Below are 115,343 nucleotides of genomic sequence, written 5' to 3' on the forward strand. Positions count from 1 at the left end.
AAATGAAAAATCTTCCTGGAAATTTTGAAAAGACAGATATGGGCTTGATGCTTACTGCTTCTTGTAAAATAGAAATACAAAAAGCTGTTGATGTAACATATAATGAGATAGAAAAACTTTTAGTTCCTTATATACAAAGTGTAAAAAAAGGTATAGAAGACTCTATTTCCATTTTACCTTCTATAAAAAGTCTAAAAGATACAGAATCACAGTTGGAGAGTATGTATACAAATCTATGTAGTAAAGTAGCTAATATTAGAGAACTTATGGAGTTTGTACAGGAACTTTCATATGGTGACGGATTACAAAAAGTAAATATATTAGAAGAAGTACGCCTTCTCTTAGAACTAAATAGTTATTGTAGTGAAACTCACATTGTTGGCTTAAGCGAGCTATTAAAATCATTACTAAAGAATACATTAGAAGATGCATTGAGGGATATTAGATACTGGATAATAGAAGAGGAAAATAAGAAAGAAGAGGCCAAAAAGCTTGAAGATGCAGAATATAGAAGAGATAAGATTAGAAGTTGTACATATATAAAATCATATGATAAAGAAAATATACTTTCCATGTATATACCTATACCTAAGGTGAATTTATCAGATTTAACTGAAATAATATCTGGTTATCAACTTAATATTTTATCGTCTATATATATGTATGGAGATTGTGAGATAAAAGTTGATTGTAATATGGAAAAAGAAGTTTTCTCAGGTAAAAATATTGTATTGTTAGCAAAAAAATTATGTATACCAGAAGGAACTCATTCAATTAACGTATCTGGTAAAGATGCAGAGCAATTGACTGGAGAAGACACTATTTATAATGGAATGAATGGAAGAGATGGTAATAATGCAGGAACTGCAGGTGACATTTTATTATCTTTTAAAGAGATAGAAAAAAAGGGAGAACTTAAACTTTATGTAGATGGTGGACTAGGTGGAAATGGACAGGATGGAAAAATAGGAGAGACAGGAATAACAGGAGAAATTGGAGCAAATGCAAAGATAGGTTCTGAAAAAGAGTTGAAAGAATTTGCTAACGATAACGATACAAAATATTTTGTGATAAAAGCAGAAAAAGGAAAACAAGGTGGAATTGGAGGTACAGGTGGAGACGGTGGAAATGCTGGTCTTGGAAGTAAATCTGGACAGATTTATCTTCTTGGAAAAGCATCTGTACTAAAAGGTGCTATAAGTACAAAAGATGGACATCATGGTATGGCAGGAAAAGGAGGTTCTGGAGGAAAAGGAGGCTCTGGAGGTCTTGGTGGAATTAGAGGAATATATGAAGAAACAATAAGACGTGGAGAAGGGGGCGATTATAGTGATAGAAACTATTATTATTTTGATAGATATGTATTAAGTTACGCCTCAGACTCAACAGAGGTAGCAGATGATGGAGTAAAATTAAATGCTCTTTATGAAAAACATAAAGATTGGAAAATTAGCAAACGTGAAGATTCAGGTTCAGATGGAGCAGAGGGAAGAGAAGGGCGTTTTGGAAATGCACTAAAAGAAAAGGAATTATTAAAGCAAGAGTATTCTTTATCAATTGATACGTTCTTCTATGAGTTCTTTGATAGATTTGGTTTTACTGGAAGTAAGGGATATAGAAACCTTAAACTGTTATGTGCTGTAGGAATCTTAGAAGCTGATATTTTAGAACTTTCACATATTTATGAGATTTTTCATGCCGTTGAGAAAGTAGAGATGCAGTTAAATAAAGAAATACTTCAAAAGTACTTTAAATTTGAGAGCAAAAAGAAAGAACCACTTTCTATAGAAGATATGAATATAAAGAAAGAATTTTATCAAGAGGCAAAAGAGATTTATGAATATCTTATAAATAAATTGATGCAGTCTGATAAAATAGAATCTTTTGTAGCAGAAAAACAGAATTTTAGTGAATGGAGTATGATTTTATTTGCACTTGAGCAAAAGACTGCGTTCTATGTGCAAATGATAGAGGAAAATGAAATTGGAGGAAATCGTGTTACCGATATTCGTGCTTTAACAAATTACCTAGATAAGACTTTAAAAGAATTGGAACAAGGGCAGAAAGACAAATTAAAAGAAGGATATTTCAACACATATAAAGAAGGTATACTGACTCAAATTGAATCTGGAAATCAGCAAATAGAAGTTTTAAGAAATGAACTTGAGAATAAAATGATTTCTGTTTCTGCAAAAATGAATCTATTGATTCAAGAGATTCTAAAGATAAAAGAAGATGAAAAAGAAGATATAGAGAAACTAAAAGAGAAACAGAAAAAACTTGAGGAACAAATGAAAACACAGTTAATTCTTTCAGGGATACAGAGTGCGTTGAGCTTATTAACAGCATTTAGTGGCATTGGTCAAGCTTGTTTAGGGGCATTTGATAGTGCAAAATCTTTGAGTGAAAATCTTTCAGCTAAAGAAGAAGAATATAACTGGACTAACAGAATGGTTGAGTTCTCAGATTTTAAATTAAGTTCTGAGGGTATTAGTGTTGTTCTTGGAGCTCAATTGAATGATGATAGAAAGAATGTTTTAGAAAAAATGACACATAACTTAGCAGGTGTTGATGAAGGAAAAAGAGAGAAGTTTAATCAGATTAAAGATATTATAGTTAAGTCTGTAGATAATCCTGCATATGCAGAAAGAGATAGTGATATTACAGCGGCAAGAAGTGGATTGGATGAAGGTGAGTATGAGGAAATCTACACAAAAATCCAGAAAAAAGAAATAGGCATGCTAGAAGCAAATTATAGTAACAAACAACAAAAAGATAAATTAGCTGCACTAGAAAAGAGCAAACAAGCTGTTGAAAGACAACAAAAGACAGCTGCTATTAAAAATGCCTTAAGTATTGGTAGTTCTGCTTGTTCTCTTGTCAATACAGCAATTAGTGGTGTTAATAATTGTCTTAATGTAAAGTCTAGTTTTGAAAGTAAGATAGAGGTTGTAAAAGATGCAATTAAGGATAAAGAAAATAATATTAAAAAATTGGATGAATTAAATACTCAGATGGTAGAGTTTAAAGATAAAACTTTTAAAGAATCTATTGCGCCATTTGTAGAAAAATTTGATAGTACAGTTAAAAATCAAGATATTTTCCAAAATGAGATAAGTAAGTTAAAGATGAAGGAAGTTTTAACTGAGTTAATTACAAAATTTGAAGGTCTAAAAATGGAAAACTCAGCAGAGATTTCTGGAATATTTAAAAAGGTACAAGATATGATGGAAACTCAGATTATCATTACTGATAAGATTGACAAGAAAAAAGATAACCTTGCAATGGGAGAATTAATTTATCAAATGTCTGATAGTGGTAATCAAATGAATGAATATCAGAAAAAACTTATTCATCAAATTGAATTAAATCAAGTTAGATATTTGTGTCAGCTAGAGGCAGCTGCTTTTCAATTATGGACATTCCCGTTTGGAAGTAATATAGTAAATATCTTAAATAGATGCCATGTAGGGATTACAGAAGATGAAAATGAGGTTGTAAATCAAGCTAAAGAGCAAAATAGACAGATTAAAGATTTTCTAGACCAAGATACTTATCAATGGCAAAGAACAGATAATCATATTCTAAAAGTACCATTGGTAGGAAGTTTAGGTGGAAAGAGTAAAGTAGGATTTGAAAATACATATTCTTTATATACTTGTAGTGAAGAAGAAGTGAAGAAGCTTTTGACTGGGGAGGAAATTAACTTTGAGATTCCAGTAAATCAAAACTTTGATGCTATGAAATATGTAACTATTTATGCTAATATCCCTAATCTTAGACGAAATATTTTAGATGATAGTGCAAAAGTAAACGTGCATATGCGTTTATACGATAGTGGATATTTTTCACTATATGATGATAGAAAAGACGTCTATTATCAATATGTATTTCCACAAAACTATATTGATATCACACATGGTCTTGATGTTAAGTACAATGATTCAGATTCAATAAACTCAATATGGTCTTCAGTAGAAGATAAAGGAATAGAAAAGTTCAAGAATGCAGGATTAAATTCTGGGAGAAGCCCATACTCTATGGCTAAGGTTTCTTTGAAGTCTCATTTTAATAAAAAACTTTCTTATGATTTATTGACGAATGAACAGAAGAAGAAACTAGAATCGTATTTTAATACATCTAGTAAATACGCATGGAGTGAGAGTATAGATATATTGAAAAGTCTTGGATATGTTGATTTGAAAGGTGTTTTAGCAAGAAATTGGTCTGAAATCAAGAAAGATATAGATAATGATGGAGAGATTATGAAGCATTTCTCAATATTACAGGCTGATTTATTGGAAAGAATTATTTATGAACAGACTAGTATATTGAAAGCAAATATACCTGACTTGACGATTGAATTTGTAGGGTGTGGTATTTATGTAGAGTCTGAATTTAATTATTTAAAGCAAAATGAGTTAAGATGTTATGAGCAAAGATTAGTTAAAAATACAGTTGAGGAATAGTCTTTAAATAGGTATGAAAAAATCTAAAAAAGCACTTTTAAATATTTTGTTTAAAAGTGCTTTTTTTAATATGAATTATAAATTTATTATATGTACATATGTTTTGTAAGGAGTTTTATATAATTAGGATTAATTGTAGTTATAAGAATTAGAGTCTTCTAATAAATTTGTCATACTTTTTAAACTTATTCCAACAGTAGAGGCATTGTGTAAAAAGGCAGATGTACTTGGTCTAACAAATCCACCAACACCAAGTAAAATCAGACCTAAATTAAAGCCTATAATAAACTTAGAACTTAAATCAATTCTCTTCATAAGCTTATCACTAATCTGTTTTAAAACGATTAAGTTATTTAAATTATCTGCTGATATGGTAATATCTGAAATCTCTCTTGCTATTTCAGCACCTTCACTCATTGCAATTCCGACATCTGATTCTGAAATAGCAGGGGAATCATTGATTCCATCTCCAATCATAATCACTTTTCGACCATTTAGTTTTTCATTTTTGACAAAGTTGGCTTTATCTTCTGGTAAGACTTCTGAATAATATTCATCAACGCCAATTTTACTTGCTATAGATTTTGCTGTTTTTTCACTATCTCCAGTCATCATCACAATCTTTTTAATTCCATATTCTTTCAAATTTGAAATTACATATTTTGCTTCTTCTCTTAGAGGGTCATTAATGCAAATAACTGCTGATAACTTGCCCGATATTGCCATAAATAGGTGTGAATATTCATCTGATAGATTATTATACTTCTCATCTTCACCATCTGGAATAGTACACTTCTCATCTTCAAATACGAAGTGTTTGCTACCTATTATAACTTTTTTATTATCAACTTTTGTTGAGATACCATGTGCAATAATGTATTCTATCTCTGTATGCATCTCTTTGTGACTAAGCCCTTGTTTTTCAGCTTCATATACTACTGCATTTGCTATAGAGTGTGGGAAGTGTTCTTCTAAGCAAGCTGCAAGTCTTAACATTTCTTTCTTATTATAATCTTGGAATGTAATTATATCTGAAACAGTCGGTTGAGCTTTTGTTAGTGTGCCTGTCTTATCAAATACAATAGTATCTGCACATGCCACACCTTCAAGAAATTTTCCACCCTTTACAGTAATGTTGTGATTGTTACATTCTCTCATAGCTGACAGTACAGAAATAGGGATGGAAAGTTTTAATGCACATGAGAAATCTACCATCAATATAGAGAGTGCTTTTATAGGATTTCTAGTAATTGCATAGGTTAATATGCTTCCTAAAAAACTGTATGGAACTAATGTATCTGCTAGATGTTCAAATTTACTTTCCACAGAGGATTTTAATTTCTCAGATTCTTCAATCATGGTTACTATTTTTTGAAATCTAGTAGTACCAGCTTTTTCTTTGACACACATGACAATATTGCCTTGTTCTATTACAGTTCCAGCATATATGTAAGAGCCTTCTCTTTTGTTGATTGCAAGAGATTCACCTGTAAGTGATGCTTGATTAACCATTGCTTCTCCTGATACTATAACCCCATCGAGTGGAATCATATTTCCCATATTTACACTGACTAAGTCGTCTTCTTTTATTTCTGAAATTGGAACTAGTATTTCGGTATCATCTTTTTTTAACCATACTTTTTCAATGTTCAATGACATACTTTGAGCTAAATCGTCTATAGATTTTTTTCTGGTCCATTCTTCTAGTAATTCGCCTATACCAAGAAGAAACATGACTGACCCAGCTGTATTGACATCTTTTCTAAAAATAGAGATGCCTATAGCAGTGGCATCTAAAACAGAAATTTCTATTTTTTTATTTAGTAGAGAAGAGATACCTTTTTTAAAATATTTTATAGAGTGAAATCCTATTAAAAAAAATCTTAAGGACTTTGGGAAAAATATTTTAGAGACACTCTTAACAAGTAGCTTGTTTACTAATTTATCTCTATAGTAATTATTTAATTCTCTGCTAGTATGTTCAGGGACTAGACTTTCTATTTTGCTATTATTAAAACTAAACTTAGTGATTTCTGTTATTATGTATTCTCTTTCTCCAGTGTAATAAACAACTGCATCACCAGTTCTATCGTAAACTTTTGCTTTAGTAATACCATTTATAGAAGTTAAATAATATAAGAGAGTATCTGATTGCTTACTATTTAATTTACCAAGTTGTAAATCAAAGCGTATACGACCTCTTATTTCATGTTTTATATAAAAATTCAATTTACTTCCTCCTGATACTATTAATCATAATACTTGGTACTATTAACTATGATATTTGATATTATTGATTATAATACTTTGTATAATTAACTATAGTACCTAATATTATTAATCATAATAATCGTTAAATTTATTCTCCTGTGCAAGCGCTATTTTTTTCTTCAGTTTCATTTTCTTTGATTTCTTCATATTTAATGCTATTACAATTAGTATCTTCTACAGTTTTTATAGCTTCAGTTTTAGGAGCTTCTTGTTCATATTTAGAGACTTCTTGTATAGCGTTTGCCTTAGATGTTGATGATTCCTCCTGTTCGTTGATTTCTTTTGCTTCTGCTAAAATATCTTCTACGTTTTCTTGGATTTTAGTAGTTGTTTCAAGTACAGAGTCTTTAACTTTTAATGCCCCTGCTGTTGCACGAGTGCAAGTTTTTTTTGCACAGTCGCTTGAAAGTATCTTAACACCTAAAGTGCCAAAAAGTACTCCTCCTAAAAATATCCCTGTTTTTTTCATTTTTAAAATATTCATTTTACCTTATCCTTTCGTTTAGTTAGATTTTATTTATATTTATGTACAGAGTAATAAATGCTTGAAGTAACTCTTATATAGCTGATACAATTTTCTATATTTATTTTATATTTTAGAAAATTCTTGATATCTATTTCAAAAATTAAAAATTCAATAATAATTGTTATTAATAGATTTTTAAAATCATATGACATTTATTACCATTTATGAAATTAAGTATAGCATGAGCGAATGGTATTTTCAACAGAAAATGATAATTTATATCAATTAATTTGGTTGGTTTGTGAAAGAATGTAGTAGGAGAGTTTAAGGTGTTGAGATTAAGAATTTTTCTATAGTGGAATTTTATAATGATTTATATGAGTGTTGGCATATGTATGAGTGTTAGCATATGTATGGGATTTGCAATCGTCAAAAAGCTAGAGATTTATGTTTTAATTCTCTAGCTTCTTATTTATTTTCTATACATGATGCTGGGATAGCACCATGTTAGAATTTTTATTATAACCATTTTATCGATGGATGAGGAACAGCTCTGCCTTCCTTAGTTATATGTGTTGTAGGGAATCCAATTGCACAGGCATCAAATCCATATTCTCCTGTTGGGACTCCTAAAATATCGCAGAAATCTTTATTATTGCCTAATCTTCCTATTACACTAACAAGTTCAAGACCTAATCCTAAAGCCGTTGATTTAAGCCACATATTTTGCATCACATGAGACAATGATTTTTGTTCTATGGCTGGTATTCCACGACGTTCTGCCACAATAATAAGATAAGGTGCTGTCCCTATACCAAGAACTCCTTTTTTAACTTGCATCTTTAAAGAAGCAATGAAGGATTGAAGAGTGATGTTGTTCTCGGCTTCCTTCTCAAGGGTTGATATTTGAGTTTTAATAACATCAATAAGAATAGTTTTTATTTTATCCATTTGTAAACTGTTATTTGAAATAACAAAGAAATGTCTGAAATCTGTTTGTTTTGCTACTGCAAGTATTGCATAAGGTGCAAGTCTTCCAGTTTCAATTATTTCTTCAACAAGTTCTTTTGAGGGTACTTCTTTTGTAAAACTTCTTACAGATCTTCGAGTTCTTAATAGCATATCCAAAACTTCATTAACATTGCTTTTGTCTAAATTGTTCATTTTGTCCTCCACTAATCAATACATCTACCAAATTATTAAATTTATATCCAATTCATAATTCAATAGATATTTGATATATTCCATTCATTAATATTATTCTTAGGATATTTTATAATACATTCATTAAAGGTAAACTTTTTGGTCATGTTAAACACCTTCTCCAAATTAATTTACTGTTTTTTATGAACACATTGTTGATTAATAGCCTATATGTATATTATAATGTTTATGTTGTTTTATACAATAAACAATAATATTTAAACTGTTAAGTAATGGACATTTACCAGAAAATTGTTAATTAAAATAAAAAAATTTATATAGAATGAGGAAATAATTCATGAATAAAACATCTAGTGATAGAAGAACAATACGTACTAAAAAGATGATTAGGTCTGCCTTAGCAGAGTTAATAGATGAGAAAGGATTCAACAATGTATCAGTTACTGACTTAACTCAAAGGGCAGATATAAATAGAGGAACTTTTTATCTGCACTATGTCGACAAGTTTGACTTGTTAGAGAAGATTGAAGATGAAATCATACAGGAAATTGAAGAAGAGACTAAGCATCTTGATTCAGTCAATATGATGAACATAGATGCTTCAAATGAGCCCCTTCCGTTTATGGTAAAAATTTTTAAATATTTTAGAGACAATTCAGTGATTATTAAGTCTATTTTAGGACCAAAAGGTGACCCTACTTTTGAAAGAAAGATAAAAAGCTTTATTGAGACCAATTTGTTTGAGAAACAAAAGCTTAAAAATTTTAATATAGATGAGGCAGTAATTTCAGAAGAATATTTTATACAATATATACTTTCAGCAGACTTAGGTGTAATTCAACATTGGCTTGAAAAAGACATGAAAGAATCTCCTGAAGAAATGGCACTAATACTTGCTAGAATGTCATTACTTGGTCCATTAAGAGCACTTGGTATTCGTAAAGACTTATAAATAAGTTTTAGATATTAAGATAAATATATCAAGCAATAAAATATAGTTTACTGTGAAGAAGTTTCTATTTTTTGATTCTATTGTAGAAATATGGTATATCTACACACAACATACACAACAAGATGCACTTACTTGATTAACCCTTGTTTAAGTGCATCTTCTATTGCTTTTTTTATAACTTTGCTTGAGTTTGTAGCACCTGATATAGCATCTACATCTATTTTTTGCTCATTGAGTACTTCACCAATGACTTTCTCAGCTTTTTGACCCCTTTCATTTTTATGTTCCAATATATTGATGTTTGTAATTTTACCACTGTTTACAACAACTTCTACCTTAGCAGAGATAAGATTTACATTGCAATTCCCAATATAAGTTCCATCTTTAACATCAGAAAGCTTTATATTTTCAAAGGTCATATTCTTTACTGTCTGTTGATAGTCATGTACTCGTTTCATATAGATTCCAAAACATATAAAACCTATCAATAAAACAACAACAATAGTACGATAAATGATTTTTTTACTTTTAATTTTCATTTTAATACCTCTCAATTTTTTAGTTAAAATATTTGTATTTCTTTATTTTTAATATATATAACCACTTATTTGATGATGGAATTATTTTGAGATAGAGCGATAGAGTGTGTCAAATCCATATTTTAGAAATTCTTCTTTAGAGAGTTTGAGTTCTTGTTTTATATAAGCTTCTTTATTAGTTGCTGTTTGTATCAAACCAGATAACATTCCCCAAAATGAAAAAATAGTAGGCATAATTTTAATATCGTCTCTAAGCTCGCCTGATAGGATACCATAACTTACAAATTGCTTTATTTTATCGTTGATTTCCTCACCAACACGGAAAGTTTCTTTTTCTTCAGGTAAATAGTCTGTACTTTCAAAGTCAATGTTTATTTCATCAAGAGCTATTTTGAAGTAAAATGGAAATTCTTCTTGATATCTTAGTAGAGAATTGCAGATAAAATCATATCTTGCTCTCGTACTTTCTTGTTCTTCTAAAGAGTGGGTAATGTATGTATGTAGTTTTTTCATGCTTTCAAGTACTAGTACACCTACAATTTCTTCTTTGTTTTTGAAATATACATATATGGTAGCTTTGCTATAGCCAGCTTCTTTTGCAATATCATCCATTGAAGTAGCCTCAATCCCTTTTTTCATAAATAAAGTTTGGGCTGATGAAGCAATGTTTTCACGATGTACACTTCTTGGTTCTTTTTTTCTTCTTCCCATGATATAATCCTTCCTTAAAATTAATTAAACTGGTAGTTTAATTATAATTAGGGTTAGTTATTTTGTCAATCAGTATTTGGGAGTTATTGCATAATAAAAAGCACCAAAGAATGATGATTTATGCTTTATCATTATTGATGCCATTTATGTTAATTTATTTTATGTTTTTAGAGTTTTTTTATATCATGAAATATGGATAAAAAAATTCTGTTTTCTTCTTTTATAGATATGAAAAAAGCCGTTAATATTGTTGGACTAACGGCTCATATTAAAGTATTAAATTTAAATTTGTCTGAGTTACATTATATTTATTAGTTGTAGGTTTTTTGTTTTGTCTATGTACTCAAATACCAAGTATACCCATACCTATCAAGTACTTCAGCACCACCATCATTTTCATCTGGAGGTGGGTGAGGTAAAAATTTTTGCACAAGCGTACCACCCTCAGCAAGTTTTACAGATATTTCTTCAATCACTTCTCGAGATGGTAACACAACGCAAATCGCCATGCCAGAAATTAAAACAGGTTCTTCTGTATCTACGCCCATTATACAGCCATCATACTTTGTGAAAGTGACACTTGCGTGTATAATAGGATTGTTCGGGTTGTTGTTTAGTCGTACAAACCTAGTTTTTCCACCTCCAAAAGCCTCAGCATAAAAGTTAAATGCTTCTTCACAAGTATTATTGAAGGTTAAATATGGAGTTAATATGGTAAACATCTCCTTTCTTTGGTACAAAATATAAATAATTTGCAGTTATAATTACTCTACAAATTAAGAATTACTAACATTAGTATACCAGAAATACTGATAATTTATATTACTGAAAAAGAAATTCTTGGATATTTTCGAAGTCTTGATTGTAACAATAATAAACAGTTTGCCTTGATTTATCATAAACCATTGAAAACTTTGTTATCCATTCGCCTTCACTTTGTTTGACTGCTTCCAATATCTCAAAGGCTTTTTCTACATTCATATTAACTGATAAGGAGAGTAAGGATATACTCTTATACAAATTGAATCGACAAGTAGATAATGGTAAAATGAACTTAGAAAAAGCAATAATGCAGTTTATACAAATGGGAGGATTATAATGGATTTTCACAAGGTTTATACCTTGCTGGAGTAGAGTGTATAGATGATGCAGAGCCACCAAATGGTTGAGTAAAGTGGGCTGTGCCTAGTTATGAATATATCTATGTTGAAAATGAGGGAAAAGATACTTTCCAAACTGTTACTTTGTATCTACATGAAAATAATATCACCCTTGCTGGCTCAGTACATGATTTTAATTGCCCTATAACTGGCAAAGGATATATGTTTTTCCCAATACTCAGATTGTAAGCATACTTCCATATGAAAGTAATAAATGTTTTAGTTATGATAAAACTTACTATTTTACTGTAAAGAAATCAAATATTGATATACTAGTAGACAATATTACTAAAGCATTTTTATACTCAAATTTTCTATAGAACAAGGAATTATATTGTATCTAAAAAATATCAAAAACTAACGTTGCTTAGGTGGAGTTTTCTTTGCTCGTATATATTGAATAATGTCGAGTAAATCTGCATCTTCTAAAATACGATATTTAATCCAGCCTCCATTATCACCACAAGGATAACGATTTGACCAGTATTCTTTAGCTTTTGGTGTTAAGGCAATTAGTATTTTTTCTACTGCTGGAACTTGTTTGTCACCTATCTGAATCATAACAGTGAATGCCCCTTTTTCAAAGAAAGCATAGCATAGATGAAAAGATTTATGACTATATTTGTAACCCCAACCATAGTTATTCCCAAAAGTGAATCGAAGTTCTTTTGATAAGCTATATTGAGTTTCAAGGTAAGTTTCTAACTTACACAAGCGTGTATACCCATCTTTACCTATGTATTCAATTATTTGAGATAAGCTAGGTTTATTGTTTTTTTCAAGCATACGTTCGTACATTAGATTTCACTCCCTAAACATGTAATTTGTAATTAGAATTAATATCCTAGTGATAATTTATAGTATAAGTTTAAGTCCTTGTTAAGTTTGTAAGTAAGCTGAGGACTATTTTTTATATACATTTTCATAAAGTATCTTATTTTTACTTTTAGTATAACAAAGTAATTATGATAACTAGTATAACAAAGTAATTATGACAACAGTTTGTCATGTTTTGTAAGTCTTGCCTATATAATATGTATAAAATACAAAGTAGTTAATATTAATAATAATATTGATGGCTAGAAAATATTATATTTATATTTGTTGGAAAATAATGTAAAAGAATGATAAAATAGAGTTTATAATATAAAAGTAAAATTATATTATAATTATATGTATTTGTTGGATTTATGTATTTAAATACTGTAGAATTTATGTTAATTATCGCTAAAAAAGCATAATACTACGGTGTAAGGTTTTATAAACTTCTAATTGAAAGGGGAGAATTCAAATGGATAAAAGGTACTTAAAATCCAATGTGTTTGAAGCTTTTCAAGATAGACTTTCTTATATTTTCAGTGAATTTGATTATGTCTATGTGTCTTTCAGTGGAGGAAAAGATAGTGGTTTATTATTGAATTTAGTTTTGGATTATAAGAGAAAGCATAATATAAGTTCCAAAATTGGAGTATTTCATCAGGATTTTGAAGCTCAATACAGTATGACAACTGAGTATGTTGAAAAAACATTTGAAGAGAATCTTGAAGATATTGAGCCATATTGGGTGTGTTTGCCGATGGCCACAAGAACGGCTGTAGGAAATTATGAAATGTTTTGGTATCCATGGGATGATGAGAAAGAAGAGTTATGGGTAAGAAAAATGCCAGTCAAAGAATACATAATAAATCAAGAAAATAACCCATTTGTCTATTATAAATATAAGATGAGGCAAGAAAGTTTGGCAAAACAATTTGGCAGATGGATGAGGGACAAGCATAAAGGTGCAAAAGTTGCTTGTTTATTAGGAACAAGAGCGTCGGAATCATTACAACGCTACTGTGCTATTGTAAATAAACAGCATGGATATAAAGGAAAGTGCTGGATAACGAATCAATTTAAAAATGTATGGACAGCATCTCCTATATATGATTGGGAAATAGAAGATGTTTGGCTAGCTAACTATAAGTTCAACTATGATTACAATAAAATTTATGATTTATTCTATAAAGCTGGTGTAGCTCCAAGAAGTATGAGAGTAGCATCTCCATTTAATGATTCAGCGAAGGATAGTTTAAATTTATATAGGGTATTAGACCCAGATGTATGGATGAAATTAGTTGCTAGAGTACAAGGAGTCAATTTCACCTCTATTTATGGAAAAACAAAAGCTATGGGGTACCGAAGTATTTCATTGCCAGATGGACATACTTGGAAAAGCTTCACCTATTTTTTACTTGACACTTTACCTGAAAATATAAGAAAAAATTATATTAAGAAATTTTCAACATCTATTGATTTTTGGCACAATAGAGGAGGAGGCTTGCCAGAAATCGTTATACATGAATTGATAATGAAAGGATATAAAATAGAATTAAATGGAGTTTCAAATTATACAAAAGATAAAAAAATTAGAGTTAAATTTTTAGGTGATATACCTGATGATACAGATGATATCAAGTTTACCAAAGATATTCCAAGTTGGAAGAGAATGTGCTATTGTATTTTAAAAAATGACCATATGTGTAAATTTATGGGATTTAGTCCTACAAAAGAACAAAGAGTTAGGACAGAATATATTAAGAAAAAATATGAAAAAATTCATGAGATAGGAGTTAAGGTGCTATGAAACAGAAAAGTCCCGTATATGGAATCATTGCAGTACCCATTGAAAAGATAGAATCTAACGACTATAATCCAAATACAGTAGCCCCACCAGAAATGCAGTTGTTATATAAAAGTATTAAAGAAGATGGGTATACAATGCCAATTGTTTGTTATTATAATCAGGAAAAAGACAAGTATGTTATTGTAGATGGTTTCCATCGTTATAGAGTAATGCTTGAAAATAAGGATATCTATGATAGAGAGAATGGACTTCTTCCTGTTTCAATAATTGATAAATCTCTTGATGAGAGAATGGCAAGTACTATTCGACATAATCGTGCAAGGGGCTCACATAATGTGGATTTAATGAGTACTATTATAACTGAACTGTGTGAAATTGGAAAATCTGATGAATGGATATCAAAGCATCTAGGTATGGAGACTGATGAAATTCTTAGATTAAAGCAAATAACTGGATTATCTTATTTGTTTAAGGATAAAGAGTTTAATAATTCATGGATTCCGTCTGATTCTGATAATATGTAAGAAAATTAAGAGTATACATTAAAAATGAAGAGTTTTAAGTTTATATATAAATACAGAGAAAGGGCTGTCTCAAAATGAATTTTTTGGTTCGTGAGACACTCTTTTTTTTATGAAATTAAATATATTTTCATCATTTTAATAATGAAAAAGAGGCTTATCTATATTTTGAGATAGCCTCTTTTTTATTTATATAAATGTTAATACCATATATGAATGTAGAAGTCTTAATACTATATTTGTATAAATGTTAATACCATATATGAACGTAGAAGTCTTAATACTATATTTGTGTAAATGTTAATATCATATACGAATGTAGAAGTCTTAATATTATATTTGTATAAATGTTAATATCATATATGAATGTAGAAGTCCTAATATTATATTTGTATAAATGCTAATACCATACATGAATATAGAAGTCTTAATACTATATATGAAGATATGAATTTTAAGACTAGATAATGAAAATGTAATTATTAAAATCATATATGAAGCATGCTTTTATAATGCAACTAAATAAAATTATAAAATAAATAGACTTGTTTTATTTAAGCTAGATTTAGATTTTAGAAAATAAAATCATAAAATTCGATAAATTTTAAAAATGATTTATTGATTGAAAAAATAGTATTAAAATATCAATTTTTATTTATTTTAGTGATAAAGAGTAACATTTTGACGAGAAATAAATATTATATAGTAAATAGTAATTGTGTTATAAGAAATTGTATAAATTCTATACTGATTATTTAGAATGAATATTTATACAAAATTAGTTGAGTAGACAAATTTTAAGAATAAAAGAGGAACAAAAAAGATACTCGTTTATTTCTGTTAAAGTTCTATTAAAACCACTGATTATAATATAACACAAGTATAAAATTATTAAAAATAATACTATTTTAAAATTCGAAAAATTAAGGAGGATAATTAATGGAATATTTAAAAGAGGATAAACAAGATTATTGTTATGAATTTGCTAGACCATACATTAATCATCAAATTTATGATGACACATACAATCCAAAAACAGCATTAAGAAGAGGTACTTTATTTCCTGAGTTGGATTTAATAGAGTCAAATAACTACAATGATTGGTTATATGAAAATCCTAAAAATAGAGTTAGAGAGAAAAAAGGGGGTAGTATGCACTAATGTCATTAAATAGAAGAGAACTTTTAGAGAGAATTTCAGAATATCAATTTGCTTGTATAGAATTAAATTTATATTTGGATAACAATCCAAGAGATGAGGAAGCTCTTGATTCATACAGTAGATACTGCGATAAATTTACACAAGCTATGTGTGATTATGAGTCTAAGTATGGGGCATTAACTAATTTTGGTTATGAATCAAGTGAATATCCTTGGTCATGGGTATCAGAGCCTTGGCCATGGGACAAGTCATTTTATAAATAAAATTATACAGTATTAAGATTAGATTTACTATTAAATATATTAAGGAGGAGTAAGATAATATGTGGATTTACCAAAAAACACTGGAACATCCAGTTAACATAAGACAAGCAGACCCTAGAATGGCAAAATATATAATGACTCAGTTGGGAGGACCTAATGGTGAGCTGGCAGCTGCAACTAGATATCTTCAACAAAGATACACTATGCCAACAGGAAAATCTCGTGCACTTTTAACTGATATAGGTACAGAAGAAATGGCTCATGTTGAGATAATTTCTTCAATGTTATATCAATTAATAAGTAGCTGTACTCCAGAAGAGCTTAAAGCTGCTGGACTTGGAACTAATTATGCTACTTTTGGACATGGTCTTCAGCCAGTTGATTCTAATGGAGTAAACTTTACTACAAGTTATATTAATGTCTTTGGCGATGCTGTAACTGATTTACATGAGGATATGGCTGCTGAACAAAAAGCATTGGCTACGTACTATCAATTAATAAATTTAACTGATGACCCAGATTTGAAGGATATCTTAAGATTTTTAGGTGAGAGGGAAGTAGTGCATTATCAAAGATTTGGTGAAGCACTAATGGATGTTTACGAGTTTACAGAATGTAAACATCAGTTCTAATAAAATAATAATAAAATAATAAAAGGAAGGTGCTTCAAAATGAGCTTTTAGTTTATGAGGCATCTTCTTTTTGTATGAAATAAAATAAATCAATCTCTTTATATATAAATTAGTCTTATAAATAATTAAATAAATATAAAAAATTTAAGAATTAAAATATGTCAACTTGACATGATAATTATGATAGAATATAATACTTACTAAAAGTAAGTATATGATTTCGAGCTAATTAAGGAGGAGAATATGGAAAAATATTTACCTGCTTGTCCAGTAGAAATAACGCTACAAATGATAGGTGACAAATGGAAGTTTTTGATATTAAGAGAATTAATAAGAGATAAAAAACGTTTTGGAGAATTAAGTGAATCAATTGATAATATAAGTCAAAAAATGTTGTCTCAAAATCTAAAAAGTATGGAAGAAGATGGTCTAGTGCATCGTGAGGTATATGAACAATTTCCACCTAAAGTTGAATATTCTTTGACTGAATTAGGGATGACTTTACGACCTATATTAGTTTCTCTGTTTGAATGGGGCAATATGTATAAAGAGTATAGTGAAAAGGAGAGTAAAGATGAATAGAGTAGTAATCACTGGGATTGGAATAGTATCCCCTATAGGAAATAATATTGAAGAATTTTGGAGTAATGTAAAAGCAGGTAATCATGGTATACAGATGATAGATAGGTTTGACACTAAAGATTTTCCTGTAAAAGTAGCAGGGCAAGTAAAAGGTTTTAATCCTTTATTATCATTCTCTAAGAAGGAACTTAGACATAATGACTTGTATTGCCAATATGCAGTAGAAGCTACAAGACAGGCTATTTCTGACTGTGGAACTGATTTTAAAGAATTAGACCCTTATCGTATAGGAGTTATAGTTGGTAGTGGGATAGGTGGAATAAATACTTTGGAAAGTGAATATGGAAAATTTATTGAGAAGGGAAGTAGACGAGTTTCACCATTTACGATACCAATGCTAATCTCAAATATGGCTGCTGGAACGATTGCTATTAAATATGGATTTAAGGGAATCAATTATGCTTTAGTATCTGCTTGTGCGACATCTACTCATACAATAGGGGAAGCATTTGAGGCTATTAAATGTGGAAGATTAGATGTCTGTGTAGCTGGTGGTTCTGAAGCAGCTATAACTGAATTTACATTAGCTGGATTCAATAATATGAAAGCATTGAGTGATAGTGACGACCCTGACAGAGCATCAATTCCTTTTGATAAAGATAGAAATGGATTTGTCATGGGTGAGGGAGGAGCTATTTTAATATTAGAGAGTTTAGAAAATGCAAAGAAAAGAAATGCAAAGATTTATGCAGAGGTAATCGGGTATGGTGCTACAGAAGATGCATACCATATTACTAGTCCAGACCCTACAGGAGAAGCAGCTTGTCAGGCTATCTTGATTGCATGTAATGAGGGTGGAATTAATCCAAGTGAGATTGATTATATTAATGCTCATGGTACTTCTACTCCAATTAATGATAAATACGAAACGAATGCGATAAAACTGGCATTAAAAGATTCAGCTAACGATGTGCTTATAAGTTCTACAAAGTCAATGACAGGGCATTTGTTGGGAGCAGCAGGGGCATTGGAAGCAATAGTTTGTGTAAAAGCTATAGATGATAATTTTGTTCCTATGACTGTAGGTTATAAGAATTTTGACCCAGATTGTGATTTGAATTATGTTGTTAATGGTGGAATTGAGAAAGAAGTGAAATACACTATTTCTAATTCATTAGGATTTGGTGGGCATAATGCTACTATTTGTATAAAGAAGTTTGAGGAATAGTAGTAAGAATAAGCAAAATTAAAATAAGACTTTCCTTTATTTTTCCAAAAATGTATTGTATTATTGATTCAGTAGTAAATGCAATGAAATCATATATCAATAATCATTTAGTATTTGCATTATAGTATCATTTAGTTATATTTATTAAATATAAAGAGTAAATAATAAAGATTATATATTTAGTGAATTAAGAGCTATATTTGTTGATATTGTACAGAATTATTGGGAGAAGGAGGAAAAGCATGAAAAAAGATACATCTCATGTTATCAAACGGGCAGAGAACTTTCAGGTAATTTTGATTGGAGAAGGACTGATAGTTGGTGCTGTGGCTGGTTTGATTGTACTTTTATATAGGATACTTTTGGGGCGAGCTGGTATCTGGCTTAGCCAAATTTTGACGTTTGTAGAAGGTTCTACAATAAAAATAATAGCTTGGTTTGCAGTGCTTGCACTACTTGCTTGGATTGTATCAAAGCTTGTAGACTTAGAGCCAATGATTTCTGGAAGTGGTATTCCTCAGCTTGAGGGAGAAATGACAGGAAAAATCAAGCAGGTATGGTGGCGTGTGTTGCCAACTAAATTTATTGGAGGATTTTTGGCACTTATGGGAGGTCTTGCATTGGGAAGAGAAGGACCTTCTATTCAGCTTGGTGCTATGGCAGGGAAAGGTATCTCTAGAGCGCTTGATAGAGGTAAGACAGAGGAAAAATTTCTGTTAACCTGTGGGGCAAGTGCTGGATTGTCAGCAGCATTTCATGCGCCATTAGCAGGTGTTATGTTTTCGCTTGAAGAAGTTCATAAGAACTTTTCAGTGTCTGTTTTAATTTCTGTGATGACAGCATCTTTGACAGCAGATTATATCTCAGCTAATTTTCTAGGGATTGAGTCTGTGTTCCAGTTTGACATTGGTCATGTATTGCCACAGAATTATTATGGATTGATAGTGATTCTAGGTGTGATTCTTGGAGTTATGGGAGCATTTTATAACTGGTTTACTTTATATGTGCAGTCTTTATATAAAAAGATTCCTAAAATCGGTACATTTGGTAAACTGCTGATTCCATTCAGTATGGCTGGTATTCTTGGACTTATGATGCCTCAAGTGCTAGGAAGTGGGCACAATTTGGTGGAGTCACTTACAAGTCATGAATATCTTTTTGGGATGGTTGTTTTGATTTTTGTCGTACGCTTTATATTTTCAGCTGTTAGTTTTGGGTCAGGTGCACCAGGTGGCATCTTTTTTCCGTTGCTTGTTTTAGGAGCATTTATAGGTGGAATATTTGGAATGATAGGTGTTAAGGTTTTTGGAATGAACCCAGATTATATAAATAATTTTGTGCTTTTGGCTATGGCAGGATATTTTACAGCTATTGTACGTGCACCTTTGACTGGTATTATATTAATTTTTGAAATGACGGGTTCTGTTAGTCAAATGCTTTCACTATCTGTAATTTCGATTGTGGCATATATTGTGGCTACTCTTATGAAATCAAAACCTATTTATGAAAGTCTTTTGGAGCGATTACTTGAGAAAAATGGAGAACCTGCTCCTAAAGAGAGGGGAGAAAAGATACTAGACCAGTTTTCTGTTATGTTTGGTTCTCCTGTTGCAAACAAAAAAATTCAGGATATACAATGGCCAGAGAATTGTCTTCTGGTAGCTATTCAAAGAGGTGGTGAAGAGATTATTCCTAGAGGGAAAACTATTCTTAAGCCAAGTGATATAATTGTGACTATGACAGATGAGAGAGACAGTGGTGTTGTGTATGATAGGATGGAGAATTTGTGTAAAGAGAATACTTCCCATATTTTATAGATAAGTGATAATATTAAATTGAGTAAAGAGTTAGTTCTTGAGTGGTATGAGAAGATGAAAGTGTAGGATTTTAGATGTAAAGAGTTTGAAAAATAAATTGATTGTATGTAAAATGATAGATTACATTTTATTGAAATAGTAAATTAAAGTTTATTGAACTGAAAAAATAAATTTAGAAAAAGGAAGATTTAAGTATGTGTGATGAATTTGTAAACTTGACAGTAGAAAATCTTGCCAATGAACATTTATGTTGTATTATCCGTACAAGAAAGCTACATCAAGGTATTGAAGCCAAAAAGCAATGGATTTCTGAAAGATTAAGAGAAGGGCATACCTTTAGAAAATTGAATGTCAAAGGTACTGTATTTATTGAGTATGCACCCCTTGAGACTGCATGGGTTCCAATTACTGGTGATAACTATTATTATATATATTGCTTATGGGTATTGGGTGATTATAAAGGAAAAGGGTATGCGAAATCGTTAATGGAGTATTGTGTGGAAGATGCTAAAAAGAATGGAAAGTCTGGCGTTTGTATGCTTGGGGCAAAAAAACAAAAAGCATGGCTTTCAGACCAATCATTTGCGAAAAAATTTGGATTTGAGGTCGTCGATACTACTGATAATGGATATGAGCTACTTGCACTTTCTTTTGACGGAACAACACCAGTGTTCAAGCAAAATGCAAAATCGTGTGAAATCGAGAGTGAGGAACTAACTATTTATTATGATATGCAATGTCCATTTATCTATCAAAATATTGAACGATTAAGAGATTATTGCACAACACATGATGTTCCAGCTTCATTTATTCAAATAGACACATTACAAAAAGCAAAGGAATTACCTTGTGTTTTTAATAACTTCGCATTATTTTACAAGGGGAAGTTTGAAACAGTAAATTTAATAGATGTTGCGTATTTGAAAAAAATGCTAAATAAATGATAGAGAATAATATTCTATATCAATGTAGTGGCGGAAGTCTTTTGATTTTCCGCCATATTTGTGTGCAGACAAATGGATGGTTCTAATGATGATTTAAAATAACATAATTAAGAGGGCTATTTTAGAAATCTTATAATTTTAATTTAGAGTATGTATTCATTTTTTATATCTTATAAATAAGACATGATTTTTTAGAAATTCAAGTATTGTACAGATAAGATTGACTTATATTGACGTATTTAGTTATTCTAGATTTAAAAGAAGAGAGGTGGCTATATGAATTTGATTTTGAATGATATTCTTAGGACTGTTGTATTAAGTGATTTGTGTATAGTTATCCTATTGAGTTTTAGAATGACTATATTTAAAAGGTTTAGCAAAAGATTTAATTATTATGTTTGGTTGATTGTGATTATTAAGTTATTACTACCATTTACATATTATACTTTTACATTTAATAGGAGGGAATATCAATATACTATTAGTAAGGTGTATTTAGAAAATTTTAATACTATCTTTACTTCGAAAAACAGTATTTTATTATTTATTTGGATTGCTAGTATAATAGTATATTTGGTTTATATTAGTTGGAGATACATTAAGATTAAAATTTTGATGAATGATTTATCCTATGATGTTGAGGATAATGAGATAAAAAATCTTTATGAGAATTTATTAAAGGAGCTTAGTATAAATAAAAAGATACAACTTAAATATTCTTATGAAGTTGAAACACCAGTGTTTTTTAATTCAAGTGTCATTTTACCTCCTTATGATTATACATTAAAGGAGCTGGATTGGATATTTAGACATGAGCTTATGCATTTTAAGAGTAAAGACCTTTATGTTAAGTATTTGGTGCTATTTTTAAAATGTGTTTATTGGTTTAATCCTTTTATATATATAATGGAGAAGTTTATAGATTTGGATTGCGAATTTTATTGTGATGAAAGGGTTTTAAAGAACCGTACTGTAGAGGAGAGACAGGACTATGCGCTTACTATAATAAGTGCGATGAGGAAAGGTTCAAGTCATTCAAATAAGTTTGTGGCTGGTTTACATAAGGAGTCAGATATTAGAAAAAGAGTGTCTAATATGTTTAATGAAAGATATAGAAATGGTGTTTTGATGGTGGTAATTTTATGTTTGTTATCTTCTATTACATATTTTAGATTTGATACAATCTGTTATAATCCATTGATTTATCCAATGCATAAGCAGTCACCTATTGAAAATAGAGCTAATTCAAAACCAACATATGAGTTTAATATTCATGTAGATGATTAATATATAAAATTATCATATAAAGAGGTTTTAGGCATATAAAATTGATAATCAGTTTTTTGTGCATTAAGTAATTATGAAGAAGTATTTATTAATTTATTATATAAATTAAGTAATTTTGATTGTAAAGAGTTTTATTCTTACCTGTGACAATATAAATCATATTTTTAGATATTTTCTTTGATTATAGTATTTTAGTTGTATAATACATTATTGTGTATAAAGGTGTTAGTTATAGTAATCGAATGGATAAATAGAGTATTTAAAATAATTAGTTTATAAGGAGAAATATTTATGAGAAAGCAATTGGAAGAAATGACTTTAGAAGAATTATGGGAGTTGTTCCCAATAGTTTTAACTGTTCATAAGGAATGTTGGAAAGATTGGTTTAAAGAAGAAGAATGTAGATTAACTGGGGTATTACCTATGCAAAATATTGTTAGAATAAGTCATATTGGAAGCACTACTGTGAGCACAATCTATGCCAAGCCAATTGTTGATATACTTATTGAGATAATGAATGATTGTAGCATAAAAGAGATTAAAAAGTTAATTGAATCAATGGGATATGTTTGTATGTCTGAGAGTAGTAGCAGGATTTCACTTAATAAAGGATATACAATAGATGGTTTTGAAGAACGAGTTTTTCATTTACATATAAGGTATGCAGGTGATAATGATGAGTTGTTTTTTAGAGATTATTTAATTGACAATCCAAGTGTAGCTAAGGAGTATGAAGAACTTAAGTTAAATCTATGGAAGAAGTATGAGCATAATCGTGATGCTTATACAGATAGTAAGTCAGATTTTATTAAAGAATTTACTGAAAAAGCAAAAGTATTGTATTCTAATAGGTATATTTAGAAACTTATTTATATATTTTTATTAGGTTACTTATTGATTTTTAATGTAGGTAAGTTATATAAGGGTAGAAAGATTAAGTTTATTAAATTGTATGAAGTTACATACAAAGGGATGTTAGATTGTTTAGATTATATAAGTGCAAATCAAAAATGTCAATGAGATTACTTAGGACATATGAACTTAAATCAAAAAGAAAAATTAGCTTTAAGATTATATAAATGTAAATCAAAATGTTTAAACATATTGATTAGACTATATGAATTTAAAGCAAAAAGGACAGTCAGATTGATTGTCTTTTTTGTTTTAAAATTTTTAGTATTTAAAATGAGGGTTTAATCTATACATAGTTAACAAGCAAATTTTTAAAAATTAGATGGAATAAAAAATGCAATGTTATAAAACGATAAAGTATAATTTTTTGTTAAAAGATATAAGAAATATATATATTTAAGCAAATATATACAATAATTTACATCTTTGTAATAACATTTTCTTTACAAGTTTTTAGAGATGTGATAATATTTAGAAAAGTGCATATGTATTCATAATAATTACTGGAAAACGCTTAAAATATGAAAAAATAGATAACGTATGCATAAATAGGCAAAATTTAAAATTGATAAATTTGGGAGGATATAGTTATGGGAAAATATCAAGGTTCAAAACAAGTTGTAAGAAACTACTTCGAAGCATTAGAAAATGCAAATGTAGATGGAGTTAAGAATGTTTTAAATGAATACATGAAATCAGACTATAATTGGAAAGGTGTATATCCATTTCGTGAACAAGAAGGAATTGAAAATGTAGCAGATGTATTTTGGAAACCTTTAAAAAATTCATTAAGTAACATGCAAAGAAGACAGGATATCTTTATTGCAGGGACTAATGAAATTGACAATAGTGAGTGGGTCATGAGTATGGGACACTTTATGGGACTTTTTGATAATGACTGGCTTGGGATTAAGCATACTCGTAAAATGATTAGTTTAAGATATGCAGAATTTAACTGTGTACAGGATGGAAAAATTTCTAAAACTGGATTATTTGTAGACATAATCGGATTTATGATTCAAGCAGGAGTAAATCCATTACCTCCACAAACTGGTTCATATTTTGTATATCCAGGGCCAATTGACCATAATGGATTACTTTTTGAAGATGCAGATGAAATTGAAGGAGTAAAAACTTTGGCATTAGTGAATAAAATGGTAGATGATTTATCTGAGTTAAATGAAAGTGGTGCTATGGGATGTCCTCCAGAAGTACTTGAAAAATCATGGGCTAAAGATATGATTTGGTATGGGCCAGGAGGGATTGGTGCTTCTTATACTATACCTAGATATCAAGAACAACACCAATTACCATTTAGAAACAATTTAAAAGGAAAGACTTTTAATGGACATGCATGTAGATTTGCAGAAGGAAACTTTGCTTGTTTCTTTGGATGGCCTAATCTGACTAATATACCATGTGGAGGTTTTTTAGGATTGCCAGGTGGTGAGGTTAAAGCAGATATGCAGGTAGTTGATGTGTATTATCGTAAAGGGGATAAGCTTCAAGAAAACTGGGTACTAATTGATATTCCTTATTGGCTAAAACAACAAGGTCTTGATATTCTTGAGAGAACTAAAAGTATTTTTAATGCTTAATTATGCATACGTATGCTTGAAGAGGTGGAGGAATATAAAATGACATCCAATAATAAAAATGATGGAATAGTAAAAGAGCAAGAAAAAGAAAGTTCTATAAGTGAGCTTGAATCAGAAAAAGTTAAGGGAAAACATAAATCTAAAGTAAATCAAACTAATTTTAGTAATATGGATAAAAATGAAACTACTAAAAATCAAATTACTGATAATAAAACAGGCATACATAAAACTGAGGAAGATAAATCTAATATAAATATTACTACTGAAAAAAATGAAAAAGTTGCATTTAAGGGGGAATATAATATGGAGTCTACAAAAATTTACTATGGAGATTCACTAGAAGTAACACCTGTTGGAGTGATGGACTACAATGATTTTTCAAAACAGACAAAAAGGGAGCAAGAAATACCTGGATTTGATTCTAAGTATAGGGATTTTGTAGATTATATTATGAAAATAACACATAATATTTGGGAAGAAAAAGGTATAGGGGTTATTTATGATACATATCACAATAATGTTACAATGCACTGTGGTTCTTCTAATTTAGTCGGTATTAAAGATGTTATTTCCAATACTCTTCAAACATTACATGCGTTTCCTGATAGAAGATTAATTGGGCAAAATGTAATATGGTCTAACTTTGGTGCTGATGGTTTTTTATCTTCTCATCGTGTTTTATCTACAGCAACTAATCTAGGTGATAGTAATTTTGGACCAGCAACAGGTAGAAAAATAAACTTTAGAACTGTGATTGATTGTGCTACAACAAACAATAGAATTCATGAAGAATGGTTAGTTAGAGATAATTTATGGATTGTCACTCAATTAGGATTAGACCCTCAAGAAGTAGCAAAAGGTATGGCAAAAGCAAGTGCATCTAAAGTACTTAGTTTACAATCAACATATGGTATCTGTGAATCTATGGATGGTCAATTCATGCCAGCTAAGTATCAAGCAAAAGATGAGTCTGTTGGTGAAATGATGCTTGAAATGACAAGTCGTATTTATAATTATAAATATATAAATGAAGTTAAAAAATACTATCATGATAATGCAGTAGTCCATTTTATATGTGATAAAGATTTAAATGGATATGATGAGATACAAGGCATGATTGTAAGTTTACTTGCTTCAATTCCAAATGGAAGTTATGAAGTAGAAAGAGTAACCTGTAATCAGAGGGAAAAAAATGAAGGATATGATGTATCTGTAAGATGGAGATTACGTGGAATAAATGAAGGGATAGGTTTCTTTGGACAACCTTCTGGAAAGCCTGTGGAAGTAATGGGAATTAATCATTATCATGTATTACAAGGTAAAGTAAAGGAAGAATGGATAACTTTTGATGGCATGGATGTTCTAAAGCAAATGTATATGGGTGTGGAAGAGTAAGTTTATTAGAGTATAAATAGTCTTGAAATCTATATAATGAGTATTTTTTTATAAATTTGAGAAATAGATGTATATAACAAATAACGGATAAATTCTTAGATGGACTATGGTATATAACGAATAACAGGATAAATCCTTAGATGGACTATGGTATATAACGAATAACAGGGTAAATTCTTAGATGGACTATGATTAATATTAAAAAGGGGGATTTATAAAGAATATGAAAACAACAGTTGGAATAGAAAATGATATCATATTAGGAAAGGACTATTCAAACCTAAAAAGAGGAATTGCATTTTTTTCAATTGCTTTAATATACTTTTTTTATTGCTACAACTTTATGGTAGGTACTTTTATTAAACCAACAATGATTTATGCCCTAGCAGAGGGTGGATTTGGTTTTTCATTGAAACAAACAGAAGAAATATTTGCTGTGATGTCTTTTGGTACAATTCCAGGAACTTTTATTTTCGGAGTGATTTCAACAAAAATCGGAAAAAAGAGAACTTTAATTAGTGTTGCTTTATTAATTGGATTGACAACATTTATACCAATGTTGTCTCCTACAAATATCATGTTATGGAAAATTGCACGTTTGTGTACAGGAGTAGTACTAGGTGGTGTATTTGGAACAGCTATGCCTTTGGTTGCAGATATGTTCCCAAGTAAATATCGTGGTAAGTTAGCTGCTATATTGACTGCCTTATTTTCATTAGCTATGATTTTTGGTGGAAAAGTGTATGGAGTATTGGGTGATTCAAATTGGCAAATATTGATGTATACTGCAATTATACCGCCTATAGTTGGAGGTATCTTAGCAATTTTCTTTGTACCAGATGATTTGGAGTATACAAAAGAATTAGTTAAAAAGGGAAAAGAAACTGGCGAAAAAATTAGTTATATAAGTATGTACAAGGGAAAATACTTATGGATTGGTATAGGAACAATTCTTTTATCAGGGGCTAATTTTACAGCATATTCAGCATTTTCAAATAATGCAACTACATACTTAGTAACAGGACTAGGAATGACATCAGTAGTAGCTGGTTCTCTATATAGTTTACAAGGAATTGGTCAATTAGTAGGATATTTATTCTGGGGCTCTATAGCAGATAAATTTGGGAGAAAAGTACCTTTTATAGGTATGGCATTAGCAGCAGTATTTGTTTTTATATATACAAAATTAGGAGGAGACAATATAACAACATTCTACATGATATCAGTATTGTTAGGTCTTGCTGTTGGATATTCTGGGGCATGGGGAGCATACTATACAGAACTGTTCCCAAGTAAATATCGCTCACTGTCATCTGGGATGTCGTTTAATGGAGGAAGAATTATATCTACCTTTGCAATACCTGCAATAGCTGGGACAGCTTCTGGTGCTTTAGGTATGATAACTATTTTTTATATATCAATAGCAGTATTTGTAGCAGGTGCTATTGTATGGTTATTCTTACCAGAAACATTAAATAAGAAGTAATAAAATACTGACAAATTTTTTTGTTACTTAGAAAGGGGTGGCTTATGATTTCATCAATTGATGTGTGTATTATAATAGGATATTTGCTGTTAATGTTAGTTATTGGTTATTATTCAGGAAAAGATAATAAAAATCAAGAAGATTATTTCTTAGCAGGTAGGTCAATGCCGTGGATTCCGATTGCTTTATCAGTTGCAGCTACTATGATTAGTGCAAATGGCTTTATAGGTGGTCCTGGATGGGCATATATGGATGGGATGTATCCAGTAATGGTTAATATTACAGTACCTTTAGCAATATTTTTTGCACTGAGCATTACCACCCCAGTTATTTATAGATTAAAGATAACATCTGTATATGAATACATGGGATTTCGTTTGGGAAATTATTCAAGAGGGTTAACTATTATTCAATTTTTTATTAATTCATTGATTCAAGCGAGCTCTATGGTATATATACCAGTGCTTATTATTCAGATGATTACTGGTTGGTCGCTTTATATTTTAGTTCCAATTGTTGTACTTGTATCAATTATATACACGTTATTAGGGGGAATTAAAGCAGTTATATGGACTGATAGTATTCAAATGCTAGTAGTAATAAGTGCTGTATTTATAGTAATTATTGTAGCTTTAAAAGGAATGAATCTTAGCTTTTTTGATACCCTACAAATTGCACAACAGAGTGGTAAATTAAATACATTTGATTTTAGCACAGATTTCTCAGTTACAAATACTTTTTGGGCTACTTTAATCGGTGGAACTATAATGTGGATAAGATACTTCTGTTTTGACCAAGCTCAAGTACAAAGAGTTTTAACATCTAAATCTTTAAACAGTGCAAAAAATTCTTTTGTAGTCAGTGCATTTGTTATGAATCTAGTTTATTACTTTATGTTATTGGTAGGAGTGATTTTATTTGTATTCTATGATGGAAGAGCATTTGAAACTTCAAATGAAATAATGATTACTTTTATTTTGAATGAACTTCCAGTAGGAGCGATTGGAATTATTATTGCAGGTGTGTTTGCAGCAGCAATGTCTAGTATTGACTCTATATTAAATAGTATGACAACTGTTTTTACAAAAGATATTTATGAGTTTTATTTTAAAAAAGATGGTAAAGAATCATCATTAAAAGTAACAATGATTATAACCATAGTTATAGGTGTTGTTATGACAGGTTTCATTATTATGGGGTTTGGAGGAAGCATTAAGTCAATTCTTGACCTTGTTGGTAACTATATCTCATACTTTGCTGGACCAGCTACAGGTGCATTTGTACTAGCAATGTTTACATATAAGGCTCATGATAAAGGAGTATCTATTGGTTTTATTGTAGGATTAGTTTTAGGGTTTTTTATTTCTAATAAATATAACGTGAGCTGGTTGTGGAATCCAGCAATAGGTGCTACAATAACATTGATATTTGGATATATTTTTAGTATCATCTTAAAAAACAATAATAATGTAGAGGATATTAAAAAATATACTGTACTTGGTATGAGAAAAGAACTTATTTCTAAAGGGATGGATAAAGTAGATGGAGTGTCCATACTACCATTTTCTTTAGGTAAGCAAGAATTAATTGTATTAGCTTTTTTCATTATCCAATATATTATCTTATTTTTAATACAATTTTAAGAAGAAATACTAGATATTTAAGGAGAAATACTAAATGAATCAAAAGAAAGTTCATTATAATAAATCAGCTACATCAAAAGATGTCGCAAGATTGGCAGGAGTATCTCAATCATCTGTTTCAAGAGCATTTGGTAGTGCAAATGGAAAGGGTGTAAAACCTGAGGTAAGAGAAAAAATTTTTCGTATAGCGGATGAAATTGGGTATGTTCCTAATCTAGTTGCAAGAGGAATGATTAGTGGAAAAACAAATGTCATAGGGTTGATAGTGGGAGATAGCTTAGGTCCGTTTTACAATAGGATTATTGACCTATTTGTAGAAAAAATTCAAGAAATTGGTAAGCAATGTCTTGTTTTTAAAGTTCCTAGACAGGAAAGTATAGACAGTATAATCTCAAAAGTAATTCAGTTTCAAGTGGAAGCAGTAGTTATTACTGCTTCAGCTATGAATAAGGTTATGGCTGAGACATGTGAAGAAAATAATATTCCTGTCATACTTTTTAATCGTTTTATACCAGGTATAAAAATAAGTACAGTCTATGTAGACCCAATTGAAGGTGGTGGAATGGCTGCTGAGTATCTTATTAACAAGGGGCATAGCAATATAGGATATATTCAATTTACAAGAGAAACTAGTGAAGAAATGGAAAAGAAGATTGGATTTTATTCTAAGTTAAGACAAAATGGGATTCATAGCCTTAAAGAGGAATCAGCAAACTATGATTATGAATCTGGTTATGAAGCAGGGAAAAGAATGTTAGCATTATCAAACCCTCCAACAGCAATTTTTTGTACAAGTGACTTAATAGCTACTGGTGTGATGGATGCAGCGAGATTTGAATATAAATTGAGAATACCAGAGGATTTATCAGTAATAGGATACGATGATATTCAGATGGCTTCATGGAAAAGCTATAGTTTAACAACAATTAGACAACCATTAAATTTATTGATTGACAAGACTATTAATATACTTAAAGTTTTGCTAAATGAGGATAAATGTGAACCAATAGTTGAGATGCTTAAGCCTGAATTAATTGAAAGGGATTCTACGATTTAAATGGGAGTTAGTTTAAATATATAAGATAGTTTTATAAGAAATCAAAAAACTGTTATTAAAATGATTTTTATAATCAATTAATAACAGTTTTAATTATTTATATATTTTGTAAGGCAATTAGATATTAGATTTTAATAGTATTTTTTTATTTACTATTATTTTAGTATGTTGAGGATAATCTTATTAATAAGAATTATTGCTAAACTTATATGTGATATTAATTCAACTTGCTCATAATGTGATGCTTTGAATAATTTACATTCATCTATTGATTCAAGAAATTCAGGCTTATCTAGTTCCAGCTCCTCATCAATAATATTTCCTTTTAAACTATCTAATATTTGATATACTAATACTTTTGTCAGAATATTGATATATGTATTTCTGTATTTAACACCAGTTTTTTATGTGATTTGTATATGAGTCTTGTGCTAACAAACTAAAATAATCTAATATAAAGAAATAAAGAAAATTCATTATCTGTATAAGAGATGTTCAACTCTCCATTATACTTATCGACAATTCCTCTAATATTCTCAATACCATATCCATGAGAATTACTATCTTTTTTATCTGAAACAAATAATTCATGTTTTTTATTAATAGGATTTACTTTATTATTTGTCAACAAATAGCTAAAATACTCTTTCTCACAACGAGCCTTTAACACCACTTTTCTATTTGATAAATCTGATATTTTTAAAGATGCTTCTATAGCATTATCCAAAGAATTTGAAAAAATAGTACACAAATCTATAGGCTCTATACCTAAGTGATTGTCTATATCTATATTAAAATGGACATCAACTCCATTTTCTTCTAACTTTGTATGACGAAGATTTAAAATTGAATTAAGAGCTTGATTTTTACAAAATTGCTTGCCACTAAGAGTGCCAAGTCCTATTTTCAACTGATTAAAATATTCTTTAGCTCCATCAATATCTTCCACCTCTAAATACGATTCAATCATTTGAAAGTGGTTATTCATATCATGACGTATTTTACGTATTTGAATCTGTTGATTTTCTAGTAAGTTGTAGTATTTTTCTTTTATGTGATTTGCTTGATTTTCTATCTTCATCTTTACATTTTCAATTAATGGTTGTAAAAGAAGTATTACACCAATATTTGCTATAATTGCTGATAAAATGATTATATAAGTGCCATAAGAATCACCTAAGATAATATTGTTTTTACTACCCATAGGAATTAAGTTAGTTGGTGGCAGAATAATAGCAATTAATATTGATAAAAATGAAGCTATACAGACCATGTCGATAAAAATCCATATCTTGTTTGATAGGTACTGTTTTATGTTGACTAATCTATTTTTTAAGAACATGTGTATAAAAAACCAAAACAATAATTTTATTATAGCAGAGACTATCTTAACAATTGAAAGTATTAAAAGATACTCACTTGAACAGATAAGTTCCCTATATAGAGGGTTGTTTATAAAAAGAAAATTGATACCAACTATAATAGGGTAGAGTATCATGATAATTGATACTATGGGAATCAATCTACTTTTACTACAGATTATAAGCATTATCATATACCCAAGTAATGTAAATAAAATATTTACAGGGTCGGAAGCCCATATTATCATCTGGCTGATAATAGAGTAACCAAAAATCAATATGACTTTAAAAATCCAATGGTTTCTAAAGTCTATAAAATAAGAAGTCAACTTATAAAGAAAAAAAGCTATGTAAATATTAATTAAAACGATGATAAAAGTTGTGCCATTATTAAGTAAAGAATAAGAGTTCATCTAAGATACCTTTCTAAAAAATCGTATTCTAATATGTATTTTAAAACTAAGATTTTAATATATTATCTTGAATTTAAATTTTTAATATATCTTTAAAAATAAAGATTCTAACTCATTCTTGAGTTTAAGTTTTTAATATCATTTTTAAAATTAAGTTTCCAATATATACCTTGTAAATTTTCCTACAACTTCTTGATACTTTTGACGGCTTATAGGAATTTTTTCATTATGAACTTTAGCATAAGTTTGATTTACACTATCTACATGGTTTAGATTAACAATATACCTTTGATGTGTGCGTACAAAGTTAGATGGAAGAACAGTTTCCATATCGTTTAACTTCCCATAATATTCTAAAGTTCTATCAGAGGTCACTACAGTCAATTTTCTTAGCTCACTTTTAAAGTAGATAATGTCTTTCATATTGATTTTACAAAGGTTAGTTCCAATTTGAACTGTAATAAAGTTTTCTTTCCATTGTTCTAATTTTTTTAGTGCCTCTTTTAGTACCTCGGATATTTTTTCACTTTTGTAAGGCTTTAAGATATAGTTCAAAGCACCTACATCATACCCATGAAACACATAATCAGAAAAACCTGTGACAAAGATAATTATAGTATCTTCTGAGTATCTTCGTATAGTCTTTGCTATATCAACACCATTGCTTTCACCAAGTTCAATATCTAAAAAAATAATATCCATATAATAGCTTTCTTGCTCTAGGTTGTATATTAGGCTTTCACCATTTGAATACTCTTTTATTTGGCATGGGTAACCCCACAAATCCATTTCCCTTGTAATGATTTTATTTAACATATTTCTTTGTTGTTTTTCATCATCACAAATACAAATCGAAATCAATGTGTAATCTCCTTTCAAGTTTTATGTTTATATAATTAAGTATATAATATATCTTGCTACCTAGATATATATAATGAGATAACAAATATATCTAAGTAGCAAAATAAAGTTTTCTATATCAGGATAGATGATACCTAAAACTATTTTATTAAACTTATTTTGAGATTCCAATGGCTTTTCTTACTTTGAAATCCCAATAATATTTTTGAATTTCTTATAAGTTAACAGATATACAAGGTACATATAGATACCACAAATCCCTATAAGACCTAAGTTTATCAAAAGAGCATGCACCTCGCTGTTGACAATTCTACTATCATTGTTAATCATAATCATAAAATTAAATAGATAGATTACAAAACTTCCTACAATAAGAGGGTATGAAAATACTTTCTTTAATTGATTTTTAATACAGAATTTTATATAGTCGTTATTAGCTCCTAATCGACTTAAGTCCATAAAAACTTGCTTATGATTCATAGCTATAGTGACACCTCTTGTATATGCAATGATTCCAACTGCTGCGAAACAGATGATTGCTACATATATAAATAACATTAAAAAGACTGCCATATTTTTTATCATATCTTGGCTTTGTAAAATTTTAAAGTTGGGATAGTATTTCCAATTAAGGTACAGTTGATTATTGTCTGGTTCTAATTTTAGAGGTCCTTCTCCACTTGTATATCTCTCATCCATAAAATACTTCTCTCCAGTTGATTCATAACGTTTTTTTACATACTCATCATAACCAGTAAACATACCCAGTTCTTTAGATGTTCTTTTTATAATCTCTGCCTTTAAATCATTAGCAAAAGCATAAGTATCTTTAGAATTATCTACATTAAATAGTACAGAATTATTGTAATTTTTTATAGATAAATCTTTAGTAAATGCTTTATAATCATTTTCATTAAGAACATAAACATTCATACTTTTGTTTTGAAAAAAAGAGCCATTAAAGATTAGATTTCCAGCATGTCTAAAAGGCATTTCTTTTTCTGTTACTGGACTTGATATAAATTTGGTATAATCGTAGTCTTGATTTTCATTCTCTTTATTTACAACAGCAAGATATTCACCATTTTTTATATTTATTGGTTTCCCAATTAATTTAGAAAAATCTTTAGAATTAAAGAACATGTCATAGGAACTTTTTTTCAGGTATACATTGTCAATAGTTCCATTTTTATGACGTGTTGACTCCACACCATCAACAATCAATTCAATAGAAGGAAGTTCCATATAGTTGTGAATATCTATATTGTATTTATCTGCTAATTGTTCAATATCTTTTTTTGATACCTGTTTATCTCTTTGATTGTAGGTAAAAGTGTAATCGATAGGGTTGTTTTTAATATTATCATAAATTCCTGTGACCATATTAGGAATATAGAATATAGCAAATAATGCTCCTGCAATTAAAAATGAAATAACACACATATTTTTTACTGTCTGTCTTCCCATAAATCTCATCATACTAGTTGATATGATATTTTTGTAGTATTTCTCAGGGTGTTTTCCTCTTTTTGCATGTACTACTATATATGTCATAACCATGTAGATTCCAATAGCAGAGAATAGGTAGGTAATACTCCATATAGATGGTAATACATAGTTTAATTTATCTATAACTATTGAAGGTACAATATAACCTAAAATAATACCTAGTATAACAAAAATCATGCCTAATATACCATACCATTCCTTTACATCCTGTATTGGTTCAGATATTCTCTGGTCATTTAGTATATCAATTATATTTGTACGATTGATAAATTTTGATGAAAGCATAAATATACAAAATGTCACAAATATACAGAATATAAATCCATATATGAATCCTTGAGTCCCAAAATGATATGTCATTTCTCTAGTGTCAATAATCACTAATTGGAATATCTTCCAGATTCCAAAAGAGACAGGTACACTCAATAAAAGACCTAAAAAACAGCATATTATAGAAATCAACAATATTTCTGAGAATAGAAGTTTTTTTAATTTTTTCTTATCTGCTCCTAGAGCCATGAAAATACCAATTTCTTTACTTTTAAATTTTAAAAATAGGGAAGAAGCATATGTAGTAAAGACAGCACATCCTAATATAGCAACTGAGAATATCATTGTAGCTTGTTTTCTACTATCTCCACCAGTTGGGAGGATATTTTGTACTGTTGGGCTAAAATAAATTAGAGCATATGAAGTAACTAGTACTACAGAAAGTATTATACAAAAGAATAGGGTAGTATAGTTCTTCCAATTGTAGGCTCGAAGTTTTCCATATAACTTATTAATTGTCATCTTGAGCGCCTCCCATTTCTTTTAAAAGTTCTAGTAATTCATCTAGAAATTCACGTCTTGAATTTGATTTTACAACCTCCTTATAAACTGTTCCATCTTTAAGGACAATAACACGGTCACAGAAGCTTGCTGCAAAGCTATCGTGTGTAACCATAAGTATAGTAGCATCTAACTCCTGTTTTGCTTTTAGAAACGAATCAATAACTGTACGACAAGACTTACTATCAAGGTTACCAGTTGGCTCATCTGCTAATATTAAATCAGGGTTATTCATAAGTGCTCTTGCTACTGCTGTACGTTGCTTTTCTCCACCAGATATTTCAGCGGGGTATTTTTTTCTAATATGTTCAATACCGAATAGTTCGCATAGACTAATGGCACGATTTTCCATTTGTAAGACTTGACCACCTTTGATAATTTGTGGAACACATATATTTTCAAAGACGCTAAGACCATCAAATAGCATGAAGTCTTGGAATACAAATCCTAATTGTTGGTTTCTAACTTCAGAAAGTTCTTTTTCTTGTAAATTTCTTATATTATTGTTTCCAAGAGTTATTTCGCCATCGTCAATTGGAATAAAGCATGAGATACAATTTAGGAGAGTGGTTTTTCCACTTCCTGATGAACCCATAATTGCTACAAATTCACCTTTGTTGATTTCAAAAGAAATATTTTTTAATACTGGATATGTTTTATTACCTGTTTTGTATGATTTACATAAGTGGTTTACTTTAAGCATATATACCATCCTCGCTTTCATTTATCTTGTAAGTCAATGATAGCATTTTAAAGGGGTAGAGAAATACCAGCCCTATTGTAAGAATTGGATGTTTTTTTGTAATACTTGAAAATGTATTATTGATTATGCAAAATTCTATGAAGTAGGAACTCTGTGATTTCAGTCATGGTAGGTTCAAAGTGTGAGAGGTAGTATAGTTTATGGTTCTGTTGAGTAGTGATAGTGAGAAAGTTTATAAGTGTGCTTATAGGTATCGATTATCATGGTAGAGTAAGATAATATATTGAGAAAAAGGGTCATGGAGTAGTGAAGTAGTATTTAGAAAAGATTTTAAAAAATATATGTGATAGAATTGGAAAGGGATACTATAGTATTAAACCAAATAAATTGCTAAAAAATTTAAAGTTTGGTGTTAAAAATATAAAAGAACTACTAATATAAAAATCATAATGAGCCTATAGAAAATATAAATAGAGATTTAAAAATATCCTAAAAAGCGATAGAGACACCTTTAAGATAGTCAAATAATCTCCATATCATCGTAAATTATTATAATAAAGACATTAATTTCTTACCAAAAAAGATACTACAATCAACAATGAAAAAACAATTGAAAGTATCGAAAAAGTAAAGTGAGAATTTGAGTCATTATTACGGTTATTAAGTTTTATCCATAAACCACATATAATTGTGAACAATAATAAAATTGCTGATATTACTCCTATAAATGTAAAAAACATTAAAACTCCCTCCCTATTTAATGTAAATATCTTTTAGTCAATGAGAATATTTTCAACCATTACCAGGGCTATACAGCAAAAAAGCTAATATATCATTATTTTATAGTATCTACTAGAAGTAAATCTAACTGAAAATCTATTAGACTATTCCTTTGTTCAACATTCATAATATCAATACCACTATACTTAAAAAAAGCATCAGAACGAAGGCAAAGCAACTGAATAAATGAAGTTATTTGATAAGCAATAGTTCTGTATTCAGCCTCAATTTTTTTATTGTTCTGATTTTCATAATGAGCTTTAACTAAAGGAAGTATCTCGAATGGATAAATAATTTCCTCTTGTACCAATATGTAGGGTACAGAAACTCTTATAAATTGACTATGTGCGTCTATAAATTCAAAAAATGCAATTATTATTTCTCGTAACTGCTGTTTAGGCACTAAATCTTTAATATCATGTGAGGCTTTATACTCATCCATATGACACTTTAAAAACTTTTTAATAGCAGTATTAACTAATGCTTCTTTAGATTTAAAACAATAGTTAATCATAGCTAAATTGACATTTGCCTTAGCTACAATTTCTCTAGCTGTAATGCTTGAAATATCTTTATGCGAAGATAATAACTGGATTGTGGCATTAATTAGCTGTTCTTTTGTAGAATCTGTTCTCATAATTTTCCCCTCAAAAATTTCCCTATAAAAAAATTAAACGTGTTTAATACACGTTTAGATACTATCATGAAAATTTTGGGATGTCAATGGGTGCTTAGACCTTTATAAGGGGGATTTGAACTTCTGTAAGATAATTCTCAGGATTTGATTCATTATGCTCACCTTTATGACCAAGCTGTCTATTTACACCTGACATCTTATAATCACTATTCTTATCCAACCAATAACAAAAGGATTCATATGCACCAGCTATATTTTCATATGGTCCATATACCATGGTGCATGCCATTATATCAACTTCTTCTGTCTCGCGATATGTAAATTTGGACTTATTCTTTCCAAACTTCTTTACGACCATTCCAACCTCAACATCTACGCCATTACCTGTAAGCTCTTCATCATGATAAAACGCTATATTATTGTTGGATTGACGTGATACTTCTATATGTTCCTCATTAATAAAATCAGATAACTTTTTCCAGAGGATACCTTCATAGAAGTAGTCTGGTATTATTTCTCTAAGAGATATGATTTTATAACTTGGAATTTTCTTAAAGACAACATTATGACGAATCTCATCTTTATCACATTTTAAGGCTTCTATAAATTTATCAATTTTATTTATTCTCTGTTTCTCTTGTTGTATTTCCTTTTGTATTTCATTCTTTTTCCGATTTAATTCCTGAATCACAAATTCATCATCCCAATTATGTAATATATTTGATATTTCTGCAACACTAAACTTTGAATCTCTTAATAAGACGATTTTTTGCAAAGTTGAAATCTGTTCAACTGAGTATAGGCGATAACCTGTATATTTATCTATTTCTGCTGGTTTTAAAATACCAAGTTCATCATAATAACGTAACATACGAATAGATATCTGTGTCAATTTTGAAACTTCTCCAATTTTAAACATGAAAATGCGACCTCCTTTTCACTTATAATCAGTATATATTTTGTTTTTATATACTTCAAGCGTTTAGGAAAATACGTTAAGGTTGCAAATCTAGCTCAAATTCAAAATCATTTGACTTTATCTGTTCAATTTCAGAATCTACTTTTTGTTTGAATTTATTAGAATAAAGTATGTATACAACAAATACTAGTCCAAATACTATTTGTACATATTGAGATATTACACATAATTTAATAGAGTATTGAGATAACAATTGGATATTAAAAAAATTGTACATCATATGGACAAATCCAGCTGCTAAAATGCTTCTATTGGTATTTATATACACAAAATTAATTATAAAGGTTAAAAGTACAATGTTTGGTATAAATAAAACTGCATTAAATAAAGAATCTTGTGCTAGATTATAGGGCATTTGACCAAAAGTAAAATAAGACCCTATATACCAAATTCCACAAATAATTCCTAAAATAATTGAAGAAGTTGTAAATCCAAATCTTACTAAGAGTTTGTCAATACAGTATCCTCTCCATCCTGCTTCTTGACTAAGTATACTTAATATAAAGCTTGATAATAGCATGAATGCAATTTTAGAAGGTTCATATATTGACATATGCATCAAATTTATATTAGAAGTTTTCTCATTAAAATGATTACCTATTATTAAAGAAACTATAAAGATTGAGGCAAAGAATAGTATTGTAAATAATGGCCATTTTATGCCCATTTCTTTAAAGCTAAAAACTCTATAAGAAAAATCTTTTTTTGCATTATCTGGATATATGGTAGAGATAAAAAATAGACCTACAATAGCTGGTGATGTATATCCAAGATAAAAAATAAGTTCTCCAAGTATAGTACCAGTAATCCCGAGCAGTGCAGGTGTAAGACTGAATATCCAATTTAATAATAAAGTAAATGTAAAAAAATAGCTTAAGTGTTTATTTGTATTAAAAGGGGTATTATATATTTGCATCTTTTCACTATCCTTTCATTTTATAAGAGCGTTTTAATTTGTATTAGTTGATTTTTTTGTAATAAGGTATAATCTAGTAGCAACTCTCAGTTATGATAATATATTATTTCTTATATTTTTGCTAATTGTTTCTACACTAAATATGATTAGTTAGCATTTAACACTGACCAAATATGTTGTACTGTTTTGATTATAATATAGGTCAAAAATATAAAATTAGTTATATTAATAAAATACTTTAAGATTTATTAAATGTTTAGCTTTTCTCTAATATTTTTTATGTAACGGCGATTAATAATAACCTTTTCATTATTTGTTAAAGTGGCTTGCATACGATTATGTGATATTATTTTTATGCTTTCTATGTAGTCCCTATTTAAAATCATGGATTTAGATATTCGTGAGAAGGACGTATTAACTAATAATTTTGATAATTTATATATCTTTAAATCAATTTCAAACACATCATCCTCATAATAAGCAAATGTCTTGTTTCCTACTGTCTCAAAATATAAAATATCACAGACATTAAGTTTATAAATCTCTCCTGATTTTTTCCCTTTTATATCAAGTAGTGGTGTACTTAATAATGAAATTATTTTCTCGATGTTATTATCTAAGGTAGAGCATTTTATAGTTATCTCAATATCATCGCAATTAGTAGCTTGTTCGACATGTATTTTCATTAATCATCACCTCATTTTATTACTGTCATTAGAATAGCATTATATCTTATTGAGTCCAACTAGATGCGTTCTGAATTTCAAATTAAGTATAGTGAAATTCAAAAACAAAATAGTGAAATTCAAATTTGAGGTTGCAAAATTCAAAAAAATACTATAGATATTTGGATTATTTTTCCAAATATCATAGTATTTTTCATAGAATATATCTAATTATCTTACAAATGGACCTATTTTATGATTTTATATATTGTCAAAATTATTTCTTAAATACCAAAATATTTTTGGATAGTGTATCAATACTGTTTGATAAAGTATTTAATTTACCTTCAATTCTAACCAATAAATACATGGATAGGGCTATAGGGAAACCAACATTTGTTATTAACAGCTGTAAACTATCGTCCATGAAATTAACCTCCTATTCTATAACTAAGTCATAAGGAGTGGTATTTGTTTCTACAACCTTAGCTTCAACAGCAGAAGCAAGGTCGAATCCTCCAACTGAAAAAATATTTTTAGATATTATTAAATCCATAACAGATTTTATATCTTCTTCAGTTAAGTTATCTTTTGGATTTTCTATAGAAAAAGAAACTTGCTTATCCTTTATATTTTTAAAACTCATGACTAATTTTTTCTTAATCTCCATACAGTTACCTCCGTTATAATAATTTATATTTTTAATTGTTACTATTAGTGGTTGATTTTAATTGTTGTTGGTATATTTAAAAGATATTATTTAGATAATGATGTACTGTCTAATTTTAAAATATCTACAATAGGGTTTTCTTGAAGCCCTGCTATTGCTTCTGCAACAGTATAAACATCATCATCTAATGCTTCTGCCTTTACGTTTGCAAATGACTTACTTTTAATAACCGCCTTACCCTTATCATCAAAACCAGCATCCAATTTTAATTTTATACTAGATAAATTTTTTGTTGAAACAACTGCCATAAAATTACCTCCTAAAAATTTAATTTCAAAGATTTGTCGACTTTCTTTGGTAACTATAATACTATCATCTAAGATAATATCGGAGTTAAACAGTAATTTCTTAAGATTATTTGTGTAAATTTTTATTGGAAAAATTTTGATGTAGGTATATTTATTTAATTTATATGTTATATTTGAAGACTTATTTTCAATATTTTTGATGTGGTATTTGTGTGTTTTTCTAGGACTTTGAGCTATTGCTGTTTGAAATTGTGTGTGTCTAAAATTAAATACTCAAAGATTGGGGAGTGTTTAAAAAATTATTAAATTTAATCTGTAAATAAAAAAGTTAAAAGTCCAATATTAACATTTTACTTTTAAACCATTAAAATCTTTATTAAGGCCAACAAAGTTATTATGTTATGAAAAATTTTATTAAGTTTATTAAAAGGAGTAAATTTTTTGTTCAGATAAATAAAGTTATTAGATTAAGAAGATTTATATTGGAGCAAATGAAAGTGTAAAATTAATAAGCATTTTTTTTAGTAAATAGTGTTAATTGAGTCAATAGAGTTGATTGAAAATCAACAAAGTTAATTGATTTAATAGAACTGATTGAGTCAATAGAGCTGATTGAAAATCAACAAAGTTAATTGATTTAATAATATACTGAATAAAAACTTTGTTAAGGCTATAAAAAATATTTTAAGGGGGAATGTAGTTTATGAAAATAAAATTAGAGGATATACCAGTTCAGTTTCATGCAATGATAGAAATAGTGGGGATTGATAAGTTCATAGAGATTGCTAAGTTGTATGGAGGGACAAACACCTATATACCAACATGTAAGGGCCTTTTTAGATATGCAAGAGATAGGGAGATAGTAAAACAGTTTAATGGAGTAAATTACAACGAGTTGGCTATTAAGTATAATATGTGTGTAAGTAATCTTAAGCGAATATTAAATGAAAATGGAATATAAAATATAATACAAAATGTCTCATAAAGTCTAAAGATAAAAGACAGAAAAGACATTTTGCAAAATTTTTTTAGACAAAAAAACTAAAATTACTGCTTTTTAATTTAAATACATTGTATATTCTATAAAAGAATTTGTTAGATACTGGAGATATATTGAGAATGTAAAGAAAATAGTCGAAAATATTTGTTGGCTAAAAAATAGATAAAATGATACAATTGCTTGTACAAAGGGGAAAAAACAGTAAATAAGCTATATAAATAAAAAAATATAAATTAATATGACATAATATATTTGTATTTTTAAGGATATAAATAGATATTTTAAGGAATAAGTTATGTAATTAAAAAAAATATATATTTATATTTAAACTATTGTGTTATTTATATAAAAATAATAATTAACTTGTTACAAGCACTTATTAATAGAGATGGGGGAAATAGAGATGAGTAATGGATTTTACAAATTGAATTCAGCGGTATTGGGTTTTGATATAAAGAATGATATTAACAAAATAAGATTTAATCACTATATAATGAGAAAAGAAAATATACAAAGGTTTCAAGGTACTTTACCAATGGGTCAATTTTATATGACAGTGAGAAGAACTGCTACAGACTTACATCTGTCTATTTCTACTATAAGTAGGCTTGTAAGAGAGTTTTTGGATTTAGGAATAATAAGGTTGGTATCTAAAGGTGTAAAAGGTAAAAACCATTCTATATATAGTTACGTAAGTGTAGAATTTGATGGAAACTTATCTGAAAACACTCACATGGAAGGTGATGTTAATGGGGATTTAGTTGATAGTGATATAGAATTTGATTATGATGATAAAGAGGAATCCTTTAATAGTGGCGTGAATGTAGAGCTTGAGTATAAAGATAATAAGGATTTGTCTAACGATACAGAGTATAGTCGTGATAATTTCCATAGCAAAGACACTATAATTAATAAATCCATTTCTAATATTAACACTATCAAAAACTATATCAATGAATCCTTTAATATAAAAAAATCAAAAGAGGACAACTCTAATCTACTATCAAAACCAATAAATCTAAACCTTAACGATACGTACAATGACATATATAAAAGAGTTAATAATAGTATAGAAAATAATCAAGTTAAAAATGTCATAAAATCCAGCAATAGCAAAATATCCAGTGATATAGGTATCACAAGTAAAAATAATTCCTTTAATCGCATTCATAATATACAAAAAGAAACTAAATCTGTAACAAGTAAAAAAGAATCTTTAAATAAATTTAATAAAAAAAATATACAACAAAACATTATAAACATGCTAAACAAAAAATCAGGAAAGAATTTTAAAATCAATTCTCCAATAAGTATAAAACTTATCAATGAAAGGCTAAAGGAAGGTTATGTCTTAGAAGATTTCTACAGAGTTATTGAGGTAAAAGTAGCTAAGTGGAAGAATACCATAATGGAAATGTATATAAGACCAGAGACTTTATTTAGCTATAAATTTGAATCATATGTGAATGAAAACATATCTATAAAAAGTCAAAACAATGTTTATCAGTGTAAAGAGGGTAATAGTCATCACAACTGTAATTATGGACATTCTAACTATACAACATATGACAATAGTAGTCGTGAGAGAAAAAAACATGAGAATGTAAGGTACTGGAATCCTATATGTGAAATTTAATTAGTATAATAATGTATTCGTAGCTAATTGTCGTATTATAACTAATAATCATATTGTAACTGACAATGTATTCATAATAAACAGTGTATCACGTCATAATTAGTAATGTATCTATAACTAACAATGTATTTTTATTCTAATAATGTATTCATAGCCAATAGTATTGTAACTAACAATATATTCATAACAAACAACATATCATATCATAATGAATAATGTATTTATAACCGATAATGTACTTAAAAATTAAAATATAAAAAACTTATTAAGAAAGAGAGATTAATTTATATGGGTAAATCAGATGTTGAAATAGAAAAATCTATTTTAGGCACAATTCTTTTAGACAATAAATTAAACTATAAGTTAGATGAATTAAGTGAGGACATGTTTATGGAAAATATATGTTTTGAGATATTTAAAATTATGAAAGAGCTTAAAAAAGAAAACATAGTGATTGATGTAGCTACTGTAAAGTCTAGGATAGATAGAAAATCTCTAGCGATAAAAACGAGTAGCTTAACTAGTCTAATCACTTGGGGACAGAATTTTGGGATTGATAGCCATATTAAGATTTTAAAAGAAAACTTAGCTAGAAGAAGTATAAATCAAAACTGTCAAAGACTTTTACAAAGTCTAAACCTTGGAGAAAATATCGACACCTGCATATACAAGTTTGAAAATAATATAAAAGAAATTTTAGACAGAGATACCCATGAAAATGATGATGTAAATAGTATTGCAGAAAAGGTACTAGATTTCTTGGAAAATGATAAAGAAGTTGGTTTTAAATTTGGCATAAAGTTACTTGATGCAACTATAGGTGGTCTTTTTAAAGGGGAACTGACTACAATAGCAGCTAAGTCTGGGGTTGGAAAGACTGCTTTGGCACTTCAAATAATGTTAAACTCAGTTAAGCAAGGAAAAAAGACTTTATTTATAAGTAGAGAGATGACTAGTGAGCAAGTGTTTATGAGAAATATATGTAGGATGACAGGTGTAAGTACAAGAAATATGAAGTCTAAAGAGATAAGTGAAAATGATTGGAAGCTTATTGTAAGTGCAATAGGCGATTTGAGTGAGAATAACTTAATTTACATAAATGACAAGATAGATACAATTAGTTCAATTAGAAAGAGGATAAGGCAGGTAAAGCCAGATTTATTAATAGTGGATTATGTGCAACTACTTACATCTCAGAAAAGTATGGATAAAAGGGAAAGAGAAGTAGCTACATTTTCTAGAGAGCTTAAAAATATGACTTTGGATTTTGATATACCAATAATTCAATTAAGTCAGTTAAATGATGAAATGAAAGATTCAAGACCTTATGGAGATAGACCCATGAGGGATAGTAAGGCTATTTACCACGATAGCAACAATGTGGTTTATATACATCAATTAAAAGGGAGTGATTATGAAGAAGCAGTTAAAGATATAGGAGAAAGTGAGGAAGCAGTTAGGGAATCAGAGTACAGGGGAATTAAGATGGTTGATTTAATCGTTGCAAAGTGTAGAGATGGACAGACCAAGCATAAGCACTTTTGCTATTTTGGGGATAAGTTGCATTTTCAGGAGCTAAAGTATTAGGTGAGTAGGATAGCTATAATAAGCTTATTGAAAGGTAAGAAACAGGAAATATAATATAAAATATGAGGTAAAAATATGCTAGAATTAGAGAAAATTATAGAATTACTTGAAGAACACAAGATAGAAGTGAGTATTCCAAAGGAGTTACATAAGTATAGTTTGCTGGAATATCTTAAGTTGTGTCAAAAAAGCGGGGGAACCTATTTTTATATTAAGACAATGGAAGGTGCTTTAAAAGATGCTAGAAATGAGCTTATGATTAAATTGTTTAATGGAAAAAATTATATGGAGTTAGCAAGAATGTTCGATATGAGTGTTATTAATGTCAGGTATATTGTAAGAAAAAAATAGAGTTAATTTGGAGAAGGCAATTTTGAGGTGTTCATAAAATATAGGTTAATGTAGTTGGGGTTAAGTTGTGATTAATAGATTAAGAATGTGTATAAGTTTAAGGATATAGAGGAATCTAAGTGTGATTAATAACATGATTTTGTGAATAAAGTTGGAGTTATATTTGGGTTAAATGTGTGGCTAACAAGGTAAAACTGTGTATAAGATTATGAGTATGTAAAGGAATGAATTATAATTAGTAAGGTAAAATGGGATGTATAGTTAAGAATATGCAAGATTTTAAGGTATTAAACTATACTAATAAGGTAAATGTGCGTGTGTAGTTAAAGTTTGTATAAGAGTATGATGTGTGATTAATAAAGAAATATGTGTATAAAATTACGAGCATAGACAGGTCTAAGCTGTGAATAATAGAGTAGGAATGTGTATAAAGTTATAAGTAATAGATAGGTGAGATTGTGAGTAATAGAGTAAAAATGTGTGTAAGATTAGAAACTAATAGATAGGTTCGTTATTAATTAAATTTCTTCCATAGATAGAGTACAATTTTAATATTGATATTTTATGTGATTAAGTCACAGATAAAAAGCAAATATATTGATATAATTCTTATAGATTAATAATATAGGGAGGTTATTATGTCTAACAAAAAAAAGAAGTATGCAAATATTTTAGAAAATGAGTGCGTAGCTTGTGGAAGCTGTATAAAAGTATGCCCAAGAGGGGCAATCTCAGTTCCACATGGTATTAGTGCAAAAACTGATAGAGATTTATGTGTTGGATGTGGTATTTGTGAAAAGACATGTCCAGCATCTGTGATTGAGATTATAACAATATTAAAAGAGGAAGAAGGTAAGTGTCATGAATAATAAAAAACATTGGTATGACTATTTATGGATTTTTTCCTCAATATATTTAATATTAGGATTTGTAAATATTATTTTTGCTTGGATTGGATTAATTTGCTTCTTTGTACCACTAATTATTTCTATTATCAAGGGGAATAAGGCCTATTGTAATAAGTATTGTGGAAGAGGGCAACTGTTTAATCTGCTTGGAAATAAATTAAATCTGTCAAGAAATAAAGATATTCCTAGATTTATTAGAAGTAAGTGGTTTAGATATGGGTTTTTGACGTTTTTTATGGTGATGTTTATTAATATGCTTTTCTCAACTTATTTAGTATTTGAAGGGAGTAGAAGTCTTAAAGAGGTAGTGACTTTGCTATGGACTATAAAAATGCCTTGGCAGTGGGCGTATCATGGAACTTTAGTTTCACCTTGGATGGTACAGTTTGCTTTTGGTTTTTATAGTGTTATGCTTACATCGACTGTACTTGGATTGATTACAATGGTATTGTTTAAGCCTCGTTCATGGTGTGTTTATTGTCCTATGGGGACTATGACTCAGATGATATGTAAGGCAAAGAGTAAATCTGTATAGAAAGAGGTTTTGTGCAGATTTAAATATCAGCGAAAAAGACCTTGAAAATATTGAGGTAGATTTTGAATAATGTAATGAAGATAATAAGTTATATCATTTAGGGAAGATGGTTTAGTCTATGATATTGCAAGTGAAAGAATAAAAAAATGAATAAGAGACTTGGTTGCAAGTAAGTTTGTATGAACTTAGAATTACTTGCAACTAAGCATGTTTATATTTATGTTAAAATGTACAATAATTATTTAAATATATTATTTAGCAATTATTAGAAATTAGGATGGGAAAGTTTCTAGTATATACAACTATTAAGTAGATATAACTAATATCATATAGAAATACTTTTTATATTGAAAGTATTTTAAAATCAATTATTAATTCTTTATGACATTCTAAAAAAGAATCTCTTGTACTTATAATGTCAAAGAACGAAGCTTATCCTTATCCAATACTTTTATCCCACCACGAGATAAAGACACAATACCTTCCCTAGCAAAATATTTTAACATTCTAGACACAACTTCTCTGGCACTACCCATATACTTAGCAATTTGCTCATGAGTCATCTTTATAGTAGTACTGTTATCCTTAGCTATTTCATCAATTAAAAAAGATGCCAAACGCTTATCAAAACTCATAAAAAGAATTTGTTGCATTGCCCACATAACATCAGAAAAACGTTCAGTAGCTAATTTATATGAAAATAATTCTACATGGATATTTTCAGTAGACAACTTTGAAAAAACAGAGGAACTAATTTGTATAATATCACAATCTGTTTCAGCATTTACATATACATCAAAAGTTATTGTTTTCAGAATACATGAAGCTGATAAGATACATACATCACCATTATCAAGGCGGAAGAGTGTAACCTCACGACCTTCATCTGAAAGTATGTAAGTACGTATTGTTCCAGTTTTTATGATTAAAACACCAATACAGTCACTATCGCCACAGTGTATGGGATTTCCTTTTTTATAATGGGAGATATCTGCTGAGGTAATTAGTAGCTCTTTTTGTGGGTCAGTGAGTTTATCCCAAAAAGGCAAACTGTGTGTAAGTATATCAATATCATTTTGTGAAATCATGTAAGCGCTCCTTTCTTAAAATCTTATAATCCCATGATACAAGTGAATTAATAAAATAACAAGTAGTTTATTAGTAGGATTGTTTAAGTGGATATTAATAGTATGATTTGTGTAGAAAAAATATGATAATACCTATATTCTTGCCTATTAATGAGTAAATTATATAAAGGAGAGTATTAATATATTTATAGATTGCAGTTATTATATGAAGTGATAAATACATGAATTTAGGTATATCTAGTAAGCAGAAAGAACTATTTGATAGTGTACTTACTGTATAATTCTTTGAGCTTACGAAAGATATACAATAGTTTTATTTATTGAATAAAAATATATATGAAGAATCTACACGATAACTATTTGATAAAAGGACATATATGAAGAATCTACACAATAGATATTAAAAATAGATTTAAAATTTATATATATTTTAAAAGATAGAGTTTGTTTTTAAAAATTTAAGCTCTTTATGTAGCTTGATTGCCATGAAACCTGCAATTATTGTAGCCACCAAATCAGCTATTGGCTGTGCATATAAAATACCATTTAATCCATAAAATACAGGAAGAATCAAAATTATAGGAATAAAACACACACCCTGTCTACACATACCTAAAAATCCACCTTCCTTTGCTTTTCCTAGTGCAAGGAATAATGTAGAATACACTGTATAAAAACCAAATAACATAAATGAAAGTCCATTTGCTCTAAGTGACTTACTTCCACATTCAATCAATAGCATATCACCACTTGTAAATTGTGAGATTATAACCTTTGGGAAGATTATCATTACAAGACCAAGCACTACACAAAATACTGTAGTCCATAGTATGGATGTTTTTATTGCACTATGCAATCTATCGTAGTTCTTTGAACCAAAATTATAGCCAGCAATTGGTTGAAATCCTTTTATAAAGCCAAATACTATAAGACTACCTAAAGACATTATTCGTGTCACTGCACCCATACCAGCTATAGCAAAATCACCATATTTTGCGGCCTCCATATTAGTTAATGTGATAGCAAGACTAGTTAATAATTGAAATATCAAGGTAGGGATACCAATCTTTAAAATTTCTGACATGACATCTTTTGAAAAACAACATTCATTAATTCTAAAACTAAACATACTTTTCTTGCTGAAAATATATCGTATATAAACAAGTGTTGAAACTATCTGAGAGATAGCTGTTGCAATAGCGGCACCCCTTACCCCCATACCAAAATTATAAATGAATATAGGGTCTAAAATCATATTAAGCAATGCACCTGATAACATTGCACACATACTTGTTTTAGCAGCTCCTTCACTTGTGACAATATTAGTCATAGTGACATTGAATACATTGAAAATAGAGGATACTATATAAATACTTGCATAAGATACTGCATAAGGCATGATACTTTTTGTAGCTCCTAATAATTTTAAAACAGGATTTAGAAAAATTATAATAACAATAATGACTAATGCACCTACTATAATGCTACTGTAAATAGATGTACTAGCTACTTTACCTGCCTTTTCATTATCACCATGACCTAAAAGTCTTGCAATGTATGAAGCAGCTCCATTTCCAAACAATAGACCTAATCCAACCACAAGCTGACCTAATGGAAATGCAACAGATATAGCACCCATCTGACTGGTTCCAAGTCCACCTACAAAGTACCCATCTACCAGATTGTACAATGCAGTTATCATCATACCTATCATAGTAGGTAACCCCATAGCTAATAATGCTTTTGGTATTGGAGCAGACCCCAATAATTCAATTTTCTTGTTACTTTCTTTCATGTTAAACACCCCTTTTCTATTGACATTAACTCTAAATTATAATACTATAAATTATAGCAAGTATGGAAAATAGTACTATAATTTATAGTATTTGTCAATAGAAAGAAAATGAGAGGAGAATTTTTATGGCTACAATAGATTTAATTGTATTAGGTATAGTAAAGCAAGAGCCTCAGAGTGCTTATGATATTCAAAAAGCAGTAGAATATAGAAAAATATCACGTTGGGTTAAAATAAGTACACCATCAATTTATAAAAAAGTAATTCAATTAGAAGAAAAGGGATATATTGAAAGTACATCTGTGAAGAAGGGGAAAATGGCAGAGAAATCAGTTTATTCATTAACTAAATTGGGAGAAGAACATTTTTTAGATTTAATGTTTGATACGGCTTCTAAGCCAATAAACATATTTTTAGATTTTAATGCTGTCATAGTAAATTTAAATAGCCTTACACCAGAAAAACAGAAACTATGCCTTAAAAACATTGAAGAAAATATACAAGAGCTAAAGAAAACTATTGAAGAAAACATAAGTATAAAGACGGATGTCCCTGATATAGCAAAAGCAGTGTTGGACCAACAGTTAGTACTAGCTCAGTCACTAGAAACGTGGATAAATTCTTTAAAAGAGAGTATGGACAATAATTAGAGAGTTGGATTTAATTTATTGAATAAAAGCTAGCATAAAAGAAAGTATGTAAACTAATTAGAAAAACTGGTTTAATCATAGGACAAAAGCTATTCCAAAGAAATATGGATAATAATTAGAAAATTGGGCTTAATTTATTGAATAAAAATTAGCATAAAAGATAATGAAATATTATTTATATAAAAAGAGTGAGGATTATTTATATTTTATGATGAAGATTTAGTAATATGACACACTGGTGTCTTGTTCTGTGGTATATGATTAATAAATCAAACATAGAAGGAGGAATAGTTATATGCCAGACTTACTAAAAAATAAGTTTAATCACAAGTCACTTTATGAGGTTGCATTGGCTATCCAATCAGTCTATAACCCATTTCAAGTGGATGAGTTTATAAAATCGACAATAGATGAGACGTGGGATAATTTAGAGTTAAAATCTAGATGTAGAAAAATAAGTATGAATTTAGGAAAGTATTTACCATCAAACTACAAGGATGCTATTTCCATTCTTGAACAATCTGTCAGAAGATTTCCTTTTGCATTTTTCCTTCCAGATTTTGTTGAGGTTTATGGACAGAATGATGCAGATTGGGATTTATCTATAAGTGTGTTAGAACGAAATACTGAGTACTGGTCTTCGGAGTTTGCTGTAAGGGTATTTATCATCAAGGATGAAAAGCGTATGATGGAACAGATGTATAAATGGTCTAAACATGAAAATGAACATATTAGAAGACTCGCAAGTGAGGGTTGTCGTCCTCAATTGCCTTGGGCACAAGCAATAACGAGCTTTAAAAAAGACCCTACACCTATTCTACCTATCTTGGAACAGCTCAAGACTGATACATCACTATATGTACGAAAGAGTGTGGCTAATAATCTAAACGATATATCCAAAACACATCCAGATTTAGTTATCAATCTCGCACAGGATTGGTATGGAAAAAATGAACACACTAACTGGATTTTAAAACATGGTTGCAGAACTCTACTAAAAAAGGGGAATCGTGATGTATTAGCCCTTTTTGGGTACGATGATACCACTTCAATAGATGTTCAGGACTTTGCATTAGACACAACATCTATTTCTATTGGAGAAAATTTAATTTTTTCATTTACTATTTTAGCGAAAAAAGCTACGAAAACAAGACTTGAATATGGGATTGATTATGTGAAATCCAATGGAAAGAGGAACAGGAAGATATTTAAAATATCAGAAGTTTCATTAAAAGAAAATGAGAAGAAGTTGTACAAGAAAAAGCATTCATTTGCAGATGTAAGTGTAAGGAAACATTACCCAGGGGTACATTCGATTACACTTATTGTTAATGGTGTCGAACAAGGTAAACTGGATTTTGACCTAGGTGTATAATTTTATTTTAGTAAGACATAGCAGTCATTGCAAAAAATTAGCGGGAAATTATAAGTGTGTGTTTAATAACTTATAAAAAGATAATCTGAAAACTACTATGGTTTTTATATTAAAAAATTATATAAAGGAATCAGGTATAAGAGAATGATTGAGAGTATACCAGCAAAACAAATTTTACAGAAAGTTAAGTTTGAAAATACAAGATGGTTTGGAATAGATTATAATATGAATCTCTATCGTGGTTGTCCTCATGGTTGTATATACTGTGATAGCCGTAGCACAATATACAACATAGAAAACTTTGACCAAGTTAGATATAAGGAAAATGTGATAGAAATTTTAAGTAAGGAATTGCGTTCAAAAAGAAAAAAAGGGGTGGTAGGTATTGGTGCCATGTCTGATACATATAATCCTTTTGAAAAGGAGCTTTGTATTACTAAGCAAGCATTGAATTTACTTGCAGAAAATCACTTTGGAGTGTCTATTGATACCAAAAGTAGTTTGGTAGTTAGAGATATACCGATTTTACAAAAAATCAAAACAAATAACTCTGCTATTGTAAAGCTAACTATAACCACTGCAAATGATGAATTATCAAAGAAAATAGAACCCAATGTAAACCCAAGTTCTGAGCGATTTGAAGCAGTAAAAGAACTTAATGATGCTGGAATTTTCTGTGGTATATTATTGACTCCTATGTTACCATTTTTGACTGATAATAAAGATGAAATACGAGCAATTGTAGAAAAAGCACATAAGGCTAATGCAAAATTTATTTATTGTATGTATGGAGTGACAATGCGTAGTGGTCAGAGAGAGTTTTTTTATAAGCATTTAAAAAATATATCTCCAGAACTAGTGCTTAAATATCAAAGGTTATATGGTTTAAACTATTTATGTAGTATTCCTAATAAAGATTATTGTGAGACGTTATTCAAAGAAGAATGTAGACGTTATGGTATTTTGACAGATATGAAAGATATTGTAAAAGCTTACAAGAGGTCAGAATCATATACTCAAATGAAATTTTTCTAAGATGAGTTCTAGATATGATATTATAGAAGCATATTAAAATAAAATCTACATAAAACGAGGTGAAGAACTTATGATAGAAATAAAAACTATAAAAGAAAACAAAAAAAGTCAAATTGACCTTTTGATGTTAGCTGACCCATATGAGGAAATGATTGATAAATATCTTGAAAAAGGTACTATGTATGCTTTGTATGATAATGAAGAGATTACTTGTATAGCAGTTGTAAATGAGGTTTCTAAAGAAATCTGTGAGCTAAAAAATATTGCCACATATGAGTGTTTTCAGAATAAGGGCTATGCATCAAAGATGATAAATCATATTTTAGATGTGTATAGTAAAAAATATTCATCAATAATCGTTGGTACAGCTGAAAGTGGGATACCATTTTATGAGAGATTTGGCTTTGTTTATTCACATAAAATCAAAAACTTTTTTGTAGATAATTATCCAGAGCCAATCTTTGAAGGGGAATTACAGTGTGTTGATATGTTGTATTTATCATATAGCTTTTAGATAAACAGTATTTTTAGATAGTTATAATGGTTTTATGATGTAAGTGTATTGGTTTTAATTTAGTTTAATTTAAGTATGTAGAAGGTTAGAGGCTATTTTGTAGATTTGTATATTAGTCTTGATTAGATAGTAAAAGAAGGCATTGTGATAGATGTGAGTATTTATCATGATACTTTCTTTTTTTGTGGAGATTTAAAGTTGTAGAGTGAAGATTTAAAGTTGTAGATAAGGTAAATAAATTTTCAAAAAAGGTCAAATTGACATTAAAAATATAAATATGTCATTTTAATATAAAACTAAAACAAAGTTAAAATAAAGCTAGAATAAAACTAGCATTAAAACATATTGGAATTAAAATATGAATGAATATCATTCATTGACATGCAAAATACCTTGTGCTATACTATGGGCAAGAAGAAGGGGGATTGAATATGAAAGATATAAAATCAAAATCAAAACAGGCATTTAATAATCAAGCAAATACTTATGACCAAGATATAAAAGGACAACATGCTAGAAATCTCTATCCAGTATTAATTGAAGAACTTTCAAAAATTTCATATGACACTATTTTAGATTTAGGGTGTGGAACAGGAGCCATATTACAAGCTATTTTAAATGAGGACTGTAAAAAGAAGGCATATGGAATTGATATTTCTGAAAACATGTTGAAAGTGGCAAGAGGTAAGTTAAAGGAAAGTGCTACTTTAGTTTTAGGAGATTCTGAGTACCTTCCTTTTGAAAATGATTTTTTTGATGTTGTGTACTGTAATGATTCTTTTCATCATTATCCTAGACCAGATAGAGTATTATCAGAACTAAGTAGAGTACTGAAACCAAAAGGGAATTTAATAATTTGTGATTGTTGGCAACCATTTTTGTTTAGAGATATAATGAATGTCTTTATGAAATACAGTAAAAATGGAGATGTAAAAATGTACTCAGAGAAAGAAATCTGTGGATTGTTATCTGTAGATTTTAATGACATTGTGTGGAAGAATGTAAATAATACTTCATATATTGTAACAGCTAAAAATAAAAAGCATTAATGTAATTAATATAGAGAGGGATATATAGATGAGTATACATATCAGAGAAATAGAAATAGGGATGAGGTAAATAGTAGAGAAATATATATAGATAGGTGTAGAGAAGTGGGAGATATTAGAGGTATAATAAATTAAATGAGTAATATTTTTTTAAATAGTAAATGAATGATATTCATTCATAAAAAGAAACTATACATATCTCTTTATTAAAATATATATTCTGCTAATTAACTTATATATAGATTAATTTAATAAAATTCATAAGGAACATAATTAATTTAAATAATTTACAAATAGTAGATTATAATTGTTTATAAAATGAGCGAAGTATCTCAATTAAAATTGAATAGAAACTTCGCTCTTATATATGATTAATATAATTTATCTTTCCATAAATAATTTGATGTCATCATCAACTTGACCAATACCTGATATACCAAAATTATCAACTAAAATATTTGCAACATTAGGTGATAAAAATCCTGGTAATGTTGGTCCAAGATGGATGTTTTTAACTCCTAAGTAAAGTAGTGCAAGCAATACAATTACTGCTTTTTGTTCATACCAAGCAATATTAAATGCAATTGGAAGTTCATTAACATCTTCAAGTCCAAATATTTCTTTAAGTTTTAAAGCTATTACAACAAGAGAATATGAGTCATTACATTGACCTGCATCAAGTACTCTTGGTATACCACCAATATCTCCAAGATTAAGTTTATTGTAACGATATTTTGCACAACCTGCAGTAAGAATAACTGTATCTTTTGGAAGTTTTTCAGCAAATTCAGTATAATATTCACGAGACTTCATTCTACCATCGCATCCAGCCATAACAAAGAATTTTTTTATTGCACCTGATTTTACTGCATCAACAACTTTATCTGCCAATTCAAATACTTGATTATGTGCGAATCCACCAATAATATTACCAGTTTCAATTTCTACTGGTGGTTTGCATTTTTTTGCCATCTCAATTATTGATGAAAAATCTTTTTTACCATTTTTATCAGCTTTAATATGTGTACAACCAGGATATCCTGTTGCGCCTGATGTAAATATTCTTTCTTTTACTTCTTCACTTCTTGGTGGTACAATACAATTTGTAGTGAATAATATTGGACCATTGAATGTTTCAAATTCTGTAACTTGTTTCCACCAAGCTCCACCATAATTTCCTACAAAATTATCATATTTCTTAAATTTAGGATAATAATGAGCTGGTAACATTTCACTATGAGTATATACATCAACACCTGTGCCTTTTGTTTGCTCTAATAATTGTTCTAGGTCTGTAAGGTCATGTCCTGATATTAATATTGCAGGATTGTTTCTTACTCCAATATCAACAGTTGTTATCTCTGGATTTCCATATCTTGAAGTATTAGCTTCGTCTAAAAGAGCCATCGCTTTTACCCCAAATTCACCTGTCTTAAGTGTTAATGCAACAAGAGCATCTGCTGTTAAGGAATCATCAATAGTGCCAGCAAGAGCTTCATATATAAATTCATATATACTAAAATCTTCTCTACCAATATTTAGAGCATGATGAGCATATGCAGCCATTCCCTTAATTCCATAAGTTATCAGCTCTCTAAGAGAACGAATATCTTCATTTTCAGTTGAAAGAATACCCACTTTTGATGCCTGTTCTAACATTGAAACCCTATCATTTATTTCAAAGTTTATTTTAGTATCTAATATAATATCAGATACTTGTTTATTTAATTCAGTTCTTAAATCAATCATTTTGTAAATCTGTTTTTCAATTGCATTATCATCAAAATTAGCATTTGTGATAGTAATAAAAAGACTTTTTATTACTTGGTGGTTTATTTCATTTATAGAGTTTACGTCTATTTTTCCTTTAACTACTATTTCAGAGATGTTTTTTGTAACATAAACGAGTAAATCTTGCAATTTTGCAACTTCCTCACTTTTACCACATACACCTCTTATTTCACAACCTGTACCTTTAGCTGTTTCTTGACATTGATAACAAAACATACTCATATATTTTCCTCCTAATTATTTTATAATTGTTTTAAATTTTTAAAAAATAATGCACTATCATTACTACGATACTGGAACTTTTATAACAATTAATTCTAATACATCATCGTGTAAATTTTTCACATCTATTTTTGTATTAATTGGAATTTTTAAAAGAATACCAGCATTATATTGATGAATCTCTTGTTTTCCTAAACCTATAGAAAGTGTTCCTCTTACAACTGTAATATAAGTATTTGCATTAGATAGATATTTTGCCAACTTATCACCTTTATTAAGAACTATTTGAAGGTAACTAAAATCTTCATGAGAAATAACCTTTTTTACAATTCTTTCATTGTTAGGAACAGATAACTTAAATATTTGTTCAACCATAATGAGTACCTCCTAAAATAAGTTCATAATATCTTGCTAAAATAAGTTAAAAATATCTTATTAAATTTGAAGTTGTAACTATAGTGTTATTATAATATGGATAACTATATTTAGTATGTTGCAATTGCAACAATAGGAAAATTTTCTTAAAAATATCTTTTTAGATTTTGTATGACAATGATGAATTATTTATTTTATCACACTATTTTTATATAAAATCATTTATGGGTTTATTCTAATGGTGTATTTAAGTATATAGTTAAATTTTTTATGTATATTGTTTATACTAAAAAGCTATATTACTATCTATTTGATTCATATTACCTGACAATAATTTAGTATAATAAGTTATGTTTTTTAATTTATGTCTATATTAATTTAAATAATATACTATTCTCTTTATGAATATGGATGAATAAATCTTTTTCTAAATTATCCAATTTGTCATATACTAATTTGTAAGTAGTGCATCCCCAATCAGGGATATTATATCCATTGGTTTCCCTATATAGAGACTGTAATATTTCGCCTGCTACTGTGTGTTCATATTCGATTACACCTATCATTTTCATTATTTCATCCCTTAAGTACACTGAAGGTTCTTCTAAATATTCTTTAATCATGGGAAATAACTCTTCTTCTTCTTTTATTAAATGTCCTTCTAATTCAGCTTTAAGGTTACAAAATAATTTATAGACAGATTTTAATTCTGCACTACTGTGTTGATAATGTACACTAAAAACTTTAAGCAACAATTGGTCAATTTCATCAAGTTCTTTAAAGGTAAAATGGTGATGTTGTTTGATTATATTGTCAATTAATTTTAATGGATTTTCATTTTTCCAATCTATGTATGTCTCTTTTGAATTTAAAAATTCTTTGTATTTATTATTCAAATTTTCTAGAAACTCAAAAACATTAATTCCTTTTTCTTTCAATACTTTTTCAAGATATTGGTCACCATGGCAACAATAATCTATTTTTAGATTGTTGAATATCCTTGCAGATTCTGGATATTGTGTTACTATGTCACCTATTCTTTGTTCTTTAGTTAAAATCTTCATGTAAGTCTTACCTCCTTTTTATTTATAGGAAACTTTGTGCATTATTTTTTAGTGGATATAAAGTGTTTATTGTTATAATCTATCATAGATACTGTAAATATTATGTAACCTGAATTACAAATTGAAGTTTTAGATACAAATAACTAATATAATGCTTTTCATAATAATTTAAATTTGTAACTTTGGATACCGAATGTAAAAAAAGATAATAATATAATAAATTTAGAAAATACAAATTATGTTTGGAGGTAAATAAAAATGAAAATTTCAAAACAAATGGTTATAGGAGAATTAATTAGAGAATATCCTAATAGCATAGATATTCTAGCAGGTTTCGGATTTGGGTGTGTAGGATGCCCTTCTGCACAAGCAGAAACAATAGAAGAGGCTTGTAAAGTACATGATATAGATGTAGATAAAGTTATTAAATCATTAAATGAAAATCTTATTTAAGGAGTTATAAATATGAGTGCTTTTTTAGGAAAAATTCATTTTTGGTTATACAATAAAATTCAATTGCATGAAAAACTCTTAAAAGAAATTCTAAGTCTAGCAGAAAAAAAGGGGTTTGATTGTAATTTACTTGTAGAAGAGTCTTACTTGAAATTTGGACATCCTATAGTGGGTTCTCTAGAAAATGAAATAGATAATTCAAATATTCATGGATGGCTTCAAGAAAGGATAATAAGTGTTGAAAAACGTTTGGCATATATTATTACTAAATTATTACATCAAAATGTTATTAACATGGATGAGATATCAGAAATATTCTATAAAAATGCAGTAACTTTAGCTGAAGATGTTGATATAGAAGGATATTCACCACAAGAAATTTTCAAATTGATATTTGACTACATGCTTGAAGGTATGCCATGTGATAGAATAAATGAAGTGATTGAAAGTGATGATAATTTAGTCAAATGGAGAAGTTCGATTGACATTCATGAAGAATATTGGAAGGCTGTAGATGGTGATATAGACAACTTCCACCTTCTTAGAGATGCATGGATTAATGGGTTGTTAAGTAAAAAAGATGTAAATTATGTTTATGTTAGAAATAAAAATCTAAGTATAATAAAGAGGGTGTAAATACATTGGATGCAATCACATTAATGATTGAAGAACATAAAAACATAGAAAGAATGTTAAAAGTTATAAGACGCATATGTTTAAATATTTTAGATGGAAACAGTGTTGATTACAATGATTTCTACAAAATTATTGATTTTGTAAAACATTATGCAGATAAACACCATCATGAAAAGGAAGAAAAATTTTTGTTTACAAGAATGGTTGATGAAATTGGTGGTCCAGCTGAAAAACTAGTTAAATTTGGTATGCTTGTTGAACATGACCTTGGAAGATTATATATAAAAGAACTTGATGAATCACTTAAAAAATTTTTAGATGGAAATAAGGATGCAAGGCTCGATATATTAGCCAATTCTATGTCATATGCAAATTTATTATCAAGACACATAGATAGAGAAAATAATGTTGCATATTCATTTGCAAGAAGGGAACTTTGTGAAGAAACTTTATGCAAAATCAACTCTGAATGTGAAATTTTTGAAAAGGATATGGAAAATGTTGGACTTCAAAATAAATATATTCAGATGTTAGAATTACTTGAACATAAATATATGTAAACTTACAAGAAAGAGGCTATCTCAAAATAGAGATAAGCCTCTTTTTCATTGAACAAAACTAAAACAAGTTTATTATCAAATATAATTAAAATTATCCAATTAATAAGACTTGTATATTTGCAATATTATCCAATTAAATGATTTTATATTTATTAGAAAAGGATATCTTTTTTTAAAGCTTCCATATTTTTTATTTTAAACGTTGATAGATGGAAATCAATTGTTCCTTCATCTCTCATTCGGCATATTTCTCTTGATAGAGAAGGTCTAGATATATTTAAAAAATCAGCAAGTTCGTTACGATTTAATGCTAAGTCTATGTTATTGTTTTTTTTGTAACTATATTGCTCTAGTATGTATGTTGCAATTTTACTACGCACACTCTTTATTGACAAATATTCAATTCTTTTATTCAGTACAAGTGTCTTGTTTGATAGTATTTTTATAAAATTTTCTAACATTTTTGTGTGACAAGAACATGATTTTGTACATCTAGGTATTACATTAAAACCTTCAAAAAATAAAATTGTACAATTTTTTTGTGATTTGACAGTGACAGGCCATAAATCAAGAGCAGAAAATATAAATGTTCCTCCAAATATGTCACCCGATTTGATTATAGATATGATTGCACTGTTTCCCTCAATACTTTCCTTTAGAACAATTACTTCACCTTCTACAACCAAGCCAATTTTACTAATTTTATCTCCAAGATTTATAATATGTTCATCTTTTTTGTATTTATGAATACTTGGATTTAAACATTTTAAAACATTCACAATATCAACTTCATTCATATCTTTAAATAATTCCGCTTTTTTAATTAAATCAATATACAAGTTAATCATATTGTTATTTTCTCCTTTGTATCTGTGGTTACGCAATCGCTATAATAAATATAGTATAATTGATAAAGAATAACAAGTAGTTTATAAAAATTATTTTTTGTAGAAATAATATATTTTAAATAAATATACAATACTTTAAAATGTAAAATAAAGTAAATATTTATTTAATAATGTAATTTAATAAATATTAAGTATAATTATATTGATTATTTTGTATTTAACAATAAATTTTAAATTAATCAATAGAGAGAGATTTTATATGATACATATATTTGTATTATAAGTAATTATAAAAATTAAGTTGAAGATAAAGTTAAAAGATGAAAAGATTATTTAAAAACACTTGAATTAACAGAAAAATGATAATGTTTAATTTATTGTGGCAAATAGAGGTGTCACAGGAACTAACAATTGTCAGAAACAAAAAAACTGGTTAAAAGAGCATTAAACAATTTTATAAAAAGATTAATAATTAACACATAATATACATAACTATTTACAATAATAATTAAACTTTTTTATATTTATTAATGTAATTGACTTTTAATGAATGTTAAATACCTAAAGTTGTTAGTTAATTGTATATTAGATATTTTATATCTACTTAATATTTTTTATTTATGGGGGGCTAAATTATGTTTAAAGACATGATGGACGAATGTGTTCATACAATGACAGCCTATATTTTTAGTTTGGAAGAATATGATTTATTTATAGAAACTCAAGTTGAGGATTTTATTACAAAGTATGGAGAGGATGTTGTTGAGTCTTGTATGCATAATATAATGATTTTGCTATGTAAACTTAATTTAAATTAAACAAGTTATGTATATTTTGTAGACTTTTTTATAATATACCTATTAATCAATATTTAGATATATTTATATTTTTTAAAAATATGTATAATCAAATAGTATAAATATATTGAAAAGGAGTTGTATTATATATGAAGTTTTATACTATACAGACTTTAAAATTTTGGAATAATAATAAGAATAATAAATATCTATTAAATAATTATTCTCTTATAGTAGAAGGTTTTGATATTCCATATAAATGGATGTATGCTCAAATGATAAATAGAATACCTAAATTTGATGATAGTATGATATGGGTTTGGTTGAATAGACCTGATTTAAGATGTAGTGGATACTTAGAAAAAGGTACAAAAGGTGTCTTACTTGAAATAGAAATAAGCAGAGATAATGTACTGTTATCGGATTTTGACCTATGGCATTTACCTTTGATGGATATTGCTGTAGAGATTTATGAAGATGAACAGATTGAAAAAGAGATAAGTTGGCAAAGAATATTTGACTTGGAATTATGTTCAAAATTCAATGAAGTGAATATAGAAGACTTGACTCTTCAAGGAGTAACATCCAAAGTTTCTCTATCCAAAGTCAAATTAATAAAAGAATTTGTTGCAAAATGATATTTATATTGATATTTCCATTGAAATTTATTCCATAAAGTTATATATTTATAACAAGAGGTGTTATAAATACATAACTTTTTTTAAGGGGTGATTTTATATGTCTAAACGACAAATTGGTATTAAATCAACACTTATTTCAGAAACACTAGCAGTTGCCTATTGTCTTGGAGCAACGTTGGTAAACAAGTATTTTTTTAAAGGAAGTAATATTGAGTATATTCCTATAATTTTTTTGGTAGTAGCTGTAGTATGTCAATGGATTTATGACCAAAAGAATGATGATTTGGTCGATGAAGCATCTAAATACATACTATCAAGAGTTAATGGGATTGCGATAAAAGTATTGTTTTATTCTCTGGTTATAATCTCTGTATCCCTTGCAACACTAGATATAAATGTATCGAATTTAAATTTAGGGATGTTTTTATTAGTCATTTTGTTTATTCAATCTTTGTTGAAGTTATTTTTATTTATATATTTTGATAGAAGGGGGATATACAATTAGGTGTCAGTATCACTAAAGACAAAAATTAAATACTATAGAGAAAAGCACCTTATGACACAAGGAGAACTTGCAAAGTCAGTAGGGGTAAGACGTGAGACTATCGTACATTTAGAAAATGGTCGATATAATCCTTCTTTAAAATTAGCGATGGATATTGCTAAGATATTTAATACAACTGTAGAAGATTTATTTGAATTTGTTGAAGAAGATAGCATTTAAATTTCAGAGTGTACTTATATATTAGAAGATGAACGGTTTTATAAAGTTGAAAATATGTATTAAGATTCGCATAAAAATAAGTGCATTTTTATCATAAAAAAATTAAGTTAAATAAATATAAAATTAATATCAGATATACTTCCAAAATTATCTAATCGTAGATATAATGTAATTATAAAAATAATGAATATTTTTATAGTAGTAGTTAATTTTCTAATAAGGAGGGTGCAAAATGCCTAGTATGATTATGGAAGTTGTAGGAGTATTATTTATAGCTATTGGATTAATTTTGACATTCATTGAGATAAAAGGAGGTTTTCCTTCTTTTTATGGATTTGGTCAAAATGCTGTAAGAAAAAATGCTGTAGGTATTATAGCAGCAGGAGTGGCTTTAATTTTCTTCAGAAATGGCATAGAGAGTGTAGATTCTATAGCTACTTTCGGCATGTTTTTAGCTATAGAACTTGTTGTAATAGTTGCATATTTCTTAATAAGAAGAAAATTTGTTAAAGAAGACAAACATTTAAGAGTTAATTAACTAAATTATCTACTATAAAAATTGGAAGATTAAAAACAAGTAAGGTTTTGTTTTTAGTTATTTAAAATCCAAATTCGATTATTTTTAGAGAAACTATGTTCTGTATAAAGCTGGAATGTAGTTTCTTTTTTATATGTAATATAATTTTTAGAAATAAAAGTAATAATATATTATGTAAGGTAAATACCATTATAAAGCGTATGTTTGAATACAAAATGAAGCACCATGAATTTGAATAAAGATATAATGAAAATTCTGATATAAGAGCAAGTAGACTAGACAATGTTGTTAAGTAACTGGTTGATGTTATGATTCCAATTATAGAGCAAGGTGTAAGAGAAAATGTATTTCATTATACAAATGTGACTCTTGATACTAAGTTTTTGGTGTTTGGTATTATTCATATCTTTCATGAAGAGATGCCGAAAGAAAATATTAAAGATTATATAGTATCTTTAATTGATTTTATTAAAGATGCGTTTATTTGTACATTAAAAATTGAAGATACAGATAAAATTGGTGACGTATAGCTTAATTTATAGGCCATTATATTTTAGTTGTAAGTTATTATTAAGTAGTGTAAATACTGATAAAGTATTTGCTTGGGGGTATATTTAAAAATAAAACAATGACTTTGATATATGGATATGCTACAATACAACCAAATCGGAATTTGGAAGTAGATATTATAATTGTAATGATGATTTGATGACAAAATTAAATATAGTCAAAGTATATTTTTACTAAATTTTACACTTAAATAATCTATTTTAAGCAAGTATGATGTACAAAATTAATAGAGAAAGTTTTTAAAGTCTATTTTATTAATAAAATAAATATTAGGATAAATAAACATATTTTTAGATTTTATAAAGTTAAAATTTTAAAAAATAATTGATATTTATTCTAATGGAGAGGTAAGTATAATATGAAATTACATAAAAAGATACAACTTTTGTTTCTAATGCTTTTATTTACTATAATGTTAACTTCTTGTTCTGGCTCTGCAATGTCATATACATTTGAGGTTGAAACTGGTGATAAGATAAAGGTAAAATTAGACACTTCAGATGGCTATTCATTGACACAGAAAGATGGAAAGTTTACTGTAAAAAAAGATGATGAGGAAGTATTACAAGGGATATTTACTACAAAAGAAGGTTATGAAAAATATCAAAGTATAAAGACTGCTAAAGGAGTAAAAGTTCTTGAAGATAAAGAGAAAGATGAAAATAAGTATTTCTTTTACGAATTTGAAGGTAAAGCTGGTACAGAAAATAACTTTGTTCTTTGGGTTAAGGACTCAAATACAGGTGTAGTTATAGGTAGCTTGTCTGGAGAAGAAGAGGCAAAGTCCGCATTTGAAAGATTGTCAATTACATTATAATGAGAGTTATAATTAAATATTAATCATCAAAATCTAAAATTCTGATTTTTAAAGCAGTTAATCTTATAAGATTAACTGCTTTTTTTAGTTTAATTCAATAGTTAAGAATTATAAGATTAACTGTTTCATTGTATCTAATTTAATCATATATATTTAAAAATAAGAACCATTTTTTATTTGGTTTTTACTTATCTCTTTTTTTATTAATTTAATATCATTTGACATATTAATTCTCCTTATCTTAGACTTTAAAACTATATATACATAGTAGCAGATTTCACCTAGAAATAAAAATATATAATGAACTTAAAAGAATTTATTAGATATTCAGTATCTTAGAGTTGTAAAAATAGGTCACTTAATTTTGAAACTATTTATACCTCATAACAAAAAATTCTCCATCCCCTAAATACGTTTTTTGTATCTTAGTCTCAACTATTTTAAATCCTTGGGACTCATAACATTTTACAGCTCTCTTATTCCAGGTTCTTACTTCTAATACAACAGGTTTAGTACTATATTTATTTCTACATTCTTCTAAGCCTAAACTAATTATTTCTTTACCAATTCCCATTCCACAATAATCTGGTTTTATACCAATACCAAAGTATACAGAGCTTCCTTTATCTAATAAGTTTATAAAACCTATCAATTCTTTATTGTCATCTATAAAACTTATAAAATTTTTTCTCTTATCTTCTTTTGCTAGTGATAAATTATTCTTTTTAATCTCATTCCATGAAGGCAGATTGTATATTGAATATTCCCCCTCATATTTCCAATTAGTAATTTCTATAACATGTTCTTCTGTAAATATAACTTTATTTAGTTTCATATATTCTCCTAATTTCAAATCAAATTTTAATATTTATGTATCTATTTTTCTTCTGTATGCATACTTAAAGTAGAGTATAATCATAATGTATAAGTTTTTATTATAAAAAATTTTCATTAGAAAATCAAATAAAAGTATTAAAATTAGCAAAGACTTATTTAATAAAATAAAAGTATCTTGGGCGAGTACCAAAATACATATCAATCAAATATAAAACTCATAAATATAAAACTTATGCAGTATAAAATTTAAAATATATTAATGATAATATAAACATATTAAAAATCTAAATTAAAAATAGAAAAATAAAAAATTTTAAATTTAAAATTTTTTATTTTTTATTTATTGCGGAAAGAATAAAAAGATGCTATACTTTTTGTAACATATTATTCCAATTATTAAGACATAATAAGCTTTTATAGTGTAATTTGTCTAATACTATTTTAGAAATTATGTTTTTATTATAATATGGCAAAAGAATAGAAATAAGGTGATAGTAGTGAAAGTAAAATCAAATTTAGATGAAATTTTATATCATAAGATTATTGAAAGTCTTATTCGTGGTGAATACTCTGTAGGTCAAAAAATCTTACTAAATGACCTTTGTGAAAAATTTGAAGTAAGCAGAACACCAGTAGTACAAGCAGTAAAAATGTTAAATAAAGATGGTGTGCTTACTATTATGACAAATGGAAAAGTGTATGTACCAGAGTATGAATACGATATGGTAAAGCAAGTTTGTGAAACAAGAACACTGATTGAAACATATGCCTTAGAAAAAATGATGCAAGAGGAAGAAGAAGTATTTCAACAAAAGCTAGAAGTGATAAAAAGATATTCGGCTAAATGTGAAGAGTTCTATAAACAAGAAAAATCTGTAGAACTTGCATTGACAGATTTAAAATTACATAAGGCTATTGTTGAAGGTGCTAATAATGAGATTTTAAATGATGTATATGTTGGTATACAAGGAAGATTTGTAGTAGTTAATTATCTGATACGACCATTAAAAAATCGTAATTATGAGGGAACAGTGCAAGACCATTTTGAAATATTGAAGTTTATTGAAAGCAGAGATACAAAAAAAGCAGTGGAGAAATTAAGAAGTCATATTCAAGGAACTATTAAACGCTTTTGTGAAGATGAATAATGTACTTAGAGATTTCTATATATTACAGGAAGCCATAAGGCTTCCTAAAAAAATAGCCTTTATAAAATTTTTTATTTTAAATTTAAAATAAAAAATTTTAAATTTAAAATAAAAAATGAAAGAGGTGGTAGAGAGTTTGAATAAAATTATTACAGAAAGGATAGAAAAGACTATGAAGAAGCTATTTACAAATGAAACATTTTTGGAATATCAATTTGTGAGTGATTGCCAGTTATCGCCAGATGGAGGATATACAGCATTCGTTGTAAAAAAAGCAGATATCAAAGAGAATAATTACACAAGCCAAATTTATGTATTAGACAATAAGAGTGGTGAACTAAAACAATTAACATCTATAAACTCTGTAGGAGCATATGCTTGGGAAGATGAAAATACTATTTTATTTCCTGCTTTGAGAAATGAAAAAGTAAAAGAAGCTATCAAAAACGGTAAGCAATGTATGAGTTATTATGCTTTATCTTTACATGGTGGAGAAGCAAAGGAACTTTTTACCTTACCCATTAAAGGTGGTAAATTAAACCCTATAGGAAAAGGTTTGTACGCAGTTATTGACTCTTATGATAATGATAGACCTGTTGTAGAAGGATTGTCAGAAGAAGAGAAGCAGAAAAAAATAAATGCTTATAACAATAGACACTATGAGCACTTCAAAGAAATTCCTTATGCTGTTAATGGTGAAGGATATATTAGTAGAAAAAGAAAGCGTCTATACATATATGACAGTAACACTAAAGATTTGAAACCAATCACAGCACCTATGTTTAATGTTGTAGGTATAAAAATAAATGATGGCAAAATCTTATATGTGGGTCAAGAATTTGAAGATGTAAAAGGTTTAAAGAATGGTGTTTATGTATTTGATACAAATACTGATGAGAATGTTTGTATCTTAGAAAAAGATAAGTATATTGTAAAAGGTTTTGAATTATACAAAAATCAAGCAGTACTAAATTTGACTGATGCTTTATCTTATGGAAATGGAGAAAATGGAGATTTTTATACAGTAGATATTGATACAAAAGAAATGAAGTTACTTTCAAAACATCAGCATCATTGTATTGGAAACACAGTAACATCTGATGTTAAAATGGGTGCTGGTCAGACAAGCAAGGTAGATGGTGAATATATTTATTATACTTCTACAGTAAATATGGATTGCATTATTGAAAGAATACATATTCCAACAGGAAAACAGGAAAGAGTTACACAAACAGGTTCAGTTGAATTTATAGACGTAAAAGATGGAAACATTGTATGTATAGGTTGTTCAGAAAACAGCTTACCTGAAGTTTATACAGTAGAAAATGGAGCATTGTGTAAGAAAACACATTTAAATGACCATATTTTAGAGGAATATAAAATTTCTGTACCAGAATATATCGAATCAAAAGGAAGTTCTAACTGGGCGATACAAGGATATGTATATAAACCAGTAGATTATGAAGTAGGGAAAAAATATCCAGCTATATTGGCGATTCATGGTGGGCCAAGATTAACATATGGACCATATTTTATGCATGAGATGCAAGTATTTGCAAGTCAAGGTTACTTTGTTTTCTTCTGTAACCCAAGGGGTTCTGAAGGTAGAGGCAATGATTTTGCAGATATTAGAAAACAATTTGGGGATATTGATTATATAGATTTTATGGAATTTACAGATACAGTGCTTGAAAAATACACAGATATTGACGAAACAAAATTAGCTGTGGAAGGTGGAAGCTATGGTGGATTTATGACAAATTGGATAATTGGTCATACAAACCGCTTTGCTGCTGCTTGTGCTCAGCGTTCTATTGCAAACTGGAGTGGTATGGAAGGTACAACAGACATTGGTTACTATTTCTGCAAAGGACAAACAGGTGCTTCTCATATGGAAGACCACGAATTGCAATGGAAACAATCTCCTCTCGCTTATGCTGATAAGTGTGTTACACCAACTTTATTTTTACATGGTGAAAAAGATTATAGATGTTATATGCAAGAAGCATTCCAAATGTTTTCTGCACTAAAAATTCATGGATGTCCTACAAAACTTTGTCTCTTTGAAGGAGAAAATCACGAGTTATCTCGTTCAGGTAGACCAAAACAAAAGCTACAAAGACTAGTTGAAATGATGGATTGGTTTTCAATGTACATAAAAGAATAAAAGTAATATGCATTAATGAAAGACAAAAATGAGTATTAAGGAAAAACAATAATATAAATTAAAAAGTACTTCTAGATAAAGAGAATAGCAAAGAAAAAAAGAAAATGATACAGAAAGAAAGACAATAAAGAAAGGAGAATAGAAAAATGGAAAAACTAAAGATTGAAAGTTCAGATATTTTTGAATATATATTCCCACATGATATTTCTTGTTCACCTGATGGAAGTCATATTGCTTATATTATATCAAATATCAATGAGGAAAAAGATTGCTATGAACATGACCTATATGCTATGGATGTTAAAACAGAAAAACAAATACATATGACACAAACAAAAGATGTAACATCATTTAGCTGGATTTCTGATACAGAGCTTCTTTTTACATCTAAAAGAGATAAAGCAAAAGCAGGTACAACAGATTTTTATACTATTTCTATAAAAGGGGGAGAAGCAAAGAAAGCATTTTCTATTCCAAAAACTTGTAGCATACCCATATCACTTGGAAATAAATTATGGTTATTTACAACAAAAAATCCAACAGATATAAAAAAAGCAGAACTAGACAGAGCAGTAGAAGGAGTAGATTACTGGACATTTACAGATAAACCTTTTATAAGAGATGGGGAAAACTTCTCTCAAAGAAGACGTGTAACATTAGAATTGTATCAAGAAGGAAAAAAAGAAACAAAAGTTATTACACCAAAGTATTGTGAGGTAGCAGGTGTAGATGTTTCTCCTGATAAAAAAAGAATTTTATATTCAGGTCAGATTTATGAAGATTGTGCAACACCTTTCTCTGGTCTTTGGGAGTACCATGTAGATAGTGGTGAAACAAGAGAACTCATACCACAAGGAAAATATCAAATCAGCTTAGTTAAATATATTGGTGAAGATAGAGTAATGTTACAAGCGTCTATATTAGACCGTTCTATTACACAAAATCATGATATTTTCATGCTTGACTTGAATACTGGCGAAATAAATATGATTGCCAGCCCAGATGGGATGTATGCTACATTACTGGATGTAGATGCAGTATATGGTGGTGGACGTAGTAATAAAGTCGTAGGAGATAAGTTTATTGGAGCAAGAATTTGCAGAACTATGACAGAGTTTGATGAGTTTGATACAAAAACAGGTAATATACGTATCATCACAAAAGTGGATGCTTTTACATCTTTTGATATTTATGACAACACTATGTACACAATCATGCTGAAAGATTATGAGTTGGCAGAAATATATAGCATTGATATGGCTACTGGTGCAATGAAAAAAATGACTTCTTTTTCTAAGCCATATTTGGATAGTCATAAGGTTTCACTACCTGAGAAATTAACATTTGTAGCAAAAAATAAAGAAGAAGTTGATGGTTTTGTTATACCACCAATAGATGCAAAAGAAGGTGAAAAATATCCTGCTGTATTGTTCATTCATGGTGGACCTAAGTGGGCATATGGTTACATGTTTACACACTTAAAGCAGTGTGTAGCTGCAAAAGGAATGTATGTTATTTATTGTAATCCTCATGGTGGTGACGGTTATGGTGAAGAGTTTTTGGAAATGGTAGAAAGATGGGGATATGTTGATTATGACCATCTTATGGAATTTGTAGATACTTGTATTGAGAGATACCCTGGGATTGATGCAGACCGTTTAGGTGTTGCAGGTGGAAGTTATGGTGGTTATATGACAAACTGGATAATTGGTCATACAGACCGTTTCAAGGCAGTTGCTTCTCAAAGAGGTATTAGTAACTTGATTACAGCTTCCCTAATTATCGACTTTGGGGATAGAATTATGAAGCAAACTTGTGGAGATAAGACACCTTGGAATCATGAAGAAGTTCTTTGGAACCATTCACCTATTAAGTATGTAAAAAATGTAAAGACACCAACTTTATTCTTACATAGTGATAGGGATTATAGATGTTTTATGGGAGATACCTTCCAGATGTTTACAGCATTAAAACAGATTGGTGTAGATACGGAAATGTATTTATTCCACGGGGATACACATGGATTGTCTAGAAACGGAAGACCATCTAATAGAGTTGTACGTGCCAATGCCATTGTAGATTGGTTTGAAAGATATTTATAAGGGGGTTATTCTATGAGTGATATGTTATTATGGTTTAGTGTTGTATTAATCTTATTTGCTATTGGGGATTTGATTGCAAGTAAAACAAAAGCAAAAGTTTCAGCTGTATTTGTGACATTACTTTTATTTTTGATTCTGTTTGTTACAAAGGTAATACCAGGGGATATTATTGAAAGAGCAGGTATGACAGCAGCTGCAAGTTGGAGTGTTCCAATGATTATGTTTAGTATGGGAACAATGTTGAATGTTAGACAGTTTATAGATGAATGGAGAACTGTGTTGACAGCATGGCTTGGGATTGTGGCAGTTATAGTTTGTGTTTCACTTTGTATTCCTTTGTTTGGAAAAGCAACAGTGTTGACAAGTATACCAGTTATAAATGGGGCATTACCTGCCACTACTATCATGACACAAGCAGCATTAGAAAAAGGATTGACACTTGCAGCAGCTACAGCAACAGTTGTATTTGCAATCCAGAAGTTTGTTGGGACACCAATTGCCTCTAGAGCTGCACTACAAGAAGCAAATCGTCTTTTAGTAGAGTATCATGAAGCAAAGGCAAAGGGGATTGATTTAGCCAATGTCGATAATGATAAGAAAGAAGCAGAAAGTACAGGGGAAAAAGTAAAGCAAGTATTCTGTGAGAAGTATGATAAATATTATTCTACAAATGTTTGTATATTTTTCATAGCTATATTTTCTTATTTGGGATATGAGCTTTCAGAGCTTATCCATGTGAATTATTCTATTGTATGTCTTATAGTTGGTGTTCTTGTAACTCGTATTGGTATTGTACCAAAAGATATTTTAGAAAAAGGGAAAATCAAAGGTTTTATCAATATGGTTGTATTTGCAGCCGTTATTCCTTCTTTAGCAAAAGTTTCTTTGGGAGATTTAATTAGTCTGTTTGTACCAATTGTAGGTATGTTCGCAGTTTCTATTATTGGTATATTCCTTGTGATGAAGGTACTTCCAGGTTGGAAAATTATTGGTTCTAAGCCTCTTGCTTTTGGAGTAGGGTTCTGTCAAATGTTGGGATTTCCGACTACATATTTGATTTCAAATGAAGTGTGTAATGCTATTGGAGAAACGGAAGAAGAAAAAGCATATTTGATGTCTAAAATAATGCCTAAATTAGTAGTTGGTGGTATGGCTTGTATGATTTCGATTGTAGTAGCTGGTATTATGGTACCTATGTTGTAGAGGGGTTTGTAATAATGTAATAATAAGAATATCTCTTTTAAGGTTTTGTGGTATAACATCTACTTTATGTTATACCGCTTTTCCTTTTTCATCTCGTTATATTTTAAAATTAACAAAAATATAATCTTAAAAACTAATATCTACAGTATATTCATCTTCTATTAAGATATAATTACAGTCATACTTTTTACACATTTGTAGATTTTTAGTATTTTCTTCAATAGTGGATTCCATTGTGCAGAATGAATCATCCAATCGACTTTCAATGGCATTTGCATATTTTTTAATATCTGAAAAATGTCTTTCTATATAATCTTTAGTCATAACAAGGCAATAATACTGAATTTCTTTTATATATTTACTATCAAAATCTTTTTGCCAATCAAATGGAATATAGCATCCCTCAACTACAAGGTTCTGATTATTTTCAATAGCTGTTTTTATAATTTCTTTAACGATAGACCATAGATAGGGTACAAGTTCTTCATCATCTTCTGGTGTTAACTTAGTGTTTCCACTTCGTATAAGTCCCATTTTTAATAGGTCAATAGATAAATATGTATATTTGTATTTTTCTAATATTTTCTGTGCAAATAAAGTTTTTCCAGTATGAGAAGCACCTGCAATTAAAATAATCATAATTTAAACACCTCTTTCAATAAAGTGAACTGCTGAATTATCCCAGTATTTTTTATATACTCTATCATTCCTACCATCAAGATTTAGTTGATACATTCTAAATGTAACTAATATATCTTTTGGTTGCCATTGTTCTTCATAAGAATATTGATAGCTCATACCTAGTTGTTTCATTACATTACCACTACGTGGATTTTTAATATCATGTGTGGCAGTAATATAAGGGATACTATCTCTTTTTAACTGTTCGACAACTGCTTTACTTGCTTCAGTCACAATACCTTTGTGCCAAAATTCTTTACACAGTCCGTAACCAAAATCGTGATTATCATCCATACTTACATTGACATAACCTATTGGGATATTGTCGTTTTTTAAGCAAATGGCATAGTTATATCCATGAGAGTTTTTATATGCTTCTACATACTTTTTTTCAAAAAACACCTTTGTTTCTTCCAGTGATTTAAGGGGAAACCATGGCAAATAAGTATTTACATCTTTATCACTGTAAATTGTGAACAAAGCTCCTATGTCATTCTCAGTAAACCTTCTTAATATGAGTCTTTCTGTTTTTAGTTCAGGAGTATTTTTAAATATCATATTCCTTATTCTCCTTTCAAAGTCAAAATTTATCAGCTAACTTCTTGTAATAGATTATACTATGGTTTCATATTCTAGTCATTTTTTCTACTTTGATTAGGTTACTTTTATGTCATGATTCATCAAAAGTGAAAGGGTTGTAAAGTGAGTGATAATTAAATAGAAATAAAAACTATGCTTATAAAGCATAACAACAGATTTAATATAGGTATTTGATATTTAAATAGTCAGATTCTATAATGTAGTTTAAAGGGATGATACTATAATTGATAAACAAAATCAATATAGTTTTATTATCTAAAATTTAAAGTGAGTACATCATATTATCAAATTATGGGTATATGCTCCTTAAATTATAGGTATGTGTTTCTTAGTAAAATTAATAAAAATCAAAAACTTTGTTACTTGATTTTTAACACCGAAAATAAAAATTAAAATACAAAAAGGAAAGGTGAATAAAATGAATACTAACTTTAATTTTTTTATACCAACACGTGTAAAGTTTGGATGTGGGCAACTAAATCAACTCCATAGTGAGGGGTTACCAGGGAAAAAAGCATTGCTTGTCATATCAAATGGAAAATCTACGCATACTAGTGGAGCTCTTAATCGAACACAAGAACAGCTTAAAATTGCTGGAGTAGAATTTGTACTGTTTGACAAAGTACAGGCAAATCCCATTAAATCTACTATCATGGAGGGGGCTAAAGTAGCACGTGACAATAAATGTGATTTTATAGTTGCTCTAGGTGGTGGTAGTGTAATGGATGCCTCAAAAGCAATGGCTGCAATGGCCACAAATGATGGAGATATATGGGATTATATGTTTGGTGGCACAGGTGGAGAAAAAATGATTGCAAAAAATCCTCTTCCAATTGTATGTATTACTACTACTGCTGGAACTGGTTCAGAAGTTGACCAATGGGGCGTTATTACCAATGATAAAACAAATGAGAAGATGGGATTTGGTGGAGATGATAGACTTTTTCCTGTATTAGCGATTGTAGACCCTGAGCTTATGGTAACTGTGCCTTCAGAGTACACTGCATACCAAGGTTTTGATGCTCTATTTCATTCAACAGAAGTATATATTAGTAAATTTGCAAATCCTATGAGTGATATGATTGCTTTAACTGCTATCGAAAATATTGCAAATTATCTTGCTCGTGCAGTGAAAAATGGAAAAGATATGAAAGCAAGAGAACATGTTGCTTTTGCTAATACATTATCTGGTCAAGCAATGGTAATCACTAGCACTATAGCCAAACATTCAATGGAACATGCTATGAGTGCATATCATCAGAATCTTCCTCATGGAGCAGGTCTAATTATGATATCAAAAGCATTTTATGAATTTTTTATTGACAAACATGCTTGTGATGAAAGATTTATACGAATGGCACAGGCTATGGGTATGGAGAATGCCTCAAAGCCAGAAGATTTCATCACAGCACTAGTAAACTTACAAAAAGCATGTGGCGTTGATAACTTGAAGATGAGTGACTATGGGATTGTTTATGAAGAACTTGATGTCTTAGCAAAAAATGCTCGTGATACTATGGGTGGTCTATTCCTTGCAAACCCTTGTGAAATGAGTCATGAAGAATGTGTTGCAGTTTTTGAAAAAGCATACAATTAAGGAGTGATATACAAATGATAAATTATTACAAAAAGCTAATAGGTGTGGTTCTTTGTTCTACATTGATATTTTTTCTTGTTGCATGTGAAAAACAACAAGAATCAGAATCTACTCAAAGTAAAACACCTGAAACGAGTGAATCGTTAAAATCTGATAATGAAAAAATTAAAATAGAAGATTCACGTATCTTAATTGCTTATTTTTCTCGTATTGGTAATTCAGATACTCCAAATGAAACAGAAGCTGTATCCTCTGCAAGTATAAATATTAGAAACAATGTAATTGAAGGAAATACTGAAATTGTTGCAAAGATGATTCAAAGTAAAACTGGTGGTGATATATCTCTTATAGAAATGGAAAATAAATATCCATCTGATTATAGTGTTATTGAAAATCAAGGTCGTGATGAACGAAATGATAACATTCGTCCAGTACTTTTAAATAATAGAAGTGATATAGACTCTTATGACATAATTTTCCTTGGATATCCTAATTGGTGGGGTGACATGCCAATGGCAGTGTACAGTTTTTTAGAAGAATATGATTTCTCAAATAAAATTATCATACCATTTTGTACTAGTGGTGGTAGTGGATTTTCAAACAGTATTGAGAATATTAGAAAAGAACAGCCTCAAGCTACAATTAAAGATGGTCTAGCTATTAGTCAAACACTTCCAGATGGTACAGAAGATGAGATAAACACATGGTTGTCTAATCTTGGATTAACAAAATAAATATATAATAATTAATCGAAAAGGGGAATAAAAGTATGGGAAAAAATGTTTGTATCATATCTACTAGTCCACGAAAAAATGGAAATTCTGAAGAACTAGCAGATGAATTTGCAAGAGGGGCAAGAGAGCAAGGTAATGAAGTGGAAAAGATTACTCTGTATGATAAAAATATTAATTTTTGTATTGGCTGTCTTGCTTGCCAAACAACGTGTCAATGTGTACTAAAAGATGATGCAAATGACATCATTAAAAAAATGTGTAATTCTGATGTACTTGTATTTGCTAGTCCAATATATTTTTATGAAATGACTGGACAAATGAAAACACTTTTGGATAGAACGAATCCAATTTTTCCAGCGGAGTATACTTTTAGTGATATTTATTTACTTGCAACAGCAGCAGATGTTAATGAAAGTGCCATGGATGGTGCACTTAAAGGGTTGCAGGGATGGATTGACTGTTTTGAAAAAGCAAGATTGGCTGGTGTAGTAAGAGGAACTGGGTTAGACCAAATTGGTGCAATTAAAAATGATACAGATATACTGAAACAAGCTTACGAAATGGGAAAATCTATTTAAGAAAACTAACATATAAGAAAATAAATTGTTGAAAAACGTGAAACTCATTGATTAGCAAATAAGATTTACTTATCGATAAAAGGAGAATTTTGTATGCATAAAATAAGAAAATGGATTATATTTTTGGCTATATTAACTAGTAGCTTTGTTTTATCAGCATGTAACAATACATCATCAGCGAAGACAAAGGCGAATGATTTAAATGTATCTCAAGCCCCAAATAATCAAAGTACAAATGCAACTGATAAAATAAATACTACTAATAAAATAAATGCTACTAATAAAGTAAATTCTAATGACAAAGTAAATAGCCATGACAAAATAAATGAACATGAAGTCCGTATTAAGTTAACATTTGATGATAAAGAAGCAATTGCTGTGCTTGAAAATAATCCAACCACGCAAAGTTTGATTGTTCAGCTTCCAATAACAGTTTCCTTTGACGACTTTGCAGGTGCAGAAAAAATTGCCTATACTCCAACAGAACTTTCTCAAAAAGAATCACCTAGTGGCTATAACCCAGATATTGGAGATATTACATGTTATGGTCCTTGGGGTAATCTAGCAATATATTACAAAGACCAACCTTATGCCAATGGATTGATTCCTATGGGGCATTTTGAATCTGGTTTAGAAGAGTTGAGTAATATGGAGAAGGGAGTTAGAGTTACTATAGAAAAAATGTAAAGTTATATACTTTAAAGGAGTGCTTAAATATGTCCCCAAAAAGAACCTTACAAATCCTTCTTGATGTTGAAATGATTGGGATGTTACCAATTATAATGGCATATGAACTGGTTGGCGAATCTGCACACGAATGGCTAGGATTAACGATATTTATTATATTCATTCTACATAATATTTTAAATTATAGGTGGTATAAAAATATACTAAAAGGTCGGTATTCATGTACTAGAATTATCCTACTCATAGTAAATATTCTATTACTTGTTTGTATGGTATGTTTAATGCTCAGTGGAATAATTCTCTCAAATCATGTTTTTGTTTTTCTGCCAATACATAATGGTATATCATTAGCCAGAATAGTACATTTACTTGCTTCTTATTGGGGGGTTGTGCTGATGTCAATACATCTTGGTCTTCACTGGAGAATCATGATAAATACTGTAAATAGTATGTTTTATATTAAAAATTCAAAAATTAGAGTTTGTATTTTAAGAAGCATTTCTACTGTGGTAGTTGTTTATGGTATTTATGCATTTGTACAGCAAAACATTATAGATTATATGTTTCTTGTTAATCAATTTGTATTCTTTGATAAAGAACGCTCAATAATTTTGTTTTTTATTGATTATTTGTCAATTATGGGGATGATTGTGTGTATTGTGAGCTGTATTTCAAATTATTTTCAAAAAATTGCCTTGTTAAAACAGAAATCTAAAGCATTACATAACTGAATCAATATGCATATAAATTAAAAAAACATTAGTCATATGGCTAATGTTTTTTATTAATTAAATAATATTCTGTTCTTTATAAATAATCATCTATAATGTAGTGTAATCTTTTTTCATATTATTTTAATGTACTTTTAGTTTTAATAATATCAATACCAGAGTAAATCAAAGTATAATAAGAAAAAATAAAAGTAGTTGTAAAGCTTGTAATTACTTGCTTCTATACTAATTACTATACCACAAAATAACAAAAAAATCAAGTCGAGTAATCCCTCAACTTAAGTGATATACTAGGTATTAACAATTTTTTATTAATAAAATATAACTAGAGGCTAATCTATGTTTTTTCAATTTCTTTAATTAAATTAACCTCTAATTAAGTAATTATAAGGAGAAATATTATGAACTTAACAAAAGGATTAGATGTTTTAAAAGTTTCATCACATGTATTGGGAGAAAATAAAGTTATGTATATTCCTGTAATCTATACAGAAGATGAGGCAACTCTTGTTGATACTGGTCTTCCAGGTCAAGGAGAGTTGATAATTGAGGCTCTTAAAAAAAGTAATACAAGCTTCGATAAATTAAAAAATATAATAATCACTCATCATGATATAGACCATATAGGAAACATAAATTACTTAAGAGAAAAGTCTGAAAATAATATCAAAGTATACGCATACAAAAGTGAAATTAGCTATATAACAGGGGAAGAGACTCCTTATAAACTTTATATGCTAGAACAAATGGTGAATAATATTGATGATAAGATGCTTAGTATGTTAAATGTTATGGGACTTGGGTTTAAGTCATCATATACTAAAGTAGATGTATCTTTGGATGACCATGAAGTTTTAAATTTAGGCGAGGAAGTAGAAGTCATACATACAGGTGGTCACACTAGAGGTCATATATGCCTTTATTTAAAGAAATCTAAAGTACTTATTGCTGGTGATTTGTTACAGATAAAGGATGGGGAACTCGAGCCAGTTGATGTGATGCATAGCAACAAACAAGAATTGGCAGATGCTATCAAAAATATAAGTAATTATGATATAGAGGAAGTAGTTTTTAGTCATGGCGGATTGTTTCAAAACAATATAACTGAGGCATTAAAAAATATAGTTATTGAATAGTATTATTATCAAATAGTATTATGTGATTTAAAATAATCTACAATAATTTCTTAAATTACTTAAAATAATGCCTGAATGTGAAGCAGGAAAATTAAAGATAAGTAATAAAAAAATCCTTAGAATCTATTTATTTAAATTCTAAGGATTTTTTTAAGTTCTAAAGATGTTATTAAGTTGTAAGGATATTAATTTTGATATTAAATCTTTAAGTTCTAAGGTTATTAAATTTATTACAAACATATCTCTAAAGTCGAAGTTAGTTGCTAATCATATTGTTCATACCTTTTATTTTTAATAAAATTCTAGTAACTAAAAATAATATAGGTAACTCTATCAAAGGACCGATTATAAGTGCTAACGATATTAAAGGTTTATCTGGAAAAGTAGCTACTGCAATAGCTAATGCTATTGGAGAGTTTCTAGCAAGTGTAGTTAAATTTAGGGATACACTATCCTCATAACTTAGATTAATTGCTTTACTTATAACTCTAACAAAAATAAAGTTTATAATAAAAAATATTAATATTGGTACTAGTAAAATAAATAAGATTTGATAATTTTCTAGTAGTATTTTTCCTTGAGATGCGAACATTGCAACTATAGCTATGTTTAAAAAATATCCTTGGAAATCACATGCCTTTGAAGTTATTCTGAATATATTTGTATGAATTCTATTTGACCCATTAAGATACCTAGAAGTACCATTCCTAAAATAATAAAACTCTGAAACTTATTTACTTCTTCCATGTAGACTTCCTTTATTCGAAAATTAATTTTAATTGAAAATTCATATCAATTATTAAATTATAACACGATAATTGATTTTTAAAAACTCATTTAAAAAATAATTACGTATTGTGTATTTTGCACAAAATAAATGCCCATATAATCATTCATTAGAATTATAAGGGCATTTTAGTAGTTAATTTTAATATTAAATTAATATACTCATTTATGTAATCTATAAATCTTTTAACTTTTCAACTATTAATTTATTATTAATCTTTGATGGTTCAAACTCAATAATCTCGTAATCACCAAGTTTGTTAATATAAAAAGGGTCTTCTTGGATAATTTTATTAACTTCTTCTTTATCAGCATTGCATAAAATTATTCCACCTATTCTAGGATTTTTTCTTCCAGAGCATATGAATTTATTATTTGCATAATATTTATTTAAAAATTCTATATGTGCATCTAGTTTTTCTTCAATTTTATTTAGTTCAACTGTATATGTTATATTTACTATTACCATATGTACATCTCCTTAGATAAAGTATATTTAATACATTTAAACTATCACTTCTAAGTTACAAAGTCAAATATAAAGCTAATGTAATACGATTGTATGATGTTAAATTTTATTAAAAAATAAAACAAAGTATAATGTTATAAAAAAGGTAATCATTCAAGAAGTATTGGTCAAAGCCATTGGATGTTTAGGTGTAACACATTTTGCAACTAAGGTAGGTAAGCTTTAGGAAATGTGGTATAATACTATATTAGTATTTTGAGTTAACAAATTAGTTTAATTATGATTTTATAGAATTAATGACAATTAGTTTAGTTCACTAATTGTCATTAATTAAAACTTACTATTTCTGAGCTAATAAATTGAAACACCCTTTGTTGATAATTTTTTTAAAGCCTTTTCTGTAGAATTTACACTTTTACCAAGAACACCATTCTTTATGATATTAACATGGTACCCTCTGTTTATTGCTCCTAATGCTGTCTTATAAACACAAGCTGAAGAGTCTAATCCAACAATTGAGATTGTATCAACTTTATTTTCTTTTAGAGATTCACTAAAACTTTTGGATGTAAAGGAATCTTGCTGATGTTTAACAAACACTTCATTATTTTCGACCTTTAAATCACTACAAATGGAAGCTCCCTTTGACCCTTGAAAAAGGCAACCACCCATTGAAATAAGGCAAAATAGAAAATCAAAGTGATGAAATTCTTGACAGATATATACTATTTTTTGTCCTTGTTCTTTAGCTTCAATGATAATTCTATTTACACTACTTACAAATTCCTCTTTTTGAGGATAAATTCCATCTTTTCCACACATAGCTTCTTGCATATCAATAACCAACAAAATCTTTTGAGGTTCTTGAAAATCTTGTATTTTTTCTCCTTTTGTAGTGCGTATAAATACAATCATTCTAATAATCAAAATTATAAGAAGAAAGTATGATATGGCAGTGGGCGTAAAAGAACACAATGCAGCAAATATGATAATACTACATAGTTGTACAAAAGTATAGAAACCTTTCATAAATAAGTCTCCTTTTAGTTTATATTTTTAATATTTGGATAATATTACTTTTATTTTTAATGATATGTGCTATTACTTTTTGTACTTTGTAATAAAAGCATTGAAAGCAGTAATAAGTAGTTGTTTTTCTTCTTCAACTGTAAGAATTAGACTTCCTTTGTAGACTAAACAAGCAATACCATGAGTATAAATCCATATATTATAAAATAATTCTTTTGCCTGTTCAAAACTAAGCGAACCTTCACTAGCAGCACTATTCACCACAAAATCAAGTTGTTTAGATGCTTGTTCATTTAAATTATAATTTATAGTACTATGTTGCATAATAGCTTCAAACAAATTTGGGTATTCTTTGGCAAAGTTAATATATCCAAGTCCATAAGTTAAAAAAGCAGAATCATCTAAAGAGTAATCACCGATATATTGAGAAGGATAATCACTGATATATTGAGTATGAAATGTATGGATTTTTTCCTCTACAGAAACACGCAAATCTTCAACTGTCTGGAATTCTCGAAAAATTGGGGCAACTGATGTACCTAGTACTAGTGCAACTTTCTGAGCAGTGATGACAGTAACACCTTCATTTTTGGCTACTTCAAATCCTGCATTTATGATTGCATCTCTATCTGTTTTTATTTTAGGTGGCATAAGCTCAACTCCTTAAAATAGTAATTGTTATCTAACAAGTACTATTTTATACTCTAAAAAAAACACTGTCAAGTAAACATAGTAAAAGATATAATTTATTCTAAATTGTATCTTTGATTTAGATATTAAATATAGCATTACAAGTATTTTAGATAATAGTTTATATACTACAATTTGAAAGTTTTATAATACTTAAGTTGAAAAATATAATAATTGTGAACTTTGTTACCTTATAAATATTTTTTTATTATTTTTACGATATATAATAATTATTGTAATTGATTTTGTGAAATTATTACTGTAATATCTAATTATATAGATAAGGAAGTGGAGTGATAACTATGTGTTTAAAAAAATTATCAAAATTAGAGTTAGTTATTATGAAATTTATTTGGAATTTAGATATAAAAACAAATTCATATGAGGTTATTGATTATATGCAAGAAGAGCATAATTTACCAGAGAAAGTAGCTTTAAAAACTCTATCAAAATTATCAAAGAAAAAATTCTTATACGTACAAGAAACGAGTAAATGTACATACTATACCGTTGCAATCAAAGAAAATTCGTACTTTGAATTTATATCAAGAAATGTACAAAGCCTTTTGAAGAATATTTTTATAAAGAATTTATTAGTGTCATTTCATGAAGAGGAGTTAACAGCAGAGAAGATAGACTCATTGGAAAATTGGGTGATAAACTGGGAAGAAGTTTGTATATAATCTAAAAAGAGTTTTATAATGGTTTATTTACAGTTATAAAGCTCTTTTTAACTGTGTAAATTTAATATAAAATAAGAAACCAGTTATATAGGAATCAATAAAAGGAGGTTTTGTAATATGAAAAATGAGATAGTAGTTATTGCTCCTTCTAAGCTATTTTCAGATACTGTATATGAAGTGCTTGAAGAATTACACATAAAAATTCCATCATATATTGCTACAGGTAAAGAAACCATAGAACTAGCAGACAATCTAATTAACTTAGGTACTAAAGTAATAATTACTCGTGGTCAAAATGTTGATTTATTGCGCAAAAACGTTTCAATACCAATAGTAGATATTGGATACAAATACGAAGATATATTTTATTCATATAAAAAAGCACTTAAGTATTCCTCAAAAATAGGATTTATAGGTCTAGAATCATCATATAAGACAGCTAAACGATTCAAAGAAATCTCAAATTTTGATTTAGAAATACCTAAGTTAAATTCTCTTTATGAGTTTGAACATACAATAAAAGAATTAATTGATGATGGTATTGAAATTTTCATAGGTGGTAAAACAACAAAAGAAATCACTTCTAAATATAATAAACCTTGTATAGAAACTGAAGTAGAAAAATCTTCTATTCATGCATCTATCAATGAAGCAATTCATCTATATAACATAGGAATTGAAAAGAGAATAAATAACTCTATTACAGAGGAAATTTTAGAATGTACTCATAGTGGGATAATCGCCATTGATAAAAATCACTCACAACTTTTTATAAATAATCAAGCAAAAAGATTACTATTTAACCAAGTTGATAAATTTATAAAAGATTATTTAACCTCTAGTGATATTTTAGATTCACTTAAAAATGGACACTCTCTATGCAATAACATAATTAATTTTAAAGGTTCTTCTCTTACATTTGACTGTTTTCCGATTATAATTGATAATTTACATTTTGGATGTGTTGCAATTATACAAGACATAGAAAATATTCAATCTACAGAAAAAGAAATAAGAGAAAGTCTGATTTCAAAATCTCATTGTGCAAAGAGTTCTTTTAATGATATATTAGGTTCGAGTGATGCATTAATGCACTCAGTAAACATGGCAAAGAAATTTGCTAAATCTGATTCCACAATTATAATTACTGGAGAATCTGGTACTGGTAAAGAAATATTTGCTCAAAGTATCCATAATTACAGTAATAGATTTGATGGACCTTTTGTGGCTATAAACTGTGCAGCGATACCTGAGAACATACTTGAAAGTGAACTGTTTGGGTATGTAAAAGGTGCTTTTACAGGTGCAAGAAACGAAGGCAAAGCAGGTGTATTTGAATTAGCACATAATGGAACTATATTTTTAGATGAAATAGGAGAGATTTCTAAAGATGTACAAGTCAAACTGCTTAGAGTATTGCAGGAGAGAGAAGTTACTAGAATAGGTGATACTAAAGTTGTACCTATTAATGTAAGGGTTATAACAGCTACTAATAAAAATTTAGTAGAGCAGATTGACAATAACAACTTTAGAGAAGATTTATTTTACAGGCTTTGTGTGTTGAAATTGGATTTGCCTCCTCTTAGAGAGAGAAAAGAAGATATAGAGCAACTGACATATGCTATTATATCTCAATATAATAAACCAGTTTCAATATCTGATTCTGCACTTAAACTATTAAGTAGATATGATTTTCCTGGTAATATAAGACAGTTAAAAAATATAGTGGAGAGATTGGTCGTTATGTGTGATGATAATTTTATAGATGAATACTTGGTTTCTGACATCTTAATTTCTGAACCACATTTTAGAAAGGATACAAATTCAGCACCAACAACCGATTATTCTCCTACTTTGGTGGATAATAAGATTGTAAATTATGAAAAAAAATTAATTCTTGAAACACTGGAGAAAAATAATGGAGTAAAATCTGCCACTGCAAGTCAACTAGGGATTAGTACTACTACTCTTTGGCGTAAACTTAAAAAATATGAGCTTTCTAATTAAATAAAATAATAATTAAGTACTAGTATTTTATAAGTAAAATAATAATTAAATAAAATAAAAATACGATTAACTAAATTGATAGTTAATCGTATTTTGAAATTTATATGTATAAATATTTTATAGATATAGAGTAGAGGTCATTTATTATTATGCTCTGTAAACATCATCTATAATTTCTACACCTTTTTTTTCTAACGTTTCTTTTACCCAATCTCTATTTGCAGTTCCTTCAGAAGCCTTTACCACCTTAGCATGGTCTTGCTGAGCATTTGCTTCTGCTTTCTCAATAAGGTCTACTGCATCATTTTTAGGAATTACGATTACACCATCTTGGTCTCCCAGTATTATATCACCTGGATTAACAGCAATCCCACCTATAGATATAGGAACATTTACCTCACCAGGACCTTCTTTATATGGACCACCTGGAGTAGTTCCTGTAGCATATATTGGACAATTAGACTTTGATATAACATCAATATCTCTTATTGGACCATCTATTACTATTCCAGCTACTTTTTTGAAATCTGCAAGATATTTGTACATTATCTCTCCCATAATAGCTTGTGTTCTATCTCCATTATTAGATAGTATTATTATATCTCCTTCTTGAGCTATATTAAGAGCTTGATGAAGCATTAAATTATCTCCTGGTCTTGATTTTACTGTTAATGCAACTCCACACATTTTGTTTTGTGGTGAAGACATTAACTTTATTTCTGAACTTAATGCACTTGACCTATACATGCAATCTCCCACATTTGCTGCTGGTAATACACTGAATCTTTTTACAAGTTCTTTATCTGGTAAGTCTCTTTTTAAATATACTCTATTTCCTATTGTCATTTTAAATTCCTCCTAATAAGTGTTTATTATTTACTAATCGTTGTATATAGTTGCATTATCCCAATCTATTGATTTTACTGGCCATGTAGGATTTTTACCTTCAAATACTTCATTAACTCCAATTGCAGAGTGTAAAGAGGCTCTATTAGTAGCTTCTTTAGTTGCTGCTCCTATATGAGGAGATACCACAACATTATCTAAATACAATATAGGATTTTTTGAATCAACTGGTTCTTGTTGTAATACATCTAAACCAGCACCTGCTATAATATTATCTCTACATGCTTCATATAAGGCTTGTTCATCTACAACACTTCCTCTTGCTGCATTTATAAAAAACGCTGTTTCTTTCATCATATTAAACTGTTCTTTTCCTATAAAGTTTTTAGTAATAGAAGTTGTTGGACAGTGAACAGAAACAAAATCACTTTCTTTATATATCTTGTCTATATCCCTAGTTACTTCTATGCCTTTTGGGAAATCTTTAGATGATTTATATGGGTCATATGCAACCACTTTCATATTAAATCCATCCATACACATCTTAGCAACTCTTGAACCTATGTTTCCACATCCAATAATTCCTACAGTTTTTCCATCAAGCTCACATTTAGGAGTTCTTAATTTAGCTTTATAATAGTCCTCTATAAAGCTTTTTCTTACTTTTGTATAATTTCTAGAGCAATATAACATATACATTAGTGTTACTTCTGCAACAGAAGTACTATTTGCTACTGGACAATACAATACTTGAACACCAAATTCTTTTGCAGCTTCCAAGTCTACAGTATCAAATCCTGCACCATGACGTACTATTACTTTTAAGTTATCAGCAGCTTCAAATACCTCTCTTGTTATTTTAGATAACCTAACTATAATTGCATCAATACCTTTTATATCATTTATTATATCTTTAGTATCCATACCTGAACCAGTTATTAGTTCATGTCCTCTACCTTCTAAGTAATCTCTACCTTCTTGCATTATTTCTTGTGGCAATAATATTTTCCAACCCATTTTCTTCCTCCTAATTAATTTTCATATATGTAATCTGGGGCACAATATACTATAAATCCATCTTTTATGGTCATTTCTGTTTTTAATAATTTATCTGCCTCGAATTTACTACCTTTCCAATCTGTATAAATTTGTTTAATATTCATGATGTCAAATATTGCTACATCTGCATTTGCACCTTCTGATAAGCATCCTATCTGATTTTCCATTTTCATAAGTTTAGCTGGATTCTGTGTTGTCATTTTTACAACATCATATAGACTTATTCCCATACATATGTATCTAGACATAAGGTTTGGTAGAGAGAATATAGGTCTTCTAAACATGCTTGCCAATACCAAATCTGTGCTACAAATATCAGCTATAAACCCTTGTTCCTTTGCTTTTAACATGACTTCAAAATCCCCATGTTTTCGACCTTCTCCTGTATCAAATATGATTCCTCTTTCCCTTGCTTTCTTCACACATTCATATAAATTTCCACTTGAGTCGAGGATAGTATTTTGAACGCCTTGATATACATGTTCAAATATATCTCCTGGTCTTAATATGTTTAATACTTCTTCTGTAGGAACTGGTAAATTTGTACAATGAACTTCAACAGGACATCCTATTTTTTCAGCTATTTTAATAGTTTCTTTTAATGGTTCTATTCCTAGACCTTCTACTAAATTTTCACTTAATCTTATTTTTAGACCTAATATATTATCTTTATTTTCATTGTATATTCGTTCTATTTTTTCATGATTAAAATATTTTGGGTCAATACATTCATGGTAGCTAGTAGTTACCAAACCTGCTGAGCAAACTTGCAAGAAACTTTTTATATTAACTTTACTTCTAGCCACAATTGAAGATTTAAATAGTTGATAATTTGCTACTCCTGCTGAACAATCAATTGCACTAGTAACACCTGTTGGAAGATATGTACTATCTGGATATATGCCAATTTCAGTTCCATCTGCAAACATATGAGCATGTGCATCAATCAACCCAGGAAAAACAAATTTACCTCTTGCATCTATTGTGTGTTTTGCTTTATCACCATGTTTATATTCAGTTACTTTTCCGTTGTATATAGCAATTGTTTTATTTCCATTTACATTGTTTTTAGGGTCTATTACATGACCATTTACAATAAGTAAATCTAGCATAATTATTCATCTCCAATATATAAATTTAATGTGTACTTACCATAATCCAATTATTTTCCAGTAAGGTAAACCTATTACTAAGAATATTGCTAATGCAACCATTACCATGATAGTACCTACTTTCCAGAAGTCCTTTTGAGATACATATCCTGATGCAAAGGCTATAAGACCAGCTCCATTTCCATAATGAGTCAATAAAGCTCCATAACTTGCAAAGAATGCTAATAATAATGTAACTATCATTGGGTTTGCTTTAGTAGATAAAACTATTGCAAATAGTACAGGATAAAAAGATGCTACAAAAGCACTATTTGATACAAAGAAGTATCTAACTGCTAAACTTACTAATAATAGAACTATTGTAACTAATAATCCATTTATATCTGATAGATTAAGTACAGTACCCAATTTATCAGCTAACCAATTGTAAAACCCTGCATCAGCTAATGAACCGGCAATACCATAAAATGCACCATACCATATAAATACATTCCATGCTCCTTTAGCACCAATAACATCATCCCAATCTAAAATACCTGCTATAAGGACTAATGCTAAGAATACAAATCCTACTACCTGCATATTTAAGTTTATAAAAGGTATTTTTTCACCAAACATCCATCCAAGAATTGCAAGAATAAAGAATACAACTAGTATCTTTTCTTGTTTTGTAATAGTACCTAATGATTCCAAATCTTTTCTTATCTGTGGTTTAATATCTGTTAAATGAGTTAAACCTGGTTTGTATATCTTATATACTATAAGTGGTGCTACTAGTAAGAATAAACCTGCTGGTACGACTGATGCCATAAACCAAGTTCCCCAAGTTAAGTTAACACCTAACATACTTGATGCCAAAGAAACTGTTATCGCATTGGTTGCCATACCTGTCAAAAATAATGCTGCTGTCCCTTGAGATACTACATATGTTAATACTGTTAAATATGCACCTAATTTTTTAGGCTCATCATCAGGTTTAGAACCTGCACCTTCTGCTATATTTCTAAATATAGGGTATATAATAGTTGTTCTAGATGAATTTGAACCTGTAGCAGGGCTAAGTATTAAATCGCTTATCATCATTAGGTATCCAAGCCCTAAGGTAGAATCTCCTGCTCTTAGTAAAAGGTTATATGCCATACGTTTTCCTAATCCTGTCTTTACAAAAGCTGTACAAACAATAGTTACAACAACTAAAAACCAAGTCATCTTATCTGAATATCCATGAAGTAGTATTGACTCGTCCATAAACATAAGTGCTACACCTACAATGATTAAAGTGATGATTGGTTCTTTAAATGGTTTAATAACAAGACCTGCTAGTAAACCTAGATATAAAGCAACAATATCCCAAGTTTCTTTTTTTAATCCTTGTGGTGCAGGTAAACTCCATACGATTATTGGTATAGCTGCAACAAGTAAGAATTTCATCAACTGTTTTTTATTCATTTTTTTCTCCTTATTTGATTTTAGATTTATACTAAGTTATAAAAGCACAAAATATGCCAACTTTTCAGATTAATACTATTTTTTTATTTTTTTGTGTAATTTATTACGATTTAATTGAGAATCGAATCGATTCAATAAGAATTTATAAAAACCTTTTCTTAGATAGTATCAGTAGTAGTGCTTTATTTTACGATGTTGCATTTCAAAATGAAATACAATAGTTCTAAAATGAAATGTAATATTTCAATTATTAATAAAGCGATACAAAGTATATCTTTAAACAAAGACATAAATAATATGTGACAATTAAAGAAAACATTAAATCTAAATTTTATTATATATATAATTGTATAAATAGTTACACGTATCACTATATAAGTTAGAAAAAGAATATCTATATACTATCTTTAGAAATAAATAAGAAAATGTAGTTTGGATAAATAGGGAAGAGGACTTTGGAAATGTAGTTTTAAAGATTATAAGGTGCATAAGTCGTTGAAAGAAAGCTGATAAATAATAATACTGAGATATATTTATTAAGGGAAATCATTAATATGATACAATAAATATAATATGATAAAGTAGAAAAAATTTAAAATATATGGGTAAATCTTATGAAGATTTTATGGAATCAAAATGTTACATAATAGGATGCTCTGGAAGATATTTTCTTAAAAAAAAGAATAGTGAAAAACTTTTAGAGACTGAAAATTTTATATGAAGAGTAAACTTCAGAAAGATGGTGTATTATGGGTGAGTTACAAAAAATTCCAGGGGTAGGGAAAGCAACAGAAAAATCTTTAATAATGTTAGGGTATACAACAATCGAATCACTTAAAGATGCAAATCCAACAGAAATGTATGAAAAAGAATGCTTAATGTGTGGACAACATATAGATAGATGTCAGTTATATGTATATAGATGTGCAGTATATTTTGCATCAACTGAAAATCCAGAATCAGAAAAATTAAAGTGGTGGTATTGGAAAGATTAAAAAAACTTTTAAAAATTTAAGAATCAATAAAAGAGTTAAAAATCCGTTTTAAATATTGATAAGAGCGAATATTTAACTCTTTCTTAGTTGTAAATTTTATGTAAATCTATCAATCTAAATATCTATCCATCTAGTTAAATATACTATTCAACAAAATAGATTGAGATAATTAATTAGAAACTGCTTCTTCAAGCCATTTTCTGCACTGTTCAATATTTATCATAGGGTCGAAACCTTGGTCTTTACCCTTATTTAAAAGCATATCACAAGGGAAAGTGTTACATTCACCACAATGATTAAGCTTCTTATCTTCACAACAAGTTTTAACCTTACATTCTCCACCCCAAAATGGCTTTTCCATATTTGGACAGCCAGTGCAATTTACTTGCTCTTTTCTTGTACAACTGTTACAACAGACACCACATCTTGATTCAAACATATTCAAACATCCTTTCTAGTACTAGTATTATAAAATAAATTTAGATGACTCTGTAGCTTCAAATAATTGATTTTGAGTCATCTAAATATCACACATAAAGTTATTGTCTTTGCTATACTAAATTATAAAGGCTATTCAAAAAATTCTTTCGCATATTCTACAACACCAGAGACTCCTTTAAACCCACCTTCTAATAATTCTATAGCCATGAAGTTTTCATCTGGTACTTCAAATGGAGCCATTATATTAAATTTACTTGCTATCTGATAACCAAATTTAGGATAATACTTGTCATGACCTAAGACAACACAACCTCTATATCCTTTTTCCTTTGCTATTTTATGTCCTTCTTCAATTAGCTTTGTACCAATTTTTTTACCTTGCATACTAGGAGAAACCGATACAGGTGCTAATGTTAAAAGTACATCATTTCCAACTTTTATTTCTGTAAATAAGATATGACCAACTATATCTCCATCATACTCAGCTACTATTGAAAGTTCTGGAACAAAGTTATCGCTATTTCTTAAACGATTAACAAGATTATGCTCATCATGGTCAGAAACTTCTTCATTTTCAAAGGCAGACTTAATAACATCATACACTTTACTTTTATCACTTTCTTTTTCCTGTCTAATTATCATTTTAATTACACCTCTCAAGGTCAAATATTTATTTACTATATTCAATAATTTTTTAGCTATATTTAATTAACTTTCATTATATAATATAATAGTTAGTTTCACACTAAATCTTTAGTATATTGTTAAATAAATTTAAATAATAATATTATTATGTACATTTATACCTTTAAGTATATCAAGCATATAGTTTTTAAATAACATACATATTATTCTTAAATATCAAGCATATAGTTTTTAAATAACATACGTATTATTCTTAAATATCAAGCACATAGTTTTTAAATAACATACGTATTATTCTTAAATAAAAAGCACACAACTTTTAAATAACATACATATAACTATTAGATAAAAAACATATAGCCTTTAACTGATAGGTACATAATTATTAAATAAAAAACACGTAACATCTAAATAAGTAGTAGAGTAGTAAGTATATATTATTTTTTATAATAAAAGACATTACACCAAGAATAATTATATCCTCTAACTTCTAACCACTCAGGGAATGAAATATCTTTATTGGTTTCATCATATTGAAACCATAGGTTATACAACTCTTGATAATAAGTTTTTTCCTTTAAGTATTCACTATATGAATCTAAGTTTTCTTCATACTTTGTAAGTAACTTGTCCATCTCATCTAAATCATACTTAATATTTGCTTTAGTACTTAAAATAACGCTTTCTTGTATATGATGAGAAGCAAACCATAGTTCATCTATATACTTATTTAATAATAATTCTACGGATTTAATATCTTTACTATCTAACTTTAAAGCATCTTTTAACATGTTTTCAGAAGAGTAGTATATATATTCTTCACTATTCAAAGAAATAGGAATATCTAACTGGTATCCCCATCTAACAAAAGGCATCTCCTCATTTAAAATAGCCTCTTTGACTATTGGAAAAATCAACTTAACAACTAGAGGTTGCTGGAATGTTTTTATATTATTCTTATCAAAACGTTCTTTGCAAATATATGTAATAAAGTGTTTCTGTTTAATTTCAGGTAATGTCAATATGTACTCAATCATAAGGTCTAGCTTTTTGTTTGCTAACTTCTTAAGGCCACTATTTCTTGTGTTTGCATATTCATTCCAAAGTGTTGTTATTTGCTTATCTTCATAATCTATGATATTCATTAATTGCCTCCAAACAATATTAAAACTCTTTGCGAGTTATATAATTATGTCTAAATTATAATTATGTAAATAAGCCTATTACCATGTATCGGGAATCAGATTCCATATTACAATTATAGTAATAAGTATTATTGATAAAGTAACTGATGATGTAACTAATATTGGCTTATTTTTTTTTATAATACCCACAAATATACCTACTGTTAACAGTAGTACTAATAAAAGGATTACTAAATTAAATCCAAATGCAAACATATTTATATGCCCTCCTCATAAAAATATATATAGGCTTCTCCTGTATTTTACCATATTACATGATGAAAGTCATTTTCTAACACTAAATATTTTAAGGTGACATACAAATAATTACGATAAAAAATAAGATTATATAACCTTAAGATAATAATTACTTTACAAAAATAAATATACAATATATAAATAAATATAATATATAATAAGTAACCCATCTAATTATAATTCAAATATAATTAGGTAAAATAAATATTTGAATTTTAATAGATGGTTTTTATTATAAATCCTTATTATTAATATATTTGATTCTAATATATTGACCATTAAGAAATGACATCATTTTTCTTAAAATTTCTATTTGCAATTTCAGAAAATACTAGAGTAGTAATGAATGCAACAAATATTGAAACCATAGTATCATTAATACTTAAAGCAGACTGCTTTATAATTCCCATTGCACTTCCTAGCATAGAGTAAGGGAAAAAGATACCAATAGAAGGCTTAGCTATCAGTAACCCCATACCAAATAAAGAAAGACAAAGGCTAATTCCAATAGGAGTTGCAAAACTTCTAATCTTAATAGACATATATAACTGTATAGAAGCTATTGAAATAGAAATAATCCAACCTTTAACAATCCAACCAGTAAGTTCTTTAGGGATACTATCAGGAAAAGCAAACATATTTCCTGCAACTATATAAAAGATAACAAAAACAATTTGTGTAATAGCCGTAAGTACTGAAATTACTGCAAGCTTAGATAAAAATATATTTTTTAGATTGATTGGTAATGTCATTATATTGTTCCAGTTATGATTCATATGTTCAAGCCTACAAATATATGCACAAAAGATTGCTATTAAGATAGGAAAGAAAAATTCCCCATAAAAAAGACTAACTTGAGTCCATAAGCTATACCATTGTTTTGTAAGAATACCTTGATTTAGATAAAAATTACCACAACCAATTAAGACACTTATAAGTGGTAAAGCTATCAATACATACCATATAAAAGAATTTTTTAACTTTAGGATTTCTCCCAAGACTGCTTTCCTTAACATTTAAACCCCTCCTATAATTCTTTTTTTAATAGATGATTTCTTCCAATATAATAAATTAACATTCCAATTAAGAAGATTATAATAGTAATTAAAAGATTCATATCAATTCTGTAGACGGATGGTCCACTGGCATTATCATATGCATAGTTTAAAGGTGACAATTCCAAGTAATAAGACCATATAAATAATCTACGAATACCTTGATAAAATAGTCCTGATGTTAAACCTATAAAACTACCTACCATACCAAATGTAATTGCAATCATTTGATTTGGAATTACAGTTGCAATCCACAGGTGTAGTGCGATTATAGCAGTACTTACAAGTATTGTTCCAAATGTATATTTTAGAAGTAAAATTAAAGAGAAGGGTTCAATCATATCTCTAAAACATCCAAATAGTATAATAGATAACAATTGCATTAACACAGATACAGATATTAATATAGTAGTGCATAAGAATTTAGAGAAATAGATACTATTTAAAGGAGCTACAGAAGATTTTAGAAGTTTCCACGTATCTCCTTTATGCTCTATATCACTTATGCGTGATGTAATTATTGATATTAAAATAGGAAAGAATAAGCCATTTAGAGTTACAAAATTCATGATAATATATGAATATTCAAATCCACTTAACATATCTGGATTACGTGTAATGGTTCTATTTGAGTTCATAATACACCACAATATTTCAACAACTACAAATAAAAATGTCATAAGAAAAAGTTTCTTTCTTCTAAGTTTGTAAAACTCTAGACCAAGATATTTCATTATAAAGTCACCGCCTTACCAGTAAGTTCTAGGAATATATCTTCTAAGCTCTTTTTATGTTCTTCTATTCTGAATACATCAATATTTGAATTGACAAGTATGTTATTTACTTTAGCTACATCTGAGTCGTTTAAATTTTCAATAGTCAAGTATCCGTTTTGTATGAGCGACATATATCCTTTATTGTTCAATAATTTCTGTGAAGATATAAGGTTTTGTGTTTTGATAGCGATATGACTTTGACCTCTATCATGAAGTTCTTTTATGCTATCTTGAAAAACAAGTTCACCATGATTTATTATTCCTATTGATGTAGCAATCTGGTCAATTTCACTCAAAAGATGGCTAGAGATTAGAACTGTCATACCATATTTTTCTGGAAGTGACTTTATTAATTCTCTAATCTCTTCAATTCCTGCTGGGTCAAGCCCATTTGTAGGTTCATCAAGTATTAATAATTTAGGAAACTTCATTATAGCCATAGCAATACCAAGACGTTGTTTCATACCTAAAGAGTACTGACTAACCTTTTTGTCCTTTTGATTTTCTAGTCTTACTATTTTCAGTGCTTCATTTACATTTTTTTTAGGCAAGTCCAAGAGTTTTTGCATGATAGTCATGTTTTCAAGACCTGTTAAATGTCCATAGTATGACGGAGATTCTATCAATGAGCCAATATCCTTTAAAATCGATATTCTGTTTTTTTCATTTAACTCCTTATTTAAAATATTAATGTTTCCTTGTGTAGGCTTTGCCAGTCCAAGTAACATTTTAAGTGTGGTAGATTTACCTGCTCCATTAGGGCCTAGAAAGCCATATACAGCACCTTTTGGAACTCTTAGGTCTATATCCCTTACCCTAAATATTTTGTTGTATTCCTTTGAAAGTCTGTGTGTCTTAATTATCATTTCCATATATTTCATCCCCTTTTTTAATCTGTGTTTATTATTTTTTTTTAGCTTGTATTAGTATAATAACTTGACTACATTTCAGATAGCTGACGTTTACCTTACAATAACCTTAAATAGTTCATTGAGGGAAAGTCATGAAAAAAGGGATGTGATATACTAAAAAAGGGTGATGATTATGGAATCAATAAAAGATAAAAAAATACTTGTAGTGGATGACCATAAAGAATTATTAAAAATGATAGATGAAATCCTAAGAAAAGAGGGGTTTAATAGAATATTTTTAGCATCAAGTTATGAGGAGGCTGTTAGAGTATTTAAAAATATAAAGCCCGACTGTGCGATTTTAGATGTTGTATTACCAGATGGAGATGGTTTTTCTATTATGAGAAAAATCAGAGAGACATCTAAGATACCCGTTATTTTTCTTTCTGCAAGAGGTGAAGACGAGGATAGATTGATTGGTTTAGGTCTAGGGGCTGATGATTATATAGTAAAGCCATTTTTACCAAAGGAACTTACATTAAGACTCATAGGTATATTAAATCGTGTATATGTTCCTATAGAAGAAGAGGAGTTGCCAGTATTTAGATTGGGAGATTCTGTTGTTGTGAATTTAAATAGTGCATGTGTTGAAAAAGATGGACAAGAGATTTCTTTAACAGCTAAAGAGCATTCATTGCTTTTAAAGTTGTATGAAAATAAAGGTAGAATTGTTACCAGTGACTCATTGTGTCAAGCTATTTGGGGAGATGATATGTATGGATATGAAAATACTCTTATGGTTCATATCAGAAGAGTTAGAGAAAAGATAGAAAATACTCCATCTTCTCCTAAACATCTTCTTACAGTAAGAGGTCTTGGATATAAGTTGATGATTAATTAATTTTAGATAAGAATGAAGGAAGTCAAGAGGAGTGATTTAATTTTGGATAGTATAAAGTATATATTAAGGAGATTTATAGGTTCAAGTATCTTGATTTCATTGCTTTTTATTATATTAAATATATTAGGTTTATTTGCATTTTCATATGTGACATTTGTATCTAAATATTCTGGTGATTTGAATGCAAGTGAGAGTAAGGAAATAAGAGCAACTTTGATGATGCTTGAGGATAAAGTAATCTTAAAAGATGGAAAGTTTACTTTAGATGATTCTAGTAAGGAAGTTTTACATAGTAATAAAGTCTGGGCAATGCTAATTGCTAACAATGGAGATAGGGTATGGGGCTTTGATTTGCCAAAAGAAATCCCAAGCCATTATACTTTGACGGATGTAGCTAAGTTTTCAAGATTCTTTTTAAAAGATTATCCTGTGTATGTATGGGAACATCCAAGTGGAACCTTAGTAACAGGGTATCCAAAGGATAAGTATACTAAATTTAACCTTACCTATACTATTGATGAAATAAGTCAATTTCCTATGCTAATAATAGGTATGCTTTTATTTAATGCAATAATTACATTTTTACTAGCTTCATTTATAGGATTTAAAATGGTCAAATCTATAAAGCCAATTATTACTGGTATAAAGCTTATGTCAAAGGGAGAGCCAGTAGTTCTCCAAGAAAAAGGAATACTGAGTGATATCTCAAAATCTATTAATACTGTATCTAAAGAGTTGCAAATGAAGAATGAAAGACTTAGAAAAAAAGAAGAAGCTAGGACTAACTGGATTGCAGGAATATCCCATGATATAAGAACACCACTTTCAATGATAATTGGATACTCTGGAGAACTTGAAGAAAGCAGTAGCCTTTCTCAAAGAGAACAGGAGCAAGCATTTATCATATGTAATCAAGGCATTAAGATTAGAGAATTGGTAAATGACCTTAATTTGGTGTCTAAACTTGAATATAATATGCAACCATTAGATTGTAACAAGATTAGAGTTTCTGTGTTTTTGAGAGAGCTCGTTTCTGAATTTATAAATAATAATTTGGATAATGATTTTTATATAGAGCTTGATATATTGAATGAAGATATTATTATCAATGCAGATAAAAAATTGTTAAAGAGAGCTATTAGTAATTTAATACAAAATAGTATAACTCATAACCAGCAAGGATGTAATATAAAGGTGATTTCTAAATCGGATTTGGATTTTTGCTATATAATTGTTGAAGATGATGGAAAAGGAATGAGTCAAGAGAAGATTAATTATTTATTAAAAGCTCAAAATGGATTAAGTGAAGCATATGCTAAAGGTCAAAATCATGGTCTAGGTCTTTTGATTGTTGCAGGCATTATCAATGCACATGATGGTAAGCTAGATATCACAAGTATTGATTGTCAAGGAATAAAAACAATCTTAAAATTACCTTTGATTAAGTAAAATTTTATAAAATAATAATAGATAAGAATGAAAAATGAAAATATTTTGAAAATAATTTTATTCTTTATTGACAAAGAAACTCTATTAGAGTAGAATAATGATAAATTCTTTTCTTGTCAAGTTTTATTAAATAAAGAGTAACTTTTGTTTTATGCGCTTAAAGCTTAGTTACTTATGGTATCAAAATTTTCATAGAAATAATATTTTGGGATTATTGTAAGGTTGTTAAACTCTTTATATAATTCCTTTTTTTTATATTTTTTACCATTTTTTACCTAATATTTAATATTATTATTGACAAAAAAATTCTACTAAAATAGAATTAGAGTATAGTGTTTTTTAATTTTAAGAAAAACATAATGAGATGCTGAAGAAGGTTTTAATTATAGGATGTTTTGTGTAATTGTCATAGTCTTTATACAATTATTTTGAATCTATTATAACATACTTATTTATTTAAAAAAAGAGAAGTATTTTTAATTGTCATAATTTGTGTTCTAAAGTTCTACTAAAGTAGAGTTTTTTGTGTTATTTCCATATATATTTTACATAAATGTATATATATGTTGAAATATATTAATTATTTATAACATAATTAATGTAATGATTTGAAAAAGTTAAGATACAAATAAAAAAACTGCTAAAGTAATCAAATACAATTATATAAAATTTTTTAATTGAAACTGAAATTATAGTCTTAAGATTAGAATAGACATTATTTTTTGAAGGTTTAAAAGTTAAGAAGCCAAAGAATAAAGGAAATGAGATTTGCTGAAATACAAATATTTAAAACTAAAAAATACAAAAGAAAGGAGAGCTACTGGACAAGTATCCAAAAATAGATAGCTGAGTACAAAATATTTCATAAAATTAAGCAATATAACACAAAAGAAATTTGACACTATTTATATATATTTACTGTGTACAAATAGCTAAATTTAAGATTTAAAAATATCTTATAAATCAAGTTTATATAAATCAGTATAAGATTTTTTAATAGAAAAAATTTATTACGGAGATTGCTTGTCTGTATTCTGAGTAGCAAAGGTTTATTATGCCTATAAAAAAGTTGCCACAATCAGAATTAAAGATAATGAAATTTATATGGAAACTAGATTCCAAAGTAACATCAAAAGATATTGTTTTAGGGATGGAGCAAAAATATCAGTGGAAGCAAACAACGACTTTGACTCTTTTATCTAGATTGGTAGTAAAAGGATTTCTAAATTCTCAAAAGGTAGATAAATATACACATTATGAAGTTTTAATTAAAGAAAAAGAATATATAAATGTTGAAACAAGAGAGTTCTTTAAAAATGTTCATGATTCCTCTATGAAAAGCTTATTGTTATCATTACATGATAATGTTAATTTGAGTAAAGATGAGCTATTATTTATTGAAGAATGGATAAAGAGTCTACAAAAAAATGAAAAAAAAGTATAGATTAACATATTTCTTTAGATTATCAATCTGAGACATATGGTGTATTTATATAATCTATGTGACTACTTAAGTAATATAGATAAAATCTATAATAAGATTACAATATAAATCCAAATCAGATTAAATATAAGCGTAAACTAATAATTTATATTCTGATAATTTAAAAAAGCTACCTCTACTTAAACTAGATAAGTGTAATTGAGGTAGCTTTTTAAATACAAAATACTAATTTTTAGAATGTATTATATAAGTTTTACAAATATGACATGCAGTTTTCGTATTTAAACTGATATAATAAATAATAAAAATATTGATAAAATAAAAGCGTACTAAAAATCAGGAGGAGAACTTATGAAATATCAAGTTTCATTATTAGCAGTAAATGATGTAGAAGTGTCAAAAAAGTTTTATAAAGAGCTATTTGAACAAGAAGTTGAATTAGATTTAGGTAAAAATGTAACATTTAGTGGAGGGTTTGCTATACAAGAAGATTTTGCATGGCTTACAGGGATTAATCCAGATACAATTGTACGAAAATCAAATAATATGGAGCTTTATTTTGAAGTTGATGATTTTGATAAGTTTATTGAAAAATTAAATTCTTATAAAGATATAGAGTTTGTTCATCAGCCATTAAAACATGAGTGGCAACAGAGAGTAGTCCGTATTTATGACCCTGATAAGCATATTATTGAGATAGGAGAGTCTATGGAAGTCATAGCTAGAAGGTATTTATCTGAAGGTTATTCTGTAGAAGAAACTTCTAAGATAATTCAACATCCAATTGAATTTGTAAAGCAGTGTGAAAGTACTAAATAATATTTTTTATGTTTTATTTTATTAAATTTTAAGTAAGATGATAATGTAATTGTATAAATTTATGTTCAATACGTATCAGTCAAATATTATTGAAAAGGAGTGATTATTATTAAAGCAGTTGAACTTTATAATAAATTAGCATTGGAGTTTGATATTAAAAATATTGATGACGATTGGAGTTTTATGAATTTTGACAATGATTTTATTACTCCAGAATTTAAAACAAAATACATAGGCTTGGTACTAGACAATGCCAAAGAAATCAATAAAGTATATACAACTACTTTTCCTGATAAATACATAATTAAGCAGATTATAGATAAAGATGAAAAAGATGTCTTGATTTTTTCACATCATGCAATGGAGTATATAGCATCAGATGAAGGTTTCCCATTTCACGACATACCATTATCTTATATGGAAGAAATGAAAAATCGTAGAATATCTTTTTATGTGTTACATTCTCCATTAGACAATTATAGTGAATATTCAACTTCTGTCAGTTTTGCAAAGGCTCTAGGTTTAGAAATCGTCGAACCATTTTGTAAGTATGATGATAAAATCAAGGTAGGAGTTATATGTAAGACATCCTTAAAATCAATTGAAGAGACTAAAGAGCTAGTTAAAAAAACTGTTGGTCATGATGTGAAATTGTATGCTTATGGAGAATCGGGACTAAAAGATGGTCTAGTTGCTATTGCAGCAGGAGGAGGAAGCTATCCATTTGTAGCAAGTGAAGTTGCTGAACTTGGTATAAATTTATATATAACTGGATTTACTAAACCTTTAAAGCATTTTGAACCAGCATTAGAGTTCCATAGAATAGCAAAGGATAATTTAATTAATGTTATAGGTGCTACTCATTACTCTACAGAAAAATTTGCCTGTATGTCTATGGTTAATTATTTTAAAAAACTAGGGATAGAAGCAGAATTCTTGGAAGGAAAAAATTATTTAGAAGATTTATAGGATGTAAGTTATAGAATATATAGAAGCTTGATAGTAGTATATATGTAGAATTAATAATGTATGATGTATAGAAAGTTAATAGTATATAACAGATATAAAGTTAATAGTATATAACAGATATAAAGTTAATAGTATATAAAACAATAAAAGCAAGCAGTTGGTAAAAGTTTATGTTTACTGACTGCTTATTTTTATGCTCTTTTAGGTAGATATTTCGTAATAATACTTGGCAATATTACAGTTGATTATAGTCTTATGAATTTAGAAACAAACTTACAATTACTATTTATAATGTTTATTTTTCGATATTTTTTCTGATATTATTTACAATTAATTAGATTTTATAAATATTTATTTCGGATTATTATAAATATTTATTTTGAAAAAATAGAATTATTATATTTATGAGAATAAATGGTATAATAAAAGGTAAAGTGTCAAATATACACTAAATTAAATAAGTTAATTAGTATATAGATTAAAGTAGAAGTAATTAAAACTTATTAAGTATCAAAACATGACTGCTTATCAAAGTAGTTATTTAAAAAGACATAAAAAAATAGTTGTTTAGACAAAGTGGTTATTTTAAAAAAGTAGTTATCTAAAAAAAAGAGGATGATTATTCATTAAAGTAACTATCCCAAAATGGACAAAAAGATGACTTATTATTACTCATCTAAAAAATAGAAAATCAGATATGAAATTTAATAAATAATAATTGATAGGGAAGGGAAAGATAGCATGATATTTACAAAGAGTAATAAATACGATAAGAAATTTCTCATGGAAAATATGATGGGACCTAATTGTATAAAGATATTGGAAGAGTTGACAAGTAAGATAAGACTAGAAAAAGGAATGCGTATTTTAGACTTAGGATGTGGGAGAGGGATATCTTCTATATTTTTAGCAAATGAATTTGATGCTACTGTATTTGCAACTGATTTATGGATAGAGCCAACTGAGAACTATGAAAGATTTAAGCAATTTAAATTAGATGATAAAATATTTCCTATACAAGCTGAAGCACATGAATTACCTTATGCAGAAGGTTTTTTTGATGCAGTGATAAGTGTACACTCTTATCACTATTTTGGTAATAAAGAAGGATTTTTAGAAAACCACATATCACCTCTTGTAAAAGATGGAGGAGTAATTGCTATGGCAATGCCTGGATTAAAACAAGATTTTGTTAATTGTATACCAGATGAACTTATTCCATTTTGGCAAGATAATATGAATTTCCATTCAATTGAATGGTGGAATGAGCTTTGGTCAGAATCTGAGTCTGTAACTGTAGAAAAATGTGAAGCTTTAAGTTGTCATGATGAAGCTTGGAATGATTGGTTAAACTGTGATAATTCTTATGCTAAGAATGATAAAAAAATGCTGGAAGTAGAGGCAGGTAAGTATTTTAATACAATTTCCTTGATAGCGAGAGTTAATAATAGTAAAAGTTAGATGAAAAATTTAAATCTAAAGTAGTTTTTTAAATTGTTTATGCCCAATTAGATTATTTATGTCAATTGGGTATTTTTATTTAAAAAATATGACGGTATGATACAAAAAGCACAAGTATAGGATATAAACTTTGAATAGGATATAATATAGTTAAATGAAGATATGTCAGTTGTAGGAAATTTATAATTTATTATAAACTAACATTGACAAATTAAAGGCTTACTTTTATACTCGATACAAGTAAAGTAGCTTTAAAATTATAGATTTAAAATAAACAACATATGAAATTATAAAATAAATAACATAATAAATAAGAATATGTAATTATAAAATAAATTAATTTAGGAGGAACAATAATGAGTGAAACAAAAGAAGAAAATTTACTAGAACAATTTTTTAAAGTGCAATCATTGCTACATAAATTTCACCTTCAAAATCATAAATCACATGGATTTTTTAGAGCGACGCATAGAGGACAAGGTAGAGTATTATCCATGTTAAAAATAAAGCCAGAAATAACTCAAAAAGAACTGTCATACTTACTTGATATGAGACCTCAATCTTTAGGTGAGTTGCTTTCGAAATTAGAAAATCAACAATTTATCACTCGTACACACTCAGAAAAAGACCGTAGAGTAATGGTAGTAAAATTGACATCAAAAGGAATGGATGAAATTAATAAGAATGAGCAGAGAGAAGACCCAACTAATCAAATATTTAATGTATTGGAACCAGAAGAAAAGAGTACTTTAAGTTATATTCTTACAAAGATTACTAATGAACTAGAAAGAACTATAAAAAGTGAGGATGGTAATAACTTTGATGAGGCACATATGCAACCACCACCAAGACCACATCATGGACAGTATTTAGGTGGATTTGCTGGTAGAGATGCAATTCAAAACTTATTTAATTCACATGAAGGATATCCAGATTTTCCAAATAGAGAAGATTTGTTTGAACAAATGGTAAAACAACACCCAGAACTTATAGAGCAATTGATGAAACAGCATCCAGAGTTCTTTACGGAAAAAGAACTTGATAGAAAAAATAGCTCTAAGAATGAAAGCGAACAGGATATTGATGAAGATTAAAAATTTTATAGTATTATTTGATAATTTTTTCTATATATTTTATTATACTTTAAATTAAACTGTGAGATGTTTAAGTATATAGTCAAAGGGCTAGTACATCTATATTACTTTAACTATCAAAGAACTTATTTTAATAGATACACATAAATAGAAATATACAAAGCTATTTTAATCTAATATATTATCATATATAGTAATTTATATATCACTATAAATTAGAATAAGAAAAAATTATTTAACTATAATAATAAATTAAAAAAGGGGAAATGTTGAGTTGATGGAAGGAATAAAATTTATAAAGTCAGAAGAAAAGTATATTTGGTCATATTGGCAAACTTTTGGTAAAATTGCAAAAGAGAGGAAATATCTAGCTATGGACGAAGCATTTCCTTTTGAAGAAACAGTTGAATTTATAAAGAATGTTATAACTAAAAATTTTCCACAACTATTTATAATTGAGGTAAAATCAGATACATGTGTTGGTTGGTGTGATGTTTTGCCTAAAACCAAAACTGTTGGTTACTTAGGTATGGGTATTCTTAAAGAGTATAGAGAAAAAGGTATTGGGAGTAGCCTTCTAAAACAAATTATTGATTTATCAAAAGAATATGGATATAAAAAAATTGAGCTAGATGTGTTAAAAAGTAATAGTAGAGCTATTCATGTTTATAAATCTTTAGGGTTTGTTGAGGTAAATACAATAGCTAGTGGATTTACATGGAATGATAGACCTGTAAAAGAAGAAGTTATACAAATGGAGCTTGTATTAATGTAAAACTTATTGAGAATTAATAGGATGGTGATAAAAAATACTATCCTATTTTATTGTTTAAAAATAGTGGTTTTGCAGTTAAGTAAGTTGTTTTTAGATGCTTTTAGAGAAATTTTTATTTTCTTTCCCACTATAATTATATCATAAATAAAATTTTTTTTTAAGACTGTGAATATATCCTCATTTCTATATAATTGATATAGTGGATTAAATGTTAATTTCAATTGAGGAGGATTATAATATGAATCTAAATGATTTTGAGTCAAATCTTGAAAATCAATGGTTACAAAAAACTCTTAAAGAGGCTAATAGACAACTTGAGGAAAAGCGTAATGAAGAAGATAAGCTAAAAAAAGATGCTATAGAAACTCAAAGGGAACTATGGAATGACTTAGGTTCTATTTCTGCGGAAAATGGATTAGAACAACTTTCAGAATTTATGTCATTTATGGATGTTATGAAACATCAAAAAAGGAGCCATGAATTTACTAAGAAACTCAAAGATAAGTATGAAAGAATGATTGAATCTCCTTATTTTGGAAGAATTGACTTTACAGAAGTTTGTGAAACTGAGTCTCAAAAGTGTTATATTGGATTGTCAAATCTTATTAATGATGATTATGATTTTCTTGTATATGATTGGAGAGCCCCTATTTCAAGTATGTTTTATGATTATGAAATTGGACAAGCAAGCTATGAGTGTCCAGAGGGGATAATCTCTGGAGAAATTACTAAAAAAAGACAGTATAAGATAAAAGATGGCAAAATTGAGTATATGTTTGATAGTAATCTAAATATAGATGATGATGTCTTGCAAGAGCTTTTAGGTAAAAACTCTGATGAGAAAATGAAAACTATAGTTACTTCCATTCAAAGAGAGCAAAATCAAGTAATTCGTAATGAGAAATATAAGAACTTAATTGTACAAGGTGCCGCAGGAAGCGGAAAGACATCTATAGCACTTCATAGAATAGCATATTTATTGTATAAACATAAAGATAAAATAACTTCTGAAAATATAATGATATTTTCTCCAAATAACATATTTAATGATTATATATCAAACGTACTGCCACAACTTGGTGAAGATAACATTTGTCAGACAACATTTAAAGACTATATGCATAAAGAACTGGGCGATGAATTTAAAAAAGAAAGCCCAGCTGAAATGATGGAGTATATTCTTAATAACAATGGGAAAATCACATATAAGGACAGGATAGAAAATATAGAGTTTAAAACTTCTTTAGAGTTCACAAATATATTAAAAGAGTATCTAAATTATTTAGAAACAGATGATAGATGTTTTGAAGATATTATTGTAAGAGGTGAGTTGATAATTTCATCTAAGGAGTTACAAACACTGTTTTCTAATGACTATTCAAATTTACCAATTAAGAAAAGATTAGAGAAAATAAAAGCAAGAATAATATTTTTAATTGAGCCATATGAAAAAGCTTGGATTGATGAAATATTTAAAGAGCTTCAAGCATCTGGCGATTATATAGAAAAAGAAGAAATGATAGAGAAAAGTACTTTTATTGTAAAAAAACATCTGAAAGAAGTTTATTCTAAAATTTCAAGAATGACAGAGTTAGATTTGATAGACACTTATAAAAACTTATTTAAGAATTTAGATATGTTTTTAGAAAAGGCGAATGTTGAGTATGATAAGAATATTATAGATAATATAAAAACTTATACAATAGATAATTTGAGTGTAAAGAGTCTTTATTATGAAGACCAAGTGATACTTCTATATCTAAAGGGAGCTCTTGGAGGTATTCCAAATACATCACAGATTAAATATGTAATCATAGATGAGGCACAGGACTATACTCCTTTACAATATGAAATATTTTATAAACTTTTTAAATCTGCCAATATGACTATATTAGGAGATATTAATCAATCAATTAACCCATTCATGAATGTTGGAGACTATAATAATATTCCTAATGTATTGAAGAATGATACTTGTATAATAAATCTAAGTAAAACATATCGTTCTACAATGGAAATTACTAGATTCTCAAGAAAACTTCTTACAAAAGCGATAGATGATGAGTATGTTGAGAGACATGGTGATGAGCCTAGGGTTACTGGTTTTAAAGAAAAAGATTATATGAATGAAAAGCTTATTGAAGACATAAAAGCTTATAAACATAAAAATTATAAGTCTATTGGTATTATAACAAAGACAGCCCATGAAGCTAAGGAAGTGTATGAGTTTTTAAAGGAAAATCATATTAATGTAGAGGCTATAATAAAAGATGATGATGAGTATGTGAATGGTGTATTAGTAATACCTTCATATTTATCTAAGGGACTTGAATTTGATATAGTTGTAATATACGATGCAAGTGAGGAAAGGTACAATAGTGAAGATGAAAGATTGCTTCTTTACACTTGTTGTACAAGAGCTCTTCATGTGCTAAATATATACTATTTAGGTGAAATAACTCCTTTATTAAAATAACAGGTTTTTAATTATAGTTTGATTTTTATTTTAAGAATATCAGATATTTATAATCTATCTTATTTATCTGTTTTTTATGAATTTATTATATATTTGTAATTAAAATTTATAAAATAAGTTATTATAAAGTTAAGTATTTTAAAATCTAAACTGGGTAGCCTGTTGTATATTTGCAAGTAAAATTCATATATAAAATTATAATGAAGTTAAAGTTTTTAAAATCTAAACTGGGTAGTTTATTGTGTCTTTACAAATAGAATTGATACAACAATTTATAATGAAGTCAAAGCCCTTAAAATTCCATATGAATGGACTTTTTAAGGGCTTTTTAATATTAGTAATAACTTTTGTAGATTAGTTAAATTTTTAGAGTAGTTAAATATCTAAAATTTTATATATTAAATCTAAAGAAAATATAAAGATGGAAGATACGACTATATTTACTAATAAGAAAACTAAAGTTATATACAATAAACTCATGAACACTTTATAGTTAATTATACCTATTTTGCATCTATTACTTCATGAGCCATTTTAACTAAGTCATTCATAGATAAATTTGAATCTTGAATTGTAAAAGAGTAGTAGACTCCATCTTGTTCCCAAGTCAAGGACTTAAATTCATTAACTTCTACTTTATCTGTTCCTTCACTAAATGTATATTTACCTGATTTTTCATCAAGTTTATCCTGTTCTGTCATTTTATAATCTTCTGGCACAAACTTGTACATTGATGTTTCATAAGAAATATTTATATCTTTGTAAGTATCTACAACTTTCATTTTATCAGAATCTTTTCCAAGCACATTATTTGCTGTTTCAAGAGATATTTCATCATTACCATTTTTATACTCAAACTCAAGTGCTTTTAACTCTCCTAAAACATTATCTTTTTTATCAAGTGCTTTTTCTTTTATAGTATATGCCCCTTTAAATTTATATCCATTACTAAATTCGGAAATTAGATTAGGGGTAAAGTTAAAGTCTTTTTTTACCTGTTCAGTAGTTGGAATCGATGTATAGGTAGGCTTAATGCTTGATTTTCCAACTATACTATATATTTCTCCTACTGCAAGAGCTGTTGTACCTAATACTAAAGTGATAGCTAAAGTTGCCACTAAACCCCTTCCAAATGGTAATTTATGTGTTTTATTATTATTCATTTTATAATTTTCCTCTCTTTCTGGTAAACTATTTAGCGTTTTATTTAAACTATTATGAAAGCTTTCTGGAGCTTTTGGAAACGAATTATTTAAGCTATTTTTATTCATATGATTACCTCCATATTTTCTAATTTAGTTTTTAATAATTTTCTTCCTCTCGATAATCTACTTTTTACAGTCCCCTGAGGTATATCCAATATTTCCTTAATTTCATCAACTGAATAACCCTCAATATAGTAAAGGACTATTGGAACTTTAATCTTTTTAGGTAGACTTTGAATAGCAATATACAAATCATTATAATCTTCTTTTTCATCGATTTTTTTATTTTTAAATACGTCTTCAAATGATAGAAATTTCAATTGTTTACGTCTTAATGAGTTACATTCATTTATCACTATTCTAATCAACCAAGTTTTAAAATATTGTTCTTCCTTAAGAGAATCTAACTTTTCATATGCTTTTAAAATAGCATTGTTGACGGCATCTTCACAATCCTGGTCGTTTCCTAAAATAGACTTAGATACACGATACAAAGTCTGTTCTGATTCAAGGATATTATTTATAAATGTAGTTTTATTCAAAGGAATTCCTACCTTTCTATGCAAATTGTAGCGCTACTTTTTTGCCTTTCACTTATTAGATAAGATTTTACTATAAATGGTTCACTTTTTTTGAAAAAAATTAAATGAATAAACATAAGGTACCTTAAAAATAATGTTGACAAAAAACTAAGGTACCTTTATAATTAAAAATAGATAAGGTACCTTAATAAAAAAGAGAAGATAGATTAATAAAAAAATCGAATTAATTAGGAGGAGTTAATATGAATTATTACAGAGATAAAAAAGAAAACTTTAGAGGATTTGAAGGTCATCATAGTAATCCAAATCATATGTGTGAAGGATGCAGAGTGTTTGAAATGATGCATCGTGAAGGATTTGGTTATGGAGAGTGTAGAGGTCATGAAGGACATGGTTCAAGAGGACATGGTCAGGGTGAATTTAGAGGACATGGAAGTTTTGAATCAAGAGGCTATGGTCAGGGTGAATTTAGAGGTCATGGGAATTTTGAATCAAGAGAGTATGACCAAGGAGACTTCAGAGGTCACAGAGGATTTGAGCCAAGAGGATATAGCCATGAAGAGTGTAGAGGTCATGAAGGATTTGAGCCAAGAGAGAATGGTCACAGAGAATGTAGAGGTCAAGGAAGTTTTGCCCAAAGAGAGCATAGTCATGAAGAGTGTAGAAGTCATGGAGGCGCTGACCCAAGAGGATTTGAAGGAGCATATGAACATGGATATTGCAGAAAAGGTCATGAAGGATTTGAACCAAAATGTGATGAAAGAAACCATATGAAGCATAAAGGGCATGAAGAATTTGGTGCTAAAGATTGTGAAATAGATGGTGAGTATAGAGAACATGAAAGATTTGAAAATCAAAATACAGTTGAAGAAATAGAAGCTGAAAACAAAGAAGATGCTAAGAAAAATAATACAGAAGAAAATAAAAATATGGCTGAATCAAAAGTAATAAGAAATGAATCAGTGCAAGAAGGTCAAAAAAGTAATACTAAAGAAGAAAATAAAGCTGCTGATAAAAAGTAAGATTATAAATTAAATAAAATTTAATAGTAAATAGAAGAAATAAATATTAGAAAATAATATTAAAGTTAGAAAGAGATGAGCCTGTCAGTAAATTTGTTTTATATTTTGCTTTTATATATAGAAGGTCTTTTAAATTATTTTATCTCACTTATTTGAGAAAGAGAAGGGGTAATTATATGTGCTTATTTTGTCTTAGATAAATGCTTTATAAATTAGTATAGAGTACATTAATATATAAAATAAAAAAAGCTATAAGTTTAATAATATAAAATTAAACCTATAGCTTTTTTATTTTAATATAATTAATTTGAAATATTTTGACTTTAAAAGTCATTTAAATCTAATATAATTACTTTTGAAAAAACTATTAAATTGTCTTATACTAGTTTACAGCTTCTTTTCCTATTAAATCTTTTAACTCTTCATGAGTCATAGTTTCTTTTTCAAATAGGAATTTAGAAACAGAATGTAAATCTTCAAGGTTATCCTTTAATATCTCTAAAGTCTCTTTATAACAAACCTCAACTATACGATTTGCTTCCTTTTGGATTTTATCACATAAGAAAGTTTTATCATTTCCATCAATAGTCATAAATCCTAAGTTACTCATACCATATTCACAAACCATTTGATTAGCTATTTCAGTAACTTTCTTTAAGTCATCTTTTGCACCAGTAGATTTGTGGTTAAATATTAATTCTTCTGATGCTTTTCCTGCAAGTAGTATTTTTATCTTTCCAATTAATTCATCTCTAGTATAAATATATCTATCTTCATCAGGTAATTGAAGAACATAACCTAATGCTTGTCCTCTAGGAACTATAGATATTTTTTGTATAGGGCAAATTCCCACTATATCACTTACAAGAGCATGTCCAGCTTCATGATAAGCTACTATTTTTTTCTCTTTCTCAACTAGTGCAGAGTTTTTAGACTCTAGCCCTGCAATGACTCTTTCAAGTGCCTTGTCAAAGTGTTCTGATGTAATGTATTCACTGTCATCTCTAACTGCAAATATAGCTGCTTCATTTGCTATATTTGAAAGATGGGCCCCATTGAAACCATGAGTTTTTTTAGCTAAAAGTTCTAGATTTACAGATTTATCTATAGGCTTGTCATCTGTATGTACCTTTAGAATTTCAAATCTAGTGTGATAATTTGGTGCACCTATATGAATGTGTCTGTCAAATCTTCCTGGTCTAAGTAAAGCTTCATCTAATAAGTCAAGTCTATTGGTAGCACCTATTATTAATACATTGGAATCTTTATTAAATCCATCCATTTCAACTAAAAGTTGGTTTAATGTTTGGTCCTTTTCGTTGTTGCTCTCAAGATGTCTTTTTGCTCCTACAGCATCTATTTCGTCTATAAATATTATACTTGGAGCTTCTTTTCTAGCTTTTTCAAATAAAGTTCTAACCCTTTTTGCTCCTACACCTACATATTTCTCAACGAACTCTGAACCTGTAACATTGAAAAATGATGAGTTTGTTTCACCAGCTACAGCAGACGCAAGTAAAGTCTTTCCTGTTCCTGGAGGGCCATAAAATAATACCCCTTTAGGTATCTTAGCACCCATTTTTTGATATTTTTGTGGTGACTTCATAAAATCGACTATTTCAAATAGTTCTTCTTTTACTTCGTCTAATCCAGCAACATCTCTGAATGTAGTCTTTGGTTTTGTAGAAAGTGAATCATCTGTTTGATTTTCTCTTTCCATTTTTGTTTGTGCAAAGACAGGAACTGGATTGTTGATTTTCTTAAAAAAGTTGTTTAGCATTTTCATATTCACACCTCAGGTAATTAATTATTGTTAATCAATTTTATATTTTCCATATTTACTATTTTTTATTATTTATTTTTAATGGAAAAAATATACATGTTATCCAAAGAAAAATAAATTTGCGAAATGTATGAAAAAGTGAATTCATGTATATATGCAGATTGTTTTTAGATGTTTAATAAAATACGACAAATCAAGATAAAATAAATATGATAAAAAATGTTATATTGTATAGATTAAGCGATGTGGAGTATAGTATTATGTATGAAATTGGCTAAGTAAGTTTTTCAGTTGTAGTTTTAAAATAATATTAATTTAGGAGTTAGAGTAGAAATCTAAAAATTAATAGCAAAATAGGAAGCATGTACATATAATGATTATTAGGAAGAAGTAATTAAATTTTAATAAACTAAAAAAAGTAGTTGCAAATAATTTGATTAAGTGATATAGTAAATAAGGTAAGAATAAAACAAAGAAGAAGTCCGCTTCTCACCTTACAACGAAGGTTAGTAAGGTAAATATAAGTTAAAGCTTAATATTAGTTTAAGCTTGTTTAAATTTGGTAACTTATATGGCGGATGATTATATCATTCGCTTTTTATTTTATAAAAAATTTGGAGGTGTCCTACAATTAGCAAAGAATTAGCAATCAATGAACAAATAAAAGACAAGGAAATAAGAGTCCTTTCATCAACAGGTGAACAACTTGGAGTAATGCCTACTAAAGAAGCTCAAGCAATGGCTACTAGCAAAAACTTAGATTTAGTTCAAATCTCGCCAAATGCAAATCCACCAGTATGTAAGATAATGGATTATGGAAAGTTTAGATATGAACAGGCGAGAAAAGACAAAGAAGCTAAGAAAAAGCAAAAAAATATAGTTGTAAAGGAAGTAAGACTTAGACCAGGTATTGAACAAAATGATTTAAATACGAAAGCTAATAATGCTATAAAGTTCCTTAAAAAAGGGGATAAAGTCAAAGTTGAACTTAGATTTAGAGGAAGAGAATTAGGACATAAAGACATAGGCAAAGAAGTTATGCTTAAGTTTTTAGATATAATAAAAGAGTTTGGAGAACCAACAAAAGCCCCTGCATTTGAGGGTAATAATATGGTTGTAATTATAGATCCAAAAAAATAGATGATTAACTGAGAGGAGGAATTTGTCATGCCTAAAATGAAAACTCATAGAGGTGCAGCAAAGAGATTAAAGAAAACAGGAACTGGAAAGTTAAAGAGAGCTAAAGCTTATAAAAAACATATATTAACTAAAAAATCTGCAAAAACTAAAATGAACTTAAGAAAATCAACTTTAGTAAGTGATGGAGATGCTAAGAGAATAGCACAATTATTACCATACTAAGATACAGATTATAAATAATAACTATAGAAGAGGGATATAAAGGAGGTCATAACGATGGCAAGAGTTAAAAAAGCTATGAACGCTCGTAAAAAGCATAAGAAAATATTAAAACTTGCAAAAGGATTCAGAGGATCTAGAAGCAAATTATATAGACCAGCAAATACATTCGTAATGAAAGCATTAAAAAATGCTTATATAGGAAGAAAATTAAAGAAGAGAGACTTCAGAAAACTTTGGATACAAAGAATAAATGCAGCTGCTAGAATGAATGGAATATCTTATTCAAGATTAATGAATGGATTAAAATTATCTGGTATTGAAGTTAACAGAAAGATGTTATCTGAAATGGCTATACAAGACCCAGAAGGATTTGCAAAATTAGCAGAAGTTGCTAAAGAAAAATTAGCTTAGTATTAAATCATGAAACGTAAAGTCTTTGAGTTATGTGAATAATTCAAGGGCTTTTTTTATTTTTTAAAAAGAAACTGTCTATGAAAGTGGTATTACTGTTCTTAATTTACTATAAAATATGATATCTTAAACTAGTGTATAAAATTTCCAGTCAATATTGAATTAACATTATCAACATGATAATATTATCTTATTAATAATATTATAGGAGGTATATAATATGAATGATAAGTTGATGGATTGCTTTGTAAATCCAACTAAATGTAAGTTGGTACTTGAGATTTTTTCAAATAATAGAACTACAGCAAAACAATTAGGAGAAAAATTTCAAGATATATCAAAAGCTACACTTTATCGCTATCTTAATAAAATGCTAGAAGATGATATTATAAAGGTAGTTGAAGAGCATAAAATAAGAGGAACTGTTGAAAAAGTATATGCTATGAAGTTAGACATAGCTGATGATGTAAAGACTATTATAAATGAAAATTCTGGAGAAGAATATGCACAACTATTTACTCAATATATGATGGTATTTTTAAAAGAGTTTTATGAGTATGCCAAAAGAGAGGAAAAGGATATTCTAAAAGATGGTTCAGGATTTTCTGTCTGTCCAGTATATGCTAGTGTTGATGAGATAACTGAAGCAAGTAAAAAGATTGCTAGTATACTAGAACCTCTTAGAAATAATTCAAATGGAGAGGGAAGAAAAATGCACTCTATAGGGTTAATAATTACACCACCTAAAGAAGATGAAGAGCAATAAAATACTAAAAAAATAACAGTTTAATCTTTATACCAAGCTGTTATTTTTTTAGTATTTTTATTTCACTGTATGTAATAAAATGTATATCAAGGTGACATATAAAGTGATATGATATATCTAAGGAAAAGATTGTTGTATATATGACATATTTAAAGTAAAGGGGATGAAAATTATGAGGTTAATTACACGTTCTGATTTTGATGGATTGGTATGTGGTGCACTATTAAAAGAAGCAGGTATTATTGATAATTGGAAATTTGCTCATCCTAAAGACTTACAGGATGGCCTGGTTGAGGTAACAGAAGATGATTGTCTTGCAAATGTACCATTTGTTGAGGGGTGTGGTCTTTGGTTTGACCATCATTCTAGTGAGTTTGAGAGAAATGAACTTCTAGGAAAGTACAAAGGCGAAAGTCGTATTGCTCCTTCTTGTGCAAGAATTATTTATGAGTATTATGGTGGAAGTGAAAGATTTCCTCATTTTAATGAAATGTTAGAGGCAGTAGATAAAGTTGATTCAGGAAATCTTACAATAGAAGAAGTACAAAATCCAACTGGATGGATTTTGATTGGTTACCTTATGGACCCAAGAACTGGTCTTGGTCGTTGGAGAAACTTTACTATATCTAACTATCAATTAATGGAGAAGTTAATTGATGCATGTAGAACTTTAAGTACAAAAGAAATTTTAGATTTACCAGATGTAAAAGAACGTATAGACGTTTATTTTGAACAAACAAGTAAATTTAAAGAGATGGTTGCCAAATATACACGTGTAGAAGGCGATGTTATCATTTCTGATTTACGTGGAGTTGAGACAATCTACACAGGGAATCGTTTTATGATTTACAGTATGTATCCAGAACAAAATATATCTGCTTGGATTGTAAATGGTAAAGGTGGAAAAGGATGTTCTGTAGCCGTTGGATATAGTATTTTAAATAGAACTTCTAGTGTGGATGTTGGTAGTCTAATGCTTAAGTATGGTGGTGGGGGACATAAAGCTGTTGGAACTTGCCAGTTTAATGATGAGCAAATAGATGAACTACTTCCAAAGTTACTTGATGAACTTGTAAATCCTAAAAAATAATGAATGAATTTGTAAGTTATAAAGATTAGTATAAATAAAATCGAACTTCTTTGTACCCTTTCACACAAGGATGTGAAGTGGTACAATGTAGTTCTTTAGAGCTTCATCAATTGTAATGTCAATATCATATCTAAGGTAGAAACTGAGCTTAGTATCAGTATT

Annotated in this window: 113 protein-coding genes (1 of these 113 only partly in view); 67 read left to right on the forward strand and 46 right to left on the reverse strand. The window is 28.5% G+C overall.

Annotation, left to right across the window (positions count from 1 at the left end; translation table 11 throughout):
- On the forward strand, positions 1 to 4,469 hold the 3' portion of the coding sequence (locus Q3223_RS08405) for a hypothetical protein (RefSeq protein WP_407811840.1). The gene continues 733 nt to the left of window position 1, outside the view; the window shows 4,469 of its 5,202 coding nt (coding positions 734-5,202); the start codon falls outside the window, past its left edge; it ends in the stop codon at positions 4,467 to 4,469.
- Between the two features lie 129 nt (positions 4,470 to 4,598).
- Here the strand turns inward: Q3223_RS08405 and Q3223_RS08410 are convergent, their stop codons facing one another.
- The 3 genes from Q3223_RS08410 to Q3223_RS08420 form a co-directional block, all read right to left on the reverse strand.
- Positions 4,599 to 6,698: a heavy metal translocating P-type ATPase gene (locus Q3223_RS08410; RefSeq protein WP_407811841.1), complete on the reverse strand. Its 2,100-nt coding sequence runs from the start codon at positions 6,696 to 6,698 to the stop codon at positions 4,599 to 4,601.
- Positions 6,699 to 6,828: 130 nt separating this feature from the next.
- On the reverse strand, positions 6,829 to 7,224 hold the full coding sequence (locus tag Q3223_RS08415; protein WP_074179083.1) for a DUF6110 family protein: 396 nt from the start codon (positions 7,222 to 7,224) through the stop codon (positions 6,829 to 6,831).
- Between the two features lie 501 nt (positions 7,225 to 7,725).
- Positions 7,726 to 8,370, reverse strand: coding sequence for a nitroreductase family protein (locus Q3223_RS08420; RefSeq protein ID WP_054269113.1), 645 nt, complete (start codon positions 8,368 to 8,370; stop codon positions 7,726 to 7,728).
- Between the two features lie 337 nt (positions 8,371 to 8,707).
- Between Q3223_RS08420 and Q3223_RS08425 the strand changes: the two genes are divergently transcribed.
- Positions 8,708 to 9,322: a TetR/AcrR family transcriptional regulator gene (locus Q3223_RS08425; protein WP_054269114.1), complete on the forward strand. Its 615-nt coding sequence runs from the start codon at positions 8,708 to 8,710 to the stop codon at positions 9,320 to 9,322.
- 128 nt (positions 9,323 to 9,450) lie between these two features.
- On the opposite strand, the gene Q3223_RS08430 is transcribed toward Q3223_RS08425, so the two are convergent.
- The 4 genes from Q3223_RS08430 to Q3223_RS08445 form a co-directional block, all read right to left on the reverse strand.
- The gene (locus tag Q3223_RS08430; protein ID WP_284181643.1) at positions 9,451 to 9,861 is read right to left on the reverse strand and encodes an FMN-binding protein; all 411 of its coding nucleotides are present in this window, start codon (positions 9,859 to 9,861) and stop codon (positions 9,451 to 9,453) included.
- Positions 9,862 to 9,942: 81 nt separating this feature from the next.
- Positions 9,943 to 10,572 (reverse strand): TetR/AcrR family transcriptional regulator, encoded by a 630-nt coding sequence (locus Q3223_RS08435; RefSeq protein WP_074179085.1) that lies wholly within the window; start codon positions 10,570 to 10,572, stop codon positions 9,943 to 9,945.
- A 335-nt stretch (positions 10,573 to 10,907) separates the two neighbouring features.
- Complete coding sequence (locus tag Q3223_RS08440) at positions 10,908 to 11,294, reverse strand: VOC family protein (protein ID WP_074179086.1); 387 nt, start codon at positions 11,292 to 11,294, stop codon at positions 10,908 to 10,910.
- 795 nt (positions 11,295 to 12,089) lie between these two features.
- Positions 12,090 to 12,530: a DUF3788 domain-containing protein gene (locus tag Q3223_RS08445; protein WP_407811842.1), complete on the reverse strand. Its 441-nt coding sequence runs from the start codon at positions 12,528 to 12,530 to the stop codon at positions 12,090 to 12,092.
- A 493-nt stretch (positions 12,531 to 13,023) separates the two neighbouring features.
- Between Q3223_RS08445 and Q3223_RS08450 the strand changes: the two genes are divergently transcribed.
- From Q3223_RS08450 to Q3223_RS08525, 16 genes are all read left to right on the forward strand, one after another.
- Positions 13,024 to 14,358, forward strand: a complete 1,335-nt coding sequence (locus Q3223_RS08450; protein ID WP_223152721.1) for a DUF3440 domain-containing protein — start codon at positions 13,024 to 13,026, stop codon at positions 14,356 to 14,358.
- Positions 14,355 to 14,882: a ParB/RepB/Spo0J family partition protein gene (locus Q3223_RS08455; RefSeq protein ID WP_054269119.1), complete on the forward strand. Its 528-nt coding sequence runs from the start codon at positions 14,355 to 14,357 to the stop codon at positions 14,880 to 14,882. Before Q3223_RS08450 ends, Q3223_RS08455 begins: the two co-directional genes overlap by 4 nt.
- A gap of 936 nt (positions 14,883 to 15,818) precedes the next feature.
- A complete protein-coding gene (locus Q3223_RS08460) occupies positions 15,819 to 16,040 on the forward strand; it encodes a spore coat associated protein CotJA (RefSeq protein ID WP_407811843.1) in 222 nt (73 codons plus the stop codon).
- A complete protein-coding gene (locus Q3223_RS08465; RefSeq protein ID WP_054275856.1) occupies positions 16,040 to 16,303 on the forward strand; it encodes a spore coat protein CotJB in 264 nt (87 codons plus the stop codon). The genes Q3223_RS08460 and Q3223_RS08465 overlap by 1 nt, the downstream gene beginning before the upstream one ends.
- Positions 16,304 to 16,362: 59 nt before the next feature.
- Positions 16,363 to 16,935: a manganese catalase family protein gene (locus tag Q3223_RS08470; protein ID WP_054269122.1), complete on the forward strand. Its 573-nt coding sequence runs from the start codon at positions 16,363 to 16,365 to the stop codon at positions 16,933 to 16,935.
- Positions 16,936 to 17,178: 243 nt separating this feature from the next.
- On the forward strand, positions 17,179 to 17,517 hold the full coding sequence (locus Q3223_RS08475) for a helix-turn-helix domain-containing protein (RefSeq protein WP_219673752.1): 339 nt from the start codon (positions 17,179 to 17,181) through the stop codon (positions 17,515 to 17,517).
- Positions 17,510 to 18,745, forward strand: coding sequence for a beta-ketoacyl-ACP synthase II (fabF, locus tag Q3223_RS08480; RefSeq protein WP_054269124.1), 1,236 nt, complete (start codon positions 17,510 to 17,512; stop codon positions 18,743 to 18,745). Before Q3223_RS08475 ends, fabF begins: the two co-directional genes overlap by 8 nt.
- Positions 18,746 to 18,987: 242 nt before the next feature.
- Complete coding sequence (locus Q3223_RS08485) at positions 18,988 to 20,562, forward strand: ClC family H(+)/Cl(-) exchange transporter (RefSeq protein ID WP_054269125.1); 1,575 nt, start codon at positions 18,988 to 18,990, stop codon at positions 20,560 to 20,562.
- A gap of 344 nt (positions 20,563 to 20,906) precedes the next feature.
- Positions 20,907 to 21,506 (forward strand): GNAT family N-acetyltransferase, encoded by a 600-nt coding sequence (locus Q3223_RS08490; RefSeq protein WP_407811844.1) that lies wholly within the window; start codon positions 20,907 to 20,909, stop codon positions 21,504 to 21,506.
- A 276-nt stretch (positions 21,507 to 21,782) separates the two neighbouring features.
- A complete protein-coding gene (locus Q3223_RS08495) occupies positions 21,783 to 22,793 on the forward strand; it encodes a M56 family metallopeptidase (RefSeq protein WP_074179090.1) in 1,011 nt (336 codons plus the stop codon).
- Between the two features lie 291 nt (positions 22,794 to 23,084).
- Complete coding sequence (locus Q3223_RS08500) at positions 23,085 to 23,654, forward strand: GrpB family protein (protein WP_407811845.1); 570 nt, start codon at positions 23,085 to 23,087, stop codon at positions 23,652 to 23,654.
- 641 nt (positions 23,655 to 24,295) lie between these two features.
- Entirely contained in the window at positions 24,296 to 25,303 is a 1,008-nt protein-coding gene (locus tag Q3223_RS08505) for a nuclear transport factor 2 family protein (protein WP_054269128.1), read from the forward strand.
- Positions 25,304 to 25,342: 39 nt separating this feature from the next.
- Positions 25,343 to 26,698: an ester cyclase gene (locus Q3223_RS08510; RefSeq protein WP_407811846.1), complete on the forward strand. Its 1,356-nt coding sequence runs from the start codon at positions 25,343 to 25,345 to the stop codon at positions 26,696 to 26,698.
- A gap of 223 nt (positions 26,699 to 26,921) precedes the next feature.
- Complete coding sequence (locus tag Q3223_RS08515) at positions 26,922 to 28,184, forward strand: MFS transporter (protein ID WP_054269129.1); 1,263 nt, start codon at positions 26,922 to 26,924, stop codon at positions 28,182 to 28,184.
- A 44-nt stretch (positions 28,185 to 28,228) separates the two neighbouring features.
- Entirely contained in the window at positions 28,229 to 29,827 is a 1,599-nt protein-coding gene (locus tag Q3223_RS08520) for a sodium:solute symporter (RefSeq protein WP_054269130.1), read from the forward strand.
- A gap of 34 nt (positions 29,828 to 29,861) precedes the next feature.
- Positions 29,862 to 30,884 carry a LacI family DNA-binding transcriptional regulator gene (locus tag Q3223_RS08525; protein ID WP_054269131.1) on the forward strand — a complete coding sequence of 341 codons (1,023 nt, stop codon included), beginning with the start codon at positions 29,862 to 29,864 and terminating at the stop codon, positions 30,882 to 30,884.
- Between the two features lie 439 nt (positions 30,885 to 31,323).
- Here Q3223_RS08525 and Q3223_RS08530 read toward each other — a convergent pair whose 3' ends face one another.
- From Q3223_RS08530 to Q3223_RS08585, 12 genes are all read right to left on the reverse strand, one after another.
- Positions 31,324 to 32,658 (reverse strand): sensor histidine kinase, encoded by a 1,335-nt coding sequence (locus Q3223_RS08530; protein WP_054269132.1) that lies wholly within the window; start codon positions 32,656 to 32,658, stop codon positions 31,324 to 31,326.
- Positions 32,659 to 32,808: 150 nt separating this feature from the next.
- Positions 32,809 to 33,519, reverse strand: coding sequence for a LytTR family DNA-binding domain-containing protein (locus tag Q3223_RS08535; protein WP_054269133.1), 711 nt, complete (start codon positions 33,517 to 33,519; stop codon positions 32,809 to 32,811).
- 180 nt (positions 33,520 to 33,699) lie between these two features.
- A complete protein-coding gene (locus Q3223_RS08540; protein ID WP_407811847.1) occupies positions 33,700 to 35,820 on the reverse strand; it encodes an FtsX-like permease family protein in 2,121 nt (706 codons plus the stop codon).
- Positions 35,810 to 36,562 (reverse strand): ABC transporter ATP-binding protein, encoded by a 753-nt coding sequence (locus Q3223_RS08545; protein ID WP_054275871.1) that lies wholly within the window; start codon positions 36,560 to 36,562, stop codon positions 35,810 to 35,812. The genes Q3223_RS08540 and Q3223_RS08545 overlap by 11 nt, the downstream gene beginning before the upstream one ends.
- Positions 36,563 to 37,125: 563 nt before the next feature.
- The gene (locus Q3223_RS08550; protein ID WP_054269136.1) at positions 37,126 to 37,302 is read right to left on the reverse strand and encodes a hypothetical protein; all 177 of its coding nucleotides are present in this window, start codon (positions 37,300 to 37,302) and stop codon (positions 37,126 to 37,128) included.
- A gap of 95 nt (positions 37,303 to 37,397) precedes the next feature.
- The gene (locus Q3223_RS08555) at positions 37,398 to 37,979 is read right to left on the reverse strand and encodes a TetR/AcrR family transcriptional regulator (RefSeq protein WP_219673758.1); all 582 of its coding nucleotides are present in this window, start codon (positions 37,977 to 37,979) and stop codon (positions 37,398 to 37,400) included.
- A 94-nt stretch (positions 37,980 to 38,073) separates the two neighbouring features.
- A complete protein-coding gene (locus Q3223_RS08560) occupies positions 38,074 to 38,898 on the reverse strand; it encodes a MerR family transcriptional regulator (protein ID WP_054275873.1) in 825 nt (274 codons plus the stop codon).
- A gap of 76 nt (positions 38,899 to 38,974) precedes the next feature.
- The gene (locus Q3223_RS08565) at positions 38,975 to 39,874 is read right to left on the reverse strand and encodes a CPBP family intramembrane glutamic endopeptidase (RefSeq protein ID WP_407811848.1); all 900 of its coding nucleotides are present in this window, start codon (positions 39,872 to 39,874) and stop codon (positions 38,975 to 38,977) included.
- 248 nt (positions 39,875 to 40,122) lie between these two features.
- Positions 40,123 to 40,560 (reverse strand): LytTR family DNA-binding domain-containing protein, encoded by a 438-nt coding sequence (locus tag Q3223_RS08570; protein WP_054269140.1) that lies wholly within the window; start codon positions 40,558 to 40,560, stop codon positions 40,123 to 40,125.
- 256 nt (positions 40,561 to 40,816) lie between these two features.
- Positions 40,817 to 40,966: a YvrJ family protein gene (locus Q3223_RS08575; protein ID WP_054269141.1), complete on the reverse strand. Its 150-nt coding sequence runs from the start codon at positions 40,964 to 40,966 to the stop codon at positions 40,817 to 40,819.
- A 12-nt stretch (positions 40,967 to 40,978) separates the two neighbouring features.
- A complete protein-coding gene (locus tag Q3223_RS08580; RefSeq protein WP_054269142.1) occupies positions 40,979 to 41,209 on the reverse strand; it encodes a DUF2922 domain-containing protein in 231 nt (76 codons plus the stop codon).
- A gap of 86 nt (positions 41,210 to 41,295) precedes the next feature.
- Positions 41,296 to 41,517 carry a DUF1659 domain-containing protein gene (locus Q3223_RS08585; protein ID WP_054269143.1) on the reverse strand — a complete coding sequence of 74 codons (222 nt, stop codon included), beginning with the start codon at positions 41,515 to 41,517 and terminating at the stop codon, positions 41,296 to 41,298.
- A gap of 703 nt (positions 41,518 to 42,220) precedes the next feature.
- Here Q3223_RS08585 and Q3223_RS08590 point away from each other — a divergent pair.
- The 6 genes from Q3223_RS08590 to Q3223_RS08615 all read left to right on the forward strand — a co-directional run bounded on the left by Q3223_RS08590 (position 42,221) and on the right by Q3223_RS08615 (position 47,534).
- A complete protein-coding gene (locus tag Q3223_RS08590; RefSeq protein ID WP_054269144.1) occupies positions 42,221 to 42,478 on the forward strand; it encodes a Mor transcription activator family protein in 258 nt (85 codons plus the stop codon).
- Between the two features lie 442 nt (positions 42,479 to 42,920).
- Positions 42,921 to 44,153: a conserved phage C-terminal domain-containing protein gene (locus Q3223_RS08595; protein WP_407811849.1), complete on the forward strand. Its 1,233-nt coding sequence runs from the start codon at positions 42,921 to 42,923 to the stop codon at positions 44,151 to 44,153.
- Between the two features lie 288 nt (positions 44,154 to 44,441).
- Positions 44,442 to 45,740: a replicative DNA helicase gene (locus Q3223_RS08600; protein WP_407811850.1), complete on the forward strand. Its 1,299-nt coding sequence runs from the start codon at positions 44,442 to 44,444 to the stop codon at positions 45,738 to 45,740.
- A gap of 75 nt (positions 45,741 to 45,815) precedes the next feature.
- The gene (locus Q3223_RS08605; protein ID WP_167640313.1) at positions 45,816 to 46,091 is read left to right on the forward strand and encodes a Mor transcription activator family protein; all 276 of its coding nucleotides are present in this window, start codon (positions 45,816 to 45,818) and stop codon (positions 46,089 to 46,091) included.
- A gap of 638 nt (positions 46,092 to 46,729) precedes the next feature.
- Complete coding sequence (locus tag Q3223_RS08610) at positions 46,730 to 46,960, forward strand: 4Fe-4S dicluster-binding protein (RefSeq protein WP_231301148.1); 231 nt, start codon at positions 46,730 to 46,732, stop codon at positions 46,958 to 46,960.
- Positions 46,953 to 47,534, forward strand: coding sequence for a 4Fe-4S binding protein (locus Q3223_RS08615; protein ID WP_074179104.1), 582 nt, complete (start codon positions 46,953 to 46,955; stop codon positions 47,532 to 47,534). The genes Q3223_RS08610 and Q3223_RS08615 overlap by 8 nt, the downstream gene beginning before the upstream one ends.
- 410 nt (positions 47,535 to 47,944) lie before the next feature.
- On the opposite strand, the gene Q3223_RS08620 is transcribed toward Q3223_RS08615, so the two are convergent.
- Positions 47,945 to 48,622, reverse strand: a complete 678-nt coding sequence (locus Q3223_RS08620; RefSeq protein ID WP_054269150.1) for a Crp/Fnr family transcriptional regulator — start codon at positions 48,620 to 48,622, stop codon at positions 47,945 to 47,947.
- Between the two features lie 430 nt (positions 48,623 to 49,052).
- Positions 49,053 to 50,417 carry an MATE family efflux transporter gene (locus tag Q3223_RS08625; RefSeq protein WP_223152713.1) on the reverse strand — a complete coding sequence of 455 codons (1,365 nt, stop codon included), beginning with the start codon at positions 50,415 to 50,417 and terminating at the stop codon, positions 49,053 to 49,055.
- 125 nt (positions 50,418 to 50,542) lie between these two features.
- Between Q3223_RS08625 and Q3223_RS08630 the strand changes: the two genes are divergently transcribed.
- The 5 genes from Q3223_RS08630 to Q3223_RS08650 all read left to right on the forward strand — a co-directional run bounded on the left by Q3223_RS08630 (position 50,543) and on the right by Q3223_RS08650 (position 55,040).
- A complete protein-coding gene (locus tag Q3223_RS08630; protein WP_074179107.1) occupies positions 50,543 to 51,067 on the forward strand; it encodes a PadR family transcriptional regulator in 525 nt (174 codons plus the stop codon).
- Between the two features lie 295 nt (positions 51,068 to 51,362).
- Positions 51,363 to 52,442, forward strand: coding sequence for a DNA alkylation repair protein (locus Q3223_RS08635; protein WP_407811851.1), 1,080 nt, complete (start codon positions 51,363 to 51,365; stop codon positions 52,440 to 52,442).
- Positions 52,443 to 52,586: 144 nt separating this feature from the next.
- Positions 52,587 to 53,477 (forward strand): radical SAM protein, encoded by an 891-nt coding sequence (locus tag Q3223_RS08640; protein WP_054269154.1) that lies wholly within the window; start codon positions 52,587 to 52,589, stop codon positions 53,475 to 53,477.
- A 70-nt stretch (positions 53,478 to 53,547) separates the two neighbouring features.
- Positions 53,548 to 53,991, forward strand: coding sequence for a GNAT family N-acetyltransferase (locus Q3223_RS08645; RefSeq protein WP_054275881.1), 444 nt, complete (start codon positions 53,548 to 53,550; stop codon positions 53,989 to 53,991).
- A 431-nt stretch (positions 53,992 to 54,422) separates the two neighbouring features.
- Positions 54,423 to 55,040, forward strand: coding sequence for a class I SAM-dependent methyltransferase (locus tag Q3223_RS08650; protein WP_407811852.1), 618 nt, complete (start codon positions 54,423 to 54,425; stop codon positions 55,038 to 55,040).
- A 381-nt stretch (positions 55,041 to 55,421) separates the two neighbouring features.
- On the opposite strand, the gene hcp is transcribed toward Q3223_RS08650, so the two are convergent.
- The 3 genes from hcp to ric form a co-directional block, all read right to left on the reverse strand.
- Positions 55,422 to 57,053, reverse strand: a complete 1,632-nt coding sequence (gene hcp, locus Q3223_RS08655; RefSeq protein ID WP_407811853.1) for a hydroxylamine reductase — start codon at positions 57,051 to 57,053, stop codon at positions 55,422 to 55,424.
- A 63-nt stretch (positions 57,054 to 57,116) separates the two neighbouring features.
- On the reverse strand, positions 57,117 to 57,428 hold the full coding sequence (locus Q3223_RS08660; protein ID WP_407811854.1) for a cupin domain-containing protein: 312 nt from the start codon (positions 57,426 to 57,428) through the stop codon (positions 57,117 to 57,119).
- A gap of 368 nt (positions 57,429 to 57,796) precedes the next feature.
- Positions 57,797 to 58,492: an iron-sulfur cluster repair di-iron protein gene (gene ric / locus Q3223_RS08665; protein WP_407811856.1), complete on the reverse strand. Its 696-nt coding sequence runs from the start codon at positions 58,490 to 58,492 to the stop codon at positions 57,797 to 57,799.
- A gap of 258 nt (positions 58,493 to 58,750) precedes the next feature.
- Here ric and Q3223_RS08670 point away from each other — a divergent pair, with 258 nt between their 5' ends.
- From Q3223_RS08670 to Q3223_RS08680, 3 genes are read left to right on the forward strand one after another with little or no spacing between them, the layout of a single operon-like run.
- Positions 58,751 to 58,945: a DUF1858 domain-containing protein gene (locus Q3223_RS08670; protein ID WP_054269160.1), complete on the forward strand. Its 195-nt coding sequence runs from the start codon at positions 58,751 to 58,753 to the stop codon at positions 58,943 to 58,945.
- A 12-nt stretch (positions 58,946 to 58,957) separates the two neighbouring features.
- The gene (locus Q3223_RS08675) at positions 58,958 to 59,581 is read left to right on the forward strand and encodes a hypothetical protein (protein WP_074179111.1); all 624 of its coding nucleotides are present in this window, start codon (positions 58,958 to 58,960) and stop codon (positions 59,579 to 59,581) included.
- 5 nt (positions 59,582 to 59,586) lie between these two features.
- Positions 59,587 to 60,141, forward strand: coding sequence for a hemerythrin domain-containing protein (locus Q3223_RS08680; protein ID WP_223152709.1), 555 nt, complete (start codon positions 59,587 to 59,589; stop codon positions 60,139 to 60,141).
- Positions 60,142 to 60,293: 152 nt separating this feature from the next.
- Here the strand turns inward: Q3223_RS08680 and Q3223_RS08685 are convergent, their stop codons facing one another.
- Complete coding sequence (locus Q3223_RS08685; protein WP_074179113.1) at positions 60,294 to 60,989, reverse strand: Crp/Fnr family transcriptional regulator; 696 nt, start codon at positions 60,987 to 60,989, stop codon at positions 60,294 to 60,296.
- A gap of 635 nt (positions 60,990 to 61,624) precedes the next feature.
- On the opposite strand from Q3223_RS08685, the gene Q3223_RS08690 reads away from it, so the two are divergent.
- The 7 genes from Q3223_RS08690 to Q3223_RS08720 all read left to right on the forward strand — a co-directional run bounded on the left by Q3223_RS08690 (position 61,625) and on the right by Q3223_RS08720 (position 65,076).
- Positions 61,625 to 61,807, forward strand: coding sequence for a hypothetical protein (locus Q3223_RS08690; protein WP_167641063.1), 183 nt, complete (start codon positions 61,625 to 61,627; stop codon positions 61,805 to 61,807).
- Positions 61,808 to 61,935: 128 nt separating this feature from the next.
- Positions 61,936 to 62,424: a DUF3841 domain-containing protein gene (locus tag Q3223_RS08695; RefSeq protein WP_407811857.1), complete on the forward strand. Its 489-nt coding sequence runs from the start codon at positions 61,936 to 61,938 to the stop codon at positions 62,422 to 62,424.
- Between the two features lie 100 nt (positions 62,425 to 62,524).
- On the forward strand, positions 62,525 to 62,932 hold the full coding sequence (locus Q3223_RS08700) for a hypothetical protein (RefSeq protein ID WP_223152707.1): 408 nt from the start codon (positions 62,525 to 62,527) through the stop codon (positions 62,930 to 62,932).
- Positions 62,933 to 63,151 (forward strand): helix-turn-helix transcriptional regulator, encoded by a 219-nt coding sequence (locus Q3223_RS08705; RefSeq protein WP_074179116.1) that lies wholly within the window; start codon positions 62,933 to 62,935, stop codon positions 63,149 to 63,151.
- Positions 63,152 to 63,383: 232 nt separating this feature from the next.
- Positions 63,384 to 63,689, forward strand: a complete 306-nt coding sequence (locus tag Q3223_RS08710; RefSeq protein ID WP_074179117.1) for a hypothetical protein — start codon at positions 63,384 to 63,386, stop codon at positions 63,687 to 63,689.
- Positions 63,690 to 63,997: 308 nt separating this feature from the next.
- On the forward strand, positions 63,998 to 64,219 hold the full coding sequence (locus Q3223_RS08715; RefSeq protein WP_407811858.1) for a hypothetical protein: 222 nt from the start codon (positions 63,998 to 64,000) through the stop codon (positions 64,217 to 64,219).
- Between the two features lie 398 nt (positions 64,220 to 64,617).
- Positions 64,618 to 65,076, forward strand: a complete 459-nt coding sequence (locus Q3223_RS08720) for a hypothetical protein (RefSeq protein ID WP_054275887.1) — start codon at positions 64,618 to 64,620, stop codon at positions 65,074 to 65,076.
- Positions 65,077 to 65,446: 370 nt separating this feature from the next.
- Here Q3223_RS08720 and Q3223_RS08725 read toward each other — a convergent pair whose 3' ends face one another.
- Positions 65,447 to 65,911, reverse strand: coding sequence for an N-acetyltransferase (locus tag Q3223_RS08725; protein ID WP_054269170.1), 465 nt, complete (start codon positions 65,909 to 65,911; stop codon positions 65,447 to 65,449).
- A gap of 499 nt (positions 65,912 to 66,410) precedes the next feature.
- Between Q3223_RS08725 and Q3223_RS08730 the strand changes: the two genes are divergently transcribed.
- From Q3223_RS08730 to Q3223_RS08745, 4 genes are all read left to right on the forward strand, one after another.
- Positions 66,411 to 67,061 carry a GntR family transcriptional regulator gene (locus Q3223_RS08730; protein ID WP_054269171.1) on the forward strand — a complete coding sequence of 217 codons (651 nt, stop codon included), beginning with the start codon at positions 66,411 to 66,413 and terminating at the stop codon, positions 67,059 to 67,061.
- Between the two features lie 136 nt (positions 67,062 to 67,197).
- Entirely contained in the window at positions 67,198 to 69,228 is a 2,031-nt protein-coding gene (locus tag Q3223_RS08735) for a S9 family peptidase (protein ID WP_223152703.1), read from the forward strand.
- Positions 69,229 to 69,374: 146 nt separating this feature from the next.
- The gene (locus Q3223_RS08740; RefSeq protein WP_407811859.1) at positions 69,375 to 71,330 is read left to right on the forward strand and encodes a prolyl oligopeptidase family serine peptidase; all 1,956 of its coding nucleotides are present in this window, start codon (positions 69,375 to 69,377) and stop codon (positions 71,328 to 71,330) included.
- 12 nt (positions 71,331 to 71,342) lie between these two features.
- Positions 71,343 to 72,533: a hypothetical protein gene (locus Q3223_RS08745; RefSeq protein WP_054275892.1), complete on the forward strand. Its 1,191-nt coding sequence runs from the start codon at positions 71,343 to 71,345 to the stop codon at positions 72,531 to 72,533.
- Between the two features lie 126 nt (positions 72,534 to 72,659).
- Here Q3223_RS08745 and Q3223_RS08750 read toward each other — a convergent pair whose 3' ends face one another.
- Both Q3223_RS08750 and Q3223_RS08755 read right to left on the reverse strand, forming a co-directional pair.
- Positions 72,660 to 73,172, reverse strand: coding sequence for an ATP-binding protein (locus Q3223_RS08750; RefSeq protein WP_219673773.1), 513 nt, complete (start codon positions 73,170 to 73,172; stop codon positions 72,660 to 72,662).
- A gap of 3 nt (positions 73,173 to 73,175) precedes the next feature.
- On the reverse strand, positions 73,176 to 73,772 hold the full coding sequence (locus Q3223_RS08755; protein ID WP_054269176.1) for a GNAT family N-acetyltransferase: 597 nt from the start codon (positions 73,770 to 73,772) through the stop codon (positions 73,176 to 73,178).
- A gap of 460 nt (positions 73,773 to 74,232) precedes the next feature.
- Between Q3223_RS08755 and Q3223_RS08760 the strand changes: the two genes are divergently transcribed.
- From Q3223_RS08760 to Q3223_RS08785, 6 genes are all read left to right on the forward strand, one after another.
- The gene (locus Q3223_RS08760) at positions 74,233 to 75,411 is read left to right on the forward strand and encodes an iron-containing alcohol dehydrogenase (protein WP_407811860.1); all 1,179 of its coding nucleotides are present in this window, start codon (positions 74,233 to 74,235) and stop codon (positions 75,409 to 75,411) included.
- A gap of 14 nt (positions 75,412 to 75,425) precedes the next feature.
- On the forward strand, positions 75,426 to 76,145 hold the full coding sequence (locus Q3223_RS08765) for a flavodoxin (RefSeq protein ID WP_407811861.1): 720 nt from the start codon (positions 75,426 to 75,428) through the stop codon (positions 76,143 to 76,145).
- Between the two features lie 35 nt (positions 76,146 to 76,180).
- Complete coding sequence (locus tag Q3223_RS08770; RefSeq protein WP_054269179.1) at positions 76,181 to 76,723, forward strand: flavodoxin family protein; 543 nt, start codon at positions 76,181 to 76,183, stop codon at positions 76,721 to 76,723.
- A 93-nt stretch (positions 76,724 to 76,816) separates the two neighbouring features.
- Positions 76,817 to 77,410 (forward strand): cyclophilin-like fold protein, encoded by a 594-nt coding sequence (locus Q3223_RS08775; protein ID WP_407811862.1) that lies wholly within the window; start codon positions 76,817 to 76,819, stop codon positions 77,408 to 77,410.
- A gap of 95 nt (positions 77,411 to 77,505) precedes the next feature.
- Complete coding sequence (locus Q3223_RS08780) at positions 77,506 to 78,141, forward strand: DUF4405 domain-containing protein (RefSeq protein ID WP_407811899.1); 636 nt, start codon at positions 77,506 to 77,508, stop codon at positions 78,139 to 78,141.
- A 401-nt stretch (positions 78,142 to 78,542) separates the two neighbouring features.
- Positions 78,543 to 79,277 (forward strand): MBL fold metallo-hydrolase, encoded by a 735-nt coding sequence (locus Q3223_RS08785; RefSeq protein WP_407811863.1) that lies wholly within the window; start codon positions 78,543 to 78,545, stop codon positions 79,275 to 79,277.
- 256 nt (positions 79,278 to 79,533) lie between these two features.
- On the opposite strand, the gene Q3223_RS08790 is transcribed toward Q3223_RS08785, so the two are convergent.
- The 4 genes from Q3223_RS08790 to Q3223_RS08805 form a co-directional block, all read right to left on the reverse strand.
- Complete coding sequence (locus Q3223_RS08790) at positions 79,534 to 79,869, reverse strand: arsenic resistance protein (RefSeq protein WP_054269182.1); 336 nt, start codon at positions 79,867 to 79,869, stop codon at positions 79,534 to 79,536.
- 369 nt (positions 79,870 to 80,238) lie between these two features.
- Entirely contained in the window at positions 80,239 to 80,532 is a 294-nt protein-coding gene (locus Q3223_RS08795; protein WP_054269183.1) for a YciI family protein, read from the reverse strand.
- 351 nt (positions 80,533 to 80,883) lie between these two features.
- Positions 80,884 to 81,561, reverse strand: a complete 678-nt coding sequence (locus tag Q3223_RS08800) for an isochorismatase family cysteine hydrolase (RefSeq protein WP_407811864.1) — start codon at positions 81,559 to 81,561, stop codon at positions 80,884 to 80,886.
- Between the two features lie 72 nt (positions 81,562 to 81,633).
- Entirely contained in the window at positions 81,634 to 82,212 is a 579-nt protein-coding gene (locus Q3223_RS08805) for a WHG domain-containing protein (RefSeq protein WP_054269185.1), read from the reverse strand.
- A 341-nt stretch (positions 82,213 to 82,553) separates the two neighbouring features.
- Here Q3223_RS08805 and Q3223_RS08810 point away from each other — a divergent pair, with 341 nt between their 5' ends.
- Together Q3223_RS08810 and Q3223_RS08815 are read left to right on the forward strand one after the other, a co-directional pair.
- Positions 82,554 to 82,934 carry a BlaI/MecI/CopY family transcriptional regulator gene (locus Q3223_RS08810; protein ID WP_054269186.1) on the forward strand — a complete coding sequence of 127 codons (381 nt, stop codon included), beginning with the start codon at positions 82,554 to 82,556 and terminating at the stop codon, positions 82,932 to 82,934.
- A 117-nt stretch (positions 82,935 to 83,051) separates the two neighbouring features.
- Positions 83,052 to 84,941, forward strand: coding sequence for a sigma 54-interacting transcriptional regulator (locus tag Q3223_RS08815; RefSeq protein ID WP_243194007.1), 1,890 nt, complete (start codon positions 83,052 to 83,054; stop codon positions 84,939 to 84,941).
- A 147-nt stretch (positions 84,942 to 85,088) separates the two neighbouring features.
- Here Q3223_RS08815 and Q3223_RS08820 read toward each other — a convergent pair whose 3' ends face one another.
- The 4 genes from Q3223_RS08820 to Q3223_RS08835 are packed head-to-tail and all read right to left on the reverse strand — an operon-like array spanning position 85,089 to position 89,407.
- The gene (locus Q3223_RS08820; protein ID WP_054269188.1) at positions 85,089 to 85,787 is read right to left on the reverse strand and encodes an RraA family protein; all 699 of its coding nucleotides are present in this window, start codon (positions 85,785 to 85,787) and stop codon (positions 85,089 to 85,091) included.
- A gap of 33 nt (positions 85,788 to 85,820) precedes the next feature.
- Positions 85,821 to 86,804, reverse strand: a complete 984-nt coding sequence (locus Q3223_RS08825) for a hydroxyacid dehydrogenase (RefSeq protein WP_074179134.1) — start codon at positions 86,802 to 86,804, stop codon at positions 85,821 to 85,823.
- Positions 86,805 to 86,818: 14 nt separating this feature from the next.
- Positions 86,819 to 87,958 (reverse strand): amidohydrolase family protein, encoded by a 1,140-nt coding sequence (locus Q3223_RS08830; protein WP_054269190.1) that lies wholly within the window; start codon positions 87,956 to 87,958, stop codon positions 86,819 to 86,821.
- Positions 87,959 to 87,994: 36 nt separating this feature from the next.
- Positions 87,995 to 89,407 (reverse strand): DASS family sodium-coupled anion symporter, encoded by a 1,413-nt coding sequence (locus tag Q3223_RS08835; protein WP_054269191.1) that lies wholly within the window; start codon positions 89,405 to 89,407, stop codon positions 87,995 to 87,997.
- A gap of 749 nt (positions 89,408 to 90,156) precedes the next feature.
- Here Q3223_RS08835 and Q3223_RS08840 point away from each other — a divergent pair.
- The gene (locus tag Q3223_RS08840) at positions 90,157 to 90,402 is read left to right on the forward strand and encodes a helix-hairpin-helix domain-containing protein (protein ID WP_054269192.1); all 246 of its coding nucleotides are present in this window, start codon (positions 90,157 to 90,159) and stop codon (positions 90,400 to 90,402) included.
- Between the two features lie 169 nt (positions 90,403 to 90,571).
- On the opposite strand, the gene Q3223_RS08845 is transcribed toward Q3223_RS08840, so the two are convergent.
- The 7 genes from Q3223_RS08845 to Q3223_RS08875 form a co-directional block, all read right to left on the reverse strand.
- Positions 90,572 to 90,841 (reverse strand): DUF3795 domain-containing protein, encoded by a 270-nt coding sequence (locus Q3223_RS08845; protein WP_074179136.1) that lies wholly within the window; start codon positions 90,839 to 90,841, stop codon positions 90,572 to 90,574.
- A gap of 131 nt (positions 90,842 to 90,972) precedes the next feature.
- The gene (locus Q3223_RS08850; RefSeq protein WP_407811865.1) at positions 90,973 to 91,485 is read right to left on the reverse strand and encodes a GNAT family N-acetyltransferase; all 513 of its coding nucleotides are present in this window, start codon (positions 91,483 to 91,485) and stop codon (positions 90,973 to 90,975) included.
- 440 nt (positions 91,486 to 91,925) lie between these two features.
- Positions 91,926 to 92,633: a hypothetical protein gene (locus Q3223_RS08855; protein WP_407811866.1), complete on the reverse strand. Its 708-nt coding sequence runs from the start codon at positions 92,631 to 92,633 to the stop codon at positions 91,926 to 91,928.
- Positions 92,634 to 92,711: 78 nt separating this feature from the next.
- Positions 92,712 to 92,888, reverse strand: coding sequence for a hypothetical protein (locus Q3223_RS08860; RefSeq protein WP_153885125.1), 177 nt, complete (start codon positions 92,886 to 92,888; stop codon positions 92,712 to 92,714).
- Between the two features lie 320 nt (positions 92,889 to 93,208).
- Positions 93,209 to 93,946 (reverse strand): ABC transporter permease, encoded by a 738-nt coding sequence (locus Q3223_RS08865; protein ID WP_407811867.1) that lies wholly within the window; start codon positions 93,944 to 93,946, stop codon positions 93,209 to 93,211.
- A gap of 11 nt (positions 93,947 to 93,957) precedes the next feature.
- Positions 93,958 to 94,719: an ABC transporter permease gene (locus Q3223_RS08870; RefSeq protein ID WP_054275910.1), complete on the reverse strand. Its 762-nt coding sequence runs from the start codon at positions 94,717 to 94,719 to the stop codon at positions 93,958 to 93,960.
- Positions 94,719 to 95,642 (reverse strand): ABC transporter ATP-binding protein, encoded by a 924-nt coding sequence (locus tag Q3223_RS08875; RefSeq protein WP_407811868.1) that lies wholly within the window; start codon positions 95,640 to 95,642, stop codon positions 94,719 to 94,721. Before Q3223_RS08875 ends, Q3223_RS08870 begins: the two co-directional genes overlap by 1 nt.
- A 163-nt stretch (positions 95,643 to 95,805) precedes the next feature.
- Here Q3223_RS08875 and Q3223_RS08880 point away from each other — a divergent pair, with 163 nt between their 5' ends.
- From Q3223_RS08880 to helD, 9 genes are all read left to right on the forward strand, one after another.
- Complete coding sequence (locus Q3223_RS08880; protein ID WP_054275911.1) at positions 95,806 to 96,513, forward strand: response regulator transcription factor; 708 nt, start codon at positions 95,806 to 95,808, stop codon at positions 96,511 to 96,513.
- Positions 96,514 to 96,555: 42 nt separating this feature from the next.
- Positions 96,556 to 97,962 carry a sensor histidine kinase gene (locus Q3223_RS08885; protein ID WP_407811870.1) on the forward strand — a complete coding sequence of 469 codons (1,407 nt, stop codon included), beginning with the start codon at positions 96,556 to 96,558 and terminating at the stop codon, positions 97,960 to 97,962.
- Between the two features lie 1,054 nt (positions 97,963 to 99,016).
- Positions 99,017 to 99,406, forward strand: coding sequence for a BlaI/MecI/CopY family transcriptional regulator (locus Q3223_RS08890; protein ID WP_054269201.1), 390 nt, complete (start codon positions 99,017 to 99,019; stop codon positions 99,404 to 99,406).
- 351 nt (positions 99,407 to 99,757) lie between these two features.
- Complete coding sequence (locus Q3223_RS08895; protein ID WP_074179141.1) at positions 99,758 to 100,225, forward strand: VOC family protein; 468 nt, start codon at positions 99,758 to 99,760, stop codon at positions 100,223 to 100,225.
- Between the two features lie 99 nt (positions 100,226 to 100,324).
- Positions 100,325 to 101,194 (forward strand): Nif3-like dinuclear metal center hexameric protein, encoded by an 870-nt coding sequence (locus Q3223_RS08900; RefSeq protein ID WP_407811871.1) that lies wholly within the window; start codon positions 100,325 to 100,327, stop codon positions 101,192 to 101,194.
- Positions 101,195 to 101,935: 741 nt separating this feature from the next.
- Positions 101,936 to 102,655, forward strand: a complete 720-nt coding sequence (locus tag Q3223_RS08905; RefSeq protein ID WP_054275915.1) for a cyclopropane-fatty-acyl-phospholipid synthase family protein — start codon at positions 101,936 to 101,938, stop codon at positions 102,653 to 102,655.
- 356 nt (positions 102,656 to 103,011) lie between these two features.
- Positions 103,012 to 103,749, forward strand: coding sequence for a MarR family transcriptional regulator (locus Q3223_RS08910; protein WP_219673853.1), 738 nt, complete (start codon positions 103,012 to 103,014; stop codon positions 103,747 to 103,749).
- A gap of 277 nt (positions 103,750 to 104,026) precedes the next feature.
- On the forward strand, positions 104,027 to 104,524 hold the full coding sequence (locus Q3223_RS08915; protein WP_407811872.1) for an N-acetyltransferase family protein: 498 nt from the start codon (positions 104,027 to 104,029) through the stop codon (positions 104,522 to 104,524).
- Positions 104,525 to 104,762: 238 nt separating this feature from the next.
- Positions 104,763 to 107,000, forward strand: coding sequence for an RNA polymerase recycling motor HelD (gene helD, locus Q3223_RS08920; protein WP_231300982.1), 2,238 nt, complete (start codon positions 104,763 to 104,765; stop codon positions 106,998 to 107,000).
- Between the two features lie 503 nt (positions 107,001 to 107,503).
- Here the strand turns inward: helD and Q3223_RS08925 are convergent.
- Together Q3223_RS08925 and Q3223_RS08930 are read right to left on the reverse strand one after the other, a co-directional pair.
- The gene (locus tag Q3223_RS08925; protein ID WP_407811873.1) at positions 107,504 to 108,271 is read right to left on the reverse strand and encodes a hypothetical protein; all 768 of its coding nucleotides are present in this window, start codon (positions 108,269 to 108,271) and stop codon (positions 107,504 to 107,506) included.
- Positions 108,268 to 108,747: an RNA polymerase sigma factor gene (locus Q3223_RS08930; RefSeq protein WP_021383499.1), complete on the reverse strand. Its 480-nt coding sequence runs from the start codon at positions 108,745 to 108,747 to the stop codon at positions 108,268 to 108,270. The genes Q3223_RS08925 and Q3223_RS08930 overlap by 4 nt, the downstream gene beginning before the upstream one ends.
- A gap of 242 nt (positions 108,748 to 108,989) precedes the next feature.
- Between Q3223_RS08930 and Q3223_RS08935 the strand changes: the two genes are divergently transcribed.
- Positions 108,990 to 109,769, forward strand: a complete 780-nt coding sequence (locus tag Q3223_RS08935) for a hypothetical protein (protein ID WP_407811874.1) — start codon at positions 108,990 to 108,992, stop codon at positions 109,767 to 109,769.
- A 382-nt stretch (positions 109,770 to 110,151) separates the two neighbouring features.
- Here Q3223_RS08935 and Q3223_RS08940 read toward each other — a convergent pair whose 3' ends face one another.
- Positions 110,152 to 111,555, reverse strand: a complete 1,404-nt coding sequence (locus Q3223_RS08940; protein ID WP_054269209.1) for an ATP-dependent metallopeptidase FtsH/Yme1/Tma family protein — start codon at positions 111,553 to 111,555, stop codon at positions 110,152 to 110,154.
- Between the two features lie 627 nt (positions 111,556 to 112,182).
- Between Q3223_RS08940 and infC the strand changes: the two genes are divergently transcribed.
- The 5 genes from infC (at position 112,183) to Q3223_RS08965 (ending at position 115,181) form a co-directional block, all read left to right on the forward strand.
- Positions 112,183 to 112,692 carry a translation initiation factor IF-3 gene (infC, locus tag Q3223_RS08945; RefSeq protein ID WP_074179152.1) on the forward strand — a complete coding sequence of 170 codons (510 nt, stop codon included), beginning with the start codon at positions 112,183 to 112,185 and terminating at the stop codon, positions 112,690 to 112,692.
- A gap of 27 nt (positions 112,693 to 112,719) precedes the next feature.
- A complete protein-coding gene (rpmI, locus tag Q3223_RS08950; RefSeq protein WP_003418222.1) occupies positions 112,720 to 112,914 on the forward strand; it encodes a 50S ribosomal protein L35 in 195 nt (64 codons plus the stop codon).
- Between the two features lie 54 nt (positions 112,915 to 112,968).
- On the forward strand, positions 112,969 to 113,325 hold the full coding sequence (gene rplT / locus Q3223_RS08955; RefSeq protein ID WP_407811875.1) for a 50S ribosomal protein L20: 357 nt from the start codon (positions 112,969 to 112,971) through the stop codon (positions 113,323 to 113,325).
- 220 nt (positions 113,326 to 113,545) lie between these two features.
- A complete protein-coding gene (locus Q3223_RS08960) occupies positions 113,546 to 114,091 on the forward strand; it encodes a hypothetical protein (protein WP_054269211.1) in 546 nt (181 codons plus the stop codon).
- A gap of 172 nt (positions 114,092 to 114,263) precedes the next feature.
- Positions 114,264 to 115,181 (forward strand): exopolyphosphatase, encoded by a 918-nt coding sequence (locus Q3223_RS08965; RefSeq protein ID WP_074179153.1) that lies wholly within the window; start codon positions 114,264 to 114,266, stop codon positions 115,179 to 115,181.
- Positions 115,182 to 115,343: the final 162 nt, after the last annotated feature.

Source organism: Clostridioides sp. GD02367, from assembly GCF_045900275.1.
GTDB classification, from domain to species: domain Bacteria; phylum Bacillota; class Clostridia; order Peptostreptococcales; family Peptostreptococcaceae; genus Clostridioides; species Clostridioides difficile_A.

Bases quoted from the DNA above. Each gene is read 5' to 3' on its own strand.
- Q3223_RS08585 (WP_054269143.1), bottom strand. From the start codon at position 41,517: ATGGCAGTTGTTTCAACAAAAAATTTATCTAGTATAAAATTAAAATTG.
- Q3223_RS08905 (WP_054275915.1), top strand. From the start codon at position 101,936: ATGATATTTACAAAGAGTAATAAATACGATAAGAAATTTCTCATGGAA.
- Q3223_RS08770 (WP_054269179.1), top strand. From the start codon at position 76,181: ATGGGAAAAAATGTTTGTATCATATCTACTAGTCCACGAAAAAATGGA.
- Q3223_RS08915 (WP_407811872.1), top strand. From the start codon at position 104,027: ATGGAAGGAATAAAATTTATAAAGTCAGAAGAAAAGTATATTTGGTCA.
- Q3223_RS08450 (WP_223152721.1), top strand. From the start codon at position 13,024: ATGGATAAAAGGTACTTAAAATCCAATGTGTTTGAAGCTTTTCAAGAT.
- Q3223_RS08630 (WP_074179107.1), top strand. From the start codon at position 50,543: ATGGCTACAATAGATTTAATTGTATTAGGTATAGTAAAGCAAGAGCCT.
- Q3223_RS08910 (WP_219673853.1), top strand. From the start codon at position 103,012: ATGAGTGAAACAAAAGAAGAAAATTTACTAGAACAATTTTTTAAAGTG.
- Q3223_RS08500 (WP_407811845.1), top strand. From the start codon at position 23,085: ATGAGAAAGCAATTGGAAGAAATGACTTTAGAAGAATTATGGGAGTTG.
- Q3223_RS08645 (WP_054275881.1), top strand. From the start codon at position 53,548: ATGATAGAAATAAAAACTATAAAAGAAAACAAAAAAAGTCAAATTGAC.
- Q3223_RS08755 (WP_054269176.1), bottom strand. From the start codon at position 73,772: ATGATATTTAAAAATACTCCTGAACTAAAAACAGAAAGACTCATATTA.
- Q3223_RS08540 (WP_407811847.1), bottom strand. From the start codon at position 35,820: ATGACAATTAATAAGTTATATGGAAAACTTCGAGCCTACAATTGGAAG.
- Q3223_RS08425 (WP_054269114.1), top strand. From the start codon at position 8,708: ATGAATAAAACATCTAGTGATAGAAGAACAATACGTACTAAAAAGATG.
- Q3223_RS08940 (WP_054269209.1), bottom strand. From the start codon at position 111,555: ATGAAAATGCTAAACAACTTTTTTAAGAAAATCAACAATCCAGTTCCT.
- Q3223_RS08465 (WP_054275856.1), top strand. From the start codon at position 16,040: ATGTCATTAAATAGAAGAGAACTTTTAGAGAGAATTTCAGAATATCAA.
- Q3223_RS08830 (WP_054269190.1), bottom strand. From the start codon at position 87,958: ATGCTAGATTTACTTATTGTAAATGGTCATGTAATAGACCCTAAAAAC.
- Q3223_RS08605 (WP_167640313.1), top strand. From the start codon at position 45,816: ATGCTAGAATTAGAGAAAATTATAGAATTACTTGAAGAACACAAGATA.
- Q3223_RS08765 (WP_407811861.1), top strand. From the start codon at position 75,426: ATGATAAATTATTACAAAAAGCTAATAGGTGTGGTTCTTTGTTCTACA.
- Q3223_RS08445 (WP_407811842.1), bottom strand. From the start codon at position 12,530: ATGTACGAACGTATGCTTGAAAAAAACAATAAACCTAGCTTATCTCAA.
- Q3223_RS08965 (WP_074179153.1), top strand. From the start codon at position 114,264: ATGAGGTTAATTACACGTTCTGATTTTGATGGATTGGTATGTGGTGCA.
- Q3223_RS08870 (WP_054275910.1), bottom strand. From the start codon at position 94,719: ATGAAATATCTTGGTCTAGAGTTTTACAAACTTAGAAGAAAGAAACTT.
- Q3223_RS08960 (WP_054269211.1), top strand. From the start codon at position 113,546: ATGAATGATAAGTTGATGGATTGCTTTGTAAATCCAACTAAATGTAAG.
- Q3223_RS08895 (WP_074179141.1), top strand. From the start codon at position 99,758: ATGAAATATCAAGTTTCATTATTAGCAGTAAATGATGTAGAAGTGTCA.
- Q3223_RS08695 (WP_407811857.1), top strand. From the start codon at position 61,936: ATGAAGTTTTATACTATACAGACTTTAAAATTTTGGAATAATAATAAG.
- Q3223_RS08825 (WP_074179134.1), bottom strand. From the start codon at position 86,804: ATGGGTTGGAAAATATTATTGCCACAAGAAATAATGCAAGAAGGTAGA.
- Q3223_RS08780 (WP_407811899.1), top strand. From the start codon at position 77,506: ATGGCATATGAACTGGTTGGCGAATCTGCACACGAATGGCTAGGATTA.
- Q3223_RS08525 (WP_054269131.1), top strand. From the start codon at position 29,862: ATGAATCAAAAGAAAGTTCATTATAATAAATCAGCTACATCAAAAGAT.
- Q3223_RS08865 (WP_407811867.1), bottom strand. From the start codon at position 93,946: ATGTTAAGGAAAGCAGTCTTGGGAGAAATCCTAAAGTTAAAAAATTCT.
- Q3223_RS08615 (WP_074179104.1), top strand. From the start codon at position 46,953: ATGAATAATAAAAAACATTGGTATGACTATTTATGGATTTTTTCCTCA.
- Q3223_RS08420 (WP_054269113.1), bottom strand. From the start codon at position 8,370: ATGAACAATTTAGACAAAAGCAATGTTAATGAAGTTTTGGATATGCTA.
- helD (WP_231300982.1), top strand. From the start codon at position 104,763: ATGAATCTAAATGATTTTGAGTCAAATCTTGAAAATCAATGGTTACAA.
- Q3223_RS08620 (WP_054269150.1), bottom strand. From the start codon at position 48,622: ATGATTTCACAAAATGATATTGATATACTTACACACAGTTTGCCTTTT.
- Q3223_RS08550 (WP_054269136.1), bottom strand. From the start codon at position 37,302: ATGTTTTTTACATTTATAGGAGTAATATCAGCAATTTTATTATTGTTC.
- Q3223_RS08505 (WP_054269128.1), top strand. From the start codon at position 24,296: ATGGGAAAATATCAAGGTTCAAAACAAGTTGTAAGAAACTACTTCGAA.
- Q3223_RS08880 (WP_054275911.1), top strand. From the start codon at position 95,806: ATGGAATCAATAAAAGATAAAAAAATACTTGTAGTGGATGACCATAAA.
- Q3223_RS08925 (WP_407811873.1), bottom strand. From the start codon at position 108,271: ATGAATAAAAATAGCTTAAATAATTCGTTTCCAAAAGCTCCAGAAAGC.
- Q3223_RS08835 (WP_054269191.1), bottom strand. From the start codon at position 89,407: ATGAATAAAAAACAGTTGATGAAATTCTTACTTGTTGCAGCTATACCA.
- Q3223_RS08745 (WP_054275892.1), top strand. From the start codon at position 71,343: ATGAGTGATATGTTATTATGGTTTAGTGTTGTATTAATCTTATTTGCT.
- Q3223_RS08485 (WP_054269125.1), top strand. From the start codon at position 18,988: ATGAAAAAAGATACATCTCATGTTATCAAACGGGCAGAGAACTTTCAG.
- fabF (WP_054269124.1), top strand. From the start codon at position 17,510: ATGAATAGAGTAGTAATCACTGGGATTGGAATAGTATCCCCTATAGGA.
- Q3223_RS08805 (WP_054269185.1), bottom strand. From the start codon at position 82,212: ATGCCACCTAAAATAAAAACAGATAGAGATGCAATCATAAATGCAGGA.
- Q3223_RS08720 (WP_054275887.1), top strand. From the start codon at position 64,618: ATGAAATTACATAAAAAGATACAACTTTTGTTTCTAATGCTTTTATTT.
- Q3223_RS08760 (WP_407811860.1), top strand. From the start codon at position 74,233: ATGAATACTAACTTTAATTTTTTTATACCAACACGTGTAAAGTTTGGA.
- Q3223_RS08845 (WP_074179136.1), bottom strand. From the start codon at position 90,841: ATGTTTGAATCAAGATGTGGTGTCTGTTGTAACAGTTGTACAAGAAAA.
- Q3223_RS08595 (WP_407811849.1), top strand. From the start codon at position 42,921: ATGAGTAATGGATTTTACAAATTGAATTCAGCGGTATTGGGTTTTGAT.
- rplT (WP_407811875.1), top strand. From the start codon at position 112,969: ATGGCAAGAGTTAAAAAAGCTATGAACGCTCGTAAAAAGCATAAGAAA.
- Q3223_RS08580 (WP_054269142.1), bottom strand. From the start codon at position 41,209: ATGGAGATTAAGAAAAAATTAGTCATGAGTTTTAAAAATATAAAGGAT.
- Q3223_RS08840 (WP_054269192.1), top strand. From the start codon at position 90,157: ATGGGTGAGTTACAAAAAATTCCAGGGGTAGGGAAAGCAACAGAAAAA.
- Q3223_RS08670 (WP_054269160.1), top strand. From the start codon at position 58,751: ATGAAAATTTCAAAACAAATGGTTATAGGAGAATTAATTAGAGAATAT.
- Q3223_RS08800 (WP_407811864.1), bottom strand. From the start codon at position 81,561: ATGAAAGGTTTCTATACTTTTGTACAACTATGTAGTATTATCATATTT.
- Q3223_RS08715 (WP_407811858.1), top strand. From the start codon at position 63,998: ATGATTCCAATTATAGAGCAAGGTGTAAGAGAAAATGTATTTCATTAT.
- Q3223_RS08460 (WP_407811843.1), top strand. From the start codon at position 15,819: ATGGAATATTTAAAAGAGGATAAACAAGATTATTGTTATGAATTTGCT.
- Q3223_RS08590 (WP_054269144.1), top strand. From the start codon at position 42,221: ATGAAAATAAAATTAGAGGATATACCAGTTCAGTTTCATGCAATGATA.
- Q3223_RS08415 (WP_074179083.1), bottom strand. From the start codon at position 7,224: ATGAATATTTTAAAAATGAAAAAAACAGGGATATTTTTAGGAGGAGTA.
- Q3223_RS08575 (WP_054269141.1), bottom strand. From the start codon at position 40,966: ATGGACGATAGTTTACAGCTGTTAATAACAAATGTTGGTTTCCCTATA.
- Q3223_RS08785 (WP_407811863.1), top strand. From the start codon at position 78,543: ATGAACTTAACAAAAGGATTAGATGTTTTAAAAGTTTCATCACATGTA.
- hcp (WP_407811853.1), bottom strand. From the start codon at position 57,053: ATGAGTATGTTTTGTTATCAATGTCAAGAAACAGCTAAAGGTACAGGT.
- Q3223_RS08545 (WP_054275871.1), bottom strand. From the start codon at position 36,562: ATGCTTAAAGTAAACCACTTATGTAAATCATACAAAACAGGTAATAAA.
- Q3223_RS08455 (WP_054269119.1), top strand. From the start codon at position 14,355: ATGAAACAGAAAAGTCCCGTATATGGAATCATTGCAGTACCCATTGAA.
- Q3223_RS08810 (WP_054269186.1), top strand. From the start codon at position 82,554: ATGTGTTTAAAAAAATTATCAAAATTAGAGTTAGTTATTATGAAATTT.
- Q3223_RS08560 (WP_054275873.1), bottom strand. From the start codon at position 38,898: ATGTTTAAAATTGGAGAAGTTTCAAAATTGACACAGATATCTATTCGT.
- Q3223_RS08795 (WP_054269183.1), bottom strand. From the start codon at position 80,532: ATGGTAATAGTAAATATAACATATACAGTTGAACTAAATAAAATTGAA.
- Q3223_RS08890 (WP_054269201.1), top strand. From the start codon at position 99,017: ATGCCTATAAAAAAGTTGCCACAATCAGAATTAAAGATAATGAAATTT.
- Q3223_RS08725 (WP_054269170.1), bottom strand. From the start codon at position 65,911: ATGAAACTAAATAAAGTTATATTTACAGAAGAACATGTTATAGAAATT.
- Q3223_RS08635 (WP_407811851.1), top strand. From the start codon at position 51,363: ATGCCAGACTTACTAAAAAATAAGTTTAATCACAAGTCACTTTATGAG.
- Q3223_RS08430 (WP_284181643.1), bottom strand. From the start codon at position 9,861: ATGAAAATTAAAAGTAAAAAAATCATTTATCGTACTATTGTTGTTGTT.
- Q3223_RS08530 (WP_054269132.1), bottom strand. From the start codon at position 32,658: ATGAACTCTTATTCTTTACTTAATAATGGCACAACTTTTATCATCGTT.
- Q3223_RS08650 (WP_407811852.1), top strand. From the start codon at position 54,423: ATGAAAGATATAAAATCAAAATCAAAACAGGCATTTAATAATCAAGCA.
- Q3223_RS08685 (WP_074179113.1), bottom strand. From the start codon at position 60,989: ATGATTAACTTGTATATTGATTTAATTAAAAAAGCGGAATTATTTAAA.
- Q3223_RS08625 (WP_223152713.1), bottom strand. From the start codon at position 50,417: ATGAAAGAAAGTAACAAGAAAATTGAATTATTGGGGTCTGCTCCAATA.
- Q3223_RS08790 (WP_054269182.1), bottom strand. From the start codon at position 79,869: ATGTTCGCATCTCAAGGAAAAATACTACTAGAAAATTATCAAATCTTA.
- Q3223_RS08860 (WP_153885125.1), bottom strand. From the start codon at position 92,888: ATGTTTGCATTTGGATTTAATTTAGTAATCCTTTTATTAGTACTACTG.
- Q3223_RS08815 (WP_243194007.1), top strand. From the start codon at position 83,052: ATGAAAAATGAGATAGTAGTTATTGCTCCTTCTAAGCTATTTTCAGAT.
- Q3223_RS08660 (WP_407811854.1), bottom strand. From the start codon at position 57,428: ATGGTTGAACAAATATTTAAGTTATCTGTTCCTAACAATGAAAGAATT.
- Q3223_RS08475 (WP_219673752.1), top strand. From the start codon at position 17,179: ATGGAAAAATATTTACCTGCTTGTCCAGTAGAAATAACGCTACAAATG.
- Q3223_RS08495 (WP_074179090.1), top strand. From the start codon at position 21,783: ATGAATTTGATTTTGAATGATATTCTTAGGACTGTTGTATTAAGTGAT.
- Q3223_RS08935 (WP_407811874.1), top strand. From the start codon at position 108,990: ATGAATTATTACAGAGATAAAAAAGAAAACTTTAGAGGATTTGAAGGT.
- Q3223_RS08740 (WP_407811859.1), top strand. From the start codon at position 69,375: ATGGAAAAACTAAAGATTGAAAGTTCAGATATTTTTGAATATATATTC.
- Q3223_RS08710 (WP_074179117.1), top strand. From the start codon at position 63,384: ATGCCTAGTATGATTATGGAAGTTGTAGGAGTATTATTTATAGCTATT.
- Q3223_RS08610 (WP_231301148.1), top strand. From the start codon at position 46,730: ATGTCTAACAAAAAAAAGAAGTATGCAAATATTTTAGAAAATGAGTGC.
- Q3223_RS08440 (WP_074179086.1), bottom strand. From the start codon at position 11,294: ATGTTTACCATATTAACTCCATATTTAACCTTCAATAATACTTGTGAA.
- Q3223_RS08570 (WP_054269140.1), bottom strand. From the start codon at position 40,560: ATGAAAATACATGTCGAACAAGCTACTAATTGCGATGATATTGAGATA.
- Q3223_RS08510 (WP_407811846.1), top strand. From the start codon at position 25,343: ATGACATCCAATAATAAAAATGATGGAATAGTAAAAGAGCAAGAAAAA.
- Q3223_RS08820 (WP_054269188.1), bottom strand. From the start codon at position 85,787: ATGACAATAGGAAATAGAGTATATTTAAAAAGAGACTTACCAGATAAA.
- Q3223_RS08640 (WP_054269154.1), top strand. From the start codon at position 52,587: ATGATTGAGAGTATACCAGCAAAACAAATTTTACAGAAAGTTAAGTTT.
- Q3223_RS08700 (WP_223152707.1), top strand. From the start codon at position 62,525: ATGTCTAAACGACAAATTGGTATTAAATCAACACTTATTTCAGAAACA.
- Q3223_RS08515 (WP_054269129.1), top strand. From the start codon at position 26,922: ATGAAAACAACAGTTGGAATAGAAAATGATATCATATTAGGAAAGGAC.
- Q3223_RS08875 (WP_407811868.1), bottom strand. From the start codon at position 95,642: ATGAAATATATGGAAATGATAATTAAGACACACAGACTTTCAAAGGAA.
- rpmI (WP_003418222.1), top strand. From the start codon at position 112,720: ATGCCTAAAATGAAAACTCATAGAGGTGCAGCAAAGAGATTAAAGAAA.
- Q3223_RS08435 (WP_074179085.1), bottom strand. From the start codon at position 10,572: ATGGGAAGAAGAAAAAAAGAACCAAGAAGTGTACATCGTGAAAACATT.
- ric (WP_407811856.1), bottom strand. From the start codon at position 58,492: ATGAAGATTTTAACTAAAGAACAAAGAATAGGTGACATAGTAACACAA.
- Q3223_RS08750 (WP_219673773.1), bottom strand. From the start codon at position 73,172: ATGATTATTTTAATTGCAGGTGCTTCTCATACTGGAAAAACTTTATTT.
- Q3223_RS08690 (WP_167641063.1), top strand. From the start codon at position 61,625: ATGTTTAAAGACATGATGGACGAATGTGTTCATACAATGACAGCCTAT.
- Q3223_RS08850 (WP_407811865.1), bottom strand. From the start codon at position 91,485: ATGATAATTAGACAGGAAAAAGAAAGTGATAAAAGTAAAGTGTATGAT.
- Q3223_RS08855 (WP_407811866.1), bottom strand. From the start codon at position 92,633: ATGAATATCATAGATTATGAAGATAAGCAAATAACAACACTTTGGAAT.
- Q3223_RS08565 (WP_407811848.1), bottom strand. From the start codon at position 39,874: ATGCAAATATATAATACCCCTTTTAATACAAATAAACACTTAAGCTAT.
- Q3223_RS08775 (WP_407811862.1), top strand. From the start codon at position 76,817: ATGCATAAAATAAGAAAATGGATTATATTTTTGGCTATATTAACTAGT.
- Q3223_RS08470 (WP_054269122.1), top strand. From the start codon at position 16,363: ATGTGGATTTACCAAAAAACACTGGAACATCCAGTTAACATAAGACAA.
- Q3223_RS08600 (WP_407811850.1), top strand. From the start codon at position 44,442: ATGGGTAAATCAGATGTTGAAATAGAAAAATCTATTTTAGGCACAATT.
- Q3223_RS08520 (WP_054269130.1), top strand. From the start codon at position 28,229: ATGATTTCATCAATTGATGTGTGTATTATAATAGGATATTTGCTGTTA.
- Q3223_RS08675 (WP_074179111.1), top strand. From the start codon at position 58,958: ATGAGTGCTTTTTTAGGAAAAATTCATTTTTGGTTATACAATAAAATT.
- Q3223_RS08555 (WP_219673758.1), bottom strand. From the start codon at position 37,979: ATGAGAACAGATTCTACAAAAGAACAGCTAATTAATGCCACAATCCAG.